Annotated in this window: 109 protein-coding genes, 1 tRNA gene, 2 pseudogenes and 1 riboswitch (2 of these 113 running past the window's edge); of the genes and pseudogenes, 59 read left to right on the top strand and 53 right to left on the bottom strand. The window is 71.2% G+C overall.

Annotated elements, in window-relative coordinates:
* On the top strand, positions 1–334 hold the end of the coding sequence (locus ACZ7OO_RS20640) for a hypothetical protein (protein WP_471506301.1). Its footprint begins 818 nt before the window's first position; only the last 334 of its 1,152 coding nucleotides appear in the window; the start codon falls outside the window, past its left edge; its stop codon occupies positions 332–334.
* 163 nt (positions 335–497) lie between these two features.
* On the opposite strand, the gene ACZ7OO_RS20635 is transcribed toward ACZ7OO_RS20640, so the two are convergent.
* On the bottom strand, positions 498–1,757 hold the full coding sequence (locus tag ACZ7OO_RS20635) for an MDR family MFS transporter (RefSeq protein ID WP_471506299.1): 1,260 nt from the start codon (positions 1,755–1,757) through the stop codon (positions 498–500).
* A gap of 165 nt (positions 1,758–1,922) precedes the next feature.
* Between ACZ7OO_RS20635 and ACZ7OO_RS20630 the strand changes: the two genes are divergently transcribed.
* The gene (locus tag ACZ7OO_RS20630; RefSeq protein WP_352223838.1) at positions 1,923–2,684 is read left to right on the top strand and encodes a phosphoglyceromutase; all 762 of its coding nucleotides are present in this window, start codon (positions 1,923–1,925) and stop codon (positions 2,682–2,684) included.
* A gap of 335 nt (positions 2,685–3,019) precedes the next feature.
* Here ACZ7OO_RS20630 and ACZ7OO_RS20625 read toward each other — a convergent pair whose 3' ends face one another.
* Positions 3,020–4,093: a zinc-dependent alcohol dehydrogenase family protein gene (locus ACZ7OO_RS20625; RefSeq protein ID WP_471506297.1), complete on the bottom strand. Its 1,074-nt coding sequence runs from the start codon at positions 4,091–4,093 to the stop codon at positions 3,020–3,022.
* A 214-nt stretch (positions 4,094–4,307) separates the two neighbouring features.
* On the opposite strand from ACZ7OO_RS20625, the gene ACZ7OO_RS20620 reads away from it, so the two are divergent.
* Positions 4,308–5,279 carry an alpha/beta fold hydrolase gene (locus tag ACZ7OO_RS20620; protein WP_471506295.1) on the top strand — a complete coding sequence of 324 codons (972 nt, stop codon included), beginning with the start codon at positions 4,308–4,310 and terminating at the stop codon, positions 5,277–5,279.
* 76 nt (positions 5,280–5,355) lie between these two features.
* Here ACZ7OO_RS20620 and ACZ7OO_RS20615 read toward each other — a convergent pair whose 3' ends face one another.
* From ACZ7OO_RS20615 to phoU, 3 genes are all read right to left on the bottom strand, one after another.
* Positions 5,356–5,607 carry an SCO4226 family nickel-binding protein gene (locus tag ACZ7OO_RS20615; protein ID WP_471506293.1) on the bottom strand — a complete coding sequence of 84 codons (252 nt, stop codon included), beginning with the start codon at positions 5,605–5,607 and terminating at the stop codon, positions 5,356–5,358.
* 130 nt (positions 5,608–5,737) lie between these two features.
* A complete protein-coding gene (locus ACZ7OO_RS20610) occupies positions 5,738–5,893 on the bottom strand; it encodes a hypothetical protein (protein WP_471506291.1) in 156 nt (51 codons plus the stop codon).
* A 154-nt stretch (positions 5,894–6,047) separates the two neighbouring features.
* Entirely contained in the window at positions 6,048–6,749 is a 702-nt protein-coding gene (gene phoU, locus ACZ7OO_RS20605; protein ID WP_471506289.1) for a phosphate signaling complex protein PhoU, read from the bottom strand.
* A gap of 221 nt (positions 6,750–6,970) precedes the next feature.
* On the opposite strand from phoU, the gene phoR reads away from it, so the two are divergent.
* From phoR to ACZ7OO_RS20590, 3 genes and pseudogenes are all read left to right on the top strand, one after another.
* Positions 6,971–8,227 carry a two-component system sensor histidine kinase PhoR gene (phoR, locus tag ACZ7OO_RS20600; protein WP_471506287.1) on the top strand — a complete coding sequence of 419 codons (1,257 nt, stop codon included), beginning with the start codon at positions 6,971–6,973 and terminating at the stop codon, positions 8,225–8,227.
* 5 nt (positions 8,228–8,232) lie between these two features.
* Complete coding sequence (gene phoP, locus ACZ7OO_RS20595) at positions 8,233–8,904, top strand: two-component system response regulator PhoP (RefSeq protein ID WP_018568744.1); 672 nt, start codon at positions 8,233–8,235, stop codon at positions 8,902–8,904.
* Positions 8,905–8,982: 78 nt separating this feature from the next.
* Positions 8,983–9,063, top strand: a pseudogene (locus ACZ7OO_RS20590) (DNA-binding response regulator); the annotation flags it as partial.
* Between the two features lie 83 nt (positions 9,064–9,146).
* On the opposite strand, the gene ACZ7OO_RS20585 reads toward ACZ7OO_RS20590, so the two are convergent.
* Complete coding sequence (locus ACZ7OO_RS20585) at positions 9,147–9,863, bottom strand: copper chaperone PCu(A)C (RefSeq protein ID WP_471506285.1); 717 nt, start codon at positions 9,861–9,863, stop codon at positions 9,147–9,149.
* Between the two features lie 613 nt (positions 9,864–10,476).
* On the opposite strand from ACZ7OO_RS20585, the gene ACZ7OO_RS20580 reads away from it, so the two are divergent.
* From ACZ7OO_RS20580 to ACZ7OO_RS20555, 6 genes are all read left to right on the top strand, one after another.
* Positions 10,477–10,959, top strand: a complete 483-nt coding sequence (locus ACZ7OO_RS20580; protein WP_003953493.1) for a CarD family transcriptional regulator — start codon at positions 10,477–10,479, stop codon at positions 10,957–10,959.
* Between the two features lie 265 nt (positions 10,960–11,224).
* Entirely contained in the window at positions 11,225–11,977 is a 753-nt protein-coding gene (gene ispD / locus ACZ7OO_RS20575; RefSeq protein WP_352223849.1) for a 2-C-methyl-D-erythritol 4-phosphate cytidylyltransferase, read from the top strand.
* Positions 11,967–12,461 (top strand): 2-C-methyl-D-erythritol 2,4-cyclodiphosphate synthase, encoded by a 495-nt coding sequence (gene ispF / locus ACZ7OO_RS20570; RefSeq protein WP_471506283.1) that lies wholly within the window; start codon positions 11,967–11,969, stop codon positions 12,459–12,461. Before ispD ends, ispF begins: the two co-directional genes overlap by 11 nt.
* 104 nt (positions 12,462–12,565) lie before the next feature.
* Complete coding sequence (cysS, locus tag ACZ7OO_RS20565) at positions 12,566–13,963, top strand: cysteine--tRNA ligase (protein ID WP_471506281.1); 1,398 nt, start codon at positions 12,566–12,568, stop codon at positions 13,961–13,963.
* Between the two features lie 94 nt (positions 13,964–14,057).
* Positions 14,058–14,999 carry a 23S rRNA (guanosine(2251)-2'-O)-methyltransferase RlmB gene (gene rlmB, locus ACZ7OO_RS20560; protein ID WP_471506279.1) on the top strand — a complete coding sequence of 314 codons (942 nt, stop codon included), beginning with the start codon at positions 14,058–14,060 and terminating at the stop codon, positions 14,997–14,999.
* A gap of 150 nt (positions 15,000–15,149) precedes the next feature.
* Positions 15,150–16,823 carry a DoxX family protein gene (locus tag ACZ7OO_RS20555; RefSeq protein ID WP_471506277.1) on the top strand — a complete coding sequence of 558 codons (1,674 nt, stop codon included), beginning with the start codon at positions 15,150–15,152 and terminating at the stop codon, positions 16,821–16,823.
* 139 nt (positions 16,824–16,962) lie between these two features.
* Here the strand turns inward: ACZ7OO_RS20555 and ACZ7OO_RS20550 are convergent, their stop codons facing one another.
* The 3 genes from ACZ7OO_RS20550 to ACZ7OO_RS20540 all read right to left on the bottom strand — a co-directional run bounded on the left by ACZ7OO_RS20550 (position 16,963) and on the right by ACZ7OO_RS20540 (position 19,604).
* Positions 16,963–17,694, bottom strand: a complete 732-nt coding sequence (locus ACZ7OO_RS20550) for a nucleotidyltransferase family protein (RefSeq protein WP_471506276.1) — start codon at positions 17,692–17,694, stop codon at positions 16,963–16,965.
* Positions 17,695–17,781: 87 nt separating this feature from the next.
* The gene (locus tag ACZ7OO_RS20545; RefSeq protein WP_471506274.1) at positions 17,782–18,243 is read right to left on the bottom strand and encodes a hypothetical protein; all 462 of its coding nucleotides are present in this window, start codon (positions 18,241–18,243) and stop codon (positions 17,782–17,784) included.
* Between the two features lie 224 nt (positions 18,244–18,467).
* The gene (locus tag ACZ7OO_RS20540) at positions 18,468–19,604 is read right to left on the bottom strand and encodes an ABC transporter ATP-binding protein (protein WP_471506272.1); all 1,137 of its coding nucleotides are present in this window, start codon (positions 19,602–19,604) and stop codon (positions 18,468–18,470) included.
* A 219-nt stretch (positions 19,605–19,823) separates the two neighbouring features.
* Here ACZ7OO_RS20540 and ACZ7OO_RS20535 point away from each other — a divergent pair.
* A tRNA-Thr gene (locus tag ACZ7OO_RS20535) sits at positions 19,824–19,897 on the top strand.
* Between the two features lie 431 nt (positions 19,898–20,328).
* Here ACZ7OO_RS20535 and ACZ7OO_RS20530 read toward each other — a convergent pair.
* The 4 genes from ACZ7OO_RS20530 to ACZ7OO_RS20515 all read right to left on the bottom strand — a co-directional run bounded on the left by ACZ7OO_RS20530 (position 20,329) and on the right by ACZ7OO_RS20515 (position 22,733).
* On the bottom strand, positions 20,329–20,889 hold the full coding sequence (locus tag ACZ7OO_RS20530) for a hypothetical protein (protein WP_471506270.1): 561 nt from the start codon (positions 20,887–20,889) through the stop codon (positions 20,329–20,331).
* A gap of 23 nt (positions 20,890–20,912) precedes the next feature.
* Positions 20,913–21,434 carry a hypothetical protein gene (locus ACZ7OO_RS20525; RefSeq protein WP_471506268.1) on the bottom strand — a complete coding sequence of 174 codons (522 nt, stop codon included), beginning with the start codon at positions 21,432–21,434 and terminating at the stop codon, positions 20,913–20,915.
* Between the two features lie 284 nt (positions 21,435–21,718).
* Complete coding sequence (locus ACZ7OO_RS20520; protein ID WP_471506266.1) at positions 21,719–22,468, bottom strand: condensation domain-containing protein; 750 nt, start codon at positions 22,466–22,468, stop codon at positions 21,719–21,721.
* Positions 22,469–22,496: 28 nt separating this feature from the next.
* A complete protein-coding gene (locus tag ACZ7OO_RS20515) occupies positions 22,497–22,733 on the bottom strand; it encodes an acyl carrier protein (protein WP_471506264.1) in 237 nt (78 codons plus the stop codon).
* A gap of 285 nt (positions 22,734–23,018) precedes the next feature.
* Here ACZ7OO_RS20515 and ACZ7OO_RS20510 point away from each other — a divergent pair, with 285 nt between their 5' ends.
* From ACZ7OO_RS20510 to ACZ7OO_RS20495, 4 genes are read left to right on the top strand one after another with little or no spacing between them, the layout of a single operon-like run.
* Complete coding sequence (locus ACZ7OO_RS20510; RefSeq protein ID WP_471506262.1) at positions 23,019–24,743, top strand: AMP-binding protein; 1,725 nt, start codon at positions 23,019–23,021, stop codon at positions 24,741–24,743.
* Positions 24,740–25,987: a type III PLP-dependent enzyme domain-containing protein gene (locus tag ACZ7OO_RS20505; RefSeq protein WP_471506260.1), complete on the top strand. Its 1,248-nt coding sequence runs from the start codon at positions 24,740–24,742 to the stop codon at positions 25,985–25,987. Before ACZ7OO_RS20510 ends, ACZ7OO_RS20505 begins: the two co-directional genes overlap by 4 nt.
* On the top strand, positions 25,980–26,522 hold the full coding sequence (locus ACZ7OO_RS20500) for a cobalamin B12-binding domain-containing protein (protein WP_471506258.1): 543 nt from the start codon (positions 25,980–25,982) through the stop codon (positions 26,520–26,522). The genes ACZ7OO_RS20505 and ACZ7OO_RS20500 overlap by 8 nt, the downstream gene beginning before the upstream one ends.
* Positions 26,519–27,970, top strand: a complete 1,452-nt coding sequence (locus ACZ7OO_RS20495) for a methylaspartate mutase (protein WP_471506257.1) — start codon at positions 26,519–26,521, stop codon at positions 27,968–27,970. Before ACZ7OO_RS20500 ends, ACZ7OO_RS20495 begins: the two co-directional genes overlap by 4 nt.
* Before the next feature lie 46 nt (positions 27,971–28,016).
* Here ACZ7OO_RS20495 and ACZ7OO_RS20490 read toward each other — a convergent pair whose 3' ends face one another.
* On the bottom strand, positions 28,017–29,423 hold the full coding sequence (locus ACZ7OO_RS20490; RefSeq protein ID WP_471506255.1) for an NAD(P)/FAD-dependent oxidoreductase: 1,407 nt from the start codon (positions 29,421–29,423) through the stop codon (positions 28,017–28,019).
* Positions 29,424–29,432: 9 nt separating this feature from the next.
* Positions 29,433–30,089 carry a rhomboid-like protein gene (locus tag ACZ7OO_RS20485; RefSeq protein WP_471506253.1) on the bottom strand — a complete coding sequence of 219 codons (657 nt, stop codon included), beginning with the start codon at positions 30,087–30,089 and terminating at the stop codon, positions 29,433–29,435.
* Between ACZ7OO_RS20485 and ACZ7OO_RS20480 the strand changes: the two genes are divergently transcribed.
* A complete protein-coding gene (locus tag ACZ7OO_RS20480; RefSeq protein WP_471506251.1) occupies positions 30,088–31,005 on the top strand; it encodes an aminoglycoside phosphotransferase family protein in 918 nt (305 codons plus the stop codon). The two genes, ACZ7OO_RS20485 and ACZ7OO_RS20480, sit on opposite strands and share 2 nt — an antisense overlap.
* Before the next feature lie 222 nt (positions 31,006–31,227).
* Entirely contained in the window at positions 31,228–31,914 is a 687-nt protein-coding gene (locus tag ACZ7OO_RS20475) for a pentapeptide repeat-containing protein (protein WP_471506249.1), read from the top strand.
* Between the two features lie 19 nt (positions 31,915–31,933).
* Here ACZ7OO_RS20475 and ACZ7OO_RS20470 read toward each other — a convergent pair whose 3' ends face one another.
* Both ACZ7OO_RS20470 and ACZ7OO_RS20465 read right to left on the bottom strand, forming a co-directional pair.
* On the bottom strand, positions 31,934–37,147 hold the full coding sequence (locus tag ACZ7OO_RS20470) for a hypothetical protein (RefSeq protein WP_471506247.1): 5,214 nt from the start codon (positions 37,145–37,147) through the stop codon (positions 31,934–31,936).
* A 126-nt stretch (positions 37,148–37,273) separates the two neighbouring features.
* Positions 37,274–37,774 carry a hypothetical protein gene (locus ACZ7OO_RS20465; protein WP_352223594.1) on the bottom strand — a complete coding sequence of 167 codons (501 nt, stop codon included), beginning with the start codon at positions 37,772–37,774 and terminating at the stop codon, positions 37,274–37,276.
* A 31-nt stretch (positions 37,775–37,805) separates the two neighbouring features.
* Here ACZ7OO_RS20465 and ACZ7OO_RS20460 point away from each other — a divergent pair, with 31 nt between their 5' ends.
* The gene (locus ACZ7OO_RS20460; protein ID WP_471506245.1) at positions 37,806–39,197 is read left to right on the top strand and encodes a M1 family metallopeptidase; all 1,392 of its coding nucleotides are present in this window, start codon (positions 37,806–37,808) and stop codon (positions 39,195–39,197) included.
* A 6-nt stretch (positions 39,198–39,203) separates the two neighbouring features.
* Here ACZ7OO_RS20460 and ACZ7OO_RS20455 read toward each other — a convergent pair whose 3' ends face one another.
* Together ACZ7OO_RS20455 and ACZ7OO_RS20450 are read right to left on the bottom strand one after the other, a co-directional pair.
* Positions 39,204–39,731, bottom strand: coding sequence for a GNAT family N-acetyltransferase (locus ACZ7OO_RS20455; protein WP_471506243.1), 528 nt, complete (start codon positions 39,729–39,731; stop codon positions 39,204–39,206).
* A 19-nt stretch (positions 39,732–39,750) separates the two neighbouring features.
* Positions 39,751–39,873 (bottom strand): hypothetical protein, encoded by a 123-nt coding sequence (locus ACZ7OO_RS20450; RefSeq protein WP_471506492.1) that lies wholly within the window; start codon positions 39,871–39,873, stop codon positions 39,751–39,753.
* An 84-nt stretch (positions 39,874–39,957) separates the two neighbouring features.
* Here ACZ7OO_RS20450 and ACZ7OO_RS20445 point away from each other — a divergent pair, with 84 nt between their 5' ends.
* Entirely contained in the window at positions 39,958–40,128 is a 171-nt protein-coding gene (locus ACZ7OO_RS20445) for a DUF397 domain-containing protein (RefSeq protein ID WP_471506241.1), read from the top strand.
* Between the two features lie 63 nt (positions 40,129–40,191).
* On the opposite strand, the gene ACZ7OO_RS20440 is transcribed toward ACZ7OO_RS20445, so the two are convergent.
* A complete protein-coding gene (locus ACZ7OO_RS20440) occupies positions 40,192–40,767 on the bottom strand; it encodes a TerD family protein (RefSeq protein ID WP_352223539.1) in 576 nt (191 codons plus the stop codon).
* Between the two features lie 182 nt (positions 40,768–40,949).
* Here ACZ7OO_RS20440 and arfB point away from each other — a divergent pair, with 182 nt between their 5' ends.
* Positions 40,950–41,378 carry an alternative ribosome rescue aminoacyl-tRNA hydrolase ArfB gene (arfB, locus tag ACZ7OO_RS20435; RefSeq protein WP_352223538.1) on the top strand — a complete coding sequence of 143 codons (429 nt, stop codon included), beginning with the start codon at positions 40,950–40,952 and terminating at the stop codon, positions 41,376–41,378.
* Positions 41,379–41,410: 32 nt separating this feature from the next.
* Here the strand turns inward: arfB and ACZ7OO_RS20430 are convergent, their stop codons facing one another.
* Both ACZ7OO_RS20430 and ACZ7OO_RS20425 read right to left on the bottom strand, forming a co-directional pair.
* Positions 41,411–41,881, bottom strand: a complete 471-nt coding sequence (locus tag ACZ7OO_RS20430) for a GNAT family N-acetyltransferase (RefSeq protein ID WP_471506238.1) — start codon at positions 41,879–41,881, stop codon at positions 41,411–41,413.
* Positions 41,882–41,946: 65 nt separating this feature from the next.
* Positions 41,947–42,465: a flavin reductase family protein gene (locus ACZ7OO_RS20425; protein WP_471506236.1), complete on the bottom strand. Its 519-nt coding sequence runs from the start codon at positions 42,463–42,465 to the stop codon at positions 41,947–41,949.
* A 370-nt stretch (positions 42,466–42,835) separates the two neighbouring features.
* Between ACZ7OO_RS20425 and cdgB the strand changes: the two genes are divergently transcribed.
* Complete coding sequence (gene cdgB, locus ACZ7OO_RS20420) at positions 42,836–44,485, top strand: diguanylate cyclase CdgB (RefSeq protein ID WP_471506234.1); 1,650 nt, start codon at positions 42,836–42,838, stop codon at positions 44,483–44,485.
* A 118-nt stretch (positions 44,486–44,603) separates the two neighbouring features.
* Complete coding sequence (locus ACZ7OO_RS20415) at positions 44,604–45,554, top strand: carbohydrate-binding protein (protein WP_471506232.1); 951 nt, start codon at positions 44,604–44,606, stop codon at positions 45,552–45,554.
* Here ACZ7OO_RS20415 and ACZ7OO_RS20410 read toward each other — a convergent pair.
* The gene (locus ACZ7OO_RS20410) at positions 45,551–46,480 is read right to left on the bottom strand and encodes a 1-phosphofructokinase family hexose kinase (RefSeq protein WP_471506230.1); all 930 of its coding nucleotides are present in this window, start codon (positions 46,478–46,480) and stop codon (positions 45,551–45,553) included. The two genes, ACZ7OO_RS20415 and ACZ7OO_RS20410, sit on opposite strands and share 4 nt — an antisense overlap.
* A gap of 89 nt (positions 46,481–46,569) precedes the next feature.
* On the opposite strand from ACZ7OO_RS20410, the gene ACZ7OO_RS20405 reads away from it, so the two are divergent.
* Positions 46,570–46,737, top strand: a complete 168-nt coding sequence (locus ACZ7OO_RS20405; protein WP_471506228.1) for an alpha/beta fold hydrolase — start codon at positions 46,570–46,572, stop codon at positions 46,735–46,737.
* Between the two features lie 103 nt (positions 46,738–46,840).
* Here the strand turns inward: ACZ7OO_RS20405 and nagA are convergent, their stop codons facing one another.
* Together nagA and ACZ7OO_RS20395 are read right to left on the bottom strand one after the other, a co-directional pair.
* On the bottom strand, positions 46,841–47,989 hold the full coding sequence (nagA, locus tag ACZ7OO_RS20400; RefSeq protein WP_471506483.1) for an N-acetylglucosamine-6-phosphate deacetylase: 1,149 nt from the start codon (positions 47,987–47,989) through the stop codon (positions 46,841–46,843).
* A gap of 119 nt (positions 47,990–48,108) precedes the next feature.
* Complete coding sequence (locus ACZ7OO_RS20395) at positions 48,109–49,047, bottom strand: ROK family protein (protein WP_471506226.1); 939 nt, start codon at positions 49,045–49,047, stop codon at positions 48,109–48,111.
* A gap of 129 nt (positions 49,048–49,176) precedes the next feature.
* Here ACZ7OO_RS20395 and ACZ7OO_RS20390 point away from each other — a divergent pair, with 129 nt between their 5' ends.
* The 3 genes from ACZ7OO_RS20390 to otsB all read left to right on the top strand — a co-directional run bounded on the left by ACZ7OO_RS20390 (position 49,177) and on the right by otsB (position 51,737).
* On the top strand, positions 49,177–50,442 hold the full coding sequence (locus ACZ7OO_RS20390; protein WP_471506481.1) for an extracellular solute-binding protein: 1,266 nt from the start codon (positions 49,177–49,179) through the stop codon (positions 50,440–50,442).
* Positions 50,443–50,459: 17 nt separating this feature from the next.
* Complete coding sequence (locus tag ACZ7OO_RS20385; protein ID WP_352223532.1) at positions 50,460–50,693, top strand: DUF3263 domain-containing protein; 234 nt, start codon at positions 50,460–50,462, stop codon at positions 50,691–50,693.
* A gap of 195 nt (positions 50,694–50,888) precedes the next feature.
* The gene (gene otsB, locus ACZ7OO_RS20380) at positions 50,889–51,737 is read left to right on the top strand and encodes a trehalose-phosphatase (RefSeq protein WP_471506224.1); all 849 of its coding nucleotides are present in this window, start codon (positions 50,889–50,891) and stop codon (positions 51,735–51,737) included.
* Positions 51,738–51,942: 205 nt separating this feature from the next.
* Here otsB and ACZ7OO_RS20375 read toward each other — a convergent pair whose 3' ends face one another.
* A complete protein-coding gene (locus ACZ7OO_RS20375) occupies positions 51,943–53,367 on the bottom strand; it encodes an alpha,alpha-trehalose-phosphate synthase (UDP-forming) (RefSeq protein WP_471506222.1) in 1,425 nt (474 codons plus the stop codon).
* 93 nt (positions 53,368–53,460) lie between these two features.
* Positions 53,461–54,405 (bottom strand): glucosyl-3-phosphoglycerate synthase, encoded by a 945-nt coding sequence (locus tag ACZ7OO_RS20370; protein ID WP_352223529.1) that lies wholly within the window; start codon positions 54,403–54,405, stop codon positions 53,461–53,463.
* Positions 54,406–54,562: 157 nt separating this feature from the next.
* A riboswitch (SAM riboswitch) is annotated at positions 54,563–54,739 on the top strand.
* Between the two features lie 18 nt (positions 54,740–54,757).
* On the opposite strand from ACZ7OO_RS20370, the gene thrC reads away from it, so the two are divergent.
* The 5 genes from thrC (at position 54,758) to ACZ7OO_RS20345 (ending at position 60,450) form a co-directional block, all read left to right on the top strand.
* Positions 54,758–56,056: a threonine synthase gene (thrC, locus tag ACZ7OO_RS20365; RefSeq protein ID WP_471506220.1), complete on the top strand. Its 1,299-nt coding sequence runs from the start codon at positions 54,758–54,760 to the stop codon at positions 56,054–56,056.
* A gap of 47 nt (positions 56,057–56,103) precedes the next feature.
* Entirely contained in the window at positions 56,104–56,379 is a 276-nt protein-coding gene (locus ACZ7OO_RS20360) for a ubiquitin-like small modifier protein 1 (protein ID WP_352223527.1), read from the top strand.
* A 489-nt stretch (positions 56,380–56,868) separates the two neighbouring features.
* The gene (locus tag ACZ7OO_RS20355) at positions 56,869–57,075 is read left to right on the top strand and encodes a cold-shock protein (RefSeq protein WP_019057200.1); all 207 of its coding nucleotides are present in this window, start codon (positions 56,869–56,871) and stop codon (positions 57,073–57,075) included.
* A gap of 381 nt (positions 57,076–57,456) precedes the next feature.
* Positions 57,457–59,079 (top strand): chaperonin GroEL, encoded by a 1,623-nt coding sequence (gene groL, locus ACZ7OO_RS20350; RefSeq protein WP_471506217.1) that lies wholly within the window; start codon positions 57,457–57,459, stop codon positions 59,077–59,079.
* Positions 59,080–59,322: 243 nt separating this feature from the next.
* Positions 59,323–60,450 carry an NADH:flavin oxidoreductase gene (locus tag ACZ7OO_RS20345; RefSeq protein ID WP_471506215.1) on the top strand — a complete coding sequence of 376 codons (1,128 nt, stop codon included), beginning with the start codon at positions 59,323–59,325 and terminating at the stop codon, positions 60,448–60,450.
* A 22-nt stretch (positions 60,451–60,472) separates the two neighbouring features.
* Here ACZ7OO_RS20345 and ACZ7OO_RS20340 read toward each other — a convergent pair whose 3' ends face one another.
* Positions 60,473–60,889 (bottom strand): hypothetical protein, encoded by a 417-nt coding sequence (locus tag ACZ7OO_RS20340; protein ID WP_471506213.1) that lies wholly within the window; start codon positions 60,887–60,889, stop codon positions 60,473–60,475.
* Positions 60,890–61,153: 264 nt separating this feature from the next.
* Here ACZ7OO_RS20340 and ACZ7OO_RS20335 point away from each other — a divergent pair, with 264 nt between their 5' ends.
* Positions 61,154–62,707: a carboxylesterase/lipase family protein gene (locus ACZ7OO_RS20335; protein WP_471506211.1), complete on the top strand. Its 1,554-nt coding sequence runs from the start codon at positions 61,154–61,156 to the stop codon at positions 62,705–62,707.
* A gap of 18 nt (positions 62,708–62,725) precedes the next feature.
* Here ACZ7OO_RS20335 and ACZ7OO_RS20330 read toward each other — a convergent pair whose 3' ends face one another.
* From ACZ7OO_RS20330 to ACZ7OO_RS20310, 5 genes are all read right to left on the bottom strand, one after another.
* A complete protein-coding gene (locus ACZ7OO_RS20330; RefSeq protein WP_352223522.1) occupies positions 62,726–63,304 on the bottom strand; it encodes a hypothetical protein in 579 nt (192 codons plus the stop codon).
* 39 nt (positions 63,305–63,343) lie between these two features.
* On the bottom strand, positions 63,344–64,225 hold the full coding sequence (locus ACZ7OO_RS20325; RefSeq protein WP_471506209.1) for a hypothetical protein: 882 nt from the start codon (positions 64,223–64,225) through the stop codon (positions 63,344–63,346).
* Positions 64,226–64,356: 131 nt separating this feature from the next.
* Positions 64,357–65,283, bottom strand: a complete 927-nt coding sequence (locus ACZ7OO_RS20320; RefSeq protein WP_471506207.1) for a helix-turn-helix transcriptional regulator — start codon at positions 65,281–65,283, stop codon at positions 64,357–64,359.
* Positions 65,284–65,372: 89 nt separating this feature from the next.
* A complete protein-coding gene (locus ACZ7OO_RS20315) occupies positions 65,373–66,299 on the bottom strand; it encodes an alpha/beta hydrolase (protein WP_471506205.1) in 927 nt (308 codons plus the stop codon).
* 43 nt (positions 66,300–66,342) lie between these two features.
* Positions 66,343–66,804 carry a cupin domain-containing protein gene (locus ACZ7OO_RS20310; protein ID WP_471506479.1) on the bottom strand — a complete coding sequence of 154 codons (462 nt, stop codon included), beginning with the start codon at positions 66,802–66,804 and terminating at the stop codon, positions 66,343–66,345.
* A gap of 203 nt (positions 66,805–67,007) precedes the next feature.
* Between ACZ7OO_RS20310 and nthB the strand changes: the two genes are divergently transcribed.
* From nthB to ACZ7OO_RS20295, 3 genes are read left to right on the top strand one after another with little or no spacing between them, the layout of a single operon-like run.
* Positions 67,008–67,679, top strand: a complete 672-nt coding sequence (nthB, locus tag ACZ7OO_RS20305) for a nitrile hydratase subunit beta (RefSeq protein WP_471506203.1) — start codon at positions 67,008–67,010, stop codon at positions 67,677–67,679.
* Complete coding sequence (nthA, locus tag ACZ7OO_RS20300) at positions 67,676–68,275, top strand: nitrile hydratase subunit alpha (RefSeq protein ID WP_471506201.1); 600 nt, start codon at positions 67,676–67,678, stop codon at positions 68,273–68,275. Before nthB ends, nthA begins: the two co-directional genes overlap by 4 nt.
* Positions 68,272–68,604, top strand: a complete 333-nt coding sequence (locus ACZ7OO_RS20295; protein WP_471506199.1) for a nitrile hydratase accessory protein — start codon at positions 68,272–68,274, stop codon at positions 68,602–68,604. The genes nthA and ACZ7OO_RS20295 overlap by 4 nt, the downstream gene beginning before the upstream one ends.
* Here the strand turns inward: ACZ7OO_RS20295 and ACZ7OO_RS20290 are convergent.
* The gene (locus ACZ7OO_RS20290) at positions 68,594–68,800 is read right to left on the bottom strand and encodes a DUF397 domain-containing protein (RefSeq protein WP_471506197.1); all 207 of its coding nucleotides are present in this window, start codon (positions 68,798–68,800) and stop codon (positions 68,594–68,596) included. The two genes, ACZ7OO_RS20295 and ACZ7OO_RS20290, sit on opposite strands and share 11 nt — an antisense overlap.
* On the bottom strand, positions 68,784–69,623 hold the full coding sequence (locus ACZ7OO_RS20285; protein WP_471506195.1) for a helix-turn-helix domain-containing protein: 840 nt from the start codon (positions 69,621–69,623) through the stop codon (positions 68,784–68,786). The genes ACZ7OO_RS20290 and ACZ7OO_RS20285 overlap by 17 nt, the downstream gene beginning before the upstream one ends.
* A 114-nt stretch (positions 69,624–69,737) precedes the next feature.
* Between ACZ7OO_RS20285 and ACZ7OO_RS20280 the strand changes: the two genes are divergently transcribed.
* Positions 69,738–70,130 carry a hypothetical protein gene (locus tag ACZ7OO_RS20280; protein ID WP_471506193.1) on the top strand — a complete coding sequence of 131 codons (393 nt, stop codon included), beginning with the start codon at positions 69,738–69,740 and terminating at the stop codon, positions 70,128–70,130.
* 63 nt (positions 70,131–70,193) lie between these two features.
* Here the strand turns inward: ACZ7OO_RS20280 and ACZ7OO_RS20275 are convergent, their stop codons facing one another.
* From ACZ7OO_RS20275 to ACZ7OO_RS20265, 3 genes are all read right to left on the bottom strand, one after another.
* Positions 70,194–71,579, bottom strand: a complete 1,386-nt coding sequence (locus ACZ7OO_RS20275) for a PTS transporter subunit EIIC (protein WP_471506191.1) — start codon at positions 71,577–71,579, stop codon at positions 70,194–70,196.
* 16 nt (positions 71,580–71,595) lie between these two features.
* A complete protein-coding gene (murQ, locus tag ACZ7OO_RS20270) occupies positions 71,596–72,525 on the bottom strand; it encodes an N-acetylmuramic acid 6-phosphate etherase (RefSeq protein WP_471506189.1) in 930 nt (309 codons plus the stop codon).
* A 135-nt stretch (positions 72,526–72,660) separates the two neighbouring features.
* Positions 72,661–73,605, bottom strand: a complete 945-nt coding sequence (locus ACZ7OO_RS20265) for a MurR/RpiR family transcriptional regulator (RefSeq protein ID WP_471506187.1) — start codon at positions 73,603–73,605, stop codon at positions 72,661–72,663.
* Between the two features lie 55 nt (positions 73,606–73,660).
* Between ACZ7OO_RS20265 and ACZ7OO_RS20260 the strand changes: the two genes are divergently transcribed.
* The gene (locus tag ACZ7OO_RS20260; RefSeq protein ID WP_471506185.1) at positions 73,661–74,044 is read left to right on the top strand and encodes a hypothetical protein; all 384 of its coding nucleotides are present in this window, start codon (positions 73,661–73,663) and stop codon (positions 74,042–74,044) included.
* 10 nt (positions 74,045–74,054) lie between these two features.
* Entirely contained in the window at positions 74,055–74,324 is a 270-nt protein-coding gene (locus ACZ7OO_RS20255) for a DUF4031 domain-containing protein (RefSeq protein WP_471506183.1), read from the top strand.
* A 6-nt stretch (positions 74,325–74,330) separates the two neighbouring features.
* Here ACZ7OO_RS20255 and ACZ7OO_RS20250 read toward each other — a convergent pair whose 3' ends face one another.
* Together ACZ7OO_RS20250 and ACZ7OO_RS20245 are read right to left on the bottom strand one after the other, a co-directional pair.
* The gene (locus ACZ7OO_RS20250; protein WP_471506181.1) at positions 74,331–75,401 is read right to left on the bottom strand and encodes a GNAT family N-acetyltransferase; all 1,071 of its coding nucleotides are present in this window, start codon (positions 75,399–75,401) and stop codon (positions 74,331–74,333) included.
* A gap of 10 nt (positions 75,402–75,411) precedes the next feature.
* A complete protein-coding gene (locus ACZ7OO_RS20245; protein WP_471506179.1) occupies positions 75,412–76,077 on the bottom strand; it encodes an HD domain-containing protein in 666 nt (221 codons plus the stop codon).
* Positions 76,078–76,124: 47 nt separating this feature from the next.
* Between ACZ7OO_RS20245 and ACZ7OO_RS20240 the strand changes: the two genes are divergently transcribed.
* From ACZ7OO_RS20240 to ACZ7OO_RS20230, 3 genes are all read left to right on the top strand, one after another.
* Positions 76,125–76,796, top strand: a complete 672-nt coding sequence (locus tag ACZ7OO_RS20240) for a maleylpyruvate isomerase family mycothiol-dependent enzyme (RefSeq protein WP_471506177.1) — start codon at positions 76,125–76,127, stop codon at positions 76,794–76,796.
* Between the two features lie 136 nt (positions 76,797–76,932).
* Positions 76,933–77,640: a copper homeostasis protein CutC gene (locus ACZ7OO_RS20235; protein ID WP_471506175.1), complete on the top strand. Its 708-nt coding sequence runs from the start codon at positions 76,933–76,935 to the stop codon at positions 77,638–77,640.
* A gap of 65 nt (positions 77,641–77,705) precedes the next feature.
* Positions 77,706–77,948, top strand: coding sequence for an NAD(P)H-binding protein (locus ACZ7OO_RS20230; protein ID WP_471506173.1), 243 nt, complete (start codon positions 77,706–77,708; stop codon positions 77,946–77,948).
* A 96-nt stretch (positions 77,949–78,044) separates the two neighbouring features.
* Here the strand turns inward: ACZ7OO_RS20230 and ACZ7OO_RS20225 are convergent, their stop codons facing one another.
* Entirely contained in the window at positions 78,045–80,111 is a 2,067-nt protein-coding gene (locus tag ACZ7OO_RS20225; RefSeq protein WP_471506171.1) for a HelD family protein, read from the bottom strand.
* A gap of 810 nt (positions 80,112–80,921) precedes the next feature.
* Between ACZ7OO_RS20225 and ACZ7OO_RS20220 the strand changes: the two genes are divergently transcribed.
* Both ACZ7OO_RS20220 and ACZ7OO_RS20215 read left to right on the top strand, forming a co-directional pair.
* The gene (locus tag ACZ7OO_RS20220; RefSeq protein WP_471506169.1) at positions 80,922–81,107 is read left to right on the top strand and encodes a hypothetical protein; all 186 of its coding nucleotides are present in this window, start codon (positions 80,922–80,924) and stop codon (positions 81,105–81,107) included.
* Between the two features lie 18 nt (positions 81,108–81,125).
* Positions 81,126–82,361 carry a glycosyltransferase 87 family protein gene (locus ACZ7OO_RS20215; protein ID WP_471506167.1) on the top strand — a complete coding sequence of 412 codons (1,236 nt, stop codon included), beginning with the start codon at positions 81,126–81,128 and terminating at the stop codon, positions 82,359–82,361.
* Here ACZ7OO_RS20215 and ACZ7OO_RS20210 read toward each other — a convergent pair.
* Complete coding sequence (locus ACZ7OO_RS20210; RefSeq protein ID WP_471506165.1) at positions 82,301–83,959, bottom strand: DNA repair helicase XPB; 1,659 nt, start codon at positions 83,957–83,959, stop codon at positions 82,301–82,303. The two genes, ACZ7OO_RS20215 and ACZ7OO_RS20210, sit on opposite strands and share 61 nt — an antisense overlap.
* 194 nt (positions 83,960–84,153) lie before the next feature.
* Here ACZ7OO_RS20210 and ACZ7OO_RS20205 point away from each other — a divergent pair, with 194 nt between their 5' ends.
* Positions 84,154–84,549, top strand: coding sequence for a recombinase family protein (locus ACZ7OO_RS20205; protein WP_471506163.1), 396 nt, complete (start codon positions 84,154–84,156; stop codon positions 84,547–84,549).
* Positions 84,550–84,930: 381 nt separating this feature from the next.
* Positions 84,931–85,164, top strand: coding sequence for a hypothetical protein (locus tag ACZ7OO_RS20200; protein ID WP_471506161.1), 234 nt, complete (start codon positions 84,931–84,933; stop codon positions 85,162–85,164).
* Positions 85,165–85,233: 69 nt separating this feature from the next.
* On the opposite strand, the pseudogene ACZ7OO_RS20195 reads toward ACZ7OO_RS20200, so the two are convergent.
* Together ACZ7OO_RS20195 and ACZ7OO_RS20190 are read right to left on the bottom strand one after the other, a co-directional pair.
* Positions 85,234–85,428, bottom strand: a pseudogene (locus ACZ7OO_RS20195) (helix-turn-helix domain-containing protein); the annotation flags it as partial.
* Between the two features lie 99 nt (positions 85,429–85,527).
* Complete coding sequence (locus tag ACZ7OO_RS20190; RefSeq protein WP_471506159.1) at positions 85,528–88,053, bottom strand: helicase-associated domain-containing protein; 2,526 nt, start codon at positions 88,051–88,053, stop codon at positions 85,528–85,530.
* A gap of 237 nt (positions 88,054–88,290) precedes the next feature.
* Here ACZ7OO_RS20190 and ACZ7OO_RS20185 point away from each other — a divergent pair, with 237 nt between their 5' ends.
* The 3 genes from ACZ7OO_RS20185 (at position 88,291) to ACZ7OO_RS20175 (ending at position 91,780) form a co-directional block, all read left to right on the top strand.
* The gene (locus ACZ7OO_RS20185; RefSeq protein ID WP_471506157.1) at positions 88,291–89,916 is read left to right on the top strand and encodes a PstS family phosphate ABC transporter substrate-binding protein; all 1,626 of its coding nucleotides are present in this window, start codon (positions 88,291–88,293) and stop codon (positions 89,914–89,916) included.
* A 67-nt stretch (positions 89,917–89,983) separates the two neighbouring features.
* The gene (locus ACZ7OO_RS20180) at positions 89,984–90,898 is read left to right on the top strand and encodes a hypothetical protein (protein WP_471506155.1); all 915 of its coding nucleotides are present in this window, start codon (positions 89,984–89,986) and stop codon (positions 90,896–90,898) included.
* A 252-nt stretch (positions 90,899–91,150) separates the two neighbouring features.
* Positions 91,151–91,780 (top strand): HAD family hydrolase, encoded by a 630-nt coding sequence (locus ACZ7OO_RS20175; RefSeq protein ID WP_471506153.1) that lies wholly within the window; start codon positions 91,151–91,153, stop codon positions 91,778–91,780.
* On the opposite strand, the gene ACZ7OO_RS20170 is transcribed toward ACZ7OO_RS20175, so the two are convergent.
* Positions 91,753–92,007 (bottom strand): hypothetical protein, encoded by a 255-nt coding sequence (locus ACZ7OO_RS20170; protein WP_471506151.1) that lies wholly within the window; start codon positions 92,005–92,007, stop codon positions 91,753–91,755. The two genes, ACZ7OO_RS20175 and ACZ7OO_RS20170, sit on opposite strands and share 28 nt — an antisense overlap.
* A 188-nt stretch (positions 92,008–92,195) precedes the next feature.
* Between ACZ7OO_RS20170 and ACZ7OO_RS20165 the strand changes: the two genes are divergently transcribed.
* A complete protein-coding gene (locus ACZ7OO_RS20165) occupies positions 92,196–92,579 on the top strand; it encodes a cold-shock protein (RefSeq protein WP_352223492.1) in 384 nt (127 codons plus the stop codon).
* Positions 92,580–92,597: 18 nt separating this feature from the next.
* Positions 92,598–93,071, top strand: a complete 474-nt coding sequence (locus ACZ7OO_RS20160; protein WP_471506149.1) for a hypothetical protein — start codon at positions 92,598–92,600, stop codon at positions 93,069–93,071.
* A 15-nt stretch (positions 93,072–93,086) separates the two neighbouring features.
* On the opposite strand, the gene ACZ7OO_RS20155 is transcribed toward ACZ7OO_RS20160, so the two are convergent.
* The 4 genes from ACZ7OO_RS20155 to ACZ7OO_RS20140 form a co-directional block, all read right to left on the bottom strand.
* Entirely contained in the window at positions 93,087–93,938 is an 852-nt protein-coding gene (locus ACZ7OO_RS20155) for a 1,4-dihydroxy-6-naphthoate synthase (RefSeq protein WP_471506147.1), read from the bottom strand.
* Positions 93,928–94,689, bottom strand: a complete 762-nt coding sequence (locus ACZ7OO_RS20150) for a futalosine hydrolase (protein WP_471506145.1) — start codon at positions 94,687–94,689, stop codon at positions 93,928–93,930. The genes ACZ7OO_RS20155 and ACZ7OO_RS20150 overlap by 11 nt, the downstream gene beginning before the upstream one ends.
* Complete coding sequence (locus ACZ7OO_RS20145; RefSeq protein ID WP_471506143.1) at positions 94,659–95,132, bottom strand: DUF2771 domain-containing protein; 474 nt, start codon at positions 95,130–95,132, stop codon at positions 94,659–94,661. Before ACZ7OO_RS20145 ends, ACZ7OO_RS20150 begins: the two co-directional genes overlap by 31 nt.
* A gap of 80 nt (positions 95,133–95,212) precedes the next feature.
* Positions 95,213–96,556, bottom strand: a complete 1,344-nt coding sequence (locus ACZ7OO_RS20140) for an MFS transporter (RefSeq protein ID WP_471506477.1) — start codon at positions 96,554–96,556, stop codon at positions 95,213–95,215.
* A 458-nt stretch (positions 96,557–97,014) separates the two neighbouring features.
* Here ACZ7OO_RS20140 and ACZ7OO_RS20135 point away from each other — a divergent pair, with 458 nt between their 5' ends.
* From ACZ7OO_RS20135 to ACZ7OO_RS20120, 4 genes are all read left to right on the top strand, one after another.
* Positions 97,015–97,941 carry a DUF3027 domain-containing protein gene (locus tag ACZ7OO_RS20135; protein ID WP_352223486.1) on the top strand — a complete coding sequence of 309 codons (927 nt, stop codon included), beginning with the start codon at positions 97,015–97,017 and terminating at the stop codon, positions 97,939–97,941.
* A gap of 404 nt (positions 97,942–98,345) precedes the next feature.
* Entirely contained in the window at positions 98,346–101,492 is a 3,147-nt protein-coding gene (locus ACZ7OO_RS20130; protein WP_471506141.1) for a sacsin N-terminal ATP-binding-like domain-containing protein, read from the top strand.
* Between the two features lie 118 nt (positions 101,493–101,610).
* Positions 101,611–101,799, top strand: coding sequence for a hypothetical protein (locus tag ACZ7OO_RS20125; RefSeq protein WP_471506139.1), 189 nt, complete (start codon positions 101,611–101,613; stop codon positions 101,797–101,799).
* A 208-nt stretch (positions 101,800–102,007) separates the two neighbouring features.
* Positions 102,008–102,790: a hypothetical protein gene (locus ACZ7OO_RS20120; RefSeq protein ID WP_471506137.1), complete on the top strand. Its 783-nt coding sequence runs from the start codon at positions 102,008–102,010 to the stop codon at positions 102,788–102,790.
* A 65-nt stretch (positions 102,791–102,855) separates the two neighbouring features.
* Here ACZ7OO_RS20120 and ACZ7OO_RS20115 read toward each other — a convergent pair whose 3' ends face one another.
* Together ACZ7OO_RS20115 and ACZ7OO_RS20110 are read right to left on the bottom strand one after the other, a co-directional pair.
* On the bottom strand, positions 102,856–105,255 hold the full coding sequence (locus ACZ7OO_RS20115; RefSeq protein ID WP_471506135.1) for an HAD-IC family P-type ATPase: 2,400 nt from the start codon (positions 105,253–105,255) through the stop codon (positions 102,856–102,858).
* Positions 105,256–105,456: 201 nt separating this feature from the next.
* A complete protein-coding gene (locus tag ACZ7OO_RS20110) occupies positions 105,457–105,714 on the bottom strand; it encodes a DUF2530 domain-containing protein (protein WP_352223478.1) in 258 nt (85 codons plus the stop codon).
* A gap of 112 nt (positions 105,715–105,826) precedes the next feature.
* On the opposite strand from ACZ7OO_RS20110, the gene ACZ7OO_RS20105 reads away from it, so the two are divergent.
* Entirely contained in the window at positions 105,827–107,278 is a 1,452-nt protein-coding gene (locus ACZ7OO_RS20105) for an NCS2 family permease (RefSeq protein WP_471506133.1), read from the top strand.
* Between the two features lie 31 nt (positions 107,279–107,309).
* Here ACZ7OO_RS20105 and ACZ7OO_RS20100 read toward each other — a convergent pair whose 3' ends face one another.
* Positions 107,310–107,504, bottom strand: coding sequence for a ribbon-helix-helix protein, CopG family (locus tag ACZ7OO_RS20100; protein WP_352223476.1), 195 nt, complete (start codon positions 107,502–107,504; stop codon positions 107,310–107,312).
* Between the two features lie 152 nt (positions 107,505–107,656).
* On the opposite strand from ACZ7OO_RS20100, the gene ACZ7OO_RS20095 reads away from it, so the two are divergent.
* On the top strand, positions 107,657–108,094 hold the full coding sequence (locus ACZ7OO_RS20095; RefSeq protein ID WP_471506131.1) for a MarR family winged helix-turn-helix transcriptional regulator: 438 nt from the start codon (positions 107,657–107,659) through the stop codon (positions 108,092–108,094).
* A 27-nt stretch (positions 108,095–108,121) separates the two neighbouring features.
* Positions 108,122–109,471: an MFS transporter gene (locus tag ACZ7OO_RS20090; protein WP_471506129.1), complete on the top strand. Its 1,350-nt coding sequence runs from the start codon at positions 108,122–108,124 to the stop codon at positions 109,469–109,471.
* A gap of 31 nt (positions 109,472–109,502) precedes the next feature.
* On the opposite strand, the gene ACZ7OO_RS20085 is transcribed toward ACZ7OO_RS20090, so the two are convergent.
* Positions 109,503–109,825, bottom strand: the 3' portion of a protein-coding gene (locus ACZ7OO_RS20085) for a GNAT family N-acetyltransferase (RefSeq protein WP_471506127.1). Its footprint extends 196 nt past the window's final position; 323 of the gene's 519 nt are visible here — the last part of the coding sequence; its start codon lies off the right edge, out of view; the stop codon is at positions 109,503–109,505.

Here is a 109,825-nt window from a genome sequence, read left to right as displayed (position 1 = left end):
GGACACAGAGGTCAGCGGCAACGTGGTCGGAGGCATGGCGGGCCACGGGGGCGGCATCTACAACGCCACGACCGCCGCCGTGCTCGTTCTGAAAGGCAGCGAGGTCCTCCGCAAGAGCGCGAACGGCAACGGCGTTTCCCAGGCCGGCGGCATCTACAACGACGCCGGAAAGGTCACCCTCGACCACAGCCACGTCCGCGACAACGCCTCCACGACGGCCCCCGGAGGCGTCTTCACGACCAACCAGTTCACGGTCATCGACTCGACCATCACCCGCAACATCCCGACGAACTGCGCGGGAAGCCCCGTTGTGGTGACGGGCTGCAGGAACTGACGCCCGCTTGCCCGCCGCGGGTGCCTGTCTCTGTCTCGGGGGACAGGTGCCCCGCGGGCGGCCGCACCGGTTCTCGCCCTGGGCCGTGTACGTTCTCGCCCTGGGCCGTGTATGTACTCGCCCTGGGCCGTGAAGGTACTCGGGCCGAGCGGGAACCCACGGATCAGGCCGTACGTACCTCGGCCTCGGCGCCCGTAGCCGCCTTCGTGACCGAGGCGCGCCCTTCCGGCAGCCGCCGCATGAGGAGGCCGTACCCGAGGGCCGCCGCCGTCCCCACGACCGCGCACGTCCCCCACAACCACCGCGCCCCGAACCGGTCGATGACGACACCGGACATCAGCGGCGCGATGAGCGCGGCGGCGGACCAGGACAGCGTGTACATGCCCTGATAGCGCCCCCGTCCGTGGACCGGCGAGAGCCGCACCACCAGCCCGGTCTGGGTCGGCGCGTTGACGATCTCGGCGAGCGTCCACACGCACACGGTGAGTGCGAAGACGCCCACGGACCCGGCGAAGGCGGTGAGCCCGAAGCCGTACCCCGCGAGGAGGGAGGAGACGACGAGCAGGGACCGCGGGTCACGGTGCTCGATGACCCGGGTGACAGGAATCTGGAGTACGACGATCAGTACCCCGTTCACCGCGATGGCCATGCCGTAGTCGGCGGGCGAGAACCCGGCCCTGCCCATCGCCACCGGCAGCCCGACGGACCCCTGCTGGAAGACCAGGGCGACGAGGAAGGACAGCCCGACGACGGCCATGTACCGCCCGTCACGCACCACGGTCCCGAGGCTGACCTCGCCGTCCCTGTCAGCCCTGTTCGAAGCTGGCTCAGGTCGCGACTCGGGCAGCTTGAGGAAGACGAGGACGGCACAGACGGCGGTCATCCCGCCCTCGATCAGAAACCCGGCGCGGTAGCTGACCTCGGCGATGAACCCGGCCCCCATGGAGGACACGGCGAACCCGAGGTTGATGGCCCAGTAGTTCAACGAGAAGGCGCGCACCCGGTCCTCCGGCCGCACGATGTCGGCCATCATCGCCTGCACGGCCGGCCGGGAGGCGTTGGAGGCCATGCCGACGAGGAAGGCGACGGCGGCGATGGCGACGGGGTCGTGCACGAAGCCGAGCAGTGCGACGGCCCCCGCCGTGGAGCCCTGGGCGAGCAGCAGCGTCGGCCGCCGCCCCAGCCGGTCGGCCATCACCCCGCCGCCCAGGGCGGAGACCACCCCGCCCAGGCCGTGCAGTGAGGCGACAAGCCCGGCGTACGAGGCGCTGTACCCCCGGTCCAGCGTCAGATACAGGGCCATGTACGTGGCGACGAAGGAGCCCAGCCGGTTGACGAGGGTGCTGGTCCACAGCCACCAGAACTCACGGGGCAGACCGGAGACGGTCTCCCGGACAGCGCGCCGCAGGGCGACGGACGACATGGCTCCCCCAGAGCAAGGCGTAAGTGACGCAAGGAATGAGTGGACCTTACTTTTGCCTCGCTCACCTGAGCCACTCAATTAACAAAAGCAGTCAACTGTCCGACGTCTGGGACGCCCTCCGGGCGCCGGCCCCCTGCCCCGAACACGTGGATTACGCTCTGACCCATGGCCGACGCACCGTACAAGCTGATCCTCCTCCGCCACGGCGAGAGCGAGTGGAACGCGAAGAACCTGTTCACCGGCTGGGTGGACGTCAACCTCAACGAGAAGGGCGAGAAGGAGGCAGTCCGCGGCGGTGAGCTCCTGAAGGACGCCGACCTGCTCCCGGACGTTGTCCACACCTCCCTCCAGAAGCGAGCGATCCGCACCGCACAGCTCGCCCTCGAAGCGGCCGACCGCCACTGGATCCCGGTCCACCGCACCTGGCGCCTGAACGAGCGCCACTACGGCGCGCTCCAGGGCAAGGACAAGGCGGCGACGCTGGCCGAGTTCGGCGAGGAGCAGTTCATGCTCTGGCGCCGCTCGTACGACACCCCGCCGCCCCCGCTGTCGGACGACTCCGAGTACTCCCAGGCCGCGGACCCCCGCTACGCGACGATCCCCCCGGAGCTGCGCCCCCGCACGGAGTGCCTCAAGGACGTCGTCGTCCGCATGCTCCCGTACTGGTACGACGGCATCGTCCCCGACCTCCTGACCGGCCGCACGGTCCTGGTCGCCGCCCACGGCAACAGCCTGCGCGCCCTGGTCAAGCACCTCGACGGCATCTCGGACGCCGACATCGCGTCCCTGAACATCCCGACGGGCATCCCCCTCTACTACGAGCTGGACGCCGACTTCAAGCCGATCACCCCGGGCGGCAAGTACCTCGACCCGGAGGCCGCGGCGGCAGCGATCGAGGCGGTCAAAAACCAGGGCAAGAAGAAGTAGGTTCCGTGATCAGGCTCCTACCAGGGCTTTCGTGCCTGGTAGGGGCCTTGATGCTGTGCTGGGGCCGTCTCTGGACCGTCGGCCGGTTGATCAGGGTACGAGCCATCAACCGCCATGTCGCATCGTTGGCGAGGTGGTCCGACGTCCCGCCCACCGCCGAACTCCGCGAGGTGCAAAGGCTGCTCGACCACGGTGTGGCCAAGGAGTGGTGGGACATGGAAGAGGGGTGCGTCACTGCCCAGTGGCGGACTGGCGCCGCTGGCTGACACGGTTCATGTGCCCCATGGCCGGGGGTCTCCGGACCGTCCGGGGCCACGGGTCGGCGGTGTGTGCGACTACTCGTCGAAGACGAAGAGCGGTTTGGCGCCGTGTGCGGGTGTTTCGGCGAACGAGATGGCTTCGGTGAAGCGTTCGAGGGGGAACGGCTGGCCTTGGGGGATGCTCAGCACCTCGTCAGCGACAAGGCCGCGAACCTCGGACAGCGCGTGCAGCGCCTCCGAGGGCGAGGTGGTGCCGAACCAGCGGTTCAGCCAGAAGCCACGGACCACTTTGGTCTCGTAGATGATTGAGCGCGCGGACAGTGGGATCGTCAGCGCCGCCGGGTCGGTCTGCCGATGGGTGGAGAGCGCGCCGTAGACCACGACCTCTCCTCCCGGAGCCAATGCCTGGGACACCTTGGCACCCACCTCGCCCGCGACACAGTCGGCGGCCTTGCGCACGCCGGCCGGTCCTGCGATCTCGGCCACACGCTGCACCAGATCCTCGTCCTCGGTGCAGATGACCTCGTCGCCACCGAGCGCTTTGATCTCGTCCACGGCAGCGCGCCGCCGCACGACATTGATGGTGCGCATACCCAGATGCCCGGCCAGCTGAATGACGAGACGGCCGACGGTGGAGCCCGCGGCCGTCTGCAACAGCCATTCCCCCGGCTGTACGTCGAGTTCGCGGGTCACCAGGAGCAGCGCGGTCAACGGGTTGACGGCGAGTTGGCAGGCGCTGGAGTCGCTCAGACGGTCGGGGACCGGCAGAAGCCTGTGTGTGTCGGCAACGAGGTATTCCTGCCAGGTGCCGTCCACACGCGGCCCGGGTACGGCCGGGACAGCGACGGCCACCACACGCTCGCCGATCTCCAGTCCCTCGGTATCCGGGCCCAGGGCCTCGATACGGCCCACGCACTCCATGTGGCCGCCGGCCGTGGGGAACCGGGGGGAGAAACCGTAGCGACCACGCAACACGTGCAGGTCGCTGGCGTGAATCGGAGTCGCCTTCACACGGAGCAACACCTGGCCGGCTTCCGGCGTGGGAACAGGCCGGGTTTCCAGCCGCAGGACGTCGTTCGGCTCGCCGACCTCTCCGGCTACGAGCGCGCGCATGGATTGCGGCATGAGCGACCTTTCGTCTCCCAGCACCCTACGAACGCCGTACTTCCAACTCCTCCCAGCCTGCGCTCCTCCGTGAGCGCTGTCATGTCGTGGGTAGCCCAGGTGTTCGCGGAAGCAAGCTCATGAGGCCGAGGAGGATCGTCTTTTCTGGGTTGCCGGATCGGCAAATGCGGTCGTGGTCCTGGTGTGGGTGCTCGCATGATCCGTGGTGAGACTACGAGGCCGAGACCCAGGAGGGCTCATGGAGGGTACGCATCGGGTTGTTTCCGGTGGCGGGCGGAGGGTTCATCTGGTCGAGCAGGGGGCCGGGCCGCTCGTGCTGCTCGTGCACGGGTTCCCCGAGGGCTGGTACTCCTGGCGGCATCAGTTGCCGGTGCTCGCCGCGGCGGGATATCGGGCCGTCGCCATCGATGTGCGGGGGTACGGGCGTTCCGGCAAGCCGGTCTCGCCGGACGCCTACCGGATGGGCGAACTCGTCGAGGACAACGTCTTCGTCGTGCGTGCGCTCGGCGAGGAGTCGGCCGTGGTCGTCGGCCATGACTGGGGTGCCACCATCGCCGCGAACTCCGCGTTGCTCAGGCCCGAGGTCTTCCGGGCCGTCGGGCTGCTGAGTGTGCCGTACGCCCCGCGTGGCGGGCCGCGGCCCAGTGACGTCTTCGCTCGGATGAGTGGCGGGGACGAGGAGTTCTATGTCTCGTACTTTCAGGAGTCGGGTCGGGCCGAGGGCGAGATCGAGCCTGATGTACGGGGGTGGCTCGCGGGGTTCTACGCCGCCTTCTCCGGCGACACCATGCCTGGGCCCGGCGCTCCCGACCCCCACTTCGTCGGCGTAGGGGGCACCCTCAGGGATCGGTTTCCCGTCGGCCGGCTGCCCGCCTGGCTCGGTGAGCAGGATCTCGACGTCTACGCCGGGGAGTTCGAGCGCACCGGACTCACCGGTGCGCTCAACCGGTACCGGAACATGGACCGCGACTGGGAGGATCTCGCCGCCTACGACGGTGCTCCGATCACCCAGCCGTCCCTGTTCGCCGGCGGCAGCCTCGACGCCTCCACGACCTGGCTGGCCGACGCGATCGAGGCCTACCCGGTCACCCTTCCCGGCCTGGTCTCGTCCCATCTCCTCGACGGCTGTGGGCACTGGATCCAGCAGGAACGGCCGGACGAGATCAACCGGTTGCTCCTCGACTGGCTCGCCGGCCTGCCCGCCCGCTGACCGAACGCGCGCCGGTTACGGCCTCCCGGCCGTCAGCCCGGTCGGGAGGCCGGTCGGGAGGCCGGTGGTATCGGCGTCACCAGATCGACAGCGGTACCGCGTGGATCTCGTCCGCCGGATGGCCCGCGCGTTCGTGGACGCGCTGGACCGCCTCGGCCGAGGGTGCCTCGGAGAGGCAGTAGACCTCGCCGGAGGCAGGGTCGGCCCAGGCTCGTTCGAAGTGGACGCCCTCGTCCTTCTCGACGGCGAGGTCGGCCTCGTGGGCCTCCTTGAGCTGGTCGGCGGTGAGGCCCTTCATCCCGTGGTGTACGTCCATGAACTGGGGCATGACAAGCACCTCCTGTCTCCCCTTCCTCTCCATGTTGCGCCCGCCCGTGCCGCCTCGCGCGGTGCCCTCCACATGCCCCAAGGGCCCCCGACCGAAGTCGAGGGCCCTTGGCCGTACGTCGGGTGTGCGCTCAGCCGCACTGGCAGGGGCTGCCCGACTGGCAGCCGCAGCCGCAGCCGGAGCCGCAGCCGCATGCGCCGATGACCAGGAGGTTCTTGATCTCGACGGACTGCTCGGTCTCGCGCTGCTGGGTGGGGTCGGGCGTGGTGCTGGGGGATTCGGCCATGGATCCCTCCTAGGGGTCCCTAGAGGTAGGGCGTGGTGCATTTGCCCATTCCACGTCCATTCCATACCTGTTCCGCCGGGCGCATCAACGGCGCACAGTGGCGCCCGCGCGCCCGCTCTGCACTACCTCGCGAGGTCGAGCTCACCCGGCGGAGTCAGGCCCCCTCGGCGCCCGTCACCGGCTGGATGTCGGGCTGGATGTCGGGCTGGAGGTCGTCCGCGTGCTCGCCCGTGACCAGGAAGACGACGCGCTTGGCGACGGCCACCGCGTGGTCGGCGTACCGCTCGTAGTAGCGGCCGAGCAGCGTCACGTCGACCGCGGTCTCGATGCCGTGCTGCCACTTGTCGTCCAGCAGGTGCTGGAAGAGGGTGCGGTGCAGCAGGTCCATCTCGTCGTCGTCCTGCTCCAGCTGCATCGCCAGGTCGACGTCCTTGGTGATGATGACCTCGGCGGCCTTGGCCATCAGGCGCTGCGCGAGCTGGCCCATCTCCAGGATGGTCGCGTGCAGGTCGTAGGGGACCGCCCGCTCCGGGTAGCGCAGCCGGGCCAGTTTGGCGACGTGCTGGGCCAGGTCGCCGGAGCGCTCCAGGTCGGCGGACATCCGCAGCGAGGTGACGACGATCCGCAGATCGGTCGCCACCGGCTGCTGGCGGGCCAGCAGGGCTATCGCCCGGGCCTCCAGGTCGTGGTGGAGCTCGTCCACCTTCTGGTCGGCTTCGATGACACTTTCGGCCAGCTTGAGGTCGGCGTCGAGGATCGCCGTCGTGGCGCGCCCGATCGCCGATCCGACCAGCCTGGCCATGTCGACCAGGCTGTCGCCGATCGAGTCGAGTTCCTCGTGGTACGCGTCCCGCATCAGGGTTCCCTCTCGTGCGTGTGTTCCAGGGCTCCGGGGGCCGGGGCCCGTGGCCGAAACCAGCTGCGAACCCCACGCTCCCATGTTCTGGTTCCCGCGCGTCCGTTTCTGCCACCGCAAATGAACCAATACTGGCTCCAAGGTGAACTCTGGGCGACGAGTGTTCGAGCTGACACCTCGCGGACTGTGGGGATGTCGTACCCCCTGCTTAACCTGTTTGCATGGACGTGAACGCGGCGGTCGCCGCAGCGGCAGCGATCGCCGGGGTGCTTACCGGTGTCATCGCCATGCTGGCGTTCCGCTGGAGCGAACGCGACCAGAAGCGACCGACCAGGACTTCCCTGCACACCGACCCCGTGCTGCCCCCCGGCGTGGACACCGTACTGAGCGTGCTGCGCTCCTCCGCGGTCGTCCTCGACGAGGGCGACATCGTCGTCAAGGCGAGCTCGGCGGCGTACGCCCTCGGACTGGTCCGCGGGGGCAAACTCGCCATCGAGCCGATGCTCCACATGGCCCGGGACACGAGAAGGGACGGCGAGATACGGCAGGTCGAACTGGACCTGCCGCGCCGTGGCACCGGACGCGGGGAGGCGCTCGCCGTCTCCGCCCGGGTGGCGCCCCTCGGCTCCCGGCTGGTACTGCTCCTGGTCGAGGACCTCACCGAGGCCCGTAGGATCGAGGCGGTACGACGCGACTTCGTGGCGAATGTCAGCCACGAGCTCAAGACCCCGGTCGGCGCACTCTCCCTCCTCTCCGAGGCCGTCATGGACGCCTCGGAGGATCCGGAGGCGGTGGAGCGCTTCGCCGGTCGTATGCAGATCGAGGCCACGCGCCTGACCAACCTGGTCCAGGAGCTCATCGATCTGTCGAGAGTGCAGAACGACGATCCGCTGGAGGACGCCGAGCCCGTCCGGGTGGACGAACTCGTCGCCGAGGCGATCGACCGGTGCCGCCACCAGGCCGGCACCAAGCAGATCACCATGGCCGCCGGCGGCACCGCCGACCTGCACGTCTGGGGCAACCGCGGCCAGCTGGCCGCCGCCCTCGGCAACCTGGTCGAGAACGCCGTCAACTACTCCCCGGCCCGCACCCGGGTCGGGATAGCAGCCCGCCGGGTCGGCGCACCTGGCGGCGAAATGATCGAACTTGCCGTGACCGACCAGGGCATCGGCATCACCGACAAGGACAAGGAGCGCATCTTCGAGCGCTTCTACCGCGTCGACCCGGCCCGCTCACGGGCCACCGGCGGTACCGGTCTCGGTCTCGCCATCGTCAAACACGTGGTCGCCTCGCACGGCGGGGAGGTCACGGTGTGGAGCGCCGAAGGTCAGGGCTCCACGTTCACCCTCAGGTTGCCGGAGGCGGGCGCGGCTCGCGACCGCGCCTCGCAGCACCCCGACCCCGACCTCGAAGACGAGGCCGGTACCACCGAGTCATCCCCGTACGAACCGCTTCCCGCCCCGGAGGTCCTTCCGTGACCCGAGTGCTCGTCGTCGAGGACGAGGAGTCCTTCTCCGACGCCCTGTCGTACATGCTCCGCAAGGAGGGCTTCGAGGTCGCCGTGGCGGCCACGGGCCCCGACGGCCTCGACGAGTTCGAGCGCAACGGCGCCGACCTCGTCCTCCTCGACCTGATGCTGCCCGGCCTGCCCGGCACCGAGGTCTGCCGCCAGCTGCGCGGCCGGTCCAATGTCCCCGTCATCATGGTGACGGCCAAGGACAGCGAGATCGACAAGGTTGTCGGGCTCGAAATAGGAGCCGACGACTACGTGACCAAGCCCTTCTCCTCCCGCGAGCTGGTCGCCCGTATCCGGGCCGTCCTGCGCCGTCGCGGGGAGCCGGAGGAGGTCACCCCGGCCGCGCTCGAGGCCGGCCCGGTCCGCATGGACGTCGACCGCCACGTGGTGACGGTCTCCGGCTCCAAGGTCGACCTCCCCCTCAAGGAGTTCGACCTGCTGGAGATGCTCCTGCGCAACGCAGGGCGCGTCCTCACCCGTATGCAGCTCATCGACCGGGTCTGGGGTGCCGACTACGTCGGTGACACCAAGACCCTCGACGTCCACGTCAAGCGCCTGCGCGCCAAGATCGAGCCGGACCCGGGTGCCCCGCGGTACCTGGTGACGGTTCGTGGTCTCGGGTACAAGTTCGAGCCGTAGACCGAGATTGTCCGGAGCCGGCGGACGGAGTCCGGCGCAGCACTCCGAAGCCCGCGTAGCGGTGCGAGGGGTGCGTCGAGGGCGGTGTTCGAGCCCGACCCGGGTGCCCCGCGGTACCTGGTGACGGTTCGTGGTCTCGGGTACAAGTTCGAGCCGTAAACCGCCGGCCTGGTGTGACGACCGTACGAAGAAGGGCGGCCCCCGAGGGGGTACCGCCCTTCTCGCGTTGGCCGTACGACCGCTCAGCCCGCGTTCGTCGACGCCGACGCCGAGTCGCTCGGGGTCGCCGAAGCGCTCCCGGACGACTTGCCCTTGCCCGGCTTGGCACTGCCGCTCGCCGTGGCGCCCGCCGCCGGGGAGCCGGAGGCCGAGGAGGAGGCGGACGAGGACGCGGAGGCCGAGGAGGAGGCGGACGAGGACGCGGAGGCCGAGGCCGAGGCCGACGGGACGGAGCTCGGGCCCCAGCCCGAGAAGTAGCTCTCGGCGGGGACGACGAACGCGCGCAGGCTCACATCACCAGTCCTGCTGAAGGTGAACGTGACCTTCTGCGCGTTGCCGTCCTTGACCGCGTCGCGGCTGCTGGGCAGCACCGCGGAGGCGTTGCCCTTGCCGCCCAGGATCAGCCGGCCGCCGCCCGGGATGGTCAGCGGCTGGGACTTGGTGGGGTGCAGCTGGGCGGACTTGTTGGTGCCGGCGACGACGATCGACTGGAGCGTCTCGGGCTGGGTGCCGGTGTTGAAGATGGTCGCGGAGACCACGGCCGGGCCGGTCGACGTGAGGTCGGGCTGGGTGATCACGGTCGCGTTCTGGATCTTGATGTCGCCGACACTCGTCGCGGCGTTGTCCGGCTTGATCTCCAGCGTCTGGGAGTCGTTGCCGGCACCGCACGCGGCAAGCGAGGCGACGGAGAAGGCGATGGCGGAGGCGGCGAGGGCGCCGCGTCGAAGGCTGCTGCTCACGGCGGCGGCAACTCCTTGAACGCACGGGCGGCCCTCTGATAAAGCCGCCCTAAGGGTCTGTCAGCGGCCTTAGGTTACCGAGCCGTTCCCCCGCGGCCGCACCCGACCCTCCCCAAGCCGCTCCCTTCCCTTGAGCTTCCCTCCGGCCGGGGTACCCCAGGGCTCCACAAGTGACTCTTCGGTCACTTTGTGGGGCGCTCGTCAGGCATTCACATAACTCGTTCGCCACACCGCGCGCAAAATTTCCGTGAAGGAATGCGCGACCGCCGGGAAAATTGATCACATACCGTTCGGTCGGACACCTGTGATCAATTCCGGAAACGTCTCGGATCCGGCTCCGGCAGCCGAACGGAGTAGCGGAAGTCGTATGCTTGGAACGGGACAAATGTGGACGTTCGGCCACTTGGGCGTGCGTCCGGAGGTGCGTAACGTACGCGTTTCTCCTCCCCCGAAGAACCGCTCCGACCTGCGAATACCTGCTTCCGGACGGCTCGCGAAGCACGTTCCTGTTGCTGTTGTCAAGCCCCGAGATATGCCCTGACCTGCGAAAACGCCATTCAGAACCGCCGGTTTCCGTGTTACCCTGGATAGCCACGGAAGGGGTACCTGTCACATGACGTTCAAGGTTGGCGACACCGTGGTCTATCCCCATCACGGGGCCGCGCTGATCGAGGCCATCGAAACTCGCCAGATCAAAGGCGTGGACAAGACCTACTTGGTGCTGAAGGTCGCCCAAGGTGACCTGACGGTACGTGTGCCAGCGGACAATGCGGAGTTCGTCGGCGTGCGTGATGTGGTCGGTCAGGACGGGCTGGACCGGGTCTTCGAGGTGCTGCGCGCGCCGTACGCCGAGGAGCCCACGAACTGGTCCCGTCGATACAAGGCAAACCTGGAGAAGCTCGCCTCCGGCGATGTCATCAAGGTCGCGGAAGTCGTGCGTGACCTGTGGCGTCGTGAGCGCGAGCGCGGACTCTCCGCCGGTGAGAAGCGCATGCTCGCCAAGGCCCGCCAGATCCTGGTGAGCGAGCTCGCCCTCGCGGAGAACACAAACGAGGACAAGGCCGAGGCCCTGCTCGACGAGGTCCTCGCGTCCTGACGCGGTCCAGCTCGGCACGCTGAAACTCCGCACACTGAATGCCGCGGTGCCCGATGACACATTTGTCGCCGGGCGCTGCGGCATGTCCGTGCCCGGAACTCGCGCATTCGGAATCCCGCCCCCGGCGGAAACCCCCGATACTAGGCGTGCCGGGCCCGGGCTGCTGGCTCGACCAGTGTCACGGAAGGGTCCGGTCAAGGCGTCGCGCCCGGCACTTCCCAGGCCATACCCACGCCAGGCCCGCACACAAACCTGACAGGAACCGATGTCTGACGATTCGCGTTCTTCGCGTACGGAACTGCGTACCGCCGCCGTGATTCCCGCCGCCGGCCGGGGCGTACGGCTCGGTCCGGGCGCCCCCAAGGCGCTTCGCGCGCTGAACGGCACGCCCATGCTCATCCACGCCGTGCGCGCACTGGCCGCCTCCCGCGCGGTCTCCCTGGTCGTCGTCGTGGCCCCGTCCGACGGCGCGCCCGAGGTCAAGTCCCTCCTCGACGCGCACGCGCTGCCCGAGCGCACCGACTTCCTCGTCGTCCCGGGCGGCGACTCCCGGCAGGAGTCGGTCAAGCTCGGCCTGGACGCACTGCCCCCCGACTACGACATCGTCCTCGTCCACGACGCGGCCCGCCCGCTGGTCCCCGTCGACACGGTCGACGCCGTGATCCAGGCGGTCCGCGACGGCGCCCCCGCGGTCGTCCCCGCGCTTCCGCTCGCCGACACCGTCAAGGAGGTCGAGCCGGCGACGGTCCAGGGTGACCCCGAGCCGGTCGTCGCCACCCCCCAGCGCGCCCGCCTGCGCGCGGTCCAGACCCCTCAGGGCTTCGACCGTACGACGCTGGTCCGCGCGCATGAGACGGTCACCGACAACGTCACCGACGACGCCAGCATGGTCGAACAACTCGGCGAACAGGTCGTGGTCGTCCCCGGCCACGAGGAGGCCTTCAAGGTCACCCGCCCCCTCGACCTGGTCCTCGCCGAGGCGGTCCTGGCCCGCAGGAGGCTCAACGATGGCTTCTGAGCTGCCGCTGCTTCCGCGGGTGGGTGTCGGCACCGACATCCATGCCTTCGAGGAGGGCCGCGAGCTGTGGTGCGCCGGCCTGAAGTGGGAGGGCGAGGGCCCGGGCCTGGCCGGTCACTCGGACGCGGACGTCGTCGCGCACGCGGCGTGCAACGCGCTGTTCTCGGCGGCGGGCCTGGGGGACCTCGGGCAGCACTTCGGCACCGGGCGCCCGGAATGGTCCGGCGCTTCGGGCGTGACCCTGCTGACGGAGGCGGCCCGGATCGTCCGCGACGCCGGATTCGTGATCGGGAACGTCGCGGTGCAGGTCGTAGGAGCGCGCCCGAAGATCGGCAAGCGCCGCGACGAGGCGGAGAAGCTCCTGTCGGCGGCGGCGGGGGCTCCGGTTTCCGTGTCGGGGGCCACGACGGACGGGCTGGGGTTCCCGGGCAGGGGCGAGGGCCTTATGGCGGTGGCAACGGCCCTGGTGGTCAAAGAAGGGTGAGCGGTCCCACCTGAGGGGCGCGGCCGGCCGCAGTGCACCGGCACCCGGCGACGGCCCTCCACAACCGGTGCCACCCACTGCCGTCGGCCCACTACCCTTGTCTCGTGACCATTCGCCTGTACGACACCAACGCCCGGCAGATCCGTGACTTCGCCCCGCTCGCCCCGGGCTGTGTCTCGATCTACCTCTGTGGTGCCACCGTGCAGGCGGCACCGCACATCGGCCATATCCGTTCCGGCCTCAACTTCGACATCATGCGCCGCTGGTTCGAATACCGCGGCTATTCCGTGACGTTCATCCGGAACGTCACGGACATCGACGACAAGATCATCGCCAAGTCCGCCGACCAGGGCCGTCCCTGGTGGGCGATCGGCTACGAGAACGAGCGCGCGTTCAACGACGGTTACACCGCGCTCGGCTGCCTCCCGCCGACGTACGAGCCCCGCGCGACCGGGCACGTACCGGAGATGATCGAGATGATGCGCGGACTGATCGAGCGCGGGCACGCGTACGAGGCCGACGGCAACGTCTACTTCGACGTGCGCTCCTACCCGGACTACCTCCAGCTCTCCAACCAGGAGCTGGACAACCTCCGCCAGCCGGAGGGCGAGGGCGAGACCGGCAAGCGGGACCAGCGGGACTTCGCGCTGTGGAAGGCCGTGAAGCCGGGCGAGCCCAGCTGGGAGACGCCGTGGGGCCGCGGCCGGCCCGGCTGGCACCTGGAGTGCTCGGCGATGGCCCACAAGTACCTCGGCGAGGCCTTCGACATCCACGGCGGCGGCCTCGACCTGATCTTCCCGCACCACGAGAACGAGATCGCCCAGGCCAAGGCCTACGGCGACGACTTCGCCCAGTACTGGGTGCACAACGCCTGGGTCACCATGAGCGGCGAGAAGATGTCGAAGTCCCTCGGGAACTCGGTCCTCGTCTCCGAGATGGTCAAGGCGTGGCGCCCGATCGTGCTGCGCTACTACCTCGGCACCCCGCACTACCGCTCGATGATCGAGTACAGCGAGGAGTCGCTGCGCGAGGCGGAGGCGGCGTTCGCGCGGATCGAGGGCTTTGTGCAGCGTGTGGTGGAGCTGGCCGGGGGAGCGGTGGAGCCCTCGCCCGAGGTCCCGCCGGCCTTCGCCGAGGCGATGGACGACGACCTGGGCGTCCCGCAGGCGCTGGCCGTCGTGCACACCACCGTCCGGCAGGGCAACAGCGCGCTGGCAGCCGACGACAAGGAAGCCGCCGTCGCCCGGCTCGCCGAGGTGCGTGCGATGCTCGGCGTCCTCGGTCTGGACCCGCTCGACGCACACTGGTCCGGTGCGGCCGAGAAGGGCGAGGACCTTCACGGGGTCGTCGACAGCCTCGTACGACTGGTCCTCGACCAGCGTGAGTCCGCCCGCGGCCGCAAGGACTGGGCCACCGCCGACGCCATCCGCGACCAGCTGAACCAGTCCGGTCTGGCCATCGAGGACAGCCCGCAGGGCCCGCGCTGGACCCTCAGGTCGTAGCCGGACCCACCAAGATCGACTGTGCCGCCCGGCCCCCCGGGCGGCACACTGCATAAGACGTATGTACGACACAGTCCATGGAGACGAGTAACTGATGGCAGCCAACAACCGCCGCATGTCCGGCAAGAAGGGCGCGCAGGTCGGCAGTGGCGGCCAGCGGCGCCGGGGCCTGGAGGGCAAGGGGCCGACCCCGCCCGCCGAGATGCGCAAGGGACACAAGAAGAACCGCATCGCGGGCGCCAAGGCGAAGCAGACGCTGCGCCGTCCCGCGCCGCGCGGCCGGGGCGGCAAGGGCACCTCCGAGCTGGTCGTCGGCCGTAACCCGGTCGTCGAGGCGCTGCGCGAGGGCGTCCCGGCCTCCACCCTCTATGTCCAGCAGTTCATCGACAACGACGAGCGCGTCCGCGAGGCCCTCCAGCTCGCCGCCGAGCGCGGTGGCATCAACCTCATGGAGGCGCCGCGCCCCGAGCTGGACCGTATGACGAACGGCCTCAACCACCAGGGCCTGGTCCTCCAGGTCCCGCCGTACGAGTACGCGCACCCCGAGGACCTGGCGCAGGCCGCGTACGACGACGGCGAGGACCCGCTGATCGTCGCCCTGGACGGGGTCACCGACCCGCGCAACCTCGGCGCGGTCGTCCGCTCCGTCTCCGCCTTCGGCGGACATGGCGTGGTCGTACCCGAGCGGCGCGCGGCCGGTATGACGGCGGGCGCCTGGAAGACGTCGGCCGGTGCGGCGGCCCGTACGCCGGTGGCGCGCGCCACGAACCTCACCCGGGCCCTGGAGTCGTACCGGAAGGCCGGCATCGTGGTCGTCGGTCTGGCCGCCGATGGCGAGCACGAGATCGGTGACCTGGAGGCGCTCTCCGGGCCCGTCGTCATCGTCGTGGGCAGCGAGGGCAAGGGCCTGTCCCGGCTGGTCGGCGAGACCTGCGACTTCCGGGTGCGGATCCCGATGCCGGGTGGCGCCGAGTCGCTCAACGCCGGTGTGGCGGCCGGGATCGTGCTGTACGAGGCGGCTCGCCGACGGGCCTGACGGCGGTACGAGGCGGCGCGCCGCCGGTGCTGAACAAACGTCCGCAACCTCGCCCGTGCGGGGTGATTCCGGCGTCATGCCCATCCTTGACGGGGTCCGGACACTTCGGGGCGGTCAAAGCAGTGTCCTAACTCCACGTCACTCGGTTAGATGAGTGTGGACACCAGAACACCCCGCACACCCACGGGGGACCGCTCGCCGGGGTTCCGCTCCGGATTCACTTCCGGGCCCGACGACGCTCCCGCGCTGAGCATGGTGAAGGTGCCGAGCGATCCGGCGCAGGTCATCGTCAACCACGCGAGTTTCCGCGTGCAGTTGGGCGTATCGACACGGCGTACCCAATCCCCCCGGGTCGCATGGCACCTGAGCGCCACCGAGGACACCGCGCGCATGCCGGTCGTCGGCAAGGGTGGCAGGGCGGGGGCGGCGCCCGGCCGTCGCCGCCCGGTCGTCTGGAGCGGCAAGTCCGCGCCGGACGACACCGGAGCCCACCGGCTGCTCCAGGCCGTCCGCGGCGGCAGCGTCCGACACGGCGAGGAGCGTGCCGAACCGGCCGGCGCGACCCAGGTCATCCCGCGCGTCGACGACGGCTACGGCGAGGTCGAACAGACCGTAGAGACCCCGATGGTCGGCCATCCGCGCTCCCCCGCCTCGGGCGAGACCCGGCTGCTGCCGCCCATGCGGACCTCGGGCAGCGCCTACGACGAACCTGCCTACGACGAACCGCCCTACGGCGAACCGGCCTACGCCGACGACGAGTTCGAGGACTTCCAGGAACCGCCGTCGACCAGGCGGCACGCCGACGACCCGGCCCGGCACGCCTACTACCCCGGCCGCCGGATGAACCTCGGCGTGGTCCTGCTCCCGTTGCGGATCTTCCTCGGCTTCATCTCCATCTACGCCGGCATGGGCAAGCTGTGCGACCCCGTCTACTTCGACGGCGGCAAGCGCGGCTCCATGGTCACCTGGCTCAACACGCTGCACCCCTGGGACGTCGCCGAGCCGCTGCGCCAGTTCGCCCTCCAGCACCCGGTCGGCTCCGGCCTGGTCATCGCCTTCTTCCAGGTGATCGTCGGCGTCCTGACCGTGCTCGGCTGCTGGCAGCGGGTGGCCGCGGTCGTCGGCGCCCTGCTCTCCGCCGCGCTCATCGTCACCGTCAGCTGGAAGACCGTCCCGGCGTACGACGCCCCCGACATCATCTATCTCGCCGCCTGGTCCCCGCTGATCATCGCCGGCGCCCCCGTCTACTCCGTCGACGGCCGCCTCGCGGGCAGCGCCTGGCGGCGCCTCGGACCGCACTCCGACATCTGGGAGCTGCGCAGCTACGTACTGCGTCGCGGCGCCCTGATCACGGCGGTCACCATCGGCCTCACCCTCCTCGTCGGCTCCCTGCTGGGCGGCGCGGTCCGCGACTCCAGCCGCGTGGTCGTCCCCGGTCCCGGCGAGGCACCCCGCAACAACCTCCCCGGCTCCCCGCTGCCCGGCGAGACGGCCAAGCACCACGCGAGGACCCCGTCGGCTCCCGCGTCCCCCTCCGGGGGCGCCACGGCCGGCGCCAGCCCCTCCGGGGCGGCGACGACCCCGGGTGCCGGCCGCACCACCGGCGGCGCCACCACCACGACGCCCAGCCAGACCCAGGGCACGACGGGCCAGGCCCCGCCCCGGCACACCGCTCCCGCGCCGACGACTGCGGGACCCACGTCCGGTGGCACCACGAGCGGCGGCTCGTCCCCGACGGGCGGCACGGGCACCGGCAGCGGAAGCAGCGGCGGCGGCTCGACGTCCTCGGGCCAGCCGGGCTTGGTGGGCGGCCTGCTGGGCTAGTACGCCGGCGCACACGGTTGAGGCCCCGCACCTGCGAAAGGTGCGGGGCCTCGCCGCGCCCCAAAGGGGCGCGGGGAACTGCGCGACAAGCCACGACGGACCTACAGCCGAAAGCCCGGTCCGGCCCGGCCGGCCCGGCTCAGCGACCGAGTGCCGCCAGTTCCTTCGCCGCCTCCGTCAGGTCCTTGGCCGTGTCGATCGCCCGCCAGTACGCCCCCTGCGGAATCGTGAACCCGGCCAGCTGCCGGCTCCGGGCGAGGTGCGGGAACGTCGTCCGTTCGTGGTCTCCCCGCGCGGGAAGCATCTTGGCGAACTCGGGGGAGAAGACATACACACCCGCGTTGATCTCGAACGTCGACGGCGGTGCCTCGATGAAGTCCGTGATGTGCCCGAAGCCGTCCGTCTGCACCGCGCCCCAGGGGATCCGCGGCCGGGCCAGCGCGAGCGTCGCCACCGCGTCCCGCTCCGTGTGGAAGTCGGCCATGTCGCGCAGCGAGAACCGCGTCCAGATGTCGCCGTTCGTGGCGTACCAGGGCCGGTCGGTGTGCGGCAGATGCGCGGCCGCGTACTTGAGGCCGCCGCCCCGGCCCAGCGGCTCGCTCTCGACGACCGTCGTGACCGAGACCGGCAGGTCGGCCGAGTCCAGCCACTTCTGCAGGACCTCGGCGAGGTGGCCGCAGGAGACCACCACGTCCGTGACGCCCTCCTCGGCGAGCCAGGTCAGCTGGTGGCCGATGATCGGCGTGCCCGTACCCGGGATCTCGACCATCGGCTTGGGCCGGTCGTCGGTGTACGGACGAAGCCGTGAGCCCTGGCCACCGGCCAGGACCACGGCTTGAGTGGGGCGCAACGCGGCGTTCGGATGGGTCATGCCCCGAACTGTACGACGCGCCCCGGCGTCGGCCTCCCGCCGCAAGGGGGCCCTTAACGTCCCGTTACCTGTCTTACCGACCCGTGCTCAGCTGTGTGCGGCCAGCACGCCGGACGCGAAGGACGTGTCACAGACGGGGCGGGCGTACGACTGGGCGCGCGAGGCGCCGTAGATGCGCACCGCGGCCCGGCCCAGCGCGCGGGCGATGGACGAGCAGTGCTGGGCCAGCGACGGGTGGCCGTTGACCGCCTGCTGGAGGTGGGTGAGGACCTGGCCCGGGTTCTTGTCCTGGAGCTCGCTCATCAGCTGGTCGCGCAGCACGTCCTGTGGGGCCCGGGCGGCGGCCTTGGAGGAGACGGCGGCGTCGGTCACGTCGGTCGCGGTGAGCACCGAGTTCCGTGGGCTTCCCGTCCAGTTGACGCGGGTGACGGCGAGGGTCCCGGAGAGCACCAGGACGACGGGCAGGACGAGGGCGAGAGTGCGGCCGATACGGCGGGCAGGGCCGCCCCGATGGCCGCGTCGCGTCTGAGGGGTGGTGGAGTGCTTCACGCGTGTGAGGGTAGCGTGCGGTAATGATTTGGCGACATTTAGTCACCGGTTCGAGGGACGTAGAAGTGCCCTGTTTCGGGTATGGGGTTGACGCACGCTGCTCGAAAATCACCCGCTTGCCGGGGTAAATCGGGGCAACGGAAAGGGCCCCGCAGCAGGCTGCGGGGCCCTCTTCGTCAACCTGGCGAAGTTCACCCTGGTCAGAGGTTTCTCGGTTTGATCGCTCAGTCGGAGAGACGCTCACCCGTGGACGTCGAGAACACGTGGGTCTCGCCCGGCCGCGGCACGACGTGCAGCGTGGCGCCCTTGTCCGGGACCGCGCGGCCGCTGACGCGGACGACCAGGTCCTTGAGGTCCTCGCCGACCTTGGCGCTGCCGTAGACGTAGCCGTCGGCGCCGAGCTCCTCGACGACGTTCACGGAGACCGCGAGACCCGCCGGGGCGTCCTCGGTGTCCTTGGAGAGGGCGGACGCGGCCTCGCTGTTGTGCTCGACGATGTCGAAGTGCTCGGGACGCACACCGACGGTCACGGTGCGGTCACCCTTGTCGGTGGCGGCCTGGAGCGCCTCACGGTTGACCGGGACCACGCTGTTGCCGAACTTCACGCCGCCGTCGGTGATCGGGACCTCGACCAGGTTCATGGCGGGGGAGCCGATGAAGCCGGCGACGAAGAGGTTGGCCGGACGGTCGTACATGTTGCGCGGGGAGTCGACCTGCTGGAGCAGACCGTCCTTGAGGACGGCGACCCGGTCACCCATCGTCATGGCCTCGACCTGGTCGTGGGTGACGTAGACGGTGGTGATGCCCAGGCGGCGCTGGAGGGACGCGATCTGCGTACGGGTCGAGACACGGAGCTTGGCGTCCAGGTTGGACAGCGGCTCGTCCATGAGGAAGACCTGCGGCTCACGGACGATGGCGCGGCCCATCGCGACACGCTGGCGCTGACCACCGGAGAGGGCCTTCGGCTTGCGGTCCAGGTACTCGGTGAGGTCGAGGATCTTCGCGGCCTCCTCGACCTTCTGCCGGATCTCCGCCTTGTTGACGCCGGCGATCTTGAGCGCAAAGCCCATGTTGTCGGCGACGGTCATGTGCGGGTACAGGGCGTAGTTCTGGAACACCATGGCGATGTCCCGGTCCTTGGGCGGCAGGTGCGTGACGTCGCGGTCGCCGATGCGGATGGCGCCGGCGTTGACGTCCTCCAGGCCCGCGAGCATCCGCAGCGAGGTGGACTTTCCGCAACCCGACGGGCCGACCAGGACGAGGAACTCGCCGTCCTCGATCGCGATCTCGAGGCCGTCGACGGCGGGCTTGGTGGACCCCGGGTAGATCCGGGTCGCCTTGTCGAACGTGACAGTGGCCATGGCTCAGAGGCCCCCTTCTACCGGCAGGAACGTGCCGGACGATCCGTTGTAGGAAGGTGGTGGTGTAGTCCACGTGAGTGAACTGGCTCAGGACGGTACCCGGCGTTCACCCCGTATGTCAGTACCTGGAGGCCTGTGAACTTCGCGGAAATTTTCGACGGGGAGCCCCTGGGGGCTGGGTACACTGCACTGGCACGTGAGCGGCACGCCCACGTGCAGGCCTCCTTAGCTCAGCTGGCCAGAGCAACGCACTTGTAATGCGTAGGTCGTCGGTTCGAATCCGACAGGGGGCTCGATGGCCATGGGCGACCAGTCCGCGGGCCCCGTGAGCTCGTAGTTTCGACTGCGGTCGAAGTTCCGCGGGCTGGTCGCCGCAAGGGCGGTGAATCCCGGCGAGGGTGCCGAGGAGTCCGCCGGCGCGGTTCCTCCACCGGAGGTCTTCTGCCCTTCAGAGCCGAGAGCCGGGCGAGAGCGCACCGCGAGCCCCGCCGCCGCGGGCCGGGGCGGAAGCCGAACTGGACAAGCCTGGTGACCGCCGGCGAGGCACGCTCGCCGGCGGCGACGGTGTGAACCCGTGGTTCTCCGTCCCCGACTGCCGCACGATCCGAGGCCGAGCCACACGCCGAGCCGGTCATGTGGAGACACCTCCAGCAGCGGCAGGTCGCAGGCGGTTGTGGCTCCTCGGGTGGGGTCAGTTCCTTTTTCTCTGTGTGGCGTGGTCAAGTCACGTGGTTTCGTGACCGGGTGGGCGTGACCGGATATCGGTGACTTGGGAGTTTCGGTCGAGCGGCGGAGTATTTCCGTCGGAAGCGTGATGCGGTCGGTTCCGTGACGAAAGGCGAAATGCCGCGGAGCCCGAACGGCCGTCGTCATACGGCTCCGATCCCTGCCGGTCGTCACCGAGAGAAGGCTCATCCATGCCCGCTCGCATCCTCTGGCAACAGGTGATGAAAGCACGCAGCATATTGACGTCCTGGATTTCCCAATGAGTTCCACGGACACCGCTCTGCAGGTCCTTCCGCCGGTCACACCCCCGGCCGTCGCCGCAGTCCTCGAGCAGTTGGACACCTGGGCGGTCGCCGGCGAGGCGGCCGAATTCCCCTACGCCGCCGTTCTCGGCCACCTGCGGTCGGTCGGCAAGCACTTCCTGTCCGCCGAACTGCTGGACCGGCTCGCCGAGATCCGCGATGTCCTCACCGCCCGGCCGAAACTGCCGTTCCCGGCCGGGCGGGACGACAGCCCCGCCACTCTGCGTGAATTCCTCGACGTCGTCCTCGACAAACACGACAGCCGCTACGACTACCCCAGTTACACCGCCCTTTCACTGCTGGCCCCGCCCGCTCCTGCCGACTGGCGCGAGGCACGCCGCGCACGCGACGAGATGCTGCTGCTTCTGCTCGCCGACCTGATCCGCTTCGAGCAGCAGGCGCTGAGCGACACCCCGGCCGAACCGCATGGCATGCCTCCGCAGCCCGAACTGGTGGGGAAGCGGACGCGGTTGGCGGTACGGGTGATGGAGCCCGCCGCCCTGCGGGTGCTGCCCCCCGGAACCGTGGACGCCGCGGCGGTGGCCGCCGTACCGGGACGCACCCCCGGCGGACCGCTGGCCGCGGACGTCCTGCGGGCGGCCACGCCGCACCAGGCGCTGGTGCTCTCGGCGAGCATCCAGCCGGTGTGTGTCCTGCACGACGAGTACCTGTTCCTGCGCACCCTGCAGTCCTTCGAGGCGACGTTCACCTTCATGTCGGCCGCCCTGGCCACGGCGGTGCGGCGGCTCGCCGACGGCCGGCCGCAGGAGGCCGCCGACCACGTCGGCACGGTGGCCGACACCCTCAAGGAATCCCTGCCCCTCTTCTCCCTGCTGGCGACCATGCGGCCCGAAGCCTTCCATACCTTCAGGGAGTTCACCGAAGGGGCGAGCGCCATCCAGTCCGCCGGCTACAAGACCTTCGAGTCGCTGTGCTCCACCCCGCACCTGGCCCGGCTCGCCTCGCCCGCCTACACCTCCGTACCCGAGGTGCGTGAGCGAGTCGTCGGCGGACAGTCCACCGTCCAGGGGACCTGGCACGACCTGATCGCCGAGCACCGTCTGGACGCCGCCGGCGACGCCGCGCTCAGGGCGGCGGCCGACCGGCTGGAGTCGACGCACCAGCGCTGGAAACAGACCCACTACCGCCTGGCCGCACGGATGATCGGCGAGCGCACCGGCACCGGATACACCGAGGGCGTGCCCTACCTGGCGGAGGTCCTGGGCCGGCGGCCTCCGCCGCCTCGGCGGCCTCGCGCTGCGCGCGCAGTTCCGCCACCAGCCACCGCTCGCGCTCCTCGGGCCGGGCGTCGTGCACCGTGTCCGCGGCCGTCCGGCCGACGGCCAGCCGGTACCCGTCGCAGATCTCGTCGACCAGGACCCGTACCGACACGCCGTCGCTCACCGTGTGGTGCACGGTCGCCAGCAGGGCCGTCCGGTCACCGCCCGCGTCCGCGCCGGCCACCAGCTGGAACAGGCACAGCGGCGCGCTGCCCAGGTCGAGCGGCAGCCGGACGAACTCCTCGGTGCGGGCGCGCAGGAACGCCTCCCACTCCGCGGCGGGACCCTCGTGCCGGACGAGCTCCAGCGGGACCTCGCCGGGCGCGGCCAGGCGTGCCCGCGGCACCCCGTCGACCATGCGGAACTCCGTGCGCAGCGCGGGCTGGAGCCGTACCAGCCGCTCCAGCGCCGAGCGCATGGGGCCGGCCTCCACAGCGCCGTCGAAGACGATACGGAAGCTGTTGTTGTAGAGGTCCTTGCGGGAGGCGGCCTCCTGGACGAACAGCAGATCGCGCTGCGATGCCGTCACCGGTATCGAATCGTCGTACTCCACCATCTTCGGCTCCTGCCGGCTCTGGTCGCGTTTACCGGAGGACACCGCTGTTCCACCGGCTGATGAAGTCCGCGAGGTCCCCGACGGTGACGATCTCGGCGAGGGCGTGCGGGTCGATCTCCTGGGTCTCGTCGGCCGCGAGGTCGGCGATGACGCGCAGCAGGAGGAGGGAGTCCACGCCGAGCGCCACCAGTTCACTGGCCTCGTCCATCGGCTGGTCACCGACCCGCCTGGCGATGCACGCCACAACGCTTTCGGTGGCTGTCATGGGATACGCCCTTTCTACAGGCTCCGGCGTCGGACATCAGCACAGCAGCCGGTCCTAACGATCCGGTCCTCGACGGCTACCGAAGCGCTGGTCACGAGGCAGGGCACGGCCCCGACCAGCCTCGCTAGCGCGTCGGTAGCCGAAGGTGAGCCGATTGTCAGAAGCCGGTGGTGAGCTGACTGCGCATCCCGCCACCCCCCTCCCCGCCCCCCGGCGGCCCGGCGGTGCGCGTCTTCGCCCGAACCCGGCGCACCGCCGCCGGAACAGGCAGATCGGAGAGCTGAATTGGCAACCCATCCGCATGTGATCCCGCAGGCGGCGGCCGACGCCGCCGGACCCCGCGGTCTGGTGCACGGTCTGCTCGACGCGGCCGCGGCCGACGCCCCCGACCGGCCCGCCGTACGGGACTCCACCGGAAGCTGGACCTACGCCCAACTCGCCCACCACAGCAGGGCGTTCGCCGGCTGGCTGGCCGCCCGCGGGGTGCGCCCCGGCGACCGGCTGCTGGTCCAGCTGCCCAGCAGCCGCCACCTGGCCGCCATGTTCTACGGCACCGTGAGCCTCGGTGCGGTCTTCGTGCCCGTGAACCCCGCGATGAAGCCCTTCCATCTGCGCTCCGTCGCCGCCGACGCCGAGCCGGCCCTCGTCCTGACGGACACGGCGGGCGTGGCCCGCCTGCGAGCCGTCACCACCGCACCCGTCCACGACGTGACGGAGGTATGGACGACACCGGAAGCGGAGCCCGTTCCGACGGCCGGCCGGCAGCTGTTGGCGGCCTCCGATGTGGCGGAAGCGGAGCCTGCTTCGATCGCCGGGTCGGAGGTGTCGGCGGGCCCGGTGGCGGCCTCCGCTGTGCCTGCTTCGATCGCCGGGTCGGAGGTGTCGGCGGGCCCGGTGGCGGCCTCCGCTGTGCCTGCTTCGATCGCCGGGTCGGAGCCGGCGGCGGTCCCCGTCGCGCCCTCCGATGTGGCGACGCTCATCTACACCTCGGGCAGCACTGCGGCCCCCAAGGCCGTGGTCTGCCCGCACTCCGCGGTGGTGTTCGCCGCCGAGGCCCTCGTCCACGCGCTCGGCTACCGGGCGGACGACGTCGTGTTCTGCCGGTTCCCCATGTCCTGGGACTACGGCCTCTACAAGGTCCTGATGACCTGCATCGCCCGCTGCGAGATCGTCCTCGCCGACGGGGAGTCCGACTTCACGCTGCTGCGCCGCATGCGCGAGACGGGCGTGACCGTGGTGCCCATCGTCCCCTCCCTGGCCTCCATGATCGTCGGCCTGGCCCGCCGGGACACCGGCGACCGGCCGCCGGTGCGCCTGTTCACCAACACCGGCGCCGCCCTGCCCGCCGCCACCATCACCGCCCTGCGGGACCTGTTTCCCGGCGCGCGCGTGGTGCGCCAGTACGGGCAGACCGAGGCCAAGCGGATCACCGTGATGCCCGCGGAGGAGGAGCTGGAACGCCCGGACAGCGTCGGCCGTCCGCTGCCCGGCACCGAGGTGCTCATCCTCGACGAGGCGGGCCGGCCGCTGCCACCCGGCGAGACGGGCGAGATCGTGGTGACCGGACCGCACGTGATGAGCGGTTACTGGCGCAACCCGGAGGCCACCGCACGCAGTTTCCGGCCCGATCCGGCCGGCCGCGGACTGCGCCTGCACACCGGTGACTACGGCAGCCTCGACGCGGACGGCTACCTGTACTTCCAGGGCCGCCGCGACGACATGTTCAAGCGCAAGGGCTTCCGGATGAGCACCGTCGAGATCGAGAGCGCGGCGCTCGACATCCCCGGGGTGCGGGCCGCCGCGGCGCTGCCGCCGGACGACCGGCACGACCTGACGCTGTTCGTGGAGAGCGACCTGAGTCCCCGCACGGTCACCCGAGAACTGATGCAACGCCTGGAGGTCGCCAAGATGCCCGCCGAATGCCGGGTCCTGTCCGAGTTCCCGCTCACGCCGCACGGCAAGAACGCCCGCCGGGAACTGGCCCAACTGCTCGAAGCGGCCCGGCGATGACCGGCCGGGCGGCCCACCAGGAGCTGGCCGAACAGTACGGAACCCCGCTCTACGTCTACGACCTCTCGCGCGTGCGCGCCGCACGCCGTGACCTGTTCGGCTGGCTGCCCGAGGGCGTCGAGGTCTACTACGCCTTCAAGGCCAACCCCCACCCCGAACTGGTACGGGCCCTGCGCGAGGGCCCCGGCCCCGGCTGCCGGGCGGAGATCAGCTCGACCGGTGAACTGGCCACCGCCCTGGAGGCCGGCTACGCCGGCGGTGACATCCTCTACACCGGTCCCGGCAAGACCCCGGGAGAGCTGCGGGAGGCCGTGGGCAGCGGCGTGGGCCTGTTCTCCGCCGAGTCCCTCACCGACCTGGAGCACATCGGCGAGGCGGCGGCCGGGAGCGGGGTGGTCGCCGACTGCCTGCTGCGGATCAACAGCGCCACCGCCAGCGCCGCCAGCGGCGTCCGGATGACCGGTAAGGCCAGCCAGTTCGGCATCGACAGCGAGGACCTTCCCGGACTCGCCGCCGCGCTGAAGGCCGTCCCGGGGACCTCGATCGCCGGGCTGCACCTCTTCTCGCAGAGCAACGCCCGCGACGAGGAGGCCCTCATCGGGGAGCTGCGGCACACCGTCGAAACCGCCGCCCGGATCCAGGACGAGCTGCAACTGCCGCTGCGCGTACTGGACATCGGCGGCGGCTTCTCCGTCCCCTACGGCCGGGCCGGCGACCGGGCCAGGTATCCGAAACTGGCCGGGGAACTCGCGGCCGACCTGGACCTGCGCTTCCCCGGCTGGCGGGAGGGCCGACCGCGGATCGCCGTCGAGTCGGGGCGCTACCTGGTGGGCGACAGCGGCACCCTGATCGCCTCGGTGAGCAACGTGAAGGTCAGCCGCGGCCGGAAGTTCGTGATCCTCGACGGCGGCATCAACGTCTTCGGGGGTATGTCGGGCCTCGGCCGGCTGCTGCCGGTGTCGGTGGAGGTGGAGAACGGCCTGCCGACCGAACAGGCCAGCCTGGTGGGCCCGTTGTGCACGCCGGGCGACGTCCTGGGCCGCGAGGTGACGGTGCCGGACCTCGCCCCCGGCGATCTCGTGCGCATTCCCAACACCGGTGCCTACGGACCCACGTCGAGCCTGCTGATGTTCCTCGGCCGGCCCTCGCCCGTGGAGGTGGTGGTCGACGGTGACGAGATCGTGTCCGTCTCCCGCATCGAACGCAGCCGCAGCTACCGGAGCGGGGGGTCGCCGCATGACTGACGCGCCGGCACACCCCGACGAGGGCGCGACGGGCCGGGACCCGGTGCCGGCCGGCCGGCCCGACCGGCGGCGCCCCACGATCATCGTCACCACCGTGGCCTCCGACTCCCACACCTGGAACCTCGTCTTCCTGCAACTGTTCCTGGAGGAACTGGGCTACCACGTCGTGAACCTCGGCCCGTGCGTGCCCGACGACCTGCTGCTGGAGCGGTGCCGGGACATCCGCCCGGCGGCGGTGGTCGTCAGCAGCGTCAACGGTCACGGCTACCAGGACGGGCTGCGTGTCATCCGGCGGCTGAGAGCGGACGACCTGCTGGCCGCCACGCCCATCGCGATCGGCGGAAAGCTCGGCGTCGACGGGGGCACGACCTCGCACGCCGCGGAACTCGTGGCCGCCGGCTTCGACGCGGTCTTCGAGGACGGCGCCGAGACCCTGGCCGCCTTCCGGCGCTTCGTCGGCGTCCTGGACACCCCCGCCGACCGCACCCCCGAACCCCGCCGCCCCACCAAGTCCACGATCGGCGTCCCCGCATGACGGCCCACCCCGCGAACCCGCCGCACGACCCGGTCCCGGCCGGCGAGCGGACCGGCGCGTCCCGTTCGCGTCCAGTCCCGACCGAGACCCGGACCGGCACGGCGACGGCGGGACCCGCCCCGGCCGTGCTCCCCACGGCCCCGTCCGCGGTGAGTGCCGGGCGTCTCGGTGGGGCCGGGTTCGGTGGGTTTGTGCGGGCCTACGGGGGGCACGGCCGACTGGTGGTGCAGCCGCGGATGGGGTTCGGTGATCCGCGGGCCATGCGGGACGGGCTCGCGGCGACGCGGGCTGCGCGGGCGCGGACCGTGGGTACCGTGACGCTCGACTCCCACACCCGCGTCGGCCGGTGGGAGGCGGCTGCGAGTGCCCTGCGCGCCGGTGTCCCGCTCAACGGCTACCCGATCGTCAGCCACCCCGCCGCGGTCACCGGGCAGGTCCTCGCCGGTATCCGGGACGAGGACTTCCCGGTACAGGTCAGGCACGGTTCCGCACGCCCGCTCAGGATCTTCCGCACCCTGGCGGAGCTGGGCCTGGACGCCAGCGAGGGAGGCCCCATCTCCTACTGTCTGCCGTACGGCAGAACACCGCTCGCCGAATCGATGGCCGAGTGGGCGGCCGCCTGCGAACTGTACGCGGGGCTGCGGGAGTCCGGACTGGAGCCGCACCTGGAGACGTTCGGCGGCTGCATGCTCGGCCAGTTGTGCCCGCCGAGCCAACTCGTGGCGATCAGCGTGCTGGAGGCGCTGTTCTTCGTCCGGCACGGAGTGCGCAGCGTGTCCGTCAGCTATGCGCAGCAGACGTCCGCCGCGCAGGACCGCGAGGCCGTCGCCGCCCTGCGTCGGCTCTGCGCCGACCTGCTGCCCACCGAGGAATGGCACGTCGTCGTCTACGCCTACATGGGCGTCTACCCGCAAACCCCGCAGGGGGCCCGGAAGTTGCTCGCCCAGGCCGCTGAACTGGCGGTCGGCACGGGAGCGGAGCGCCTCATCGTCAAGACGACCGCGGAGTCCCTGCGCATCCCCACCGTCCAGGAGAACGTCGAGGCCCTGGAGCACGCGGGCGCCGTGGCCGAGGCCGCGCCCCCGCCCGTCCTCCCGTCGGCGGACTCGGTGATCGCGACCGGCACCTACCAGGAGGCCGCCGCACTCGTCGAAGCGGTGCTCGACCTGCACCCGGACCTCTCCCGGGCGCTGCTGCTCGCCTTCCGGAACGGCTACCTCGACATTCCCTACTGCCTGCACCCGGACAACGCCGGCAGCACCCGGAGCTACATCGACACCGACGGCTGGCTGCGCTGGGAGGACACCGGAGCCCTCCCGATCGGCCACCTGGTGAAGCCGCGCCGCCACCGCACCGTGACCTCTGCCGGTCTGCTGGCCGACCTGACCTATGTCCGCACCAGGGCCGACGCGGCCGTAGCCCCCCGGCACGGTCTGCCGTCCGGCTGACCGCCCTGGTCGGGGGCGCCTGCTCGGTACCGTCCTGTCAGGCGCGTCAGTGCCGTCCGGCCACCCGGTCCGCGACCCGGGCCAGCCGGGACGACTCGCTGCTCGGGTGGAGCCGTTCGCGCTGGTCGGCGGCGCGATAGGTGGCGTACATGCCCTGGACGCCGAGCCAGCGGAAGGGCTCCGGCTCCCACTTGCGGACCTTGTGGTTCACCCACGGCAACTCGGTCAGGTCGGTGCGGCCGGCCTGCCCGGAGTCGAGCTGGACGAGGTCCCGCAGCGTCCGGCCCGCGAGGTTGGTGGTGGCGACGCCGGAGCCGACGTACCCGCCCGCCCAGCCGAGCCCCGTCGAACGGTCCAGGGTGACCGTCGCGCACCAGTCCCGGGGCACCCCGAGCACCCCGGACCAGGCGTGTTCGATCCCCACCCCCGCGAGCGCCGGGAAGAACCGCACGAGGATCTCCCGCAACGCCTCGACCGTCGCCGCCTGCGTCCGCCCGTCGTTGTCCGTCCGCGACCCGAACCGGTACGGCACCCCGCGCCCGCCGAGCGCGATCCGCCCGTCGGCCGTGCGCTGGGCGTACATATAGGCGTGCGCCATGTCGCCGAGGGTCTCCAGCCCGGCCCAGCCCACCGACTCCCACTGCTCCTCGGTCAGCGGCTCGGTGGCGATCATCGAGGAGTTCATCGGCAGCCAGGTGCGCCGCTGCCCCTTGAGGTTCGCGGTGAAACCCTCGGTACAGCGCAGGACGTACGGGGCGCGGACCGTGCCGTACGGCGTGACGGCGTGCTTGGGCCGGATCTCGGTCACGGGCGTCGATTCGTGGATCCGCACTCCCAGCGCCTCCACGGCCGCCACCAGCCCCTTCACCAGCTTCACCGGGTGCAGTCGGGCGCCGTGCGGGGTCCAGGTCGAGCCCACCGCGTCCGCGACACGGATCCGCTCCCGGGTCTCCCCGGCGCCGTACAGCACGCGGTCCTTCTCGCCGTACGACAGCTCGTGCTCGTGGAAGGCCTTCAGCCGGGCCAACTGCGCCGGAGCGGTGGCCACCTCGAGCACCCCACCCTTGTGCAGGTCGGCGTCGATCCCCTCGGCCGCGGCGACCGCCACGACCTCGTCGACGGTGTCGTTCATGGCCTTCTGCAGCCGTACGGCGGCCTCGTGGCCGTGCAGCGCGGCGTACCGGTCGCGGCCGGCGATGCCGTTGTAGAGCCAGCCGCCGTTGCGCCCTGAGGCGCCGTAGCCGCAGAACTTCTGCTCCAGGACCGTGATACGGAGGAAGGGGGCGGCCTTCTTCAGGTAGTACGCGGTCCACAGTCCCGTGTACCCGCCGCCCACGATCACCACATCCGCGGTGGCGTCCCCGTCGAGCGGCTCCCGTACCGCCGGGAGGCCGTCGTTCGCGTACCAGAAGGAGATGCCGCCGTTGACGACACTGCTTGCCGAGCTGCTCATGTCCGGACGTTAACCCTTGAGGGCGGCCAGTGTCTCCTTCGGATTCCATGCTTTTCCGCGGCCTCTGACCAGCGGATAGCAGGAGAGACCGATCAGCGAGGCGACGAAATGTCCGAGGTCGGTGAAGGTGGGCGAATCGGTCAGCGGCAGCCCGTAGACGAGCAGAATGACCGCGATGTACGGATACCGCCAGGGCGTCGCGATCCGGTACGCGAGCACCGCCATCATCCCGGCCAGCGCGTAACTCACCCCGATGTCCATGGTGTTGACCGCGGAGTGCGGGGCGATGCCGTCATGGATGCCCTTCAGCAGCGCACCCTCGCTGATCAGGGTGGCCAGCACATGCGCGGCCACGCACACCACCAGCCAGCGGACCGTACCGAGCCACCGTTCCGCCGGGGCGTGGAAGACGGTGTAGAGGAAGGCGTACGGCACCCAGTTCCCGCCCTCGATCCACATCGCACTGGCGACCAGCACGCGCAGCGGATTGTCGGACAGCTCGTGGATGTTGGTGGACCGCTGCCGCAGGAACTGCTGTTCGAACTCCGTTGACATGTGGTGCAGCGCGACAGTCGTCACGAAGAGAACCGCCAGCCACACGTATGTGCCGGGGGCGCTGCGGACATACGCCCACGCCTTGTCGCCGAGGCCCCCGAAAATTCGCATGAGGCGATTCACGCACGGTCGTAACGTCGTGCGGGTGATTGACATTCCGGCGGCCCTGATCGCCCAGCACGAGCGGTACGGCGGAGAGGGGGGCCGCGCCTTCGTCGCCTCGCTCCCCGGCCGGGCCGAGCGCTTCCTGGACGGCTGGGGTCTACGGCCGGACGGCCCGTCGATGTACGGCCGCTGCGCACTGGTCCTGCCCGTACTGCGAACAGGCGACGGCGCCCGGGCCGTGCTGAAACTCCAGGACGTCGACGAGGAGACCGTCGGCGAGCCGGTCGCGCTGCGGGCCTGGGACGGGGACGGCGCGGTCCGGCTCCTCGACTCCGACGACGAGACCGGCACCCTGCTGCTCGAACGGCTCGACGCGGGACGGAGGCTCGCCGACCTTCCCGACTCCCGCGAGGCGACCCAGGTCGTGGCCCGTCTGCTGGCCCGGCTGACGGCCACCGAGGCCCCGGCCGGGCTGCGGCACCTCGGCGACATCGCGAAGACGCTGGTGGAACGGGCCGCGGCGGCACTGCCCCGCCACCCCGACCCCGCCGAACGCCGTCTGCTCACGGACTGCGCGGCGGCCCTGCGCGAGGTCGCCGGTGAACCCGGTGACCGCCTCCTCCACTGGGATCTCCACTTCGAGAACGTCCTCGCCTCCGACCGGGCACCATGGCTCGCCATCGACCCAAAACCGCTCGTGGGCGACCCCGGCTTCGAGCTCTTCCCGGCGCTGTGGAACCGCTTCGACGCCGAGGAGGTGCGCCCGCGCTTCGACGCCCTGACGGACATCCTCGGCCTGGACCGGGCCCGGTCCCGCGCCTGGACCCTGGGCAGGGTCCTGCAGAACGCCGTCTGGACCATCGAGGACGCCAGGCGCCCCGGCGCGGCCCAGCTGGAAATCGCCCGCAGACTGCTCAGCTGACCGGCTCCGCCATGGGGTCCTCGGCGGCGAAGTCGTGCCACACCGGCTTCACCGTCAGCTGACCGGCCCCGTCACGGGGGCGCGGCGGCGGCGCCGTGTTTCGGCGGCTTCGCCGGCGGCCCACCGGCTCAGCCCCCTGGGTTCTCGGCGTCGATGCGGGCCGCTTCCGGCCGTTTCCGCAGGTCGGGGCGATTGTCAGTGGCTGCCTGCAAGATGGGGGGCATGGCGAGGACAGGGGCCGGTGGGTCCGGTGGTGGCAAGGTGAAGGGCGCGCGGCGGCCGGAGGTGCGGCTGCCCGAGCTGGAGCCCTGGGGTGGCGGGGAGCTGGAGCCGGACGGGGACTACGACGGGCTGGAGTTCCGGGAGGCGGACTTCGTCGGACAGGATGCGGCGGGCGCGCGTTTCATGGACTGCGCGCTGACGGGCTGTGCCTTCGACGAGACGGGGCTGCGTCACGCCCGTCTGCTGGACACGGTTCTCACGGGGCCAAGGGGCGTCGGCACCAACCTCTCCGAGGCGACCCTGCGCGATGTCGAGCTGGTCGACGCCCGCCTGGGCGGCACCCAGCTGCACGGTTCCGTCCTGGAGCGTGTGGTGATCCGCGGCGGCAAGATCGACTACCTCAACCTCCGCACTGCCAAGCTCAGAGACGTGGTCTTCGAGGGCTGTGTCCTGGTGGAGCCGGACTTCGGCGACGCCGTCCTGGAGCGGGTGGAATTCATCGACTGCACCCTGAAGGAGGCCGACTTCAGGGGGGTGACGATGAAGGACGTCGATCTGCGGGGCGCGGCGTCCCTGGAGATCACCAGCGGGGTGGAGCGACTGGCCGGGGCGGTGATCAGCATGTCCCAACTGCTGGATCTGGCACCGGTGCTGGCGGGGCAGCTGGGGATCCGCGTGGAGGGGTGAGCCCGGCCGGCCGCGGTGATCAGTCCTGGGGCGCGGCCGCGGCCGCCCTTCTCAGGCCCAGATGGTCGTCCGGATCCCGGAGTTGAGCCTGCTGTTCGGCCAGCATGCGGCGGACCGCCGGTTCCGGCATGCGGACCACCACCGGCCGGGGCAGGGTCAGCTCCCGCACGGCGGTGCCGGTACGGCCGGAGCGCATACGGTTGCTCACCCTCGCCACCACCCGCACGTCCAGCGTGAACTGCACCAGGACCGACGCGAACTTGGGCTTGTGCAGCGGCATCGAACCCGACGCGTTCACCGCCGCGTCGGCCGCGCCGCCGGAGCCACCGGCGTTGCCCAACAGCTGGTTGAGACGGAACTCGTCGGCGTTGAGCAGCCCCGCCCCCACCAGGCCACGCGCCGACCTGCCGTGCTCGGCCGAGCTCTGGCCGTCCGTCTGGGTGGGCCGGGGCGCGTCCAGGTGGCTCTGCCCCACCGTCTCGAAGGTCATCTTGTCGCCGACGCCCAGCACCCGCCCGTCCCGCAGCCGCGCGTGCAGGGAAGCCCGCAGGTCCTGGCCCGCCGCTCCCGTGGCGTGCACCGGCGGCAGCTCGGCCCCGGCGGAGGTCAGCAGCGGCAGCGACGCGATCAGCCACTCGGTGGAGACGGCCTCGTTCAGGGTGTACGCGGCGGCCTGGCCCTTGGTCCGGAAGCGGTCGCCGCCGCCCGCCTCCCGCACCGCGGAGCTGACCAGCTCCCTTACCTGCGGGGCTCCTTGGAAACCGTTCACCTGCGCCTCCATCGGCAGCCGCACACCCCCGGAGCGCCAGCTGCCGAGCGCGGCCGGGCGGTCGTCCTGCGGGCCGGGAGCGGGTGCCACCGGCTGGTGGCGGGGCGCGGTCAGCCGGCCGAGGGCGGTGAGGTCCTTCTCCAGGACGCGGTGGGTCAGCGCCTGGCGGCCCAGGGAGACCAGCGCCAGCCGGCGGTCGCCGCGGTGCAGTTCGAGGGTCGCCTCGATCGGCACCCGCATCTTCGACGACTTCGCGGTCTTCGCCTCCGCGACCGTCTTCATGCCGAGCTGGCCGCGGCCGACCGCGCCGGAGCGCCGCGAGCCGCCCGAGCCGACGCCGAGTCCCGCCGCACCGCCCATGCTCTTCAGCTGACCGGCCCCGCCGTCCGGTTTGCCGGAGCCGGCGAAGATCCCCTCCGCGCCGGTCGTCACGCCCTCGTCGTGTGAGGTGGCCTGCTGGGCGACGGCCGCGGTGATGTACTCCAGGTCGCGGCCGTCGTCCGCAGCACCGTCGTAGGTGCCCTCGCCCAGGCGGTTGACCTTGAACACCGCCCAGTAGGGGGTCTTGCGGCCGTCGAACAGCTCGACGGTGACCCCGCCGTCCATGGCGCCGGAGAGCAGCCCGGTGCTGCCGTCGCGGTCCAGGACACGCAGCAGCCGTTGCACGTTGTCGTTGCGGTCCGCCAGCTGCCGCCGGGGCAGCAGGTCGTCGGCCAGGCTCTGCTGCCCGCTCTCCGCGAGGCGGGTACGCAGCCGGGCCAGCAGCGGCACGAAGTTCGGCAGTTTCTCGATCATGCCGAAACCGAGGGGCAGCGAGCGGCCGAAGGACGGGGACGGGCCGGTGCGCGTCGCCGCGGACGTGGTGGACCCGGCCGTGTCCGTCGTACCCGTGGCGCGGGTCCCCTCCCGGGCCTCGCGCTCGGCGCCCGCCCGGGAACTCTCGGCCGGTCGCTGCCCCGGCCGGGACGTCGTCGCCGCCGGCGCCGGTTCGGGGTCGAGCTTCAGCTGTCTGCGGATCGACGCCGGCAGCTGTGCCTCCGTCAGCCACACCGCCGCCTCGGCCGGCAGGGTGCGGGCGTCCGTCGCCACGTAGAGGCCGCCGCCGGTGACCTTGACCTCGGCGACCATGGTGACGAGCAGGTCGCACTGGACCAGGTAGAGCGGCGCCTTCTTCGGGGTGTGGGCGTTGCGCTCGACCGTGCCGGACAGGGCCGCGGTGCGGGCGTCGCCCTCGCTGCTGGTGCGGTTCCCGGACAGACCCTGGCCCAGGCGCCACTCGGCGCCGTTCTCCGAGCCGGTGGCGCCGAACTGCCACGTGCTGGTGGTGCCCTCCCCCTCCTGACCGGCGGCCTGGTGCCCGCCGAGCACGAAGGTCTCCGTGCCGGGACCCGCGCCCTGGTGCACGAACTTCGGGTTGGTCAGTGTGAGCCGGGTGCCCACGGCCCCGTTCAGCGCGGCGAGCCGCCGCGGATAGCGCAGGTTCTTCACCACCCACCCGGAGGACGCGGCCTGCCGCAGCGACGCCGTGATGGCCTGCGGGCCGAACCGTTCCTCGATCGCCAGCCGCGGCGCGAGCCCCTCCGTCTGCAGCGCCGGATCCTCGCGTACGCCCTTGTTGCGGGCGGCGGCCCGGGACAGCAGCTGGAAGGCGAGGTCCCGGACGGCCTGTCCGTCGCCGACCGTCTCCACCAGCTGCCAGTCCCGCAGCGGCTGTCCGACGGACGGCCGGGGCACGAGCGTGGCCAGGTCGCCGATGCCCTCGGCGGTGACGGCGTGCTCGGGCCGCGGGGCCTGCGCCCGCCGCCGGTCGCCCACCGCGTCCTGCCGCCGCCTGCCCTCCTCGTCGAGGGTGAACTCCGTGGGGGTGACCAGCCGTACGTCCTGCTCGTCCAGATGCAGTCCGGCCAGCCGCTTCGGCTCGGGCGCGTCCTGGCCCGGGGAGCCGGGGGTGAGGGCCCGGCCGAGCTTGCGCTGCCGGGAGGTCATGGTGACGTCGACGTCGAGGCGCAGGGCCGCCCCGAAGGTGCTGGCCTTCTCGGAGCCGTTGGTGAGGACATCCGTGCGGGTGGTGGGGCCGGCCTGGTTGCGGCGGGTGCCGGAGCGGTGCTTCTCGTAGCGGGCCGAGCCGGTCAGGATGCCGGGCAGGATCCTGGCCTGCCCGAGCACGAGACCGCCGATCGAGCGTGAACTGCTGCGTCCGCTCTGCGTGTTGCCGGTGACACCGGAGTGGCTGCGCACCAGCCAGTCGTCGGTGTCGCCAAGGTAGCCGGTCTCGCGGAGCTGCCCTGTGACGCGGATCTGCACGTCGTGCGCGTGCAGCGTGGTCTTGCGGCGCAGCCGCACCCGGATGCCGGTCGAGGTCAGCTGGTCCTTGTTGACCCGCAGGTTGGTCTCGGACAGGGCGGCCATCAGCTCGCGGTGGTTGCGCCGCTGGTCGGCGGCCTCCTCCTTGGACGGGGGCGTGGCGCGCGCGTCGGTGCCGAAGGCGGGCAGATAGCCGGCCAGCCGGGGATCGGTCGCGAACAGCTCCTGTACGGCGCGGACCATGGGGCCGGTGTCCAGCTGGCTGAGGGTGACGCTGGAGCCCATGGCGCCGAAGGGGAGGTGCCGCTCGACGTCGACCTCGTTGCCGTTCTCGTCGGTCCGCTTGGGCTTCTCGATGAACTCCTTGGCCTCGGTGCCGGGCGGCAGCGGCAGCCCGAGCGACCGTGCCTCGTCGGCGCGCAGGCTCATCCAGACCCGCATCGAGTGCCGGGCGACCCGGGTCCCGGGACGCAGGACCATCCCGGCCGAACGCGGGCCGGTGCCCTCCACGGTGAACTGAACGGTTCCCTGGTAGAGCACCTTGTCGCCGCGCACCTCCGCACCCTGGCGGCTCGACACGGTCTGCTCGGCCACGGTGAACCGCGCCTTGCGGGCCGCCGCGACCGGCATGGCCGTGGCCCGGACGACGGCGGCGTTCCCGGCCGCTCCGACGCCGATGGCCGGACCCAGGCCGCCCGTGACGGCGCGCCCCTTGCCCGCGCTCTCGGTGACCGTGTGCTGGGTCTGCTGATGGGTGCGCAGCTGGGTCCCGCCGGTACCCCAGGCGGGCGACATACCGGTGATCTCGGCGTGCATGCGGTAGCTGCCCACGCTGCTGCCGTCCTTGGCCGCCAGGTCCTCGCCGACGACGCCGTCGCGCAGCAGCCGTGGCATGTCCTCCAGGACGGTCGCCGCGGAGGTCGCCTCGTAGAGCCGGGCGCGGCCGGGTGCGCCGGGTGCGGTGAGCGAGGGGTGCAGGACGCCGGCGACCGCGTCGAAGAGCCCGCCGCCGCCCTGGTGCGGGGCCGCGCTGTCCGTCACGGCGACCGGGGCCATCGAGTCGGCGAGCGAGACGCGCCGGGCGGTGTCCGCCTGGAGGGGCTGCGGAGCGCCGGGTGCCTGGGCGCCCGCCGGGACGAGGTGTTCGGTGGGCACCCGCTGGGTGAGGGTGCCCGAGCCGCGGAAGGTCTGCTCGTTCGCGGCGCCGTGCTTCTTGATCCGTACGCCGTACCGCACGTTGCGCGGCGCCTCGACGGAGCCCTTCTCGCTGCGCAGCACCCGCGGTTCGGCCAGGTTGCGCTGGCTGCGGGACTCCCGCGACGACTGCCAGGGCTGCGCGTTCGCCAGCCCGGCACCGCCCAGCCACAGCCCGGGTACGACGGGCGCGAGCCCGAAGGCCATCCCGCCCAGGCCCTTGCCGGACCCACCGCTCGCGGTGGTCGCGACGGTCGCGGCGGTGTTGTGCTGGACGTCGACCTTGGTGTCCTTGCCCTCGGCCTCGTCCACCGCGGCGAGCGGCGCTCCGTCCGGGTCCGGCACGGTGTTCGCGAGCAGGTCCTTGGGATGGAAGACCGGCGGCCGGTCGTCGCGGGCGCGGGAGACGGTGACGGTGACGTCGAACCACTCCTTGCCGTTCCTGCCCTGGACCGCGAAGGCGCGGCCCTGCCCGTAGAACGACTCGGGGCGCCCGGCCAGGTCGGCGGCGACCGCGGCGACCTGGCCGTCGCCGTGGCCGACCACGGCGGCCACGGCGTTGCCCACGAACTCGTGCCCGGTCAGCCCGTACGCCGTGGACAGCCCGGCGGCCTGGAACTCCATGAGGTACGACGGCAGCACGAGCCCGGGATCGGTGCGTTCCTCCTCGATACGGGGCGGCGGCGTGGGCCGGTTCCGTGCCGCCGGCGGCCGGAAGGCACCCTTCCCCTTACCCTCCCGCAGCGCCCGCGTGGTGGCCGCGTTCCCCGCGCTCCCCTGGAGGGCGAGCAGGGCGTGTTCCGTGGGCCCGGCAGGCCTTCCGGAGCCGACGGGCCCGGCAGGCCTTCCGGAGCCGACGGGCCCGGCGGGCTTTCCGGAGCCGATGGGCCCGGCGATGACCGGTGTCCGGGAGGCCTCGGGAGAGGCGTCTTTTCCGCTGTCGCCTGCCTGTCGCTGCGTCCGCACGGAGTCAACGTACGGGCGGCCGGAACAGCGGGAACGCCTTCCGCCGACTCCCGCCCCACTTGTCACTCCTGCCTCGTCAGGCGGTCAACGTCCGTACACTTGAGGGTCGTTCAGCCGCCCGGGAAGTCAGGAGACCCGGGGGAAGCGGGCCTGCAGGGTCCAGATCGCCGGATTGTCGGCCAGCCCCTCGTGCATGTCGGTGAGGTCGGCGAGCAGGTCGTGCAGGAAGTCCCTTGATTCCCGGCGAAGTTCGGCGTGGGAGAAGGTGAGCGGGGGTTCCTCCGCGGGCATCCAGTCGGCCTCGACGTCCACCCAGCCGAAGCGGCGCTCGAAGAGCATGCGGTCCGTGGACTCGGTGAAGTCGAGTTCCGCGTGCTGGGGCCGGGCGGCCCGGGACCCTGCCGGGTCGCGGTCGATCCGCTCCACGATGTCGCACAGCGCCCACGCGAAGTCGAGCACCGGCACCCATCCCCAGGCTGTGGACAGCTCCCGGTCCGCCTTGGTGTCGGCGAGGTAGACGTCCCCGCAGAACAGGTCGTGGCGCAGCGCGTGGACGTCCACCCGCCGGTAGTCGGTCTGGGGCGGGTCCGGGAAGCGGTTGGAGAGGGCGTAGCCGATGTCGAGCACGTCGTCGATGGTGTCATGGCGTCCTACGATCATGTGCGTGCCCCGATCCGCGCTCGTCATCCCGTCGGTCCTGCTCTGCCTCACGCTGGCCGCGTGCGATGGCGGGGTGCACGGCACCCCGGGCGGCGCGGGCGTACGCGACCCGTACTTCCCGAAGGCGGGCAACGGCGGCTACGACGTGAGCCACTACACCCTGGACATCGGCTACGACCCCGGCACCCACCGCCTCACCGGCACCGCCGCGATCACCGCCCGGGCCACCCAGGGCCTGTCCGCCTTCGACCTCGACCTCCGGGGACTGCACGTCGACAAGGTCACCGTCGAGGGCGAGGAGGCCCGCTGGAACTGGGCCGGCCAGGAACTGACCGTCCGCCCCCACGACGACCTGGCGAAGGGGGAGACCTTCAGCACGACCGTGCGCTACTCGGGCCACCCGGAGACGATCACCGACCCCGACGGCTCGACGGAGGGCTGGCTGCGCACCGCCGACGGCGCGCTCGGCCTGGGCGAGCCCGTGGGGTCCATGGCCTGGTTCCCGGGCAACCACCACCCCTCCGACAAGGCGTCGTACGACACCACGGTCACCGTCCCGAAGGGCCTCCAGGCCGTCTCCAACGGGGAGCTGAAGAGCGAGACGACGAAGAACGGCCGTACCACCTTTGTCTGGCACACCGCCGAGCCGATGGCGAGCTATGTCGCCACGGTCGCCGTAGGCCACTACACGGTCACCCGCTCCACCACCCACGACGGCCTGCCGGTGTACGTCGCCGTGGACCCGACGCAGGTGAAGGCGAGCCGGGCGGTGCTGGCGAAGATCCCCGAGATCATGGAGTGGGAGCAGTACAACTTCGGCCCCTGTCCCTTCTCCTCCACCGGCGCGATCGTCGACCGCCCGGCGGACTTCGGATACGCCCTGGAGACCCAGACCCGTCCCGTCTTCCCCGGCGCCCCGGACACCGAGGCCCTCGTCCACGAACTGGCCCACCAGTGGTACGGCGACTCCGTCACCCCGAGGACCTGGCGGGACATCTGGCTCAACGAGGGCTTCGCGACCTACGCCGAGTGGCTCTGGGCCGAGGACCACGACGGGCCGAGCGCCCAGCAGACCTCCGCCAAGGTCTATGCCACCCCCGAGGACGATGCGTCCCTCTGGGGGTTCCCGCCCGCGAATCCCCCGAGCGCCGCGTACATCTCGGAGCGGCCGGTGTACGACCGGGGCGCGATGGTCCTGCAGAAGATCCGCCAGAAGACCGGCGACGACACGTTCTACGACATCATCCAGGGCTGGGCCGCCGCTCACCGGCACGGCAACGCGGACACCGCCGAGTTCACGGCGTATGTCGAGAAGAAGGCGCCCGGCAAGGACTTCTCCCCCATCTGGAAGACCTGGCTGTACGGCGACGGCAAGCCGCCCCGGCCGTAGGCCCGGTCAACCCTCCGGTTTACTCAGCTCCTTGCGCAGCACCGCACACGGCCGCCCGAGCCGACGATCCGGGCGATGACCGATCACCTCGTACCCGAGGGCCGTCCAGAAGGCGAGTCCCTTCGGATTCCTCTCCAGCACGGCGAGCCGTAGGGCGTCCCGCCCCGCCGCCCGGAACCTCTCCTCGACGCCCTCCGCCATCCGCCGCCCGTACCCGCGCGCCCGTGCCAGCGCGTCGACCATCAGCAGTCCGATCCACGGATCAGGATCGGCCGGATCAGGATGCCGGGCCAGCGTGATCACCACCCCCACCAGCAGCCCCTCGGCCCGCGCCAGCAGCACCTCCACGTCCGGATTCGCCAACTCGTCGGCCAGCGCACCGGCCACCTGCTCCGGCCGGATGTCGTCCGGATCCGGAAAGTCCCCGCTGAGCGCCTGGAACTCCCGGTCGGAGGCGTACAGGGCGGTGAGCTCGGTGAGGAGCGGGGCCGGGATGTCGTGGTCGGGGCTGAGGGGGAGCGGGGCGAGGATCATGCGGGCAACCTATCCGGCCCTACTCACCCGGAGGCGGGTAGCGGGGCAGGCCGTCCGTCGCGATGGTCCAGCCGCCGATCGTCACGTCCTCGCCGTAGACGAAGTCAGTCTTTCTGCGGTTGTTGCGCTGAGCGTAGGGCACGCAACCTGCCCCAAAGCCCAGCCGAGTCGGGCATATTCACTCGCGGGAGTGACGCTGCGCGACGGGCGGGAGGAGAGGGGCTTGGTGGGTTCTTTCTCCCGGTTTCGTTCCTTGGGTGACGTCGCCGCCCTTCGGGTCGATCCCCTCCTAATCCGCGACTCCAAGTACACGCACACGCCCACCACCCCCGGCCCCCGGCTCGCCCTCGCCCCCGCTGCCTGGGCGGCCTTCCTGCCGTACGCGGCCGCGAGCTGATTCCGCGCCGGAGCCCCCGGCGTTACACCGGGGGCTCCCGCACAGCGCAGCGTGCCGCGTGTGTCAGACGTTGACGCCGAAGTCCTGGGCGATGCCGACCAGGCCGGACGCGTAGCCCTGGCCCACCGCGCGGAACTTCCACTCCGCGCCGTTGCGGTACAGCTCGCCGAAGACCATCGCGGTCTCGGTGGCGGCGTCCTCGGAGAGGTCGTAGCGGGCGATCTCGGCGCCGCCGGCCTGGTTGACGATGCGGATGTAGGCGTTGCGGACCTGGCCGAAGTTCTGCGAGCGGGTCTCCGCGTCGTAGATCGAGACCGGGAAGACGATCTTGTCGATGTCGGCCGGCAGGGCCGCCAGGTTGACGTTGATCGCCTCGTCGTCGCCGGCGCCCTCACCCGTGCGGTTGTCGCCCGTGTGGACGATCGTGTTGTCCGGGGTCTGCTTGTTGTTGAAGAAGACGAAGTGACCGTCGGAGTAGACCTTGCCCTCTCCGTTGACCGCGATCGCGGAGGCGTCGAGGTCGAAGTCCGTGCCGGTGGTCGTGCGGACGTCCCAGCCGAGGCCCACGGTGACGGCGGTCAGGCCCGGAGCCTCCTTGGTGAGCGAGACGTTGCCACCCTTGGACAGGCTTACAGCCATGGTCGGGGAGTCCTTTCCCTCGTGTGCGTACGACCGTGCGGCGTACGGGCTTGAAGCTACAGCTACCTGTATGAACGCCACGAGAGGTACCGAAGGTTCCAGCTCTCTTTACTTTCTTTGCCGAACGGGTGATGGACGAAATTCGCGTGACGTGTGCCGGTCAGTCGCGCGACCATGGCGGCATGTCCGGTCCGTATGTCATCAGAGGCTCCGTCTCGCTCCCCGAGGCCGAGCTCAACTGGCGTTTCTCGCGGTCGTCCGGGCCCGGTGGGCAGCACGTCAACACCAGTGACTCGCAGGTGGAGCTGCGCTTCGACCTCGCGAACACCCAGGCGCTGCCGCCGGTGTGGAAGGAGCGGGCACTGACGCGGCTGGCCGGGCGGCTCGTCGACGGCGTGGTCGTCGTACGGTCGTCCGAGCACCGCTCCCAGTGGCGCAACCGCGAGACCGCCGCCGTACGCCTCGCCGCCCTCCTCGCGGAGGCCACCGCACCCCCGCCCAAGCCCCGCACACCGACCCGCATCCCACGCGGCATCAACGAACGCCGGCTGCGCGAGAAGAAGCAGCGGTCGGACACCAAGCGGGGCCGGACGGGCCGCGACTGGTCATAGCGGCCCCCTGCCGAGCGCTTCCCAGACGCTTCCTAGAGCTCCAGCACTCCCACCGGCTGGTCCCCGCTGACCTCGCCGGTCTTCCGGAAGCCCAGCCGCAGATAGAACTCCTCGGGGCCCTCCGGGCCGGCATGCCAGGTGACGTACATCTCCTGGCCGCCCCGGCGACGGATCTCCTCGGCCACGGACTCGACCGCGAACCGGCCGTAGCCCTTCCCCTGCTCCCCGGCGTCGATGTTGAGTCGCCAGAGGCCGGAGCGGAACAGGGTGCCGTCGGCGCGCCAGTCGATGTCGAAGAAAGCCATCAGAAAGCCGACCGGTCGGTTCTCTTCGCTGTCGACGATCAGGCGCGGCCAGGCGACTCCGGGGGGATGGACGTATGCCTCGGCCAGGGAATGGGCGACCGGCTCGACGTGGTGTTCCTGGTCGGGGCGGACGCGAATGGCGAGTGCCGCCGCCAAATTGGCGGCGGCGACTTCTTCGAGGTGGGGCCGGGGGGTCATCCGCGCACTTTAGACGGGAGGTTCAGCTGCGCCCATGGAATATTTTCCGTACGGACCGTGCGGTCTCATCCCAACTGCCGGTACCGCCCCCGGAAATACATCAGCGGACCGCCTTCCGCGCTCGGCAGTTCGGCGGTGAGGACGCGGCCGATCACGAGAGTGTGGTCCCCGGCCGTCACTCGCTGCTCGGTGCGGCACTCCAGCGTCGCGAGGGCGCCACCGACGAGCGGGGCGCCGGAAACCTCGCCGCGCACGTACGGGATGTCCTCGAAGAGCAGCCGGTCGCTGATGCGGCCCTTCATCGCGAAGCGTCCGGCGATATGGCGCTGGCTCTCGGTGAGCACGGAAACCGCCCACAGCGGCTGTTCGTCAAGCAGGTCGTCCATCCGGGAGCCCTCACGCAGGCTGACCAGCACCAATGGCGGGTCGAGCGACACCGACACGAACGCGGTGGCGGTCATGCCGACGTCCTCGCCGACCGGCGCCAGCGGGTCGTCCGGGTCGAGCGACGGCTCCTGCGCGGTCACCAGGACCACGCCCGCGGCCAGCCGGGCCATGGCCGCCTTGAACGTTTCGTTGCTCACCCCCACAGCATGCCCGGTGGCTTCTGCGGCGTTGAGGGAAGGAGTCTTCAGCACGCCGGAAACGCTAATCTCGGCCCCTGCGCGACCGCATCGGCCATCGGCCCGAGCCGGGTCCTAGGACCAAGGACGGGCGAAGGGCCGTAACGTGCGTCATGTCCGCACAGCCGCAAAGGTTGTGTTCGGTTAACGCACAGGCAAAACGCAGAAACTCCACGCAATTGCTCACGTTCTCCTGTGACTTGAGTCACAAGGGGCATTAATTGTTGACCCTGTGTACCGAGTGGGCAGCGCGCTGTGATTCAGTGGCGGGGAAAAGTAGCGCCGAAGCAGACCCTTTGATTCGCTGCGAGGTCTCGGGGGGAGGGCGAACATGGAGACCGAGTCGGAACCCTACGTCCGTCTTGCGTCCCTGCGACAACTGCACCAGGTCATGGCCGACATGAACACGGCCCGCAGCCTGGCGGACACACTGCAGACCGTCGCCGACGGCGTGATCACCGCCCTCGGGTACGAGATGGCGTGCGTCAATCTCGTACGCCCCGACGGCGATCTCGTGGTCGCGGCCCTCTCCGGCAACTCCGCCGCCGAGGCCCTGATCACCGGCCGGGTCGGCTCCCGTGACTCATGGGACCGGCGGCTGGGCATGGGCGAGAAGTGGGGCGACCTCGTCTTCATACCGCACACCGAGGGCTGGGTCCTCGACGACGACGATGTCCCGCAGTGGTACACCGACGGCCCCGCGCCCCGTTTCGAGGACGAGTGGCACCCCTCGGACCGGCTCTTCGCCCCCATGTACACGCCCGGCATATCGGGCAGCTCCTGCGGCGAGTTGCTCGGCGTGATCTCCGTGGACCGCCCGCGCAACGGCCGGCACCCCGGCGCCTGGGGCCGCGAGGCCCTGCAGATATACGCCTTCCAGGCCGCGATCGCCATCAGCAACGCGCGTCTACGTGCGAACATGCAGCGGGCACTGGTCAGGCTCGAGCGCGACCAGCAGGCCCTCAGGGCCAGCGAGGAGAGTTTCCGGCAGGCCTTCGAGTACGCGCCCTCCGGCATGGCGATAGCCGAGATGGGCGGCGATCAGCACGGCCGAATACTGCGCACCAACGACGCCCTGTGCCGCCTGCTGGGCCGCCCCGCCTCCGCGATGCGCCGCTACTCCTTCTCCGACCTGGTCCACCCCGAGGACATCGGTACCCTGCTGCGCACCTCGGCGGAGGGCGGCCGCGCCGAGCTCCGCCTCGGCCGCCGCGACGGGACGTACGTCTGGGTCTCGCTCCGCAACAGCGTCGTCGCCGACGCGGCCGACGGACCCCGCTTTCTCCTCACCCACGTCGAGGACATAGAGGAACGCAAGCGCCGCGAGCTCCAGCTGGCCCACCGCGCCTCCCACGACTCCCTCACCGGGCTGCCGAACTCCGCCGAGCTCCGCTCCCGCCTCGCCTCCCGGCTCTGCCGGCGCGCCGACACCGACGGCCTGGAGTCCCTGGACGCGGCCTACGGCCACCCCGCCTACGACGCCAACGGCCACGGCTTCGACTTCGCCGCGTCGACCCAGTCCTACGACGGCTACGACCACCATGTGCACACCGTCGCCCCCGAGGAGGGCCGCGACGACGGCGCCAAGGGGCTCGCGGTGCTCTTCTGCGACCTCGACGGCTTCAAGTCGATCAACGACCGGTTCGGGCACAACGCGGGCGACGCGGTCCTCATCGAGGTCGCCCGCAGGCTCTCCCGGGGTGTCCGTGACGGCGACACCGTGGCCCGTCTCGGCGGCGACGAGTTCGTGATCCTCGCCGACGGGCTCGGCAAGGCCGACGCCCAGGACCTCGCCGTACGCCTGCGCAACGAGATCATCCAGCCGATCCGCGCCGAGGACCGGGCCGTCCGGGTGGGTGCCAGCTTCGGCATCGGATGGGCGCACTGCGGCATGACGGCGGACGAAGTCCTGAAATCCGCCGACGAGCGGATGTACGTAGAGAAACGATCTCGTCCCAAACAGCACCGCCGTGCCGGATGATTCCCAGGTCATCGCACTGATGCGATCCGGGTCACCCGTTTGGCTCAGTCAGACCGGGTAGGCTCGACTCTCAATACCTGTACCGCATCCGCCCGCACCTGTTGAGGAGTACCAAGGGATGACGCCCGGCGACAACGGCGCGAGCACGCCCGAGGACGACGACCCGTTCGGCTACCTCTACGCCGACGGCCAGGCCAGAGGAGCCCAGCCGCCGTCCGGCTCCGGTGGTTACGGCTACCCGAACGCGGTCAGCAGAGTGCGCTCGGTAGGGGAACGCAGCTACGGCGGACAGCAGCAAACACCGCAGTACGGCGGCAACCAGACCATCCCGCAGCAGCAGCCCGGCGGCTACGGCCAGCCGCCGGCCGCCGCCTACCAGGCCCCGGAGACGTTCCCGGGCGGCGCACCGACCACCCGCCAGCAGATGCCGCCGTCGGGCCGCGGCCGGGGCCCGAACACCAAGGGCCTCCTCATCGGCGCCATCGCGGTGGTCGCGGCGGTCGTCATAGGCATCAGCGTCGCGATGATGAACGGCAACGGCGACGACAACAAGGCGAGCGGCGGCGCCTCCGCGTCCGCGTCCACGTCCCAGAGCGCATCCCCGTCCCCGTCGACCACCAGCTCGGCCTCGGCGACGGGCGACATCCCGCCGGTCGACGCGAAGGCCCTCCACCTGGACGGCGGCGCGAGCCTGGCCTCGGACGTCAAGGGAGCCAAGGCCGACGGCGGCGTCTACGTCACGAACTTCAGCCAGACCGGTGCCGGCGTCACCTGGACGGTCAACGGCATCCCGTCGGATGGCATCTACACCGTCTTTGCGCACTACAGCGCGATACAGGACGAGAGCATGACGCTGTCCATCAACGGCAAGGTGTTCGGCAGCAAGTTCCCGCTGAATAACTACACGGGCCAGAGCGACCCGGCCAACGCCTGGACGACCAGCTACACGTACCCCACCCTCACCAAGGGCACCAACACGATCTCCCTGTCCTGCCAGAGCGGGGACAGCTGCGACGTCCTGCTGGACCAGCTGTGGGTGAAGCAGGGCAAGCACACGAACAAGGGCTAAGCGGCCGTTGTCCCGCCGGTCACCGTGACCCGGTCGAGCAGCTTCTCGTAGGCCGCCCGGTCGAACTCGCCCGCCGCCGGGGCCCGTACGGTCGCCGTCGACAGGGCGACCGCGCGGGACAGGCGGTCCGGCCAGGGGAGTTGTTCCACCAGGCCCGACAGCAGGCCGGCGACCGCCGAGTCGCCCGCGCCGGTCGGGTTGCCGCGCACCGGCGCCGGGGGCACTGCGCGCCAGCGGCCCTCCGGAGTCACCGCCAGCAACCCCTCCGCGCCGAGTGAGGCGACCACGGCCCGGGCGCCGCGCCGTCGGGCGTCCTGGGTGGCGCGGAGCGGCTCGTGGGAGCCGGTGAGTTCGGCCAGTTCGTCGGCGTTCGGCTTGACCACGTCCGGGCGGGCGGCCACCCCGCGCCGCAGCGGTTCGCCGCTGGTGTCGAGGAGGACGGGGACACCGGCCGACCGGGCGCTCTTTATCAGACCCGCGTACGCCCCGACCGGTACCCCCGGCGGCAGGCTCCCGCACAGCGCCACCGCCGAGGCGCCGGGCAGCAGTTCCTCGTAGTGGTCGAGGAAGGTGCCCCACTCGGCGGGAGATATCTGCGGGCCGGGCTCGTTCAACTGGGTCGTGTCGCCGGTCAGTTCGTCCACGACGGCGATCGTGCGGCGGGTCGGTCCGGCGACCGGCAGCAGCGCGTCCCGCACCCCCGGCACCCCGGCGAGCCGCTCTCGTACCGCGCGCCCGGTGGCGCCGCCCGCGAAGCCGGTCGCCGTCGTCTCGTGCCCGAGGGCGGCGAGCACCCGGGCCACGTTCACCCCCTTGCCGCCCGGCCGTTCGGTGACGTCCGAGACGCGGTGCGAGGCGTGCGGGCGCAGTGTGCCGACGCGGTAGGTGATGTCGAGAGCGGTGTTCAGCGTGACCGTGAGGATCACCGGGCGACCTCCCTCGCGTATGTTCGTACGGTCCGATGGGGGGCCTCGATCATGCCAAAGAGACGGCGACCGGCCTAGGTCGCCGTCTCGTGGTCCGGCTTCGGCCGGGCGGTGCCGTTCTCGCGGCCAGGGGTGTGGAGCGGGCGGTGGTGGTGGGCTGGCCCTACGGGGCGGTCGTCGCGGCGCACTGGGCCGGCCGGAATCCGGGGCGTGCCCTGGGCGCGGTCATGGTCGACGGCGCGGCACCGCACGACTGACTGGACGAGGCCATGGAGCAGCGGATCCGGAAGCTGTTCCGGCGGATGGGCTGACCAGCGGCCCGGCCCCGCCATCGCGTCAAGGTGGCGGGGCCGGGCCGCTTCAGCGGAGGGCAGTTGACGGAAGTTCGGGTACGACCACCCACGCGCCCTGCCGCATCACGCCCTTCAGCGTGAAGTCGGCGTCCAGGACGAGCAGGTCGGCGTCCTTGCCGGGCTCCAGGGAGCCGACGCGGTCGTAGAGGCCCAGCAGCCGGGCCGGGTTGGCGGACAGGGCGGCGACGGCGTGCTCGACGGGCAGCCGGTCGATGGTCACCGCCCGCCGCAGCGCGCGGTCCAGGGTCAGCGTGGAACCGGCGATGGAACCGCCGTCCACCAGCCGGGCGACCCCGTCGGTGACCTCGACCTCCAGGGGGCCGAGGAGGTAGTGGCCGTCACCGCTGCCCGCCGCGTCCATCGCGTCCGTGATGAACGCGACCCGGTCGGCGCCCGCGTGATGGAAGGCCAACTGCAGTGCGGCGGGGTGGAGATGGGTGCCGTCGTTGATCAGCTCGACCGTCACCCGCTCGTCCTCCAGGAGCGCGGCGATCGGGCCGGGGGCGCGGTGACCGAGCGGCGGCATCGCGTTGAAGAGGTGGGTGGCGACCGTGGCGCCCGCGTCGATCGCCTCGACCGTCTGCTCGTACGACGCGTCGGTGTGGCCGACGGCGGCGATCACGCCGTGTTCCGCGAGCAGCCGTACGGACTCGATGCCGCCGGGGAGTTCGGTGGCGAGCGTCACCATCTTGGCGTGGCCGCGCGCCGCGTCGACCAGCTTGCGGACCTCCGCCGGGTCCGGGTCCCGCAGCAGCGCCTCGGAGTGGGCGCCCTTGCGGCACGGGGAGATGAACGGGCCCTCGAAGTGGATACCGGCGATCTCCCCCTGCTCGGCGAGCTCCGAGAGGAGGCCGGCCTGGCGGACGAGGACGTCCATGTCGTCGGTGACGGTGGAGGCGACCAGGGTGGTCGTGCCGTGCACGCGGTGCGTGTGGATGCCGGTGAGGATCTCTTCCGCGGTGCCCGAGCTGAAGGAGGCTCCGCCGCCGCCGTGGTTGTGGATGTCCACGAAGCCCGGGATTACGTAGTGACCGGCGACGTCGATGAGCTGGGCGTTCTCGGGGGCGTGAGCGGCGATGCGCGTGCCCTCGACCGCGAGTCGGCCATCTTGGACAACTCCGGTGGGGAGGACTACCCGGGCGCCGTCGAGGACCAGGCCGTCGTACCCGGTCTGCGCGCGGTTCGTGGCTGGTCGCCCCCGCGCGGCGGTAGCCGCAGATTCAGCACGGCCCAGCACCCCTTGCGGGGCGCTGTTGTCCTGCTCTTTCGCAGCCGTCACGGGGTTACCTCCGGTGTCGTCGTAGTCAACAAGTCCTGCGCCAGCAGCCCCGCGCCCAGACAGCCCGCCGTGTCTCCCAGTGCCGCCGGGACGATGGCCGGCAGCTTCTGGAAGGTCACCCGGGTCTGCACCGCCTCCCTCAGCGGCTCGAACAGCACGTCCCCCGCCTCCGCCAGACCCCCGCCGATGATCAGGACGCGCGGGTCCAGCAGCGTCAGGGCCGTGACGAGCCCGTCGGCCAGGGCGGCCACCGCCTCCCGCCACACCCGGACGGCGTTCGGGTCGCCGGACGTGACGGACTTCGCGCAGTCCGCCGCGTCGGCGTCGGGGTCACCGGTGGCCTTCGCCCACGCCTCGCTCACCGCGGCCGCCGACGCGTACCGCTCAAGGCAGCCGTGCTGCCCGCACGGACACGGCGCGCCCTGCGGCCGTACGACGATGTGGCCGATCTCGCCCGCGAAGCCGTGCGCGCCCGACTCCACCCGGCCGTCCAGGCCGAAGCCGCCCGCGATACCCGTGCCGAGCGCCACGAAGAAGAAGCGGTCCGCGCCCTTGCCCGCACCGAGCCGGCCTTCCGCCAGACCGCCGGTGCGCACGTCGTGGCCGAGGGCGACCGGGATGCCGAGGCGGTCGGCGAGGAGGGCGCGCAGGGGTACGTCGCGCCAGCCGAGGTTGGCCGCGTAGACGGCGATGCCGTTCGGCTCGTCGACTATGCCGGGTACGGCGAGGCCGAGCGCGGCCGCGCCCTCGCCGTAGTGCTTCTCGCCGTACGCGTGCAGGTCGGCGGCGAAGTCGAGGATGGCGGCGACGACGGCTTCGGGGCCGCGGGCGCGGCCGGTCGCCCGGCGGTCCTGGTGGAGCAGCTCGCCGTCCGGGCCGACCAGCGCGGCCTTCATTCCGGTGCCGCCCACGTCCAGGGCGATGACATGTCTCACGGGAACAGTGTGGCCCGCCGACCCGCAAGAGGTCTAGTCCACTTGCGTGGTGTAGACCTTATGGGTCCACATATTGAACGGCGAGACAGTTAGACAGGGGTAGTTCACGTGCGGCGGCGTAGGGCAGGAATGATCGCGGTGGTGTCCGCAACGGGCATGACGGCGGTCCTCGGTGGCTGTGGGACGACGGGCTCCTCGGACGTCACCCTCAGACTCGTCGCAGCCGACTACGGAGACTCCGCCGCCAACAGCTCCCAGAAGTACTGGGACAAGCTGGCCAGGGCGTACGAGGCCAAGCACTCCGACGTGAAGATCGACGTCACCGTCTACTCGTGGAACGACGTCGACCGCAAGGTCAAGGAGATGGTCGCCGAAGGCAAGGCACCCGACCTGGCCCAGATCGGCTCGTACGCCGACTACGCGGCCGCCGGCAAGCTGTACGAGGCCGGGGAGCTGCTCTCCATCCCGGTCCAGGCCGACTTCCCCTCCCAGCTCGCCGAGGCGGGCCAGTGGAACCACGCGCAGTACGGCATACCCTTCGCCGCCTCTACGCGCGTCCTCTTCTACAACAAGACCCTCTTCTCCGAAGCCGGCATCACCACCCCGCCCACCACCTGGAGCGAGCTCGCGGCCGACGCGAAGGCGCTCAAGGAGAACGGCGTGAAGTACCCGTACGCGCTGCCGCTCGGCCCCGAGGAGGCGCAGGCGGAGACCATGCAGTGGCTGCTCAGCGGCGGCAGCGGCTTCACCGACGACGTCGGCACGTACACGATCGACTCCTCGCAGAACATCGGCACCTTCACCTGGCTCAAGGACGAGCTGGTGGGCAAGGGCCTGACCGGTCCGACGGCCCCCGGCAGGCTGAACCGCGCGACCGCGTTCGCCGCCTTCGCCGACGGCCAGGTCGGCATGCTCAACGGCCACCCCACGCTCATCAAGCAGGCCGAGAAGAAGGGCGTGAAGTTCGGCACGGTTCCGATGCCCGCCCGCGCCGGCCAGAGCACCACCACCGCGTCCATGGGCGTCACCGACTGGATGGCGGCGTTCAAGCAGAACGGCCACGCGAACCAGGTCGGCGACTTCCTCGACTACGTCTACAGCGAGAAGAACGTCCTCGACTTCTCCCGCGAGTACGGCCTGCTGCCGGTCACCACGTCGGCGTCCCAGACGATGACCTACTCCCCCCAGGGCCAGGACAAGCAACTGCTCCCCTTCCTGGAGCAGCTGCCGACCTCCGAGCTGTACCCGGCCGGCAAGACCTCCTGGGCCGCCGTCAGCGCCGACGTCAAGAAGCAGATAGGCACGGCGGTCGCGCCGACGGGCGACCCGACCGCCGTTCTCACCCGGCTCCAGTCCGAGGCGACGGCGGCCGACAGCCGTACGAAGACGGGCTGAGCGTTACGGTTCTCCGCATGGACCGGCAAGAACTGGGCGCGCGCGAACAGGCGATCCTCGCCCTGGAGCGCCGGGGCTTTCCGAGCCCCGGCGCCAAGGAACGGGCGATCCGCGAGGAACTGGACCTGGCGCCGGTGCGCTACTACCAGCTCCTCAACGCCCTCCTCGACGACGAGCGCGCGCTGGCCCATGATCCGGTGACGGTGAACAGGCTGCGGAGAGTACGGGAGGCGCGGCGGTCGGAGCGCTGAGGGGGCCGGGTGAGGGAGGTTCTCGCCCCCGCCGCCCCTGCCCGTTCCCATCACCAGGGGGCTGCGCCCCCTTCGACCCCCGCCGGCGGTTGACGCGGATCTGCGGGCCGGTGGGGGTTGAGCGCGCCCACGCGGCGGAGCCGCATGTAGACACAGCCCCGCGCCCTTTCGGGGCACTCGGATACTGTCGGCTGTATGGGCACCCACATCACGGAACCCCTCCCGACGCCTCGCACCGCGGCCGGTCGCGACGGCCTTGCCGCTCTCCTCTCCCGGCCGCACACCGCCCTCGTCGGACTTGACTTCGACGGCACCCTCGCGCCGATCGTCGCCGACCCCGAGCAGGCCCGGGCTCACCCGGACGCCGTACCGGCCCTGGCCGCCCTGGCCCCGAAGGTGGCCGCCGTCGCCGTGATCACCGGCCGCCCGGCCGAGATCGCCGTCCGCTACGGCGGTTTCGCCGGTGTCCCCGGCCTGGACCACCTCGTCGTCCTCGGCCACTACGGCGCCGAACGCTGGGACGCGGCCACGGGCGAGATCACCGCGCCCCCACCGCACCCCGGTATCGCCGTCGTCCGAGCCGAACTCCCGGCCGTCATCGACGGTGTAGGGGCGCGGGGCACCTGGATCGAGGACAAGGGCCATGCCGTGGCCGTCCACACCCGCCGGGCCGACGACCCCCAGGCCACCTTCGAGTCCCTCCGCGCCCCCCTGACCGACCTGGCCACCCGCAACGGCCTGATCGTCGAACCGGGCCGCCTGGTCCTGGAACTCCGCCCCCCGGGCATGGACAAGGGCGTGGCGCTGAGCGAGTACGCGAGGGAGATCGGCGCGGGCGCGGTCCTCTACGCCGGCGACGACCTGGGCGACATCCCGGCCTTCGCGGCCGTGGAGAAGCTCCGCACGGAGGGCGTACCGGGCCTGCTGGTATGCAGCGGCAGCACGGAGGTCACAGAGCTGGCGGACCGAGCCGACCTGGTGGTGGACGGCCCGGAGGGAGTAGTACGGCTACTGGAGAACCTGGCTCACCACAGCGCCCCCTAAGGAGCGCGGAACTGCGCGACCAGGGGCTGTCCGGCGGATGACCCCCACTCACCGCACCGGGCGCAGACCCGAGTACGTCCAGTACGAGGGCCTACGCCCGGCAACGCCGAGAGCACGCACCTGACGCCGCGAGGCCGCCCTCCGGGCGACGACGGGAATTGTCAGACAGGCCCTCGCCCCACCGGCCCGCGGTGGGGGCGAGACCTCACCCGCCCAGCGCCCCCAGCTGATCGAGAAACCACTGCGCAGGCGGCAACGCCGTAGCCGCCGCGGCCAACCGCTTGCACCGATCCACCCGCTCGGCCGCCGGCAGACTCAGCGCCTCATGCAGAGCCCGAGCCGTCCCCCCGATGTCGTACGGGTTCACCACCACCGCGTCCTCGCCCAGCTCCTCGTACGCCCCCGCCTCCCGCGAGAGCACCAGCACGCACCCCTCGTCCGACACCACCGGAATCTCCTTGGCGACCAGGTTCATGCCGTCCCGGATCGGATTCACCAGTGCCACGTCGGCCAGCCGGTAAGCCGCCAGCGACCGTGCGAAGTCGTCCTTGACGTGGAGCACCACCGGCGTCCAACCCGGCGTCCCGTACGCCGAGTTGATGTCCTCCGCGACCCGCTGCACCTCGGCCGTGTAGTCGCGGTACACCGCGAGGTCCTGCCGCGACGGATACGCGAACGCGACATGCACCACCCGCTCCCGCCACTCGGGGTGGTCGTCGAGCAGCTGCCGATAGGCCAGCAGTCCCCGCACGATGTTCTTCGACAGCTCGGTCCGGTCGACCCGGACGATGGTCTTTCGGCCCTCCCCGATCTCCTCCCGCAACGCCCGCATCCGCTCGTCCACGTCGGGCTCGTGCGACCGCTTCCGCAGGAAGTCCGCGTCGGCCCCCAGCCCGTGCACCCCGATCCGGGTCTCACCGGCCGCCGGAATCCCCGGGCCCAGCACCGTATGGCAGCAGGCCACGAACGCGTCCGCCCACCGCCGGGTCAGAAACGCCGCGTGATCGGCGCCCAGGATCCCGCTCAGCAGCTCCGCCGCGATGTCGTCGGGGAGCAGCCGGAAGTAGTCCGGCGGCGCCCAGGGGGTGTGGGAGAAATGGCCGATACGGAGATCCGGCCGCAGCCGGCGCAGCATCCGCGGGGCCAGCGCCAGGTGGTAGTCCTGGATGACGACCACCGCACCCTGGCCCGCCTCCTGCGCCAGGGCCTGGGCGAACGCCTCGTTGTAGGCCTGGTACGACCCCCACTGCCGCCGGAACTCCGCGTCGAAGAGGGGTTCCAGCGGGGTCTGGTAGAGCATGTGGTGGACGAACCAGAGCACCGAGTTCGCGATGCCGTTGTACGCGTCGGAGAACACGTCCGCGTCGATGTCGAGCATCCGGACCTGCTGCCCGCCGGTGTCCCGCGCCGGCAGCCGGCCGCTCTCGGCCCGCCGTACCGCCTCCCGGTCCCCGTCGCTCAGCGCCGCGCACACCCAGACGGCGTTCGCGTCCGTCCCGATGGCGGACAGGCCCGAGACGAGTCCGCCGCCGCCGCGTCTGGCGTGCAGCGCACCGCCTTCGCGCATCTCGTACGAAACCGGGCCGCGGTTCGACGCGACCAGCACCTCAGCACTGCCGGTGGAAGCCATACGCCTCAACCTAGCCCGGCCCGTAAACGCTCAAACGTACGGCTACGTCAGACACGCCACCGTATACAGCCGTACGGCCAAGTCACGCCACGCTCACGCCACCCGGCGCTCGGCGTACTCGGCGATCTCCGCCATCGGTGGCCGTTCCTCCGTGTCCACGGAGTACGTGCGCGGCTCGAAGCCGTCCTCGCCCCGTTCGAACTGGGTCAGGGCGGGGCGGATCAGATGCCCGCGGGCAAGCCGCAGCTGCGCGGTGCGGTAGATCGCGGCGGACATCCGGCCGAGGGCCTGGCCGTCCTGGTGGCGGTGTTTGCGCACCCCCACGTCGACCTGGGCGAGGGCGTCGAGGCCCACCAGGTGCAGGGCGTCGACCAGCATGCCCAGTTCCACGCCGTAGCCGACCGGGAAGGGGAGCTGTTCGAGCAGTGAGCGGCGGGCCGCGTACTCGCCGCCGAGGGGCTGTACGAACCCGGCCAGCTGCGGCCAGTGCATGTTCAGCAGCGGGCGGGCCATCAGTTCGGTGACCCGGCCGCCCTGTCCGGCCGCGCCCGCGAGCGGGCGGTCGTACATCGCCTTGACCAGGTCCACCTCGGGATCGGTCAGCAGCGGGCCGACGATCCCGGAGACGAAGTCGGAGGAGAACTCCCTCAGGTCCGCGTCGACGAAGCAGACGATGTCCCCGGTGGTGACCAGGAGGGAGCGCCAGAGGACCTCGCCCTTGCCGGGGACGGCGGGGATGCGCGGCAGGATCGTGTCGCGGTGGACGACCCGGGCGCCGGCCGCCGCGGCCACCGCCGCCGTACGGTCGGTGGAACCGGAGTCGACGACCACGATCTCGTCGACGAGCGGCGCCTGCCGCATCAGGTCATGACGGATGATCGCGACGATGTCGCCGACCGTCTCCTCCTCGTTGAGCGCGGGCAGCACGACGGAGACGGACTGACCGGTGCGCTGCTTGGCGGCGAGTATCCGGTGCAGTGGGCGTTCGTTCAGGGACCAGGAGCGGGTGGCCAGCCAGCGCTCGACTTCTTCCAGCACAGTCAGCGGCTCCTCACTGTCACGATCACACTGCGAGGTGTGATCCATCTCGCGGTTCGGACGACTATCTCAACTGTCCTGGCCTTCGGTTACAGTCTTGAACAACGCCGATGACCATCGCATGTCGTGGGGTCATTGGCCGTTGACAACCGCATACCGCTCATCCAGAGGGGCAGAGGGATACGGCCCGATGAAGCCCCGGCAACCCTCCAGTCGGTTACTCGTGGATCGCTGACGGCTGATCCCTGATCACTGTCGATCACTCGCGAGGCTCCCGGCTAGGGAAGGTGCCAAATCCGTCTCACGGCGAGATGCGTCGTGAGGAAGATGAGGAGAAAGGGCCTCGCCTCACATGGCTGTGCAGACTGCTGCGACCACCACCGGTTCAACCACCGGCTCCACGACCGTCGACCTCGGGCCCGCCGCCGCCCTGAGCTGCCGCGAGTGCGGTCACCGCGTGCCGCTCGGCCCGGTGTTCGCCTGCGAGGAGTGTTTCGGCCCGCTCGAGATCGCGTACGACTTCTCGGCCTACGACACCGAGGAGCTGCGGAAGCGGATCGAGGCGGGTCCCGCGAACATCTGGCGTTACGCCCCGCTGCTGCCCGTCCCCGCGGACGTGGCGACCAAGCCGAACATCAACCCGGGCTGGACCAAGCTCGTCCAGGCCGACAACCTGGCCAGGGAACTGGGCGTCACCGGCGGCCTGTACGTCAAGGACGACTCCGGCAACCCGACGCACTCCTTCAAGGACCGTGTCGTCGCCCAGGCCGTCGAGGCCGCGCGCGCCTTCGGCTACACCACGCTCTCCTGCTCCTCCACCGGCAACCTCGCCGGCGCGGTCGGTGCCGCCGCCGCCCGGGCCGGCTTCCGCTCCTGCGTGTTCATCCCGCACGACCTGGAGCAGGGCAAGATCGTCATGGCCGCGATCTACGGCGGCGAGCTCGTCGGCATCGAGGGCAACTACGACGACGTGAACCGTTTCTGCTCCGAGCTGATCGGCGACTCGGCAGGCGAGGGCTGGGGCTTCGTCAACGTCAACCTGCGGCCGTACTACGCGGAGGGCTCCAAGACCCTGGCGTACGAGATCTGCGAGCAGCTCGGCTGGCGGATCCCGGACCAGCTGGTCGTACCGATCGCCTCCGGCTCGCAGCTCACGAAGATCGACAAGGGTCTGCAGGAGCTGATCAAGCTCGGGCTCGTCGAGGACAAGCCGTACAAGATCTTCGGTGCGCAGGCCGAGGGGTGCTCGCCGGTGTCGGTGGCCTACAAGGCGGGCCATGACGTCGTGCGGCCGCAGAAGCCGAACACCATCGCCAAGTCGCTGGCCATCGGCAACCCGGCCGACGGGCCGTACGTCCTCGACATCGCGCGCCGTACCGGCGGTGCGGTGGAGGACGTCACCGACGAGCAGGTCGTCGACGCGATCAAGCTGCTCGCGCGGACCGAGGGCATCTTCGCCGAGACCGCCGGCGGGGTCACGGTCGGAGTCACCAAGAAGCTCATCGAGAACGGGCTGATCGACCCGGCGAAGTCGGTCGTTGTACTCAACACGGGTGATGGACTGAAGACGCTGGACGCGGTGGCGGGGACCGGGCTCACGGCGACTATCCGCCCGAATCTCGAGTCTTTCCGTGAGGCCGGGCTCGCCTGAGTCAGCCGTAGAAAACCAGGGCGTTGCCCCCGATCGGAGGTTTCCACGTGAGTATCACTGTTCGCATTCCCACCATCCTGCGCACCTACACCGGTGGTCAGGCCGAGGTCAGTGCCGAAGGGGCCACCCTCGGCGAGGTCATCTCGGACCTGGAGAAGAACCACACCGGGATTGCCGCCCGCGTTCTCGACGACCAGGGCAAGCTGCGCCGGTTCGTGAATGTGTACGTCAATGACGACGATGTGCGGTTCGAGCAGGGCCTGGAGACGGCCACTCCGGACGGCGCCGGCGTCTCCATCATCCCGGCCGTCGCCGGCGGCTGACCCCGGCGACCGCCACGGCGGCCCCGCTGACCTGGCTGACGTGATGGCCGTATGACCGAACATTACCTTCGGTAATACCCATCACCGACTGTTCATCCGATTGCCCCCTCCGTGAGTGAAGCGGAGGGGGCAATTCTGTGTGGTTGAGCGCGGTACAGTTGGGGAACGCGGTCCTGATCTCCGGGTCGGGGGCCCCGTATTCGATACCGCTGACCCCGCAGAAGTAGTCAAAGTGTGCGGGTTATATGCGGCTTTTGCGGCTTTTATGGGGCCCGACTTGCCCTGAATTCGGCCGAATTCTTGCTACATTCCGGACCCTTCCCGTCCAGAATTCTCGTCCGATTGACCTGTTGCAGACGGCAGTTGGACAGATACATTCAGCCGCGGTCGACGCGTTCCGGCGCACGCCCCCAACCTGTGGGGGGTGAGGTCTGACCCGGATCCGCGAAGTGTGGATCTGTGCAAGGGCCAGTAATAGGGGAGTTAGGCATGGCTCAGGGCACCGTCAAGTGGTTCAACGCGGAGAAGGGGTACGGCTTCATCGCGGTCGACGGTGGTGCGGATGTTTTCGTCCACTACAGCGCGATTCAGATGGACGGCTACCGCACCCTGGAGGAAGGTCAGCGGGTCGATTTCGAGATCTCGCAGGGCCAGAAGGGGCCGCAGGCGGACATGGTCCGGCTCGCGACCAGCTGAAGCACGCGCCGACTGACAGCGTCGTTCTTCTTTCTTTGCCGGAGGGCTCGTATCCCATGGGGAGTCATGGGTTACGAGCCCTTTGGCATGCCCGGGGCGAGCGTACGACGCACCCCTGCGGACGCACGCGCGGACGCACCCGCGGGCGCGGCCCGTGAGGGGCCGGGGCGCGGCCCGGTCTCGGGAGGCGCTTGCACTCGGCATGGGCGAGTGCTAATCATTGGCGTTAGCACTCTGAAGGTGAGAGTGACAAAGATGGACCGGGTCGGTGAGGCCCGCAGGCCGGGTGGGGCAAGGAACCCACGGGTCGGCGAGCCGTCCGTCGCGGGCGCGGGCGCGGTCCAAGAAGACTCACCCCCAGTCCTGGAGGGACCACTTCACATGGCCAAGATCATCGCGTTCGACGAGGAGGCGCGGCGCGGCCTTGAGCGCGGTATGAACCAGCTCGCCGACGCCGTCAAGGTCACCCTCGGCCCCAAGGGCCGCAACGTCGTCCTTGAGAAGAAGTGGGGCGCCCCCACGATCACCAACGATGGTGTGTCCATCGCCAAGGAGATCGAGCTGGAGGACCCGTACGAGAAGATCGGCGCCGAGCTGGTCAAGGAAGTCGCCAAGAAGACGGACGACGTCGCCGGTGACGGTACGACCACCGCGACCGTCCTCGCCCAGGCCCTGGTCAAGGAAGGCCTGCGCAACGTCGCCGCCGGCGCCAACCCGATGGCCCTGAAGCGCGGTATCGAGAAGGCCGTCGAGGCCGTCTCCGGTGCCCTGCTCGAGCAGGCGAAGGACGTCGAGACCAAGGAGCAGATCGCCTCCACGGCCTCCATCTCCGCCGCCGACACCCAGATCGGCGAGCTCATCGCCGAGGCCATGGACAAGGTCGGCAAGGAAGGCGTCATCACCGTCGAGGAGTCCCAGACCTTCGGTCTGGAGCTGGAGCTCACCGAGGGTATGCGCTTCGACAAGGGCTACATCTCGGCGTACTTCGCCACCGACATGGAGCGTATGGAGGCCGTCCTCGACGACCCGTACATCCTGATCGCCAACTCCAAGATCTCCTCGGTCAAGGACCTGCTCCCGCTCCTGGAGAAGGTCATGCAGTCGGGCAAGCCGCTGCTGATCATCGCCGAGGACGTCGAGGGCGAGGCCCTGTCGACCCTGGTCGTCAACAAGATCCGCGGCACCTTCAAGTCCGTCGCGGTCAAGGCCCCGGGCTTCGGCGACCGCCGCAAGGCGATGCTGAACGACATCGCCATCCTCACCGGTGGCGAGGTCATCTCCGAGGAGGTCGGTCTCAAGCTGGAGAACACGACCCTCGACCTGCTGGGCCGCGCCCGCAAGGTGGTCATCACCAAGGACGAGACGACCATCGTCGACGGTGCCGGCTCCACCGAGCAGGTCCAGGGCCGGGTCAACCAGATCCGCGCCGAGATCGAGCAGTCCGACTCGGACTACGACCGCGAGAAGCTCCAGGAGCGCCTGGCGAAGCTCGCCGGCGGCGTCGCCGTCATCAAGGCCGGTGCCGCGACCGAGGTCGAGCTCAAGGAGCGCAAGCACCGCATCGAGGACGCCGTGCGCAACGCGAAGGCGGCCGTCGAGGAGGGCATCGTCGCCGGTGGTGGCGTGGCCCTGCTGCAGGCCTCCCAGGTGTTCGAGAAGCTGGAGCTCGAGGGTGACGAGGCGACCGGCGCCAACGCCGTGAAGCTCGCCCTGGAGGCCCCGCTCAAGCAGATCGCCATCAACGGTGGTCTCGAGGGCGGCGTCGTCGTCGAGAAGGTGCGCAACCTTCAGGTCGGCCACGGTCTGAACGCCGCGACCGGTGAGTACGTCGACATGATCGCCGAGGGCATCATCGACCCGGCGAAGGTGACCCGCTCTGCCCTGCAGAACGCGGCCTCCATCGCCGCGCTGTTCCTCACCACCGAGGCCGTCATCGCCGACAAGCCGGAGAAGGCCGCCGCGGCCGCTCCGGGCGGCATGCCGGGCGGTGACATGGACTTCTGATCGGCCCCTGGTCGATCGCCCGTCCTGACCGAGGGCGGCACCCCCTGTTCGACAGGGGGTGCCGCCCTCGGGCCTTTTCGCCGGTCCGGAAGCAAGGCACGCGCTGGGGGCGGGCGGCGGATCACAGGGCTCGGCCGCCGGATCGCGGAATGCGGGGGTCGCCTCGACCGTTCACCTACGGGTGCACTCAATGCATGTGCACATACCGTCCGGTCTACGACCTATTCACGAGGAGCCCCCCACGTGACCGTCACCACCACCTCCGCCTCCCGCGCGGCAGAGATCCTCTCCCGTCCGATCGCCCTGAACGGGCTCACGGTCCCCAACCGGATCGTGATGGCGCCGATGACCCGCCAGTTCAGCCCGGGCGGTGTCCCCGGCGAGGACGTGGTCTCCTACTACGCCCGCCGGGCCGCCGCCGGTGTCGGTCTGATCGTCACCGAGGGTACGTACGTCGGGCATGACTCGGCCGGGCAGAGCAGCCGTATCCCGCGGTTCCACGGCGAGGAGCAGCTGGCGGGCTGGGCGAAGGTCGCCGAGGGGGTGCACGCGGCCGGCGGCACGATCGTCCCGCAGCTGTGGCACATCGGCATGGTGCGCAAGCAGGGCCAGCCGCCGTTCGCGGACGCCCCCGCCGTCGGCCCCTCCGGCATCCGTCTGGACGGCACCGAGGGCGAGGGCAAGGCGATGAGCCGGCAGGACCTGGACCACGTCATCCGGGCGTTCGCCGAGGCCGCGGCCGCCGCCGAGCGCATCGGCTTCGACGGGGTCGAGCTGCACGGCGCCCACGGCTACCTCCTCGACCAGTTCCTGTGGGCGGGCACCAACCGCCGTACCGACGCCTACGGCGGTGACCCGGTCGCCCGTACCAGGTTCGCGGCGGAGCTCGTGGCCGCCGTACGTGCGTCCGTCTCCCCGGACTTCCCGGTGATCTTCCGCTACTCGCAGTGGAAGTCGGACAACTACGACGCCCGTCTCGCCGAGACCCCGGAGGAGCTGGAGGCGATCCTCACGCCGCTGGCGGCGGCCGGTGTCGACGCCTTCCACGCCTCCACCCGGCGCTACTGGCTTCCCGAGTTCGAGGACTCCGACCTCAACCTGGCCGGCTGGACCAAGAAGCTCACCGGGAAGCCGACCATCACCGTCGGCTCGGTCGGCCTCGACGGCGACTTCATCAAGGGCTTCGCGGGCGAGGGCTCCCCGGTCCGGGGCATCGAGGACCTCCTCGACAGCCTGGAGCGCGAGGAGTACGACATGGTCGCCGTCGGCCGCGCCCTCCTCCAGGACCCTGAGTGGGCGGCGAAGGTGCTGGCCGGGCGCACGGGCGAGCTGAAGGCGTACGACGCGGCGTCGCTGAAGAGCCTGAGCTGACCCACCCCCTTCGCCCTCGGGTTCATCCGGCGACCAGCCAGAAGAACCCGAGGGCGAACGCGTACGGCAGGAGCAGCAACTGCGCGGGGCGGAGCCCGCGCGCGGAACGCGGCACCCGCGCGTCACGGTCGGCTCCGCCCGTGACGGCGTCGTACGCGTAGACGAGGGCGCCGGCGCAGCAGCCGCCGGCGACCCCCGCCGACAGCAGCGTGGACAGCCCGCCCCGGCCCTCGACCACGGTGACCGCGGCCGGCACCTGGCCCGCGACCGCCGCACCCCCACCGGCCAAGGCGAGCGGATCCTGCCCCGGCCGCCAGGGGGCGCCCCCCTTGCGACCCCGCCCGGTGAGCCGGGTGACGAGCGCGTACCCCACCGCGGGCAGCCCCGAGAGCATCAGCAGTGCGGCCCACATGGCGCCGGTGTCCTCGGAGACAGTCATGATCACCCCATGGCCCGCGGCACCAAGGACAGGATGTCCGCTCCGAAGAACGAGCCGCGCGGGATCCGCGGGCCCATGAGACGGTGTACGAGATCGACGAGGCGGAGACCAGGGCGTTCGTCGCCGAACGCCGCTTCTCCCGAGCCGGGGCCGCTTTCACCCGACCGGGTGACGGGTGTTCGGCACTCGCGCGAACTGTCGGACGTTCCATCACTGACCGACCGTGAAGACCTGGCAGCCATCAGCTGTCGAAAGTGAGCGATCATGACGACGAGTGTGCCCCAGGAGCCGGCCCCCCTGACCGAGGGGCCGGTGGTTCGTACCGGCGCCGGTGCCGTGCGTGGGTTGCGGGAGGACGGGCTGGCGGTTTTTCGGGGCATACCGTTCGCCGAACCCCCGGTGGGGGAGGCGAGGTTCGCGGCGCCGCGCCCGGCACGCGCGTGGGACGGGACGCGTGAGGCGTACGCCTTCGGCCCGCCGCCCCCGCAGGACCTGGGCATCCAGGGGCGCACGGGCGTGCTGGAGGCACCCGAGGGCGACGACTGGCTGACGGTGAACGTATGGACACCCGACCCGGACCCGGCCGCCCACCGCCCGGTGATGGTGTGGATCTACGGCGGCGCCTACAAACTGGGCCACTCCGGCAGCCCCGGCTACGACGCCCAGCACATCGCCCGCGACGGCGACGTGGTCGTGGTCTCCCTCAACTACCGCGTCGGCGTGGAGGGTTTCGCCCAGATCGAGGGGGCGCCCGCCAACCGGGGCCTGCTTGACCAGGTGGCGGCGCTGGAGTGGGTGCGGGAGAACATCGAGGCCTTCGGCGGCGACCCCGACCAGGTGACGGTCTTCGGGGAGTCGGCGGGCGGCGGGTCGGTGGCCTCGCTGCTGGCGATGCCGAGGGCGCGCGGCCTGTTCCGGCGGGCGATCGCCCAGAGCGTCCCGGGCACGTTCTTCTCCACCGAACTGGCCGCGGACATCGCGCAGGCCCTCGCGGCGGAGGCCGGCCTGCGCCCCACGCTGGCCGACCTCGCGACGACCGACCCGCGCCGGCTGCCGGACGTGGGGCAGGCGCTGGGCGTCAAGATGCCCCAGTACATGGGTCGTTGGGGCCAGATCGCGCCGACCGTGACACCGTTCTCCCCGGTGGTCGACGGCGAGGTGCTGCCCACCACCCCCTGGCAGGCGCTGGCCTCCGGCTCCGCCCGGGACGTGGACCTCCTCGTCGGCCACAACCGCGACGAGTATCGCCTCTTCCTGGTCATGGGCGGGATGTACGGCAAGATCACGGAGGAGCAGGCGACCGGCGCCCTGCGTCTGTTCGCACCGGGCGGCGAAACGGGGGTGCAGGCCTACCGCGCGGCCTTCCCGGAGGCGTCGGCGGGTGACCTGTACGAACGGGTACAGACCGACTGGCTCTTCGGCATACCGTCGCTGCGCCTGGCGGAAGCACAGACCGCGGGCGGCGGCCGGGCGCACCTGTACGAACTGACCTGGGGCGCCCCGGGCAACGGCGGGCTGCTGGGCGCCTGCCACGGCCTGGACATCCCGCTGCTCTTCGGCACGTTCGAGGCGGACCTCGCCAACCTCCTCTGGGCGGGCACGGGCGTCACCCCCGAGGCGGAGGCCCTCTCCACCCGTTTCCGCACGGCGTGGACGGCGTTCGCGAGGACGGGAGACCCGGGCTGGCCGGCCTTCGACGTCCAGGACCGCCCCACCCAGGTCATGGACACGGCACCAACGGTGACGCCGTACCCGGAGGAGCGGAGCAGGAAGCTCTGGGAGGGCTACGAGTTCACCCCCTCCCCGCTGCTCGACTGATCCGGGCGGGGCCGCGGGTCAGATGTTGCCGAGGGGCTCGATGTCCACGTGCAGGGGAGTGCCCCAGACCCGGAGCACCTCGTAGTCGGTGAACTCGTGGACGAGCCGGTAGGCCATGGCGGGCCGGGACCCGCGGCGCTGGGCATTGAGGTACAGCTCGGCCTCGCGCCGGTCGCGGCGGGGGGTGCCGCACAGCTCCCACTCCCGGCCGTTCCACGCCTCCGGCAGCCACCGCTGCTGGGGCTGCGGCCGGTCGGCCCGCACCCCGTAACGGGACATCGAGGGCTCCACGGCCGCCTCGCCGTGCACCGGCCGGGGCCCACCCGAGAACTCCGACCGCCGTGCGGCCCGCCGCCGTGTCTCGCACAACAGACACAGATCCGGGGCGCTCTCGTCCACGGGCCCCTGCGGATGCTCGGCACACCGGGTGCTGGGCGCGGCCGCGCTGACACTCTCCTCCAGCAGGTCGAGAGCACGACGGAGATCGTCCTTGACCTCGTGCAGCTTGGCATCGGGCGTACTGGCGGTCAGCGCCTCCCCGTGCTCGCCGAGCAGTCGAAGGGCACGGCCCAGGGCGGTGAGCTGGGAGTGGTTCATACGATCCAGCGTGGCATACGGCACCGACAACGCCAGCTGTCATACGGGTGTCCTCTCTCGGTGTTGGTTCATCGCGCCACGGATCTCGGCGACGCGGGAGTGGACCTCGGGAGGTGACAGGGGCGTGTTGTGGCTGCGCGGAGCGCGTTCGCCACGGCATGCGCCGCAGATGCCGCCCGGCAGCGCCTCCGGGCGGCCCGGCGTGCGGCACTTCGCGCACTCCAGGATCCGGAGCGGCTGCCGAGTGGGTGACGGGGCCGGTTCGGGCGGGAGCTTGTCGACGAGGCGCTTGCGGAGCAGGGCGGCCGGGTGGTGGACGGGGGAGGGCAGGCCGCTGGTCAGGGCCTGGAATACGTACTCGTCGGTGGCGCCTCGCGCGAACCACTCCGTCAGCAGCGGAGCGAGGGCCGCGCAGTCGGCCTGGGAGAGGGACAGCACGGGGGCGGTGCGGCCGAGGGCGGCGAGGAGGATGTGGGCGCGGGTGCGGGTGGGGCGGGCCCGGTCCGGGGGCTGCTCCGGCTCCGGTACGGCGCCGCGCGTGAACGCCGACCACCAGTCATCGTCGCGTGCGGTACGGGACCACCACGATCGAGTGATCCAGCGTTGGCTGCCCGAGTCGGCCAGATGTTCCCGGCCCCGCCTCAAGTGCCCGGCCCGCTGGAGGTTGTTGAGGGCGGTGCGGAGGGCGCACTGGCCGTACGGGAGGTGCTTGGCCAGCGTTTTGACGGAGATGTCGGCGCCGTCGGGGAGTCGGTCGACGTAGGCGGCGATGGCGGCTTCGCGGGGAGGGAGGTGGGCGAAGTCGTCGTTGGTGCGCCGGTGTTGATCGGGTGCGGACCGCTTTCCGTAGCCGGGACCGGCCATGGGGTGCGAGGCGGCGTGCGCGGGCGGGAGGGCGGCACTAAGCTGGCTGTCAGCCATGGGGATCGTTCTGTCCGATCTCGTTGGTCAAGCCCCCGCAGGTGTTGGTAGCGCCTGACGGGGGCTGTTCTGTTCGTTATGCGGGCACGCTAGACGATCGTGACTGTGCGTGGCAACTCGAATGCGTCAAGTCAACTCGCCGGGTGGGAGGGTGGGTTGAGACCCTCCACCCGTTCCTTGAAAAGAGGGCTCGGGGCTGGTGGCTTGAGCCTCGGGGACGTGCGCAGGGCGGTCAGTTTGTCGGTGTCGTCGAGGTCGGTGGCGGGGGCGTAGACGACGATGCGGAGGTCGCAGCCGGGGACCGTGAGGACGTCGAGGTCGAGGGTGAGGTCACCGACCAGGGGGTGTTCGACGGTCTTGCGGTCGCCGGTGTGGACGCCCGCGGTGCCGTTGGACCACAGCCGGGCGAAGCGCGGGCTGGTGTGCAGGAGCCGGTCGACGAGTAAGGAGAGGCGGGCGTCGTCGGGATGGGCCAGCGCCGTGACCCGCAGGTCGGCCACCAGGGATTCCTCCTCGGCTTCGTCGCCGGCCCAGGACCGTACCGGCCAGGCGGCGATGGCATCGCCCCGGTGGCCGTCGGGGGAGCGGAACATCCCGGCGACGAGATTGCCCTGGTCCCAGCCGTAGCTACGGGGGTCGCCTATGACGGTGGCCCACATCCGGTTCCAGCTGAGCAGCGTCCAGTCGGCGGCGTAGACCGCGACCGGTGCGCCGCCCAGTTGCCGGACGAGCCGGTGGACCCTCGGCGGCACCTGCCGCGGCACGTCGCCGACGGCGGGCGGGGTGAGCCTGGCGCACCGGAACAGGTGGTCGCGCTCCTCGGCGTCCAGGCGCAGGGCCCGGGACAGGGCGCCGACGACCTGGGCCGAGGGGTTGCGGGCGCGGCCCTGTTCGAGCCGCACCACGTAGTCGACGGACAGCCCGGACAGCCGGGCCAGCTCCTCGCGGCGCAGACCCGGGATGCGCCGGACCGCGGCGGATTCCAGCTCGCCCGTCAGGGGTGAACGGCGCTCCCGCCAGCCTCGCAGGGCGATGCCGAAGTTGTTCGTCGTTGCCATGTGGGCATCATCGTGCGGAATTGTTCGGATGAGCCGCCCGCGATGGAACTCCTGTGCCACATCTGGGTAAAGGCCTGCTATGGCAGCGGTCAGGCGCTGAGCGCGGCCTCGGCGGAGGTCCGGGCCGCCGTCCACTGGGCGCGGGTGAAGGCGGCCGCCGACTCCAGCGCCTCGTCGGCCTCGTCCAGCATGACGGCGAACGACTGGAAGACGTGCGGGACTTGGGGCCAGACCTGGAGTTCGACGCGGACGTCGTCGGCGGCGGCGCGGGCGGCCAGCCGGACGGCGTCGTCCAGCAGGATCTCGTGCGAGCCCACCTGGATCAGCAGCGGCGGCAGGCCCGTCAGGTCGGCGAGGACCGGGCTGGCCAGTGGTTCGGTGCCGGGCACCGTACCGAGGTAGTCGCGGGCCCGGGTGCGCAGGGCCTGCGGGGTGAGCGCGGGGTCCAGATCGGCCTTGCTCGTCGCGCTGGCGCCGGACACCGTGAGGTCGGCCCAGGGCGAGAACACCGCTGCCGACGACGGCTGGGGCAGTCCCGCCGCCTTGAGGGCGACCAGCGTCGCGACGGTCAGCCCGCCACCGGCGGACTCGCCGACGAAGGCGGTCCGGGCGGCCGGGACGCCCTGGTCGAGCAGCGCGCGGTACGCGGCCACCGCGTCCTCGACGGCCGCGGGGAACGGGTGCTCCGGAGCCAGCCGGTAGTTGACGCAGACGGCACGGGCGCCCACCCGCCGGGACACGTCGGCGGCCAGGCCCACCGCGTCGGCGGCGGAGCCGATGGCGTATGCGCCGCCGTGGAAGTACAGCACCACCTCGGACGGATCGCCGCCCGGCGTCTCGACCGTGACGACGGGAACACCGCCGAGCCGGCCGGACGTGGTCGTGACATCGGGGGGCAGCGGTATCGAGGTCATCATCTCGTGGAAGACCGCGCGTGCCTCCGCTATGTCGCCGCCGACGTCGAGCGGGGCGTGCCGGAGCATCTCGTCGAGGTCGCGGCGTTGCTGCCCGGACATGGCTGTGCCTTTCGTAGGGGGCGTAGAGGTGCTTGCCGGGGGCTCAGCGCGGCGGGCCGAGGATGATCTGGCCGTACATGTCGGCGGCTTCGGCCATCAGGTCCTTGGATATCTCGAACCCTTCCGGCCGGGGCGTCGACATGTCACGCCCGGCGTGCCGGAACATGCCCTCGATGCCGCCCGGAGTGCAGATCATCAGCAGGTCGGCGGTGTCGGAGGTGATCCGGTAGCCGTGCGGGACGTTCTTGGGCAGGTAGACGATCCCGCCCTCCGACAGCTCCAGCTCCTGGCCGTCCGACCACACCAGCGCGGTGCCCTTGACCAGCATGAAGATCTCGTCCTCGCGGGTGTGCATGTGGTACGGCGGCGCCTCCCCCTTGGCGACGCTGAACCGTCCCACGGTCAGCTGTCCGTCGGTGGCCGCGCTGTCCAGCAGGACGGCGAACTGGCCGCCGTCGAGCCATTCGAGCTTCTGCTGCTGATCGGGCTGGGCGAGGTACATCATGCTCACGGCGATGTCCGTTCGGTGTGGGTGACCGTCCCGCGCCGATGATCCTCTTCCGGAACCGGCCGCCGCCAGATGCGGGGGTAGGACCAGCAGTACCACCGGCAGCACCGCACAGATCACAGGGCGCAGAGCACGGACGAGGCATTTCGCATACGATTCACATGCCTGGTCCGTTACGTGGCCATATGGAGAGTTCTGTCATGGACGGTCTCGCTGATCTGGGCGGCACACCGGGATGGGGCCCCGTACACCCCCCGGCCCCTGACGAACCGGTCTTCGCGGAGCCCTGGCAGGGCCGGGCCTTCGCCCTCGCGATCCTCTCCAGCCGTGTCGCGTCCGGCGGTGTCAACACGGACGCCTTCCGGCACGCCCTGGAGCGCCTGGACCGGGCCGCCTACTTCGACGACGGCTACTACGGCCGCTGGCTCAACGGCGGGGAACTGATGCTCACCGACAGCTCGATCCTGGCGCCCGGCGCGATCGACGCCCGCGCCCGCAACCTACGCGGCGAACAGGTACCCGAGCCGCCGGTCCCCGAGCCCGCCAGACCCGACTACGCCCCGTCCGCCCCCGGCTCACTGCGCTCCCTGGACACCCCGCCGGCCTTCGCCGTAGGCGACCGCGTACGGGCCAGGGCCACGCCGGTCCCCGGACACACCCGGCTGCCGCGCTACGCCCGCGGCCGTACCGGAGTCATCCAGGCCGTACAGCCCGCGTCGGTGCTCCCGGACACCAACGCCCACTTCCAGGGCGAGAACCCGCAGTACGTCTACTCGATGCAGTTCGACTCCCGCGAACTGTGGGGCGCCGACACCGAACCCTTCACGATCACCGTGGAGATGTACGAGAGCTATCTGGAGGCCACCGCATGACCACCGCCGGATCAGAGGAGGAGCGTCTGCCCCCGGCCCTGCGCACCGAGGCACTGGAGCAACTGCTCACCGAGCGGGGCCTGATCGACCCGAAGGTGATGAACGGGATCATCACGGAGTACGAGACCAACGTGGGCCCGCTCAACGGCGCGAAGGTCGTCGCCAAGGCCTGGACCGACCCCGAGTACCGGCGCCGACTCCTGGATGACGGCACCGCGGCCATCAAGGAGCTCGGCTTCTCGGGGTCGCAGGGCGAGCACATCGTCGTCGTGGAGAACACCCCGACCACCCATCACGTCGTCGTCTGCACGCTGTGCTCGTGCTACCCGTGGCCCGTGCTCGGCCTGCCGCCCAGCTGGTACAAGGACCCCGCCTACCGCGCCCGCGTGGTGAAGGAACCCCGCAGGGTCCTCGCCGAAATGGGCCTTGAACTGGACGGCGACGTACGGATCACCGTCCATGACTCCACCAGCGAGGTCCGCTGGCTGGTCCTGCCCGAACGCCCGGCGGGCACCGAGCACCTCTCCGAGGAGGAACTCGTGCCCCTGGTGTCCCGGGACGCGATGGTCGGCGTGGCCAAGGTGACGGCACCGTGACCGCGCCGCTGGGGGTCGAGGGCCCGGCCGCGCCGCCTCGCTCCAACGGCGAACTGGTCTTCGCCGAGCCCTGGGAGAGCCGTGCGTTCGGCATGGCCGTCAGCCTGTACGAGGCGGGCGCGTTCACGTGGCCGCAGTTCCAGGCCGCGCTGATCGCCCGGATCGCGGCGTCGTCGCGCGACGAGCCGTACGGCTACTACCGGTTGTGGCTGGCCGCGCTGGAAGACGTGCTGGTCAGTGTGGACGCCGTGTCCACGGGCGAGGTCACCGCACGAGCCCAGGCCCTGGCACGGCGCCCTTCGGGCCACGACCACGGGGTCACTCCTTGACGCCCTCCACAAAGGCCGACCAGGCCTCCGGCCGGAACAGGAGCTTCGGGCCGAGGGGGGCGGTTTTGGAGTCGCGGACGGGGATGAGGGTGGGGAAGTCTCTGGTGACTTCGAGGCAGTTGTCGCCACCACCACCGCTGTAGCTCGACTTGTGCCATATAGCCGCGGTCAGGTCGTGGTCAGGGATGTTCCTCATGGGTGTAATCCTGCGCCAACGCCTCGATCAGGGCCAGGGACTTCTCCTGCGAGAGCGCCGAGGCCACGAGGAGATCGAACACGAACCTCAGTTGGGTGACGGTGGCCGGGTCGTCCTCAAGTCGTCCTGTGCGCACCCCCTCGAAGTAGACCAGTGGAGGGGCGTCCTCGAACTCCATCAGCTTCAGGGCGCCCTGCATCGCCGTGTGTGCACCCGCGCTGTACGGCAGCACCTGAACGATGACCCGGCTTCGGCGGGCCAGGCCCGCGATGTGGAGCAGGGCCTCCGCCATCACCCCTCGGCCGCCGGTCTCCCGGCGCAACGCGGCCTCGTCAAGCACCGTCCACAACAAGGGGTTTGTTGGGTGGTCGAGCAGGCGTGTCCGGTCCATCCGGCCTTCCACCCACTCCTGGATGACCTCCTCAGGCGCCGTCGGGTCGTACGCGCGGTTCACGGCCCGTGCGTACGCGGGCGTCTGTAGCAGTCCTGGGATCAGGAGCGGCGTGTACTCCCTGATCGCAGTAGCCTGCGCTTCCGACTCCGCCACATCCGCAAAGTGCTCCGGGTACTTGGACTTGGCCGCCGCCGCGCAGTTCCGCGTGAAGAAGCCCCCCGTCCCCAGGACCTCGTCCAGCATCCGCGCGATGTCCGGCAACATCCGCCGCGTCCCCGCCTCCAACTGCCCGATGAACGAACCGCTCACGAACAGCCGTTGGCCCAGTTCCGTCTGGCTGAGGCCGGCCTTCTCACGTGCATGCCGTAACTCGGCCCCCAGCAGCGCTCGCGGCGACGACGACGGGTCCAGGTCCTTCGGTGCTGCCATGGGCAACCCCCTGTTCCACGGACGAGGTTGTTGGGATGTCGTATCTAGCCAGGTTAGAGGCGTTGTCGACACGCTGTGTTGCGAATGGCGAACTCAGCGTGGAGGTGGGGAAAGGTGCGGCCGACCGAAGAAGTCGTGGAGTCGTTGCGGATGGCCCTGAAGGGTGCCGGGGTGGTACTGCCGTCGTTGTGCGTCGATCCGGTGACCGGTGCGAGTGACGAGCCCTTTGCCCTGGTCGAGCTGGGGCGTTGCAACGTCCGGGTGGCGGAGCGGCTGGCCTCGGTGGTGCGCGGCGAACGGCCGCCCGTCGGTACGTATGTGACGGACGTACGGGACGGGCGGATCGGCGAGGTGATGGGGCACGTCGGCGGCAAGGTGCAGCTACGGCCCGTGGCCGGTGGGCGCGAGTGGGACTGTCCGGCGGAATCGCTGGCGCCGGCACCGTCGGAGGAGGTGCTGCGGGCACAGGTTCAGCGGGCCAACAAGGCGCGGCGGGTGCCCGGTTGAGGGCATCCGGCCATCGGTGGCGATTCCGGCGAGAACTCATCGACAACGACCCCGGTGACTTCATCACGTGGATGGCTCAGGTCTCGGGCCACCGTCGCTGAAGCTGATGTACGTGGCCAGGAAACCGACGGCGTAGCCGGTCAGCAGGCCGCCCGCGTAGACCGCCGCCGCCAGGGCCGGGCCCCTGTTCCCCGTCAGCAGGGGGAACAGGGCCCAGCCCGAGGGGCCGATGGCGGTGGCGCCGACGCGGTCGCCGAGCACCGCGAAGAAACCGACGAAGGCCCCGCCTGCCGCGCCGCCCGCGCAGGCGGTGAGGAAGGGGCGGCCGAGGGGGAGGGAGACGCCGTAGATCAGGGGTTCGCCGACACCCAGCAGGCCGGCCGGGAGGGCGGACCTGATGGTCGTACGCAGTGAGGTGTCGTGGCGGAGACGGACGTAGACGGCGAGGGCGGCTCCGACCTGGCCCGCGCCCGCCATCGCCAGGAGGGGGAGCAGGACGGTGTAGCCCTGCTGCTGGATGAGGGTGGTGTGGATGGGGATCAGGGCCTGGTGGAGGCCCAGCATCACGAGGGGGAGGAAGAGGCCGCCGAGGATCAGTCCGGCAAGGGGGCCGGTGGTGGCGAGGAGCCAGTCGGCTGCGGTGCCGATGGCGGAGGAGACGAGTCCGGCGGCGTACATCAGGCCGTACAGGGTGGCCAGTCCGGCGACGAGGACGGTGACGGTGGGGGTGAGGAGGACGTCGAGGGCTTCGGGGACCCGGCCTCGGCACCATCGTTCGACGTAGACGGCGAGCAGGGCGGCGGCCAGCGCGCCGAGGACCCCGCCCTGCCCGGGTGCGAGCGTCACCCCGAAGGCGGTCACCTTCGTGACGCCCGGATAGACGACGATCGCCGCGACCGCGCCGCCCAGCACGGGCGTTCCGCCGAACACCTTCGCCGTGTTGTATCCGACGAAGACGCTGATCAGGGCCATGAATCCGGAGGCGATGGCGGCCAGGGCGGGAGTGAGCGAGGGCAGCCGGCCGGCGTTGACGAGGAGCCCGTTGAGACCGGCCAGCACCCCGCAGCCGATCAGGGCGGGGATGAGCGGGACGAAGACGTCTGCGATGCGGCGGAGGGCGGTTTTGAGGGGTGTCGCGTTGCGCCGGGCGCGGGCCTCGCGCAGTTCGGCCCCTCGGGCGGCGAGCTGCTCGGCCGTCCGCAGCAGCCGCTGGAACTCGGCGGTCACGGTCACCACAGCCCCCGGCCCGAGGACGACCTGGAGGCTGTCCCCGTCGGCCACCACCCCCAGCACCCCGGGTACCGCCCGCACCGCCTCGTCGTCGACCCTCTCGCGGTCGGCGATCCCCAGCCGCAGCCGGGTCATGCAGTGGGCGACGGAGGTGACGTTCGCGGGGCCGCCGACGAGGGGCAGCAGCGCGGCGGCGGTGTCGTACGGCGATCTCTGCACACCCCGAGCGTGCGGGTCAGCAGGCCGCCGTGGCGAGCGCGGCGCGCAGACGGCCGCCGGACTCCTCCAGAAGGCGGGCGGCGGTGGGCCCGTCGACACCGGCCAGGATCACCAGGATGGCGTTCTTCACCTCGCCGTGGGTCGCGGTGAGGGCCTGCTCGATCTCCTCCTCTTCGGCCCCGGTGGCGAGGGCCACGATCCGTCTGGAACGGGCGCGCAGCTTCTCGTTGGAGGCACGGACGTCGACCATCAGGTTCCCGAAGGTCTTGCCGAGCCGGATCATCGTGATCGTCGACAGCATGTTGAGGACGAGCTTCTGGGCGGTGCCGGCCTTCAGGCGGGTGGAGCCGGTGAGCAGCTCGGGGCCGACGACCACCTCGATACCGTGCTCGGCGGCGGCCGCGAGGGCGCTGCCCGCGTTGCAGGAGAGACCGACGGTGAGGGCGCCGAGAGCGCGGGCGTGCTCGACGGCGCCGACGGCGTAGGGGGTCCGGCCGGAGGCGGAGATGCCGACGACGGTGTCGGCGGCGTCGATTCCGAGGGCGTCGAGATCCTTCCGGGCCAGCTCCGCCGAGTCCTCGGCGCCCTCCACGGACGTGACCATGGCATCCGGCCCGCCCGCGATGACACCGACGACCTGCCCGGTGGCGGTGTTGAAGGTGGGCGGACACTCGGAGGCGTCGAGCACCCCCAGCCGCCCGGCGGTACCGGCACCGGCGTAGACGAGCCGCCCGCCTTCGGCCATACGGGCGGAGATCGCGTCGATGGCGCCGGCGATCTGGGGCAGGCGCAGGGCGACAGCGGCGGCGACCCCGGCGTCCTCGCCGTTCATGAGCCGCGCGATGTCGAGGGTGGGAAGCGTGTCGATCTCGGCGAGCTCGGGCCGGAACGCCTCGGTGGTGAGCGCCTCCAGCTCGGAGCGGAGGGCGCGGTGTTCGGTGGTCATGGAGAACGGTTCTTTCTGACTCGGTCGAGTGCACCCACCAGGGGCGCGGGGCTGAACCGAACATGCGGCTCCGCCGCGTGGGCGCGACCAGCCACATCCGGCCCGCACCTGCCCACGACGATCAAGTACTACGGTCTATCGAGGGACGTTCCGGTGCCGATGAGCCAACGCCTCGTAAGACGCCGCCAACGCCGGAGCCGCAGCCTCGTAAGTTTGCTGAGCAACCCCCACGAACAGACAGTCCACCACCAGCAACTGACTGGTCCGCGAGGACATCGCAGCAGGCCGCAGCTCACTCTCCCGAGCCGTGGACGTGGTCAGCACATGGTCGGCGTACTGCGTCACCGAGGAATCCGGCCGCCCGGTGATGGCAACGGTCGTGGCCCCCCGCTCGAACGCGACCCGCAAGGGCTCTATGACATCCCCGGTGGACCCGGAGTGCGTGATCGCGATCGCCACGTCACCCGCACGCAACTGCACCGCATTGGTGACCGCCAGATGCGGATCGCTGTGCGCGTGCGCTATCAGCCCTATCCGCAGCAGCTTCTGCGTGAGGTCCTGGGCGACCAGCCCGGACGCCCCGATGCCGTAGACGTCGGTCCGCCGGGCTCCGGCGAGCGCGGTCACCGCGGCCCCCAGCTGCACGGTGTCGAGACCGGCGGCCGTGTCGGCGAGGGTCTGCTGCTCGTCGTAGGCGAGTTTCGCGACGACGTCGGCGATCGGATCGTCGACGGCTATGTCGGTGGTGATCGCGGGCGCCCGCCCCGACTGCTGATGCGCGGCGAGCCCGGCGAGGGCGAGCCGCAGATCGCGGTAGCCGGGGTAACCGAGCAGCCGGGCGGTACGGACGACGGTCGCCTCGCTCGTGCCGGTGCGCTCCGCGAGCCCGGTGACCGTGAGGGCCGCGCAGCCGGCGGGGTCGCCCGCGACGGCCTCGGCGACGCGTTGCATGGAGCGGGTCATGGAGGGCGCGAGGGTACGGACCTTCGCCGCGAGGGCGGCCGGAGCCGGCGGCGCGTTGCCCGGGGCCGGGGTCCCGCCCCGACCGTTGCCGAAAATTTCCTTCACACTCTCGGTCACCGTTGAAAGATATTTTCGTTTCGGGCACCCGGTCAAGACCGCGCACAATAGGACCATGGACCCCGTAAGCCCCCTGGAACAGGCGCTGCACGCAGCCCGCGCCCTGGTGCTCGCCGACCTGGTCGCGGGCGAGGTCGCCGAGGCGGATGTCGTCTCGCTGGTCGAGGACTCCGTCGTACAGCGGCGCTGGTGGGTGGAGCAGTGGCCGGAGGGGGCGGGGTACGTGGCGGGGCTGGTCGCCCAGGACGTAAAGGACGCGCTCCTTGAGCGGTACGGCCGCTGGCCGCTGTGCCCGGTGTGCGGCACCGGCGACCCGCACGCCCTGGACGTCGAACCGGAGCTCGGCCCTGACCCGCACTGGGTGTGCCACAAGGCGGGCGTGAAGGTCGCCTCAGTCGGCTCCCTGGGCCGGGCGACGGGCGGGATGTCGTCCTCGTGACGGTGCTCTCATGACGGTATACATCGACCCACCGAACTGGCCGGGCCACGGACGTATGTGGTCCCACCTGGTCAGTGACGTGTCGTACGCCGAACTGCACGTCTTCGCCGCGGACATGGGCGTCCCGCGCCGAGGCTTCGAACGCGACCACTACGACATCCCGTCCCACCGCTACGCGGACGCGGTGCGGGCGGGCGCGGTGGAGGTCAGCAGCCGCGAGGTGGTGCGGCTGCTGCACGGGGCGGGGCTGCGCAGACGCAAGAGCGACGTGCCCCGATAACCGCGCTCACTGTCCCCGCAGTTCGAAGGCCAGCCCCTCCCCGTCCTCGCTCACCTTGGTGAAGCCGGCACGGGAGACGACCGCCTGGGAGGGGATGTTGGCGGGCTCGACGGTCGCGAAGAGGGAGGTCACGTCGGAGCGGGCCAGGGCCCAGTCGGCCAGTGCGCGCAGCGCCTCCGTCGCGTAGCCGTTGCCGCGGGCGGCCTCCGTGAGGTCGTAGCCGATCTCCACGCGGCCCTCCTCGTCCGGCGCGGAGTGGAAGCCCAGGCCGCCGACCGCGCGGCCGTCCTCCCGGCGGACCAGGGCGAAGACACCGAACTCCGGCCGGTGCACGCCCCCTTCGTACGCCTTCAGCAGGAAACCGGCGGCCTCCCGCGTGCCCTCGTACGGGCCGCCCTCGATCCACTCGAAGCCGCCGTCGCCGCCGAGGCGCAGGTCACGGGCCTCGGCGGGGCGGATGCCGACGAGGTCGAGGCGTTCGGCGGGGATGACGAGGTTGTTGCGCCAGCGCCAGTCGGTGACCGGGGCGCGGCCGGGCAGCTCGCCGCGTCCGGTTGCCCACAGCAGGGTCTGCCAGGGCGTCGGACCGGGCTGGACATGCGGGAAGATCAGCGCCAGGACGGACTCGGCCAGTTCGTCGGACGGCCGGTAGGGGACCCCGAGACCCTCAGCCATGTCGTGCGTGTGGAGCAGCACCTCGGCGATGCCCATCGCGGCGAAGCCGACGCGGTCCGCGCTGCGGAAGGGGTACGGGTGGAAGGCCCGGATCGCGCGCGGGGTGGTCCGGACGGTGGCGGCGAGCAGGGCGCCGGTCGTCTCGACCACGTGCAGCAGGCCGGAGTTGTCGGTGCCGTCGTCGAGCTTGAGCTCGAAGGGCACGTACGCGTCCTGGGCGTGCCCGGCCAGATTGGCGGCGTACGCGACGAGATCGTCGGCGACATGGACCGCCGTCTCGTGGCAGTTCCACTCCAGCCTGGCCGCCTTCACCTCCGTCCAGTCCCGGTCCACCGCCGGCCGCAGCGCCGCGACACAGCTCGCGACGGCCTCCGCAATCTGATCCCCGCCCGTTTCACGCATGGGTCGCACCCTAGAACGCCGGATCCTGTGCGGTCGACAGCATTTCCAGCTCGGCGGCGAGGTTGTAGCGGGCGGTCGGCTCCCACTCCGCCTGGCCGTACGGCGTCCTGAAAAGCCTTGGCAGGCCGAGCAGTTGCCGGAGGACCGCGGAACGGCCCTCCCGGAAGGCGTCGTTGGGGACGAAGTGGTACTCCTCGCGTACCTCGGCGGTGTAGGCGGCGTACGCGGAGGGCGGGGCGGCGAGGATCGCCAGGTCGGCGTCGCACAGGACCTCGCCGTTGCGGTCGCCGGGGGCCGGGTCGTGGGTGACGGTGAGCCGGACCAGTCGGGCGACCTCGGCGGTCCCGGCCTCGGAGACCCCGGCCTCGGTGAGGGCGCGTTCGGCGAGACGGGCCGAGCGCTCCTCGTTCTCCGAGCGGTCCGGCAGATACACCGCGTCGTGGAACCAGGCGGCGAGCCGCACCGGATCGGGGTCGTCCGCGTACTCCTCCAGTAGGTCGACGTGGTCGAGGACCGCCGTGAGGTGGGCCAGGGTGTGGTACCGGCGCTGGGGCTCCTGCCAGCGGTCCAGGAGGGCGTCGGCGTACGGGTCGGGGTCGGGGTGGCGCGGGTCGTCGCCCCGCGCCTTGAGCAGGGCGCGCCGCCAGCGGGAGCGCAGTTCCTGGAGATCGGCCATGCGCCCATTCTCCCGCCCGCCACTGACATACCCCTAGCGTGGAGGGCATGACTGCTGCTGACGACGTACGTGATCCCTCGCTGCCCGGACGTCTGCTCACCGTCGAGCGTGACGCGCTGCTCCCGCTCCTCCGCTCCCGGCCGGACGAGGACTTCGCGCTGCCGGCCGCCGCGTGTCCGGGGTGGACGGTGCGGGATGTGCTCGCACACTGTTCGGCCGCGCTGATCCGGGTGGTGGAGAGCCGGTTGGAGGAGGGGGTGTTCTCGCCCGAGTCGAACGACCGGGACATCGCCGACCGCGCCGACTGGACGAACGCCCGGGTCCTCGACGAGCTGGAGCGCGGGATGACCGAGGCCGGGGAGGTGATCGCGGGACGGGCCGACGGGGTCCTAGACGGGATCGCCTTCGGGGAGTGGGTGCATGCCGGTGACGTCCGTGACTCCCTCGGCGAGCCCGGGGCCTACACCGGAGTGGGCGGGCCGTACGCGCTCTCGCTGCTGGCCCGGGTCACCCGGGAGCGGGGCCGGCTGCGGTTGCACGCCGACCTGGACGACGTGGACGAGCCGCTGCAACTGGGCGCGACGAGCGGCACGCGGACACCGGCCCGTTTCATCGGCGACACGGCGACGCTCGTACGGCTGTACACGGGGCGGGCGGTCGACGGGGCGTCGTACGAGCTGATGGGGGCTGACGTAAAGGAGCTGAATCTGTACGGGTGAGCGGCCGGAGGCGGTCTCGCGGCCGTATACGGACCCCACGTACTCTTTGATTGGACTAGACCTCCTGCGGTCGGTCGGCCTGCTGGTCGGCCGACCGCGCCTTGGGGTACACGGGGAACACCACGGAAGGGGCCCTATGAGCACGCGTGCAGTCCTGGAGGTGATCGCCCTCGACGCCGAGGACGCGGTCGCCGCCCAGGCCGGAGGCGCGGACCGCCTCGAACTGGTCACCGACATGGCGGCCGACGGGCTGACCCCGCCGCCCCTGACCTTCACCGCGATCCGGGCCGCCGTCGACATCGACCTGCGCGTGATGGTGCGGCTGGCGGACGGGTTCGCGGCGGGGGACGTCGACCGTCTGGTGGGGGTGGCCGGGGAGCTGCGGGCGGCGGGCGCCGACCAGTTCGTGCTCGGGTTCCTCGGCGCGGACGGGGATGTGGACCTGGCGGCCGTGGAGCGCGTGGCGGCCGAGCTCGCGGGCTGCCGCTGGACCTTCCACCGGGCCATCGACCGCGCCGCCGACCGCGACGCGCTGCGCAAGCAGCTCGCCGACGTTCCGGGCCTTGACACCTACCTCACCGCGGGCGCGGCGACCGGCGTGGACGAGGGGCTGCCCACCCTCCTGGCCGAGGCTCGGCGCCGCGGCGAGCCGGGGTACGAGCAGACGCTCCTGGTGGGTGGCGGCCTGCGGCTCGGTCATGTCGCCGAGCTTCGGGCAGCCGGGGTCGACGCTTTCCACATCGGCGGCGCGGCACGGCCGGCCGGCTGGGAAGGACCGGTGTCCGCGGAGGCGGTGCGGAACTGGCGCCGGGCACTGGACCTGGTGACGGCGCTGCCCGAATAGGCCGCGGTGTACAGCGGTCGAGTAAGCCGCGGTGTGCTGGGAACGCGGGCCGCGTGAAGGTACTCATGGCCGGTGGCACCGGTGCCAACGCCGGGGCCGTACTGCCCGAGCTGGTCGAGCGCGGTGTGCACGTCCGCGCGCTCGTCCGCGACGAACGACGCGCGGAGGACGCCCTCGCGCGCGGGGCCGCCGAGACGGCGCTCGGTGACCTCAACGACCCCGCGAGCCTGCGCGCCGCCGCGACCGGCATGGACGGTGTGTTCCACATCAACCCCGCGTTCGCGCCCGGCGAGGCGGACATGCCATGACGACACCCATGGCTTCCCCGGCGGGAACTCGCTGGTCCTCTCCGCGGTCCTCGGGCGCGAACCGCGCACCCTGCGGGGCTACTTCCGCGAGCCGGCTCAGGCCAGCTGAGGCGGCAGCGGGGCCGTGTGGGTCACGATCAGACCGGAGACGGCTCGGGTGAGGGCGACGTAGAGGCGGCGCAGGCCGGTGCGTTCGTCGGGTTCGCCGTCCACGACCGCCTGCGGCTCGTCCAGTACCACGTAGTCGTACTCCAGGCCCTTCGCGAGTGACGCCGGGACCAGGGTGAGACGGGTCTGTTCCGTCGTCTCCTCGCCGGGGGCCAGGTGGCCGATCCCCGCCGCTGCCAGCGCCTCCGCGAGCGCCGGGATCCGGGCGTCCGCCGCGATCAGACCGGTCGAACCCTCGTTGCGCAGCAACTCCGCGCAGGCCGCGACGACGTCGGCGGAGCCGGCACTCGTACGCACCGCGAAGAAGCCGGGGTTCTCACGGACCGACGCCACCGGGGTCAGGCCGGGGGCGATGTGCGGGAGGAGCCGGGAGGCGTAGGTGATGACGTCCGTCGGGACGCGGAAACCCGCGGTCAGTTCCTCGATCACGCCGTCCGACTTGCCGAGGTGGGCCAGGGCCTCGTCCCAACTCCGTGTCGCCCAGGGAGTAGTGCCCTGCGCCAGGTCGCCGAGGACGGTCGCCGAACCGGTGGTGCAGCGGCGGCCGACCGCGCGGTACTGCATGGGGGACAGGTCCTGCGCCTCGTCCAGGACCACATGGCCGAGCGAGTGCGTCCGCTGGACGAGATCCGTCGTCTCGTCGATCAGCACGGCGTCCGCGGGCGACCACTTGGCCGACCTGACGCTGCGCACCGGCTTCGCCCACACGATCGTCTTCTGCTCGTCGGCGGTGAGGATCCCGTCCGCGTGTACGGCGAGAAAGTCCGCGTCCGTGAGCAGGCGCAGCACGAGTTTCGCCGGGTCGACCGGCGGCCAGACCTGTTTGACGGCCGCCTTCACCGCCGCGTTGCGGGCCACCGAGTCCTGCACCCGGTCGTCGGGGGCCTCACCCGAGCGTTCCATCTGGACCAGCACAGCGTGTGCGATGCGCTGCGGCAGAGCCTCGCGCGCGGCGCCGTACCGGATGCCACGGTCCAGCAACTCCCGGACGATTTCCTCCAGTTCGTACGCCGGGACGCGCCAGCGCCGGGAGCCGCGTACCACCACGACCGGTTCGCTGGGCATCGTGACGTGCGCGTAGACGGCCCTGCGCAGCACCTCCGCCATCCGGGCGTCGCCCTTGATGACGGCGGCGGGCGCGGTGTCGGTGCCGCTTACCTCGACGCCGTTCGCCACCAGGTCGTCGACCGTCGCCTGCTGCACCGTCAGCTCGCCCAGTGCGGGCAGCACCTGCTCGATGTAGTGCAGGAAGGACCGGTTCGGGCCGATGACCAGGGTGCCGGTGCGAGCCAGCCGCTCGCGGTGGGCGTAGAGGAGATACGCGACCCGGTGCAGGCCGACGGCGGTCTTCCCGGTCCCCGGACCGCCCTGCACGCACACCGTCCCGCCCAGCCCGCTGCGCACGATCTCGTCCTGCTCGGGCTGGATGGTCGCCACGATGTCGCGCATCGGGCCGACACGCGGACGCTCGATCTCCTGCTGGAGCAGCTTGCTGGTCCGGGCCGCCTCGGCCGGGTCGGACAGGTGCTCGTCCTCGTACGCCGTGATGTCGCCGCGGGTGTACCCGAAGCGGCGGCGCAGCGCCACGTCCATCGGGTCCTTCTTGGACGCCCGGTAGAACGGCTGCGAGACCGGCGCCCGCCAGTCGATGACCATCGGGTCGCCGTCGTGGTCGTGGACGTGCCGGCGCCCGATGTAGAAGCGCTCCCCGTACGCGCCCTCGGCCTGGTCGGCGCCGGGGGCGTGCAGGTAGTCGAGGCGGCCGAAGAACAGCGGGGTGTCGCTGAGGTCGGCCAGCGCCTTGATGCGCTCGTCGATCTGGCGGGCGAGAACCTCGGCGTTGACCCAGTTCGCGGTGACGTCGCTGATGTCCAGCGACTCGACGTCCTCGCGCATGGCACGGAGCGCGGCACGGGATCCTGCGAGGTGGGCGCGCTCGCGCGAGAGGGGGTCGGAGAGCGGGGCGTCGAGCGGCTCGTGGGCGGGCGTGGACAAGGGGGTGCCTCCGAAGGCCTGCGAGTGGATGGCGCTCAGGTATGGATGGCGCACAGGTGGCGGTCAGCCGACCGGTTTCCGTCCGGCCGACGGCACTCCGGGGAAGGAGGCGGGCAAGAGCGGAGAGTCTAGTGAGGCGGAGGCGGGGGATGCCAATGGATTTCCCGCGCCGGGACCGACGACCGGGGTGGGCTGGGCGCCGAGGACGGCGGCGGGGTGTCCTGCGAGGCGGGCGGGGCGTTGTGAGGGGGGCGCCGGCAGGGGGCGGGGCGTTCGGCGGGACGGGCGCGGCACCGAGTGGGCGGGTGCGGCACGCCGGGCTGGGGGCGGGGTGTCCGCGCGACGGCGGCGCGGCGCGCAGGGTCGGCGTGGCGCTGATCGGCGGCGGGCTGGTCTCGGGCCTGTCGGCCATCGGACCGGACGCCGACGTGGTGTGGGCGTGGTGTGCTGGGCCGGGTGGGTACGGTGGGCCGGCAGGCGGGACAGGGGTTCGGCGGGGCGGGTGTGGTGCGCTGCGCCGGGGTGGGTATGCGCCGCCGGGCAGGGGGGATGGCCTCGTTCCCTCAGGGCGGGGGCTCGGTCCTCTGGGGGGTGTGTCACTCGTGTGCTGGGCCGGGGTGGGTATGCGCCGCCGGGCAGGGGGGATGGCCTCGTCCCCCCAGGGCGGGGCTCGGTCCCCTAGGGGGTGTGTCACTCGTGGGGTGGGGCGGACGTGGGGGGTGGGGTCCATCGGCGGGTGGACTGGCGGGAGCGGGAAATTGGACCCGTGGACCGATGCCGCACTGGGGCTCGAAGTTCCACCATTGAGGCATGAGCGCAGCAACCATCAACCCGACCCCCAGCCGTCCACCGGGCGCCACGGCCCTGGACGGAGTCCCGCATCACCGCCACCGTCTGGGCGACGCCCTGCGTGCCGTCAAGGTCTTCGTCAGCGCGGCGTTCAGCGTCGTCATACTCGGCGAGTACGGCGAGGAAGCGGGCATACACCGCAGGTGACGTCATAGGGTCACCTCCGTGCCGAACCGGACGGTGACGTCATCCCCCCTGTCCTCCCCCTCCCCCTCCCTCGCCCTCTCCCTCCTGGCAGTCTCCCTTTCCTCCTTCGCCGCCCTCTGCGTCCTGCTGCACGCCCCGATGGCCGATCTGCTGGTCTACCGGGCCGAGGGCGAGGCCGTGGTCCACGGCAGTGACCTGTACGGCTTCACGGTCACCGAGTGGCGGCTGCCGGCGACGTATCCGCCCTTCGCGGCGGTCGTGTTCGTCCCGACGACCTGGATCCCCGTCCCGGCCCTGAAGACGGCGTTCCTCGCGGGCAACGCGCTCCTGCTCGCCTGGCTCGTCGCCCTCTCCGCCCGTATGGCCGGCCGCACGGCGCCCCTCCCGCTGCTGTGCACGGCCACCGCGCTCGCCCTCTGGCTGGAGCCGGTCTTCCAGACTCTCCTGTTCGGCCAGACCAACCTCGCGATCGCCTGCCTGGTCCTCTGGGACCTCACCCGCCCGCCCGACGCCCGCGCCAAGGGCCTGGCCCTGGGCATCGCGGCGGGCGTCAAACTCACCCCGGCGATCTTCATCGCCTACCTGTTCCTCACCGCACGCAGAAAGGAGGCAAGCGTTGCGACGGCGTCCTTCGCCGGTACGGCAGTGCTCGGCGCCCTCGTCCTCCCCGCGGCGACCGTGGACTTCTGGACGCGGCGCCTGTTCGAGACCGGCCGGGTCGGCAAGGCCTGGATCGTCGACAACCAGTCCCTCCAGGGCCTGATCGCGAGGGTGGCGGCCACGGAGGCACCGGGCCTGGCCTGGGCACTCCCGGCGACCGCCCTGGCGGCGACGGGCCTATGGCTGGCGACCCGCACCCACCGCGAACACCACACCCACGGCGACCGCTGGGGCATCCTGCTCACCGCGTTCACGGCGCTGCTGGCCAGCCCGATCAGCTGGTCCCACCACTGGGTGTGGTGCGTCCCGCTGCTGGCGGTGCTCCTGACAGAAGCCCGAACGGCCCTCGCGCTCACCACGGCCGCGATCTTCACCGCCCGCACCATGTGGCTGCTGCCGCACGAGGGCGACCGGGACCTGCACCTCCCGTGGTGGCAGCAGGCGTTCGCGGCGCCGTACCCGCTCCTGGGGCTGGCGCTGCTGGCGGGCGCGGCCGTCGCCGTACGACGGCACAGCCGCACCCTGCCGGTTCCTCAGCCTCCCGCGCCTTCCGCGCCCTCCGCGAGGAGCTCGTCCGCGTCCATGATCCGGTAGGCGTAGCCCTGCTCCGCGAGGAACCGCTGCCGGTGGGCGGCGAAGTCCTGGTCGATCGTGTCGCGGGCGACGACGGAGTAGAAGTGGGCCTGGTGGCCGTCGGCCTTGGGGCGGAGCACCCGGCCGAGGCGCTGGGCCTCCTCCTGGCGGGAACCGAAGGTGCCCGACACCTGGATGGCGACCGTCGCCTCCGGGAGGTCGATGGAGAAGTTGGCGACCTTCGACACCACCAGCACGCTGATCTCGCCCTCGCGGAAGGCGTCGAAGAGCTTCTCGCGCTGGGCGTTGGAGGTCTCGCCCTTGATGACAGGGGCGTTCAAGTGCTCGCCCAGCTCGTCGAGTTGGTCGATGTACTGGCCGATGACCAGGATCTGCTGCCCCGCGAAGCGCCGCACGATCGCCTCCGTGACCTTCCGCTTGGTCGCGGTGGTCGCACAGAAGCGGTACTTCTCCTCGGTCTCGGCGGTGGCGTACGCGAGCCGCTCCGAGTCCGTGAGGTTCACCCGCACCTCGACACAGTCGGCGGGCGCGATATAGCCCTGCGCCTCGATCTCCTTCCACGGAGCGTCGAAGCGCTTGGGCCCGATGAGAGAGAACACGTCCGATTCCCGGCCGTCCTCACGCACGAGGGTGGCCGTCAGCCCCAGCCGCCGGCGCGCCTGCAGGTCGGCGGTGAACTTGAAGACAGGAGCCGGCAGCAGATGGACCTCGTCGTAGACGATCAGACCCCAGTCGCGGGAGTCGAAGAGTTCGAGGTGCGGGTAGATGCCCTTCCGCTTCGTCGTGAGCACCTGGTACGTGGCGATCGTGACGGGCCGGATCTCCTTTCGCGTCCCGCTGTACTCCCCGATCTCGTCCTCGGTCAGACTCGTCCGCTTCACCAGCTCGTGCTTCCACTGCCGCGCGGAGACGGTGTTGGTGACGAGGATCAGGGTCGTCGACTTGGCCTGTGCCATGGACCCGGCACCGACCAGCGTCTTGCCCGCCCCACACGGCAGGACGACGACACCGCTCCCGCCGTGCCAGAAGTTCTCCACGGCCTGCTTCTGGTACGGCCGCAGCGCCCAGCCGTCCTCGGCGAGCTCGATCGGGTGGGCCTCGCCGTCCACGTATCCGGCGAGATCCTCGGCAGGCCAGCCCAGCTTCAGGAGCGTCTGCTTGATCTGCCCGCGCTCGGAGGGGTGCACGGCCACGGTGTCGGGGTCGATACGGGCGCCGATCAGCGGGATGATCCGCTTGGAGCGCAGGATCTCCTCCAGGACCGGCCGGTCGGTGGTGGTGAGCACCAGCCCGTGCGCCGGATGCTTGGAGAGCGTCAGCCGGCCGTAGCGGTCCATCGTCTCGGCGATGTCGACCAGCAGCGCGTGCGGCACCGGGTAGCGGCTGTACTCCACCAGCGCGTCCACGACCTGCTCGGCGTCGTGCCCGGCCGCCCGCGCGTTCCACAGCCCCAGCGGGGTCACCCGGTAGGTGTGGATGTGCTCCGGCGCCCGCTCCAGCTCGGCGAAGGGCGCGATCGCCCGACGGCAGTCGTCCGCCCGCTCATGGTCGACTTCCAGGAGCAGCGTCTTGTCGGACTGGACGATTAGGCAGGACACACATACCTCCGGAGATAAGGTCGCCTCTGACAGAAACAACGCCTGTCACAGCACGGGCTATGCCCCGTGCCCGACGCCGGAAGGGGCGTCCCGGCCAGCGCGCCGGGGATGCGCGCCGCTATCTATGTTCGCCTATCGCGCGAAACCGACGAGACGACTTCGCCCGAACGCCGGCGCGCGGCCTGTGAGGGATTGTGCGAGGCACGCGGCTGGGAGGTCGTAGCGCCGAGGAAGACATCGATGTCTCGGGCTTCTCGCGCGGGCTCGACCGGCCGGGACTGCAGCGCATTCTGACCAGGCTCGCGGAGCTGGACGTGATCGTGTTCTTCAAGATCGACCGGCTTGCGCGCTCGACGGTCGACTTCGCGGAGATCATGCGACTCGCCGAGAACCAGAGCGTTGCGCTCGCGTCGGCGACGGAACCGCTCGACCTCACGTCGTCCATGGGCCGGGCCATGGCGAAGGTGATCGCGGTCTTCGCCGAGCTGGAGTCCGCGGCGTGGTGGAAAGAAGCCGGACACGTCGCGTCTGTCGGTGTACTTCGGCGAGGAGGGGCACATGCGGCGGGCGGCAGCGGCGAAGGAGGGTGAACAGGAGACCGAGGCGGCTGCCAGCCAGGGCTGACGCCGACGTCACCGGACACACGTAGCGGCGCCCCCACCGGACGAGGTGGGGGCGTGTCAGAACTGGCATGCGCCCAAACGGACTTCAACAGCGACCCTCTCTAACTTGACAGCGGGACAGGTGGGTTGCAGCCGCACCCGCGTTCGAGCACGCCGACCGCCCCGGTACCCATCGGCACCGGGGTCCTGACCAGGGATTCCAAGACCGGACCACCCCGGATGACTGTCCAGGCTGAGGCGTGGTCCGGTCTCTTGTTGTGTGCTATCAGTGCTTCGAGATGCGGGCTGCAGGGAGCGGTGCCAACAATCGAATTGAGAGGCAGGACGACTACAGAAAGGTTGCCGATCATGCGAAGCAGGATCGTACGCGCTCTGGTCGCCAGCGTCGCCGCAGGCACGCTCGCCACCGGAGCAGCGGTGGCCTCTACGGGCACCGCCTTCGCGGTACCGGCGAACGCCAATGTGGCCAACAGTCAGAACGCGTCCACTCCCCGCCCCACGCCGACCCACAAGAAGTGCCCCACGGGTCAGCACTACACGAAGGTCAATGGCAAGTGGGGCTGCCACACGTACAAGAAGTAGCAACCGTGCCGGGCGCCGGGGACATGTTCCCGGCGCCCGCGCCGTGAACACCGCATGGTCGTGGTGCCATCAACCTCTACGAGTGCTCGCCCGCTCGGCGTGCACGATGCTGCGCAGGGTTGACCGGGCGATGGGATGGTTCCGGACGAGCTGGGGGGGCGATGACCTCGGCCTTCTCCAGTCCTTCAGCGCCTTGTCGCGGTTCCCATCCCACAGCCACGCGCGGGCAAGGTCCATGTGGTGGTGCCCCTGACGGGAGTTGGGAGAGTCCACCGGGCTGGAGACCCTGGCCCGCGCCCACTTCGCCCTGCCGGCGGACGCACCGGTACGGGAAGCCGGACGGCTCGATCAGTGGGCGCCTCGCTACTCCCCCGCGAGTTCCGCCACCCCCGTCACCCGGTGCAGGGGGTAGGTGCGTACTTCGTCGGCGGTGTGGTCGTACGCCGTGACGAAGCCGCCCTCGACGCGGATCGGGGCGATGACGCGCTGGCTGGCGGTGCCCTCGGCGTTGACGTAGCCGATCCAGAGGGTGTCGCCGGTGAGGACGGCGGCCTGCATGGTGGCGAGGGTCTCGGCGGCGGTGGTGCGCGGGAGTTCGCCGCCCTGGACGGCGGTGCCGGTGGGCTTGCGCGGGGTGGTGGCGGCCAGGTCGCCGGCGCGGATCGCACGGATCGCGGCGGCGAGGAGGGTGCCGTCCGGCGGTGGCGGGCCGTCCGGGACCGGCTCGGGGGCGGTGCGGGGCGGGGTGCGGTGGGCGTGGGCGCGGGTGATCAGGACGTCGCCCTCGGCGGACTCGGCGGCGGGCGCGTAGCCCATCGCGCGCAGGCCTTCCAGCAGGGCGGCCGGGTCGGCCTGGGTGGAGAGGACGGTCGGGGCCAGGCGGCGCAGGCGCAGGGCGGCGGCCCGCTTGTCGGCCATGATCTCGTTCAGGACGGTGTCGTCGTCGCAGCGGACGTACGCCGAGGCCGCCCCCACCCGCAGATGGCCGTGCCTGCGGGCCACGTCGTCGATCAGGTACGCGAGCGGCTGCGGGACCGGTGTGCGGGAGTGGGTGGTGAGGAAGGCGTGCAGGTCGGTGGCGGTGCGGCCGGCGTCCAGGGCGCGGCGGACCGAGGCGGGCGTGAAGCGGTAGACGGTGGCGCCGCCCTTCGACTCGACGTCGGCCAGTACGCCCAGCGTGTCGGCGAGCGGGCGTTGCAGCGGGCCGGGGGCGACCGCCGTCAGGTCGGCCTGGAGCAGGACGTGGTCGAGGGGCTCCGGCAGGAGCGGGGCGAGGAGACGGCCGGCGGCCGCGGCGGCGACGGCCTGCTCGGGCGGGGAGAGGGGTTCGAGGGAGGCGGCGGGACGGTGATGGTGCACGGGGAGCTTGTCACCGGGGCCGGCGGGCCGTTCAGCGGCCTTCTCCACGGCCGGCGCGCCGAGGAGGGCCCTGCCGTGCGCGGACAGCGCCCCGCGTCCCGTCACGCCGAGCAGCTCGGCCTCCGACAGGGTCCAGCGGGCCAGGCGGCCGCGCAGATCGTCGTCCCGTTGCTGCGGGCCGCGCAGCGGGCGTTCCCAGCGCAGCCGGGCCAGCACCGAGGCGGCGGCCGGGGCGGTGCCCTCCGGGAGCCCGGCCAGCAGGGCCAGCACCCGGTGCCGTACCTCGGGCGCCGCAGAGCGGTCGAGGCCGGGACCGAGCGCCGACAGGGCGCGGTCCTTGGCGTCCCGGCCGCCGACCAGGCCGGCGGTGCGGGTCGCGGTGAGCCAGGCCTGGGCGAGCTGGGCCCAGCGTTCGGCCGGAGGGCGGTCCAGCCACTCGTCGTAGACGGGGGTGGCCGCGTAGCGTTCGTCGGCCGCGCCGTCGGAGGCGAGCAGCCCGGCCGCGTACGCCAGCTCGACCCAGAAGGCGGCGACCGGCTCGGGCAGGTCCAGGGCCACGGCCGTCCGCTTCAGGTCCCGGACGCTGAGGCCGCCGGCCCGCAGCACGGCGGGCCCGCCCTCGTCCCAGTCCTTCAGCAGCTCCTCGATGGTGGCGAGCGCGGTGTACGCCTGCCCGGCCGCCGTCGCGTCCACAACCTGTGGACGGTGCGTCGCCGTCGGCTCGACCGCGGGCGGCACCGGCTCCGGCTCGCGGTGTGCCCGGCCCTCCCGCAGATGCAGGGCGACCTCGCGGGGGAGGACGACCGTGCCCGGCGCGGTCGGCAGCAGCAGGCCGCGGTCGAGGAGCCAGCGCAGATGGGCGGCCGGTTCGGGGGTGACCTGGCCGTACGGCGGCCCCCACACCAGCCGGGAGAGGACCTCGACGGACTCGGCGGGCGCCGCGGCGAGCAGCTTCGCCATCTTCTTGCGGTGGCCGAACAGCTTGCCGAGCGCGTCCGCCGCGGACACCGAGTCGTGCGTCGAGGGCAGCCCGGCGGTGGTGACGATCTCCTGGATCCGGCCCGGCGACATGCCCGAGGTGGCCTCCCGCACGGTCGGGCCAAGCCCGGTCGGCGAGGGGTACTGCGGGGACGGGGCGAGCACCTCGCGCGCGGTCCGCACCAGCCGCAGCCGGTCGTCGTCGCCCCACACCAGCGCCTGGTCGCGGAGTGTGTTGAGGGCGCGCGGCAGGGCGGCGGCGACCAGCGGGTCCCCGCCGTCGCCGGCCATCAGGCCCAGCAGTTCACCGTACGACGCCGGGTCGCCGGCCACGGCGAGGGCCTCCGCGGTCTGCAGGGCGAAGCGGTCCAGGCGCTCCAGGGCGCGCAGCACCGAGGCGCGGGTGCCGGCCCGGGTGGCCAGCTGGGTGAGGTCGGTGGGGACGGGGGTGATGAGGTCGGGGCGGGCGCGCAGCAGTACGGCCAGGGAGGCGTCGTCCCTGGCGCGAAGCGCCTCCGCGAGGGAACGCGGCGGGGTGGCCGGGTTGCTCATCCGACCCACGGTAGCGGGTGCGGAGCGGGGACCGGGATCACCTGCCCCGCGGCCTCTTCTGTGTACAGGGCAGCCACCGGGCGAACGGAACGTTTCGCAGATGTCCCTCACATGAACTTCGGCAGGCGGAACACGGCAGTTCCGGCAACACCGGCCTCGCACTCGTCACCCTGGGCTCCCTGGCCACCGCGGGAAGTCAACTGTGGGGCCGGTCACGGGGATTCGGGGGATGTGATCGTGAGAGTCTTCGGCGCCGAGCTCGATTTCAACAACGTCGTCGCGATCGTCAGTGTCGCGATCCCGGTGCTGGCGTTCTTCTGGGAGTTCGTCGTCATCCGCCGCAAGCGGCTCGGCTACCGCCTCCAGATGGACACCCTGGCCTCGGACACCGCGCACGCGCCGAGCGCCGACGTGCTGGCACGGATGCGGGACGACGGCCACGAACTGGTGGAGCCGTCGTTCGTGCTGGTGCGGATCGAGAACGCCGGCTGGCGGGAGATCGTCCCCGGCGACTATCTGACCCCGCCCGACGACCACACCGGAATCCGGGTGATGTTCCGGGACCGCCGGGTCGTCGGCATGGCGGTCACCGAACTCAGCCAGCCCACGCTCCGCCACTTCTTCGTCACCACCCGCGACGGCAGGACCCAGGAGACCGACGGCTTCGGGAAGGACTGGGAGGACGGCGCCGGTGTCATCCGGCTGCCCAAGGTGACGCTGAACCCCGGCGCCCACTACAAGGTGCTCGCGGTGCTGGAGCGCCGGGGCGGGAGCCCGCACGCGCCCTTCCCGCAGCCGGAGTTCCAGGCCGCGGTCACCGGGGGCATGGACCACTCCTTCCCCTGGCTGCGCTGGCTGGCCCGGCTCAAGCTTGCCCACACCGAGAGCCACACCTTCGCCTCCGGGGCGGCGCTGGGCGGCATGGCCCTGCTGGCGGCGGCGGTCGTGCTCCAGGCCAGCCTGACCCTGTTCTTCCCCGCCAGGCCCGCGCCGCTCGACTGCGCCGGCGGCACCCTGCACCTGTCGGGCTCGACCGCCTTCGAACCGGCGGTGACCGCGGCGGCGAAGGAGTACACCCGGCTGTGCTCGGCCAAGGGCGCCCACATCCCCGTCAGCGACGGCGCGTTCCGGGGCAGCGGGGCGGGACTCACCACCCTGGAGAAGGCCGGCAAGGACGCCGGGATCTCCGGCAACGAAGGACTCGGCGACCACCTCGCCTTCACCGACGGCCCGGCCGGCAAGGGCCACCCCCAGGATCTGCCGCGACCGGTGGTCTACTCCCTGTTCACCCTCGTCGTGAACAAGGACGCGCACGTCAGCAACCTCTCCCTCCGGCAGATCCGCGACATCTACGCCAGGAAGATCACCAACTGGTCCGTGGTGGGCGGCGCCGACCTCCCCATCCACCTCATCAACCGCTACTCCGACTCCGGCACCCGCAACGCCCTCCAAGAACGCGTCCTCGCTGGCAAGCCCGTGCCCGGCGCCGCGAACGGCGACTGCGCGTCCCTGGACCCGACCAAGCCCGGCGTCTGCGAGGTCGACAGCACCGACACCATGCTGGACACCGCGGCCGCACAGCACGGCGCCCTCGGCTACAGCGAGGCGGCCAGTGTCACCTCCGCCGACCTGGTCAAGCTGAACATCGGCGACATGCCGCCCACCCTCGAAGGCGTCGAACACGGCACCTATCCGTACTGGCAAACCGAGTACGCCTACACCTTCGGCGAACCGCCCGCCGGCTCCATCGCCGCGGCCTTCCTGCGCTACCTCACCGACCAGGGCGGCAAGGACATCCTGCGCGAGTACGGCAGCCGCCCCTGCTCGGAGACGCGTTACCCGCTGGTGTGCCGGCCGACATGAGCCGTGGCCTGCGCTACCTTCGTCTGGACGGGGTATTCACCAACGCACCGGCCCCGGAGGGGACTTCGTGGGTATCGAGAGCGACCAGGTCGTCTACGAGTATCTGAGCCGCGTCGGGGACATCGCGCACCAGCGCCAGTTGTCGTCGGCCGACCGTATGCGGCTGGTGTCGGGGCTGCGCAACGAGATCGACCGGCACCGGGCCAAGGCGTCCGTGGACAGTCCCGCCGCCGTACGGCGCATCCTGAACCGGCTGGGCACGCCCGACGAGGTCGTCGAGGCGGCGGGGGGTACGACGGACACCGCGCCGCCGCCACCGTCGGCCGCGGTTCCCGCCCAGCGGGAGGCCGGGGCGCCCTCCGGGAGCGAGGACCTGCGTCGCGTCGTACCGCGTCCGCGGCCCACCGAGCCGGAAGACGGCCCGATGCCCGCCGACTGGTGGCGGGTGGACAGCAGCCCGTTCGGGGACGGCGACGCTGTACCGGGGTTCGTGGGCGGTGTGGAGATCCCGGAGATGCTCAGGAAACCGCGGCCGCGGAAGGAGGAGCCGGAGGAGGAGGCCGTCGAGCCGGTCGTGGAGGCCGAGGAGCCCGTGCCGCCCGCTCCGCGCCGCCTTCGCCTCCGCGGCGTCCCCCGGCCCGCGACCGGCTGGAGCAACCCCCTGCTGCTGCTCGCCGCCGCCGCGCTTGTCGTGGGTGCCGTGCTCGGCAACTGGTTCGCGCTGCTCCTCGGCTGGCTGATCGCGTACGGCTCCCGGAGGCTCACTCCCGCGGAGACCAAGCTGGCGGTGATGTGGGTACCGGGACTTTCGGTCGCGGCCGGGGTGGTGTGGCTGTGGGGCCGCAGCGTCGGCCGGTGGGGCGACCCGATCGCCCAGGGGCACATGAGCGATGCGGTGGGCGAGACCTGGCCGTGGGTGGTGCGGGGGGCGGCGGTGGCATCGGCCCTGTATCTGGTCTGGCGGTCGCAGAGAGCGCGGTAGGGGGTGCCGCGGTCGGAGCTCCGCAAGTCGATACAGCGCGCCCCTTCCAGGGGGACCGGCGGACCCACCTTCTCGGGGGCGCGGGGAACCGCGCGAACGGCACTGCACGTCGCCCTGGGCCGCAAGGACGACCTCGGCCAGGGGGGTGAGGTGACCGCGGCCGAGTTCCGCGACGAGGTCCTGGCCCTCGCCAGGGGCCCCACCGGCCCGCAGCCGCCCGACGGCCCACGCCACCCCGGCACAATGGCCCACATGACTGACCGCGCCCTCACCGTGGGCTTCGACCTCGACATGACCCTCATCGACTCCCGGCCCGGGATCCACGCCTGCTACACGGCCCTGGCCGAGCGCACGGGGACCTACATCGACGCCGATCTGGCGGTCACCCGGCTGGGGCCGCCGCTCGCCGACGAGCTGATCCACTGGTTTCCGGCCGAGCGGATCGCGGAGATGAGTGATCTGTACCGGACCATGTATCCGGAGATCGCGATCGCCGCGACGCCGGCCATGCCCGGCGCGCGGGAGGCGATCGCCGCCGTGCGGGACGCCGGGGGCAAGGCCGTCGTGGTCACCGCCAAGTACGAGCCCAACGCGAAGCTGCACCTCGGCCACCTCGGCATGGTCCCCGACGCGGTCGTCGGCGACCTGTGGGCCGAGCAGAAGGCCGAGGCGCTGCGCGAGCACGGCGCCGGCGTGTACGTCGGCGACCACGTCGGAGACGTCCGCGGGGCCCGCAAGGCCGGAGCCCTGTCCGTGGCCGTGGCCACCGGGCCCTGCGACGCCGAGGAGCTGCGCGCGGCCGGCGCCGACGTGGTGCTCGGTGACCTCACCGAGCTGCCCGCCTGGCTGGCCGGCTACCGCGAGGACGCCTCCCGGACCTGACGGCGCCCCGCCGCGATCGACTGGAGCACTCCGGCGCCCGCGACCAGGAAGCCGACGCCCATGAGCATGCTCAGCACGTACATGTACGTCGGAAAAGGCTTCGCACCGAGGAACAGCGGTATCACGGTGACGAGAGTGGCCACCGTACCGATGAAGAAGACCACGGCACCGGCGCGGATCAGTCGGTCACCGGGAGCGGCGGAATTCGCTTGGGTTTTGTCACGCACTCGACCAGGGTAGTTCCCTGCCCGAAGGAACAACCGGGCGACGTCTTGTCACGCGCCCGAAGACCATTAGCCTTGGTACGGGCGGGTCATGGTCGACCCGCCCGAGTGCTATCAAGAGCCGTTCCCGAGCTGTTGCATTCAGAAGTTTACCGAGCAGTTTCCGACGACATACGAGGACGAGGACAGACGTGCCTACCGGCAAGGTCAAGTGGTTCAACAGTGAGAAGGGCTTCGGCTTTCTCTCCCGCGACGACGGCGGTGACGTCTTCGTCCATTCCTCGGTTCTCCCCGACGGGGTCGACGCACTCAAGCCCGGACAGCGCGTGGAGTTCGGCGTCGTCGCCGGTCAACGCGGTGACCAGGCACTGTCGGTGGTCCTGCTCGACCCCACCCCGTCGGTCGCCGCCGCCCAGCGCAAGAAGCCGGACGAGCTGGCCTCGATCGTGCAGGACCTGACGACCCTGCTCGAGAACATCACGCCGATGCTGGAGCGCGGCCGCTACCCCGAGAAGGCCGCCGGCGCGAAGATCGCCGGATTGCTGCGCGCGGTCGCCGACCAATTGGACGTGTAGGGCGCCGGGAAAGCCGAAGTGAGCGACATACGGACCGGGAGGCCGTCGCCCGAACTGCTGGAGCGGATTCGGCGGCAGCGGCGCCACACCCTGGAGCTGATCGCCGTCTGCGCCATCGGCCTCGTTCCGTGGACGATCCTGCTGGCGTTCACCCTGCCGTCCGGGTACACGGTCCGCCAATGGCGGACAACCTGGGTCGGCTTCGACGTTCTGCTCGTGCTCGCGATGGCGGTCACCGCCCTGCTTGGGTGGCGTCGGCACCGGGCCGTCGCGGTGGCGGCCGTCGCCACGGGGGCGCTGCTGGTGTGCGACGCGTGGTTCGACGTGTCGCTCGCCCTCGGTACCCCGGACGTGTGGCTGTCGGCCGCGCTGGCGGTCTGCGTCGAGCTGCCGCTGGCCGGCTTCCTCATCTGGAAGGTCCTGGGGATGCTGGCCCTGGCCGGGTGGCCGTCGGCCGACCGTCTCACCGACGGCGACGGGCCCGACCAGTAGAAACAAGCAGAAGGCCTACGGGAAATCGAGTGCGTGCGGAACGAGGGGCGGGACGAGTCCCTCGGCTGCCGCCCGGGTGAGCAGTCCGCGTACCGCCGCGTAGCCGTCCTCGCCGAGTTCCGAGGTGAACTCGTTGACGTAGAGCCCGATGTGCTGGTCGGCGACGGCCGGGTCCATCTCCTGGGCGTGGGCCATGACGTACGGCCGGGAGGCCTCGGGGTCGTCCCAGGCCGCGTGCACGGACGTACGGATCGACTCGGCGAGCCGCGTGAGCGTCTCCGCGCCCAGCGAACGCTTCCCGATGATCGCGCCGAGCGGGATCGGCAGGCCCGTCGTGGTCTCCCAGTGCTCGCCCATGTCGGCGAGCTTGTGCAGCCCGTAGTTCTGGTAGGTGAAGCGCGCCTCGTGGATCACCAGCCCCGCGTCGACCTTCCCGTCCCGTACGGCCGGCATGATCTCGTGGAACGGCATGACCACGATCTCGCCGACCCCGCCGCCCGCCAGCGTGTCCGCGGCCCAGAGCCGGAACAGCAGATACGCCGTGGACTTCTCGCTCGGTACGGCGACGGTCCGGCCGGTGAGGTCCACTCCGGCCTCCCGGGTCAGCACCAGCGGCCCGCAGCCCCGGCCCAGCGCGCCCCCGCAGGGCAGCAGCGCGTACTCGTCGAGGATGTACGGCAGCACCGCGTACGACACCTTCAGCGCGTCCGACTCGCCGCGCTCGGCCATGGCGTTGGTGATGTCGATGTCCGCGAAGGTCACGTCGAGCGCGGGCGCGCCCGGGACGCGGCCGTGGGCGAGGGCGTCGAAGACGAAGGTGTCGTTCGGGCAGGGCGAGTAGGCGATCCGCAGGGGCTCACTGGTCATGTGGGTTCCAACTCTCCAAAGCGGGCGCGAGCTTCCCGAAGGCCTCGGTCAGGGCGGCCAGGGCGTCCGCGATGCGCCAGGCGGATCGGTCGCGGGGGCCGACGGGGTTGGAGACCGCGCGTATCTCCAGTACGGGCACGCCGTGCGCGGCGGCCGCCTCGGCCACGCCGAAGCCCTCCATGGCCTCGGCGAGGGCGCGCGGGTGCCGGGCGCGCAGTTCGGCCGCGCGGACGGCCGAGCCGGTCACGGTGGACACGGTGAGTACCGCCCCGGGGCGTGCTCCGGTCGCCTCGGCGGTGACTCGTACGAGTGGATCCGGCGGACGGTGGCTGACGGTCCCGAAACCCAGGTCGGTGACCGGTACGAACCCGTCGGCCGTCTCGGCGCCGAGATCCGCCACGGTGATCTCGTCGGCGACGACCAGGGAGCCCACGGGTGCCTGAGGCTGGAAACCGCCTGCGATCCCGGCGGAGACGACCAGGGCGTAGGGCCGGCCGTCGAGTGCGGCGGCGGTCAGGGCGGTCGCGGTACCGGCCGCCGCCAGGGCCGGGCCGACCCCGGCGGCGAGGAGGTCGTACCCCTGGCGTCCCTCGCGGATGCGGTGCAGCAGGGCCGAGCCCGGCAGCCGTACCTCGGTCGTGCCGTCGGTGAACGCCCGTGCCACCGCGTCCCGTTCGGCGGGGACCGCGGTGGCCACGAGGATGCGTACGGCGGACGTGGTCAGGCGTCCTTCTTGAGCTTGAAGGACCACAGGCCCAGCACCGACTTGCCGCCCTCCTTGATGGAGACGAGGGTCGAGTTGCCGGAGGCGCCGTACTGGGCGTTGAAGAACACGCTGCCCGGGATGGTGCGGTAGGTCTTGGTGCTGGAGTCGGTGAGCGCCTGACCGTTCATCAGGATCGTCCAGCCGTTGTCCGCGATCTTCGGGTCGACGCCGAAGCGGACCGTTTCGTCCGGGTCCACCTTGATGGACTTGATCCCGGTGTCCTTCAGGCAGTTCGCGAGGGAGGCCGTGTTCAGGGCCTTACCGTCGTTGTAGCAGGCGGCCTCGGAGTTGACCGAGCTCGTACCGACGGTGATTGTGGCGATCGGCGTCGGCTTGTCACAGGCCGACAGAACGAGCAGTCCGGCGGAAACGGCGCCGGCGGCGGCGACGACGCGGCGGCGTCGCGAGCGGGATTGCAGCGTGGTCATGGCCGAAGGCTATCTGGAGCACCCGGCCCGCTCCCCATGTGGGGTACGGCGTGCCCGGTTCGTTACGCCAGCCGCGCCCCTCAGGCCACCCTCGGCCGGGCACGGGTGCCGTGCCGGGCCGAGCTGACCAGGCCACGCAGGGTGGTCAGCCAGCCGGCGGCCACGATCGCGGCGGCCACCACCAGGCCCAGGGTGCCGTTCAGCGGCATCACGATGCCCACCGCGCCGCCGAACACCCAGGCCATCTGGAGCAGCGTCTCCGAGCGGGCGAACGCCGAGGTGCGCACCTGCTCCGGCACGTCCCGCTGGATCAGCGCGTCCAGGCACAGCTTGGCCAGCGCCTGCGCGAAGCCGGCCACCGCGGCGAGGACGGCCACCAGGAAGGCGCCGAAGAACAGGGCCGCGACGATCGCCGTCCCCAGCACCACGGCGACCACCGTCACGATGATGATCTCCGGCGACCGGGAGCGCAGCCAGGCGCCCACCGCCGTACCGAGCGCGTTGCCCGTGCCCGCCGAGACGCCCACTATTCCCAGGGACACCGCCGCGCTCTCGCCGGTCAGCGGGTGCTCGCGGAGCAGGAACGCCAGGAAGAAGATCAGGAAGCCGGAGAGACAGCGCAGGGCCGCGTTCGCGCCGAGCGCGTGGGTGACGGCGGGCCCGACCGTCCGCAGCCCCGGCCGCTTCGTCTCTTTCCGGAGCGGGCCGTGCAGATGCTCCTCGTCGGCGGCGAGCAGCGCCACGTCCTCGCCCTTGGCCGAGTCGACCTTCGGGGGGAGGGTGAAGGAGAGAAACGTCCCGGCCACGAAGATCACGAAGGCGCCGTAGAGCGGCCAGGGGTCGCCTATGGCGTGCAGCCCGGCCCCGATCGGGGCGGCCACACCGGTGGCGAGCAGCCCGGCGAGGGTGACCCGTGAATTGGCCTTCACGAGGGAGAACCGGGGCGGCAGCAGCCGGGGCACGACGGCACTGCGCACCACGCCGTACGCCTTGGACGCGACCAGCACCCCGAGCGCGGCCGGATAGAGCTCCAGGCTGCCCCCGGCCACCGCCCCCGAGATGATCAGTGCGAGCAGCGCCCGGGCGAGCATCGCGCCGGCCATCGCGGCGCGGCGGCCGTGTGGAAGCCGGTCGAGAAGGGGGCCGATGACCGGGGCGAGAACGGTGAAGGGCGCCATGGTGATGGCGAGATAGAGCGCGACCCGCCCCCGGGCCTCGTCGGTGGGCACGGAGAAGAACACGGTGGAGGCCAGAGCGACGGTGATCATGACATCACCGGCGCCGTTGACCGCGTGCAGCTCGATCAGCTTGCCGAGGCCGGACTCACCGGCGCCGTGCGCGTGCGTGGCCTTGCGGATACCCCGGGCGGTGCCGGTCACGGGGAAGTGCAGGGCACGCCCGACCGAGCGGACGGCACCGCGCATCCGGCCCGCACCGCTACCGACCCCGACGGTGCCTTGGGGGGACTTCGCGGTTGCCACGTCGTTCATAGTGCCCTGAGACGACAGGTCCTAGTGCACTTTGTAACCAAGCGAGTCGGAGAGTGCACGAGTGGAGCTGCCCTCTCCAGGGGCGCGGGGCTGTACCGATCGCGGCTCCGCCGCGTGGGCGCGACCAGCCCCCACCCACGCAGACCCCACAGCCCGACCCGGCACGCCCCGGCTGTCGGCCCCCCGTCGCCGCGCAGGTGTCGCGGCGGACTGTCCCCCACCACCGGCGACGGGGTAGCGTGCGTATCTCAGCCATAAAGCACAATGGATGGCAGAGGTGCGCCCGAGAGCGATCGGACGCGGACGTCGATGCGGCCCACAGGTCCGCTCCGTCCGCCCCACCGCCGGAGGCAGCCGCACTCGTGAGACGGCGTAGGAGAGAAGCGATACCTGTGAGCGCAGCGACAACGCGAAGCCGCACCCCCGACCGTCTGTGCGCCGAGGCGGTCGACCTCGCGCGGACCGCCGCCGAGGAGGCCGCCGCACCCGGAGTGGTCGGCGAGCACGCCGGAGCGGTGGCGGAGGGCGACCGCGTCGTCACGCACTTCTTCGAGTGCAAGGAACTCGGGTACCGCGGCTGGCGCTGGGCCGTGACGGTGGCCCGAGCCTCCCGCGCCAAGATCGTCACGCTGGACGAGGTGGTCCTCCTCCCCGGCTCCGACGCCCTCCTCGCCCCCGAGTGGGTGCCGTGGAGCGAGCGGCTGCGCCCCGGCGACATGGGCCCCGGCGACCTGCTCCCCACCGAGGCCGAGGACCTCCGTCTGGAGCCCGGCTACACCGGCGAGGACGGACCGGAGCCGAACTCTCCGGTCTCGGAGGAGATGGAGGAGCTGGCGGAGGCGGAGGACGCCGAGGTCACCGCGGGCACGCCCGCGCATCTGCCCACCGTCCCCTCCCGGGGCACGATCGCCTCGGTCGCCGAGGAACTGGGCATGCGCCGCGCCCGCGTCCTGTCCCGCTACGGCCTGCACATCGCCGCCGACCGCTGGGAGGAGTCGTTCGGCGCCAAGACCCCGATGGCCCAGGCGGCCCCCGCGACGTGCGTCAGCTGCGGCTTCCTCACCCCCATCGGCGGCTCCCTGGGCCAGGCCTTCGGTGTCTGCGCCAACGAGTTCTCCCCGGCCGACGGCCGGGTCGTCTCCTTCGCCTACGGCTGCGGCGGCCACTCGGAGGCCGCGGTCATGCCGAAGCCTCCGGTGGTGGCACCCCCGGTGATCGACGAGACCCGCGTGGACCCCTTCCCGCTCCGCCCCGCCTCCGACTCCGGCTCGGTACCGGCGACGGAGGACGAGACGTCGGCGGAACTGGGCCACTCGTAGCCCCGCCCCCTCTTGAAGTGACGGCCCCTCAGCCCCCGTCGCCGTCAGCCCGGTACCCGAGCGCCAGCAGGAACGCGCCGGCCGCCGCCCCCGCGGCCACCGGCAGGGCACCCCGCGGGCCGTGGCTTTCGGCCGGCGGCCCCGACACGGCCTGGCCGGCCGCGGTGCCCAGCGGACCGGCGGCGCACAGGAGCGTCGTCGCGGTCGTGGCACGGCGCGGTGGGGCGAGGCGTTCGGTCAGGGCGTAGAGGGTGGATCACGCAGGGCGCCACGGGGAGGCCCGCCACCGTCGGTGTCGGGCCGGGGGTCGGGTGTCCGCTTCTCGGCTGATCGGGTCGGGTGGGCGGGTGGGTGGGTCCTCGGCGCGCGGTACCTTCGTCCTCACGTCGATGAGGAGAGTGAACGTGAGCAAGTTCGTGCGGCCCGCCGCCGAGGGCGCCGACCCCTTCGGCACCGCCCGCCTGCGCCGCGGTGTCCTCGACGCCTGGGCCACCAGCCCCGCCCGGTTCCGTGAGGACGCCAACGCCGAGGAGGACCTGGTCCTCGGCGGCTACCGGGACCGGCTCGTCGTGGAGCTCGCCCAGAACGCCGCCGACGCGGCCGCCCGCGCCGGAGTCCCCGGCCGGTTCCGGCTCACCCTCCGCGACGGAGTCCTGTTCGCCGCCAACACCGGCGCCCCGCTGGACGCGGCCGGCGTCGAGTCCCTCTCCACCCTGCGCGCCTCCGCGAAGCGGGAGGAGACCGAGAGTGCCGTCGGCCGGTTCGGCGTCGGCTTCGCCGCCGTGCTGGCCGTCACCGACGAGCCGGCGGTCGTGGGGCGGCACGGCGGGGTGCGCTGGTCGCTCGCCGAGGCCCGGGAACTGGCCGAGGAGACCGCAGGCCACAGCTCGGGGCTCGGGGACGAGATTCGCCGCCGGGACGGCCATGTGCCGCTGCTCAGGCTCCCGTTCGCCGCCGAGGGCACCGCCCCGGACCCGTACGACACGGTCGTGATCCTGCCGCTCAGGGACACGGCGGCCACCGATCTCGCCGAGCGCCTCCTCGCCGCCGTCGACGACGCCCTCCTGCTCGCCCTGCCGGGTCTGGAAGAGGTCGTGATGGAGAGCGGCGACACCGTGCGCACCCTGCGCCGCGGCACCGACGGCGCGCTCACCGTCGTAGACGACTCGCAGGAGGGCACGACCCGCTGGCGTACCGTCTCCGCGCACGGCACGCTCACCCCGGAGCTGCTGGCCGACCGGCCGGTGGAGGAGCGGCTGCGTCCGCACTGGTCGCTGACCTGGGCCGTGCCCACGGACGGCGCGGGCGCTCCCGACCGGCCGCGCACCGCCGCCGTCCTGCACGCCCCCACCCCCAGCGACGAGCCCCTCGGCGTCCCCGCCCTCCTCATCGCGTCCTTCCCCCTCGACACCACCCGCCGGCACACCGCCCCCGGCCCGCTCACCGACTTCCTGGTGCAGCGCGCGGCCGACGCGTACGCCGAACTCCTCGCCGACTGGCGGCCGGTGGGGGAGGGGATCATCCACCTGGTGCCCGGCCCGCTCGGCAAGGGCGAGCTGGACGGCGCGCTGCGCCAGGCGATCCTGGAGCGGCTGCCACGCACCGCGTTCCTGCCGCCCGCCGTCGAGGCCGGCGACGACAGCGAACTCCCCGAGGCACTGCGGCCGCGGGACGCCGAGATCGTGGAAGGCGCGGGCGCGGACACGGTCCGCGTACTCGCCGAGGTCCTCCCCACCCTCCTGCCCGCCGGTCTCGAACGCCGCGTCGAGCTGCGCACGTTGTCCGTCACCCGTCTCCCGCTCGCCGACGCCATCGACCGCCTCGCCGGCCTGGAGAAGGACCCGGACTGGTGGTGGCGGCTCTACGACAGCCTCGCGGGCGTCGACCCGGAACGGCTGTCCGGGCTGCCCGTGCCGCTGGCTGGGGGCACCTCCCAGGCTTTCGGCACTGGGGGAGGACGGACCACCATCGGTCCGCGCCAGGTACTGATCCCCACCCCGGACGCGGCCATCGACCCCGAGGTCCTCGCCCGGCTCGGCCTCAAGGTCGCCCACCAGGACGCCGCCCACCCTCTCCTGGAGAAGCTCGGCGCGCTTCCCGCGAGCCCGCGTGCGGTCCTCACCACGCCGCAGGTACGGGCCGCCGTGGCCGCCTCCCTGGACGACGAGGGAGGCGTCAACTGGGAGGAGGACGCCCCGGACGCCGAGGAGCTGGCGGACACGGTCCTCGCCCTGGTCCGGGACGCGGGCCTGGAACCCGGCGACGAGCCCTGGCTGGGCGCCCTCGCCCTGCCCGACGAGGACGGCGAGCCGGCCCCCGCCGGTGAACTCGTCTTCCCCGGCAGCCCGTTCGCCCGGCTGATCCGCGAGGACGAACTGGCCGCCGTGGACGCCGAACTGGCGGAGAAGTGGGGCGAACAGCCGTTGGCCGCCTGCGGGGTGCTCGCGAACTTCGCCCTCGTCCGCGCCACCGACGTCGTCTTGGACCCCGACGAACTGGAGCCCCGCGAAGGCGACTTCGCGGAACCTGATGACGCCGGCCTCCTTGACGCCGTCGACGTCTGGTGCGAGGACATCCTCGATCGCTTCCCGGACACACCCGTACCCCCGGTCGCCACCGAGCTGATCGCCGTCCGCGACCTCGACCTCGTCGACGAGGACCACTGGCCCGAGGCCCTCGCCCTGCTCGCCCAACCGCCGCTGCGGGACGCCCTCACCCAGCCGGTTCGCATCCTGCTGCCGGACGGCACCCACGAGGTCGTACGGCCGTACACGGCGTGGTGGCTGCGCGGCCACCCCGTCCTCGACGGCCGCCGCCCCGCCGGTCTGCTGGCCTCGGGCGGCGACCCGCTGCTGCGCGGCCTCTACGAGGAGGCCGACGCGACCGGCTTCGAGGACGAGCAGGTGCTGCGGGCGCTCGGGGTACGGACCTCGGTCGCCGCCCTCCTCGACGAGCCGGGCGGCGCCGCCGAACTCCTGGACCGCCTGGCCGACCCGGACCGCTCGGTCACCGGCGCCCAACTGCACGCCCTGTACGGCGCGCTGGCGGACCTGGACCCCGAGCAGGTGACCCTCCCCGACGAGCTGCGGGCGGTGGTCGACGGCCGGGTGGAGGTCGTGGACGCGGCCGACGCGGTGGTCGTCGACTCCCCGGACCTGCTGCCGTTCACGGCCGGCGTCCCGCTGCTCCCGGTACGGCCCGCCCGCGCCGCCGAACTGGCCGAACTGTTCCAGGTGCGGCGGCTGAGCGAGTCGGTGACGGGCTCGGTCGACTCGGAGGGCACCGAACACGACGTCCCCGAGCCGGTCCGCGTCCTGCTCGGCCCGCGCACCCCGGAGACCTACGTGGAACACGAGGAGCTGGTGGTCGACGGCGTCGAGATCGACTGGCGGCTCACCGGCGACGGCGTCCTGCACGCCGCCACCCTGGAGGGCGTGGCCGCGGGCCTGGCCTGGGCGGCCGGCCAGTGGCCGCGCCGCTTCGAGGTGGCCGCGCTCCTGGAGGACCCGTCACGGACGGAGGAACTGGCGCGGGACCGCTGGTTCGACTGACGGGCGAAAGAGGATGGCCCGGGTCCCCCGCAGGGGTCCCGGGCCATGACCGGTCAGGCCGGTCAGTCCGCTTCCACGTCCAGGAAGTACTCGAAGCGGTCCAGGTCGAGCGGCGGCGGTGTCGTCCACGTCGGCGGCGTGCGTCAGCATCACCGAGCTCGGGTACGCCGACCAGGGCGCCCTCGGCAGCACCCAGGTGCAGCGCCTGTCGAAGCTGACGGTGAACGCCGCCCCGGAGCAGTCCGTGCGGCTGCAGTTCCGCAAGAAGGGCTCCAGCACCGACCCCGGCGGTCAGCGCGACGGGTGACTACGCCGACGTGAAGTAGCAGCCCCGGCAGCACTCCGGCCGTGGAGTAATCCCATGGAGACGTAATCGGGTCGCAAAGGAATCAAAATCTGACCAGATTACGTCTCACCCGTACAACCACTCTCGCCCCTCGTGGATCTGATCACCCGAGTCAACAGACTCCCTAGATCACTTGGGCCTCGCGCCCACTGTTCCCACTGGGGAATCCATGCGCATTCGTGCCACCGTGGCCGCCGTCTCCGGCGCCCTGGCCCTCACCGCGTTCGTCGCCCCGGCCGCGCACGCCGCCGGCAGCACCACGCTGGGAGTCACCTTCTCCAGCGTGAAGGTCAACGGCGGCAAGGCCGTTGTCGTACCCGCCACGGGCTCCGTGAAGTTCTCGATCACCTACACGGTGACCCACGCCGCCAGTCTGAAGAGCAGCGACTTCGACACCATCCCGGTCATCTACCACGGCTCCGACATCAAGTCGTCCGAGTACGGTGTCGCCCCCTCCGACCTGGCGACCTGCACGGACACCTCCTCGACCGTCGAGAGTTGCAAGGCCACCCTCAGCGCCAGCCGCAAGGACATGGTCAACAGCATCGCCGGCACCTGGCAGGCGGGTGCCGTCGCCTTCGACAAGGACGGCAACACCACCTTCGGGAACAACCTGGGCAAGGTCTCGGTCCAGCGCCTGTCCAAGCTGACCGTCAACGCCACCCCCGAGCCGGTCAAGAAGGGCAAGACCATCACGGTCACCGGCACCCTGACCCGCGCCAACTGGGACGCGGCCAAGTACTCCGGCTACGCCAGCCAGTCGGTGAAGCTCCAGTTCCGCAAGAAGGGCTCCAGCACCTACACCACGCTGAAGACCATCAAGTCGTCCTCCACGGGCGCCCTGAAGACGACCACCACGGCGACGGTCGACGGCTACTACCGCTACTCCTTCGCGGGCACCTCCACGACCCCGGCGGTCAGCGCCACGGGCGACTACGTCGACGTGCAGTAGTCCCACCGGAACCGAACGGCCGCCCCACCGGTGTCTCACCGGTGGGGCGGCCGTCCTTCGGACGCTCACACCGGGAACCGCCGTTCCACCCACTTCCAGGCGAACTCCAGCATCGCCGACGCCACCACCGCCACGCCGACCGCGGTCCACGGCATCACCTCCCCCACCAGCTTCAGTGCGAAGAAGCTCTGCAGGGCCGGTACCGCGAGGACGAAGACGAAGGCCACGCCCATCGAGGCGACCAGCGCCACCCGCCACCAGGTGTACGGACGGGCGATGATCGCCAGGACCCACATCGAGATCAGGAACAGGGTCAGGGTCGCGGCGCTGGTCTCCGCGTCCAGGGAGCCCGGGCCCGTGTAGTAGTGGCGGGCCAGCAGATACGTCACGAAGGTCGCGACAGCGGCCATCACCCCGCCCGGGATCGAGTAGCGCATGACGCGGCGGACGAAGTGCGGTCTGGCCCGTTCCTTGTTGGGGGCGAGGGCCAGGAAGAAGGCCGGGATGCCGATGGTGAGGGTGGACAGCAGGGTCAGGTGCCGCGGCAGGAAGGGGTATTCGACCTGCCAGCAGACCACGAACACCGCGAGCAGGACCGAGTAGACCGTCTTGACCAGGAACAGGGTGGCGACCCGGGTGATGTTGCCGATCACCCGCCGCCCCTCGGCGACCACCGAGGGCAGTGTGGCGAAGCTGTTGTCGAGGAGAACGATCTGCGCGACCGCCCGGGTGGCCTCGGAGCCCGAGCCCATCGAGACACCGATGTCGGCGTCCTTCAGGGCGAGAACGTCGTTCACGCCGTCCCCGGTCATCGCGACCGTGTGCCCGCGTGACTGCAACGCCCCCACCATGTCCCGCTTCTGCTGCGGGGTGACCCGGCCGAAGACGGTCCCTTCGTCGAGGGCATCGGCCATCTCGCCGCGCTCCGCGGGCAGCCGGCGCGCGTCCACCGTCGTACCGCTCAGGCCGAGCTTGGCGGCCACCGCGCCGACCGACACCGCGTTGTCGCCGGAGATCACCTTCGCCCGGACCTCCTGGTCGGCGAAGTAGCGCAGGGTGTCGGCGGCGTCGGTCCGCAGCCGCTGCTCCAGGACCACGAGGGCGGTGGGGCCGGCGCCCTTCGCCACCTCCGGGTCGTCGAGGTCCCGGGTGGCGCGGGCCAGCAGCAGCACCCGCAGTCCCTGCTGGTTGAGGCGTACGGTTTCGGCCAACGCCGGGTTGTCGGCGGCGAGCAGCACGTCCGGCGCCCCCAGCAGCCAGGTGCTCAGTTCCCCGTCGCCCTCGCTGAAGGCCGCCCCGCTGTACTTGCGGGCGGAGGAGAAGGGCAGCGACTCGACACACCGCCAGTCCTCGCTGTCGGGATAGGCGTCGATGATCGCCTGGAGGGAGGCGTTCGGGCGCGGGTCCGACTCGCCCAGCGAGCCCAGCACCTTGCGTACGTACGTCTCGTCGACCCCGTTGAGCGCCCGCAGCTCGGTGACGTCCATGCCGCCCTCGGTGAGCGTGCCGGTCTTGTCGAGGCAGACGGTGTCGACGCGGGCGAGACCCTCGATCGCGGGGAGTTCCTGGACCAGGACCTGCCGGCGGCCCAGCCGGATCACGCCGATCGCGAAGGCCACGGAGGTGAGCAGGACGAGACCCTCGGGGACCATCGGGACGATACCGCCGACCGTGCGGGCGACGGCGTCCTTGACCCCGTTGTTCTTGACGACGAGCTGGGTGGCGACCAGGCCGACGGCCGCCGGGACCATCATCCAGGTCACGTACTTGAGGATGGTGGAGATACCGGTGCGCAGCTCGGAGTGGACGAGCGTGAACCGGGAGGCCTCCTCGGCGAGCTGGGCCGCGTAGGCCTCCCGGCCGACCTTCGTCGCCGCGAACGCGCCCCCGCCGGCCACCACGAAACTCCCCGACATCACCTGGTCGCCGCGGCGTTTGACGACCGGGTCGGCCTCACCGGTGAGCAGCGACTCGTCGATCTCCAGGCCGTCGGCCTCGGCACACACCCCGTCCACGACGATCTTGTCGCCCGGGCCGATCTCTATGAGGTCGTCGAGCACGATCTCGCTGGTGCCCACTTCGACCACGGCCCCGTCGCGGCGCACGGTCGGCCGCGCCTCGCCGATCACCGCGAGCGAGTCCAGGGTCTTCTTCGCCCGCCACTCCTGCACGATGCCGATGCCCGTGTTGGCGAGGATCACGAAGCCGAACAGGCTGTCCTGGATCGGCGCCACCACGAGCATGATCACCCACAGCACACCGATGATCGCGTTGAACCGGGTGAAGACGTTCGCCCGCACTATCTCGCCGAACGAGCGGCTGCCGCGCACCGGTATGTCGTTCACCTGGCCGCGGGCGATCCGCTCCGCGACCTCGGCGCCGGTCAGCCCGCTCGCCCGGGCCGGGGCCGGCAGCGGGACCGGATGCACAGGGTCGAGTTCCGCGCCCGCGTCGATGTGCGTCATACGTTCGACGGTACGTGTGGATTTGCGCGTTCACCTGCCGAGTGCCCGGAAGATCCGACCAGGGGAGGAGTCAAGTCGTGCCCTGGTCGTAGAGCGGCCCCCCAGGTCTCCTGCACGCGGCCTAGGTGTATTGACCGGCAGCGTTGTTGACGCGGCTGATGGGCGGGTGTCCGCCCAGTAGGTAGCGGACCGCGGCGCGGCCTAGAGGGCGCGGGCCGCTTCGGCCCGCCTGATGGCCGCGTCCCGCTTCTTCACGTACCAGACGCCTATCAGCCCGAGACCGCCGCCGGCCAGGCAGGTCCACACCCACCAGGTGTGGCCGTGGTCGGCGAACCAGCCGTAGAAGGGGAGCTGGACCAGGAAGAGAACGAACCAGACGATCGTGCCGCCGACGACGGTCGGAACGACGGGGCCCTCCAGGGGCTCCGGCGCCTCGTGCTTGGGGGTCCACTTCGCCATGGGCCCTAGCTTACGCACCTCGGTGGTCTACGCGCGGAGATAGCGATCAGCCACTCATACGTTCATACTGAAACCGTTTGTGTCTGGCTACTTCCGATCGTAGGAACATCCAATGTCGACCCCGGCTTCCACTCAGGCCCCCGCCCCCGAACAGCCGGGTGCGACCCCCGCGTACGGCGCGCTCGACCGTTACTTCAAGATCTCCGAGCGGGGCAGCACCCTCGCCCGCGAGGTGCGCGGCGGCTTCGCCACGTTCTTCGCGATGGCGTACATCATCGTGCTGAACCCGATCATCCTCGGCAGCGCGAAGGACATGTACGGCCACCACCTCGACAACGGACAGCTGGTCACGGCCACCGTCGTCACCGCCGCCTTCACCACGCTGCTCATGGGTGTCATCGGCAACGTCCCGATCGCGCTCGCCGCCGGTCTCGGCGTGAACTCCGTCGTCGCCCTCCAACTGGCGCCCCGGATGTCCTGGCCGGACGCGATGGGCATGGTGGTCCTGGCCGGCTTCATCGTGATGCTGCTGGTCGCCAGCGGTCTGCGCGAGCGTGTGATGAACGCCGTGCCCTACAGCCTGCGCAAGGCGATCTCGATCGGTATCGGCCTGTTCATCATGCTGATCGGTCTCGTGGACTCCGGCTTCGTCAGCCGGATCCCGGACGCCGCCCAGACCACGGTCCCGCTCCAGCTCGGCGCCGACGGTCATCTCAACGGCTGGCCGGTCCTGGTCTTCGTGCTCGGCGCGCTGCTGACCCTCGCGCTGATCGTCCGCAAGGTCTCCGGCGCGATCCTGATCTCCATCGTGGCGATGACCGTGCTCGCGCTGATCATCAACGCCGTCGCCCATGTGACCTCCTGGGGTCTGACCACCCCGAAGTGGCCCGGCAACCCCCTCGCCACCCCGGACTTCGGCCTGCTCGGCAAGGTCAGCCTGTTCGGCGGCTTCGGCAAGGTCGGTGTGCTGACCGGCATCCTCTTCGTCTTCACCGTCCTGCTGTCCTGCTTCTTCGACGCCATGGGCACGATCATGGGCGTCAGTGACGAGGCCAAGCTGACCGACGCCCAGGGCTATATGCCGGGCATCAACAAGGTCCTCTTCATCGACGGTGTCGCGGTCGCCGCCGGCGGGGCCAGCTCCTCCTCTGCCACCACCTGCTTCGTGGAGTCGACGGCGGGCGTCGGCGAGGGCGCCCGCACCGGCTTCGCCAACGTCATCACCGGCGCGCTGTTCGCCGTGGCGCTGTTCCTGACCCCGGTCGCCACGATGGTCCCGTCCCAGGCGGCCACCCCGGCGCTGCTCGCGGTGGGCTTCCTGATCCTGGCCGGTTCGATCAAGGAGATCGACTGGGCCGACTACACCGTCGCGATACCGGCCTTCGTGACGATGGTGATGATGCCGTTCACCTACTCGATCACGAACGGCATCGGCATGGGCTTCATCACCTTCGTGGTGCTGCGCCTGGCCGCCGGCCGGGTGAAGGAGATCCCGGTCGCGATGTACGTGGTCTCGGCCGTGTTCGCCTTCTACTACCTGATGCCGGCCCTGGGCCTCACCTGATCCTGAGCCTGATGCTGATCAGGCCGGGATCTCATGTGACCTTGACCTGATCACCGTAGAACCTCTCCGTCTCCTCGACGGCGGCCGAGAACCGCTCGTCGAAGTCGTTGCGAATGAGCGTCCGGACCACATAGTCCTGGACGCTCATTCCCCTTTTCGCCGCATGGTGCCGGAGCCGGTCGAGCAGCTCTTTGTCTATCCGCAGGCTGAGCACACTGGTCCCCATGCATACGAGGGCGCCACATCCGGGCGTCCGATGCGTCACTTTCCGGATCCGGCTCACTCGTAAGGGTGAAGATGGGGGTTCAGTGGTCGAGGTCACGGGCATGTCGGCGTGTCCGGGTGTCCTTAGGTAGGGTAATGAGTTACTCTAAAGACATGCCGGACCTTACCCATGGCGACGACGTGGCCGCCGTGAACTCCCTCCGCTCCGCCGTGATGCGACTCTCGCGACGGCTGAAGCACCAGCGGGTCGACGAGTCACTGAGCCCCACCGAGATGTCGGTACTGGGCACCCTCTCCAACTGCGGCCAGGCCACCCCCGGTGAGCTGGCCCGCAAGGAGCATGTGCAGCCGCCCTCGATGACCCGCATCGTGGCGCTGCTCGAAGCCAAGGGACTGGTCCGTCTGGAGCCGCACCCCGAGGACCGGCGCCAGAAGGTCGTCACCAAGACCGAGCAGGCCGAGGCGATGCTCGAGGAGAGCCGTCGCAAGCGCAACGCGTTCCTGGCCGGCCTGGTCGACGGCCTCGACGAGGACGACTGGGCCAAGCTCCGTGCGGCCGCCCCCGTCCTGGAGAAACTCGCACACCTGTAAACCCCCTGACGAGGAGGCGAACCCACTTTGAGTACGGGATCCGGAGCACCTTCCGCCCCCGCACCGACCGCCCCAACTACCCCCGCGTCCCACAGGTCCTCGATGTTCGGCTCGCTGAAGGTCAGGAACTACCGCCTGTTCTTCGCGGGCCAGGTCGTCTCGAACATCGGCACCTGGATGCAGCGCATCGCCCAGGACTGGCTGGTCCTCAGCCTCACCGGCTCCGCGACCGCCGTCGGCGTCACCACCGCCCTGCAGTTCCTGCCGATGCTGCTCTTCGGCCTCTACGGCGGAGTCCTCGTCGACCGGCTGAACAAGCGGCGCGCACTTCTCGTCACCCAGTCGGCCATGGCCCTCACCGGCATCGCGCTCGCGCTGCTGACCCTCTCCGGCCATGTCCACGTCTGGCATGTCTACCTCGCCGCCTTCGCCGTCGGCCTCGCCACGGTTGTCGACAACCCGGCTCGCCAGTCCTTCGTCTCCGAGATGGTCGGCCCGGACCAGTTGCAGAACGCGGTCAGCCTCAACTCCGCGAACTTCCAGTCGGCCCGACTGGTCGGCCCCGCCGTCGCCGGCCTGATGATCACCGGCGTCGGCACCGGCTACGCCTTCCTCTTCAACGGCCTGTCCTTCGTCGCCCCCATCGCCAGCCTGCTGCTGATGCGCGCGCGTGACCTGCACGTCGTGGAGCGGGCACCGAGAGGAAAGGGCCAGCTGCAAGAGGGCCTGCGCTATGTCAGCGGCCGTCCCGACCTGCTCTGGACGATCACCCTGGTCGGGTTCATCGGCACCTTCGGCTTCAACTTCCCCGTCTACCTCTCCGCCTTCGCGGACGACGTCTTCCACGCGGGCGCCGGCTCCTACAGCCTCTTCAACACCCTGATGGCGGTCGGCTCCCTGGCCGGCGCCCTGCACGCGGCCAGACGCGGCACGACCAGGCTGCGGGTGATGATCGCTGCCGCGGTCGCCTTCGGCGCACTGGAGCTGGTGGCCGCGACCGCCCCCTCGCTCTGGCTGTTCGCCCTGCTCATGGTCCCGATCGGCATGTTCGGCATGACGATCAACGTCACCGCCAACACCAGCATCCAGATGGGCACCGACCCGGCCATGCGCGGCCGGGTGATGGCCCTCTACATGATGGTCTTCCTCGGCGGCTCCCCGGTCGGCGCACCCATCGCCGGCTGGATCACGGACGCGTACGGCGTCCGCGCGGGCCTGGCGGTGGGCGGCGCCATCGCCGCCGCGACGGCCGTGGTGATCGGCCTCGTCCTGGCCCGCCTCGGCAACCTGCGCCTGTCGGTCGGCTGGCACGGCGGCCACCCGCGGGTGCGGTTCGTCCCGCGGGAGAAGCGGGAGGAACTGGCCGCGGCCGCGTGAGACACGCACGGGATACTGGCCAGGAGACGTATTACAGCCTCCGGGCCAGTACCTGTCCCGGCCAGTCGTTCTTGAACGTGTAGGTGTCGGTGCGGGTGAAGCCGTGGCCCTCGTAGTAGCGGACGAGCTTGCCGTCGGCGCCCGCGTAGCAGTCCACCCGCAGCAGTGACACCCCGGCCCGCCGGGTCTCCCCGGCCGCGTGCGCCAGCAGGGCGCTGCCCACGCCGTGCCCCTTGAACCGGCGGTCCGAGGCCAGCCAGTGGATGTACCGCTCGGGCTCACCGGGCGGCGGGAGATGCGCCAGATAGGCGCCGGGAGCGTCGGTGAGCGTGAGCGTGGCGGCCGGCACCCGGT

This window comes from Streptomyces sp. NPDC111744, assembly GCF_055634995.1.
The sequence above is the reverse complement of the archived record's forward strand: the minus strand, read 5'-3'. Positions and strand labels throughout refer to the sequence as shown.

Bases quoted from the DNA above. Each gene is read 5' to 3' on its own strand.
- ACZ7OO_RS20635 (WP_471506299.1), bottom strand. From the start codon at position 1,757: ATGTCGTCCGTCGCCCTGCGGCGCGCTGTCCGGGAGACCGTCTCCGGT.
- ACZ7OO_RS20630 (WP_352223838.1), top strand. From the start codon at position 1,923: ATGGCCGACGCACCGTACAAGCTGATCCTCCTCCGCCACGGCGAGAGC.
- ACZ7OO_RS20620 (WP_471506295.1), top strand. From the start codon at position 4,308: ATGGAGGGTACGCATCGGGTTGTTTCCGGTGGCGGGCGGAGGGTTCAT.
- ACZ7OO_RS20615 (WP_471506293.1), bottom strand. From the start codon at position 5,607: ATGCCCCAGTTCATGGACGTACACCACGGGATGAAGGGCCTCACCGCC.
- ACZ7OO_RS20610 (WP_471506291.1), bottom strand. From the start codon at position 5,893: ATGGCCGAATCCCCCAGCACCACGCCCGACCCCACCCAGCAGCGCGAG.
- phoU (WP_471506289.1), bottom strand. From the start codon at position 6,749: ATGCGGGACGCGTACCACGAGGAACTCGACTCGATCGGCGACAGCCTG.
- phoR (WP_471506287.1), top strand. From the start codon at position 6,971: ATGGACGTGAACGCGGCGGTCGCCGCAGCGGCAGCGATCGCCGGGGTG.
- ACZ7OO_RS20580 (WP_003953493.1), top strand. From the start codon at position 10,477: ATGACGTTCAAGGTTGGCGACACCGTGGTCTATCCCCATCACGGGGCC.
- ispD (WP_352223849.1), top strand. From the start codon at position 11,225: ATGTCTGACGATTCGCGTTCTTCGCGTACGGAACTGCGTACCGCCGCC.
- ispF (WP_471506283.1), top strand. From the start codon at position 11,967: ATGGCTTCTGAGCTGCCGCTGCTTCCGCGGGTGGGTGTCGGCACCGAC.
- rlmB (WP_471506279.1), top strand. From the start codon at position 14,058: ATGGCAGCCAACAACCGCCGCATGTCCGGCAAGAAGGGCGCGCAGGTC.
- ACZ7OO_RS20555 (WP_471506277.1), top strand. From the start codon at position 15,150: ATGAGTGTGGACACCAGAACACCCCGCACACCCACGGGGGACCGCTCG.
- ACZ7OO_RS20550 (WP_471506276.1), bottom strand. From the start codon at position 17,694: ATGACCCATCCGAACGCCGCGTTGCGCCCCACTCAAGCCGTGGTCCTG.
- ACZ7OO_RS20540 (WP_471506272.1), bottom strand. From the start codon at position 19,604: ATGGCCACTGTCACGTTCGACAAGGCGACCCGGATCTACCCGGGGTCC.
- ACZ7OO_RS20520 (WP_471506266.1), bottom strand. From the start codon at position 22,468: ATGGTGGAGTACGACGATTCGATACCGGTGACGGCATCGCAGCGCGAT.
- ACZ7OO_RS20515 (WP_471506264.1), bottom strand. From the start codon at position 22,733: ATGACAGCCACCGAAAGCGTTGTGGCGTGCATCGCCAGGCGGGTCGGT.
- ACZ7OO_RS20505 (WP_471506260.1), top strand. From the start codon at position 24,740: ATGACCGGCCGGGCGGCCCACCAGGAGCTGGCCGAACAGTACGGAACC.
- ACZ7OO_RS20500 (WP_471506258.1), top strand. From the start codon at position 25,980: ATGACTGACGCGCCGGCACACCCCGACGAGGGCGCGACGGGCCGGGAC.
- ACZ7OO_RS20495 (WP_471506257.1), top strand. From the start codon at position 26,519: ATGACGGCCCACCCCGCGAACCCGCCGCACGACCCGGTCCCGGCCGGC.
- ACZ7OO_RS20490 (WP_471506255.1), bottom strand. From the start codon at position 29,423: ATGAGCAGCTCGGCAAGCAGTGTCGTCAACGGCGGCATCTCCTTCTGG.
- ACZ7OO_RS20480 (WP_471506251.1), top strand. From the start codon at position 30,088: ATGAGGCGATTCACGCACGGTCGTAACGTCGTGCGGGTGATTGACATT.
- ACZ7OO_RS20485 (WP_471506253.1), bottom strand. From the start codon at position 30,089: ATGCGAATTTTCGGGGGCCTCGGCGACAAGGCGTGGGCGTATGTCCGC.
- ACZ7OO_RS20475 (WP_471506249.1), top strand. From the start codon at position 31,228: ATGGCGAGGACAGGGGCCGGTGGGTCCGGTGGTGGCAAGGTGAAGGGC.
- ACZ7OO_RS20460 (WP_471506245.1), top strand. From the start codon at position 37,806: ATGTGCGTGCCCCGATCCGCGCTCGTCATCCCGTCGGTCCTGCTCTGC.
- ACZ7OO_RS20455 (WP_471506243.1), bottom strand. From the start codon at position 39,731: ATGATCCTCGCCCCGCTCCCCCTCAGCCCCGACCACGACATCCCGGCC.
- ACZ7OO_RS20440 (WP_352223539.1), bottom strand. From the start codon at position 40,767: ATGGCTGTAAGCCTGTCCAAGGGTGGCAACGTCTCGCTCACCAAGGAG.
- arfB (WP_352223538.1), top strand. From the start codon at position 40,950: ATGTCCGGTCCGTATGTCATCAGAGGCTCCGTCTCGCTCCCCGAGGCC.
- ACZ7OO_RS20430 (WP_471506238.1), bottom strand. From the start codon at position 41,881: ATGACCCCCCGGCCCCACCTCGAAGAAGTCGCCGCCGCCAATTTGGCG.
- cdgB (WP_471506234.1), top strand. From the start codon at position 42,836: ATGGAGACCGAGTCGGAACCCTACGTCCGTCTTGCGTCCCTGCGACAA.
- ACZ7OO_RS20415 (WP_471506232.1), top strand. From the start codon at position 44,604: ATGACGCCCGGCGACAACGGCGCGAGCACGCCCGAGGACGACGACCCG.
- ACZ7OO_RS20390 (WP_471506481.1), top strand. From the start codon at position 49,177: ATGATCGCGGTGGTGTCCGCAACGGGCATGACGGCGGTCCTCGGTGGC.
- ACZ7OO_RS20385 (WP_352223532.1), top strand. From the start codon at position 50,460: ATGGACCGGCAAGAACTGGGCGCGCGCGAACAGGCGATCCTCGCCCTG.
- otsB (WP_471506224.1), top strand. From the start codon at position 50,889: ATGGGCACCCACATCACGGAACCCCTCCCGACGCCTCGCACCGCGGCC.
- ACZ7OO_RS20375 (WP_471506222.1), bottom strand. From the start codon at position 53,367: ATGGCTTCCACCGGCAGTGCTGAGGTGCTGGTCGCGTCGAACCGCGGC.
- thrC (WP_471506220.1), top strand. From the start codon at position 54,758: ATGGCTGTGCAGACTGCTGCGACCACCACCGGTTCAACCACCGGCTCC.
- ACZ7OO_RS20355 (WP_019057200.1), top strand. From the start codon at position 56,869: ATGGCTCAGGGCACCGTCAAGTGGTTCAACGCGGAGAAGGGGTACGGC.
- groL (WP_471506217.1), top strand. From the start codon at position 57,457: ATGGCCAAGATCATCGCGTTCGACGAGGAGGCGCGGCGCGGCCTTGAG.
- ACZ7OO_RS20340 (WP_471506213.1), bottom strand. From the start codon at position 60,889: ATGACTGTCTCCGAGGACACCGGCGCCATGTGGGCCGCACTGCTGATG.
- ACZ7OO_RS20335 (WP_471506211.1), top strand. From the start codon at position 61,154: ATGACGACGAGTGTGCCCCAGGAGCCGGCCCCCCTGACCGAGGGGCCG.
- ACZ7OO_RS20330 (WP_352223522.1), bottom strand. From the start codon at position 63,304: ATGAACCACTCCCAGCTCACCGCCCTGGGCCGTGCCCTTCGACTGCTC.
- ACZ7OO_RS20325 (WP_471506209.1), bottom strand. From the start codon at position 64,225: ATGGCTGACAGCCAGCTTAGTGCCGCCCTCCCGCCCGCGCACGCCGCC.
- ACZ7OO_RS20320 (WP_471506207.1), bottom strand. From the start codon at position 65,283: ATGGCAACGACGAACAACTTCGGCATCGCCCTGCGAGGCTGGCGGGAG.
- ACZ7OO_RS20315 (WP_471506205.1), bottom strand. From the start codon at position 66,299: ATGTCCGGGCAGCAACGCCGCGACCTCGACGAGATGCTCCGGCACGCC.
- ACZ7OO_RS20310 (WP_471506479.1), bottom strand. From the start codon at position 66,804: ATGATGTACCTCGCCCAGCCCGATCAGCAGCAGAAGCTCGAATGGCTC.
- nthB (WP_471506203.1), top strand. From the start codon at position 67,008: ATGGACGGTCTCGCTGATCTGGGCGGCACACCGGGATGGGGCCCCGTA.
- nthA (WP_471506201.1), top strand. From the start codon at position 67,676: ATGACCACCGCCGGATCAGAGGAGGAGCGTCTGCCCCCGGCCCTGCGC.
- ACZ7OO_RS20290 (WP_471506197.1), bottom strand. From the start codon at position 68,800: ATGAGGAACATCCCTGACCACGACCTGACCGCGGCTATATGGCACAAG.
- ACZ7OO_RS20285 (WP_471506195.1), bottom strand. From the start codon at position 69,623: ATGGCAGCACCGAAGGACCTGGACCCGTCGTCGTCGCCGCGAGCGCTG.
- murQ (WP_471506189.1), bottom strand. From the start codon at position 72,525: ATGACCACCGAACACCGCGCCCTCCGCTCCGAGCTGGAGGCGCTCACC.
- ACZ7OO_RS20260 (WP_471506185.1), top strand. From the start codon at position 73,661: ATGGACCCCGTAAGCCCCCTGGAACAGGCGCTGCACGCAGCCCGCGCC.
- ACZ7OO_RS20255 (WP_471506183.1), top strand. From the start codon at position 74,055: ATGACGGTATACATCGACCCACCGAACTGGCCGGGCCACGGACGTATG.
- ACZ7OO_RS20250 (WP_471506181.1), bottom strand. From the start codon at position 75,401: ATGCGTGAAACGGGCGGGGATCAGATTGCGGAGGCCGTCGCGAGCTGT.
- ACZ7OO_RS20245 (WP_471506179.1), bottom strand. From the start codon at position 76,077: ATGGCCGATCTCCAGGAACTGCGCTCCCGCTGGCGGCGCGCCCTGCTC.
- ACZ7OO_RS20240 (WP_471506177.1), top strand. From the start codon at position 76,125: ATGACTGCTGCTGACGACGTACGTGATCCCTCGCTGCCCGGACGTCTG.
- ACZ7OO_RS20235 (WP_471506175.1), top strand. From the start codon at position 76,933: ATGAGCACGCGTGCAGTCCTGGAGGTGATCGCCCTCGACGCCGAGGAC.
- ACZ7OO_RS20230 (WP_471506173.1), top strand. From the start codon at position 77,706: ATGGCCGGTGGCACCGGTGCCAACGCCGGGGCCGTACTGCCCGAGCTG.
- ACZ7OO_RS20220 (WP_471506169.1), top strand. From the start codon at position 80,922: ATGAGCGCAGCAACCATCAACCCGACCCCCAGCCGTCCACCGGGCGCC.
- ACZ7OO_RS20200 (WP_471506161.1), top strand. From the start codon at position 84,931: ATGCGAAGCAGGATCGTACGCGCTCTGGTCGCCAGCGTCGCCGCAGGC.
- ACZ7OO_RS20190 (WP_471506159.1), bottom strand. From the start codon at position 88,053: ATGAGCAACCCGGCCACCCCGCCGCGTTCCCTCGCGGAGGCGCTTCGC.
- ACZ7OO_RS20175 (WP_471506153.1), top strand. From the start codon at position 91,151: ATGACTGACCGCGCCCTCACCGTGGGCTTCGACCTCGACATGACCCTC.
- ACZ7OO_RS20155 (WP_471506147.1), bottom strand. From the start codon at position 93,938: ATGACCAGTGAGCCCCTGCGGATCGCCTACTCGCCCTGCCCGAACGAC.
- ACZ7OO_RS20145 (WP_471506143.1), bottom strand. From the start codon at position 95,132: ATGACCACGCTGCAATCCCGCTCGCGACGCCGCCGCGTCGTCGCCGCC.
- ACZ7OO_RS20140 (WP_471506477.1), bottom strand. From the start codon at position 96,556: ATGCGCGGTGCCGTCCGCTCGGTCGGGCGTGCCCTGCACTTCCCCGTG.
- ACZ7OO_RS20120 (WP_471506137.1), top strand. From the start codon at position 102,008: ATGCGCATTCGTGCCACCGTGGCCGCCGTCTCCGGCGCCCTGGCCCTC.
- ACZ7OO_RS20115 (WP_471506135.1), bottom strand. From the start codon at position 105,255: ATGACGCACATCGACGCGGGCGCGGAACTCGACCCTGTGCATCCGGTC.
- ACZ7OO_RS20110 (WP_352223478.1), bottom strand. From the start codon at position 105,714: ATGGCGAAGTGGACCCCCAAGCACGAGGCGCCGGAGCCCCTGGAGGGC.
- ACZ7OO_RS20105 (WP_471506133.1), top strand. From the start codon at position 105,827: ATGTCGACCCCGGCTTCCACTCAGGCCCCCGCCCCCGAACAGCCGGGT.
- ACZ7OO_RS20100 (WP_352223476.1), bottom strand. From the start codon at position 107,504: ATGGGGACCAGTGTGCTCAGCCTGCGGATAGACAAAGAGCTGCTCGAC.
- ACZ7OO_RS20095 (WP_471506131.1), top strand. From the start codon at position 107,657: ATGCCGGACCTTACCCATGGCGACGACGTGGCCGCCGTGAACTCCCTC.